General features: G+C 56.9%; 102 protein-coding genes, 1 tRNA gene, 1 other RNA gene, 3 pseudogenes and 1 riboswitch (1 of these 108 running past the window's edge). Of the genes and pseudogenes, 45 read left to right on the forward strand and 62 right to left on the reverse strand.

Translation table 11 applies throughout. From position 1 onward, the window contains the following. Window positions 1–85 precede the first annotated feature (85 nt). Entirely contained in the window at window positions 86–907 is an 822-nt protein-coding gene (locus DSD31_RS03115; protein WP_004867990.1) for a DeoR family transcriptional regulator, read from the forward strand. Window positions 908–972: 65 nt separating this feature from the next. On the opposite strand, the gene garD is transcribed toward DSD31_RS03115, so the two are convergent. After that, window positions 973–2,544 (reverse strand): galactarate dehydratase, encoded by a 1,572-nt coding sequence (garD, locus tag DSD31_RS03120; RefSeq protein WP_088883610.1) that lies wholly within the window; start codon window positions 2,542–2,544, stop codon window positions 973–975. 511 nt (window positions 2,545–3,055) lie between these two features. Between garD and garL the strand changes: the two genes are divergently transcribed. The 4 genes from garL to rnpB all read left to right on the forward strand — a co-directional run bounded on the left by garL (window position 3,056) and on the right by rnpB (window position 6,363). After that, on the forward strand, window positions 3,056–3,826 hold the full coding sequence (gene garL, locus DSD31_RS03125) for a 2-dehydro-3-deoxyglucarate aldolase (RefSeq protein WP_004867979.1): 771 nt from the start codon (window positions 3,056–3,058) through the stop codon (window positions 3,824–3,826). A gap of 28 nt (window positions 3,827–3,854) precedes the next feature. Beyond that, window positions 3,855–4,745, forward strand: coding sequence for a 2-hydroxy-3-oxopropionate reductase (garR, locus tag DSD31_RS03130; RefSeq protein WP_113990821.1), 891 nt, complete (start codon window positions 3,855–3,857; stop codon window positions 4,743–4,745). A gap of 63 nt (window positions 4,746–4,808) precedes the next feature. Then, a complete protein-coding gene (garK, locus tag DSD31_RS03135) occupies window positions 4,809–5,954 on the forward strand; it encodes a glycerate 2-kinase (RefSeq protein ID WP_004867976.1) in 1,146 nt (381 codons plus the stop codon). A 32-nt stretch (window positions 5,955–5,986) separates the two neighbouring features. Beyond that, window positions 5,987–6,363: RNase P RNA component class A (rnpB, locus tag DSD31_RS03140), an RNA gene on the forward strand. Window positions 6,364–6,805: 442 nt separating this feature from the next. Here rnpB and DSD31_RS26295 read toward each other — a convergent pair. Next, window positions 6,806–6,973, reverse strand: a complete 168-nt coding sequence (locus tag DSD31_RS26295; RefSeq protein WP_004867972.1) for a hypothetical protein — start codon at window positions 6,971–6,973, stop codon at window positions 6,806–6,808. Window positions 6,974–6,997: 24 nt separating this feature from the next. Beyond that, entirely contained in the window at window positions 6,998–7,699 is a 702-nt protein-coding gene (locus DSD31_RS03145) for a pirin family protein (protein WP_004867969.1), read from the reverse strand. 104 nt (window positions 7,700–7,803) lie between these two features. Here DSD31_RS03145 and DSD31_RS03150 point away from each other — a divergent pair, with 104 nt between their 5' ends. Further along, window positions 7,804–8,700 carry a LysR family transcriptional regulator gene (locus DSD31_RS03150; protein ID WP_004867964.1) on the forward strand — a complete coding sequence of 299 codons (897 nt, stop codon included), beginning with the start codon at window positions 7,804–7,806 and terminating at the stop codon, window positions 8,698–8,700. 38 nt (window positions 8,701–8,738) lie between these two features. On the opposite strand, the gene DSD31_RS03155 is transcribed toward DSD31_RS03150, so the two are convergent. The 11 genes from DSD31_RS03155 to DSD31_RS03205 form a co-directional block, all read right to left on the reverse strand. After that, the gene (locus DSD31_RS03155; RefSeq protein WP_004867959.1) at window positions 8,739–9,107 is read right to left on the reverse strand and encodes a DUF805 domain-containing protein; all 369 of its coding nucleotides are present in this window, start codon (window positions 9,105–9,107) and stop codon (window positions 8,739–8,741) included. 127 nt (window positions 9,108–9,234) lie between these two features. Next, a complete protein-coding gene (locus DSD31_RS03160) occupies window positions 9,235–10,221 on the reverse strand; it encodes a glutathione S-transferase family protein (RefSeq protein ID WP_113990822.1) in 987 nt (328 codons plus the stop codon). Between the two features lie 77 nt (window positions 10,222–10,298). Then, a complete protein-coding gene (locus DSD31_RS03165) occupies window positions 10,299–10,691 on the reverse strand; it encodes a DoxX family protein (protein ID WP_004867955.1) in 393 nt (130 codons plus the stop codon). A gap of 311 nt (window positions 10,692–11,002) precedes the next feature. Further along, window positions 11,003–11,299 (reverse strand): YqjK-like family protein, encoded by a 297-nt coding sequence (locus DSD31_RS03170; protein ID WP_004867953.1) that lies wholly within the window; start codon window positions 11,297–11,299, stop codon window positions 11,003–11,005. Next, window positions 11,296–11,694: a phage holin family protein gene (locus tag DSD31_RS03175; RefSeq protein ID WP_004867949.1), complete on the reverse strand. Its 399-nt coding sequence runs from the start codon at window positions 11,692–11,694 to the stop codon at window positions 11,296–11,298. Before DSD31_RS03175 ends, DSD31_RS03170 begins: the two co-directional genes overlap by 4 nt. A gap of 2 nt (window positions 11,695–11,696) precedes the next feature. Then, window positions 11,697–12,002, reverse strand: coding sequence for an ElaB/YgaM/YqjD family protein (locus DSD31_RS03180; RefSeq protein ID WP_004867946.1), 306 nt, complete (start codon window positions 12,000–12,002; stop codon window positions 11,697–11,699). A gap of 41 nt (window positions 12,003–12,043) precedes the next feature. After that, window positions 12,044–12,412 (reverse strand): DUF1090 domain-containing protein, encoded by a 369-nt coding sequence (locus DSD31_RS03185; protein WP_032690623.1) that lies wholly within the window; start codon window positions 12,410–12,412, stop codon window positions 12,044–12,046. A gap of 150 nt (window positions 12,413–12,562) precedes the next feature. Next, the gene (gene mzrA, locus DSD31_RS03190; protein ID WP_004867943.1) at window positions 12,563–12,946 is read right to left on the reverse strand and encodes an EnvZ/OmpR regulon moderator MzrA; all 384 of its coding nucleotides are present in this window, start codon (window positions 12,944–12,946) and stop codon (window positions 12,563–12,565) included. A gap of 2 nt (window positions 12,947–12,948) precedes the next feature. Continuing rightward, entirely contained in the window at window positions 12,949–13,611 is a 663-nt protein-coding gene (gene yqjA / locus DSD31_RS03195) for a DedA family general envelope maintenance protein YqjA (RefSeq protein WP_004867940.1), read from the reverse strand. A gap of 336 nt (window positions 13,612–13,947) precedes the next feature. Continuing rightward, the gene (exuR, locus tag DSD31_RS03200; RefSeq protein ID WP_004867938.1) at window positions 13,948–14,724 is read right to left on the reverse strand and encodes a transcriptional regulator ExuR; all 777 of its coding nucleotides are present in this window, start codon (window positions 14,722–14,724) and stop codon (window positions 13,948–13,950) included. Window positions 14,725–14,853: 129 nt separating this feature from the next. Beyond that, entirely contained in the window at window positions 14,854–16,155 is a 1,302-nt protein-coding gene (locus DSD31_RS03205) for an MFS transporter (RefSeq protein WP_004867935.1), read from the reverse strand. Between the two features lie 481 nt (window positions 16,156–16,636). Between DSD31_RS03205 and uxaC the strand changes: the two genes are divergently transcribed. Both uxaC and DSD31_RS03215 read left to right on the forward strand, forming a co-directional pair. Next, window positions 16,637–18,049: a glucuronate isomerase gene (gene uxaC / locus DSD31_RS03210; RefSeq protein ID WP_004867932.1), complete on the forward strand. Its 1,413-nt coding sequence runs from the start codon at window positions 16,637–16,639 to the stop codon at window positions 18,047–18,049. An 18-nt stretch (window positions 18,050–18,067) separates the two neighbouring features. After that, window positions 18,068–19,555, forward strand: a complete 1,488-nt coding sequence (locus DSD31_RS03215) for a UxaA family hydrolase (protein WP_113990823.1) — start codon at window positions 18,068–18,070, stop codon at window positions 19,553–19,555. A gap of 84 nt (window positions 19,556–19,639) precedes the next feature. On the opposite strand, the gene sstT is transcribed toward DSD31_RS03215, so the two are convergent. The 4 genes from sstT to DSD31_RS03235 all read right to left on the reverse strand — a co-directional run bounded on the left by sstT (window position 19,640) and on the right by DSD31_RS03235 (window position 23,953). Further along, complete coding sequence (gene sstT / locus DSD31_RS03220; protein ID WP_004867918.1) at window positions 19,640–20,887, reverse strand: serine/threonine transporter SstT; 1,248 nt, start codon at window positions 20,885–20,887, stop codon at window positions 19,640–19,642. Window positions 20,888–21,140: 253 nt separating this feature from the next. Next, a complete protein-coding gene (locus DSD31_RS03225; RefSeq protein WP_015585682.1) occupies window positions 21,141–22,109 on the reverse strand; it encodes a TerC family protein in 969 nt (322 codons plus the stop codon). Between the two features lie 280 nt (window positions 22,110–22,389). Beyond that, window positions 22,390–23,379, reverse strand: coding sequence for a Gfo/Idh/MocA family protein (locus tag DSD31_RS03230; RefSeq protein WP_015585683.1), 990 nt, complete (start codon window positions 23,377–23,379; stop codon window positions 22,390–22,392). A 73-nt stretch (window positions 23,380–23,452) separates the two neighbouring features. Then, window positions 23,453–23,953 carry a M48 metallopeptidase family protein gene (locus tag DSD31_RS03235; RefSeq protein WP_032718272.1) on the reverse strand — a complete coding sequence of 167 codons (501 nt, stop codon included), beginning with the start codon at window positions 23,951–23,953 and terminating at the stop codon, window positions 23,453–23,455. A 136-nt stretch (window positions 23,954–24,089) separates the two neighbouring features. Here DSD31_RS03235 and rlmG point away from each other — a divergent pair, with 136 nt between their 5' ends. After that, window positions 24,090–25,226, forward strand: coding sequence for a 23S rRNA (guanine(1835)-N(2))-methyltransferase RlmG (rlmG, locus tag DSD31_RS03240; protein ID WP_113990824.1), 1,137 nt, complete (start codon window positions 24,090–24,092; stop codon window positions 25,224–25,226). Between the two features lie 96 nt (window positions 25,227–25,322). On the opposite strand, the gene DSD31_RS03245 is transcribed toward rlmG, so the two are convergent. From DSD31_RS03245 to lsrR, 3 genes are all read right to left on the reverse strand, one after another. Beyond that, window positions 25,323–27,344, reverse strand: coding sequence for an NADPH-dependent 2,4-dienoyl-CoA reductase (locus DSD31_RS03245; protein ID WP_113990825.1), 2,022 nt, complete (start codon window positions 27,342–27,344; stop codon window positions 25,323–25,325). Between the two features lie 191 nt (window positions 27,345–27,535). After that, window positions 27,536–29,128 (reverse strand): autoinducer-2 kinase, encoded by a 1,593-nt coding sequence (gene lsrK / locus DSD31_RS03250; protein WP_004867902.1) that lies wholly within the window; start codon window positions 29,126–29,128, stop codon window positions 27,536–27,538. Window positions 29,129–29,165: 37 nt separating this feature from the next. Next, window positions 29,166–30,137, reverse strand: a complete 972-nt coding sequence (lsrR, locus tag DSD31_RS03255) for a transcriptional regulator LsrR (RefSeq protein ID WP_004867898.1) — start codon at window positions 30,135–30,137, stop codon at window positions 29,166–29,168. A gap of 217 nt (window positions 30,138–30,354) precedes the next feature. Between lsrR and lsrA the strand changes: the two genes are divergently transcribed. The 6 genes from lsrA to lsrG are packed head-to-tail and all read left to right on the forward strand — an operon-like array spanning window position 30,355 to window position 36,076. After that, window positions 30,355–31,842 carry an autoinducer 2 ABC transporter ATP-binding protein LsrA gene (gene lsrA / locus DSD31_RS03260; protein WP_004867895.1) on the forward strand — a complete coding sequence of 496 codons (1,488 nt, stop codon included), beginning with the start codon at window positions 30,355–30,357 and terminating at the stop codon, window positions 31,840–31,842. Next, complete coding sequence (gene lsrC, locus DSD31_RS03265) at window positions 31,839–32,873, forward strand: autoinducer 2 ABC transporter permease LsrC (RefSeq protein WP_113990826.1); 1,035 nt, start codon at window positions 31,839–31,841, stop codon at window positions 32,871–32,873. Before lsrA ends, lsrC begins: the two co-directional genes overlap by 4 nt. Continuing rightward, complete coding sequence (lsrD, locus tag DSD31_RS03270; RefSeq protein WP_004867891.1) at window positions 32,874–33,866, forward strand: autoinducer 2 ABC transporter permease LsrD; 993 nt, start codon at window positions 32,874–32,876, stop codon at window positions 33,864–33,866. 4 nt (window positions 33,867–33,870) lie between these two features. Next, window positions 33,871–34,884 (forward strand): autoinducer 2 ABC transporter substrate-binding protein LsrB, encoded by a 1,014-nt coding sequence (gene lsrB / locus DSD31_RS03275; RefSeq protein ID WP_004867888.1) that lies wholly within the window; start codon window positions 33,871–33,873, stop codon window positions 34,882–34,884. Window positions 34,885–34,895: 11 nt separating this feature from the next. Next, complete coding sequence (lsrF, locus tag DSD31_RS03280) at window positions 34,896–35,783, forward strand: 3-hydroxy-5-phosphonooxypentane-2,4-dione thiolase (RefSeq protein WP_004867885.1); 888 nt, start codon at window positions 34,896–34,898, stop codon at window positions 35,781–35,783. Beyond that, entirely contained in the window at window positions 35,780–36,076 is a 297-nt protein-coding gene (gene lsrG, locus DSD31_RS03285) for a (4S)-4-hydroxy-5-phosphonooxypentane-2,3-dione isomerase (protein WP_064359236.1), read from the forward strand. Before lsrF ends, lsrG begins: the two co-directional genes overlap by 4 nt. Before the next feature lie 67 nt (window positions 36,077–36,143). Here the strand turns inward: lsrG and ygjK are convergent, their stop codons facing one another. From ygjK to ebgR, 7 genes are all read right to left on the reverse strand, one after another. Beyond that, entirely contained in the window at window positions 36,144–38,495 is a 2,352-nt protein-coding gene (gene ygjK / locus DSD31_RS03290; RefSeq protein ID WP_064359235.1) for an alpha-glucosidase, read from the reverse strand. Between the two features lie 17 nt (window positions 38,496–38,512). Beyond that, entirely contained in the window at window positions 38,513–39,571 is a 1,059-nt protein-coding gene (gene ygjJ / locus DSD31_RS03295) for a protein YgjJ (protein ID WP_065907104.1), read from the reverse strand. A 52-nt stretch (window positions 39,572–39,623) separates the two neighbouring features. After that, window positions 39,624–41,057 (reverse strand): amino acid permease, encoded by a 1,434-nt coding sequence (locus DSD31_RS03300; protein ID WP_064359233.1) that lies wholly within the window; start codon window positions 41,055–41,057, stop codon window positions 39,624–39,626. 224 nt (window positions 41,058–41,281) lie between these two features. Further along, window positions 41,282–42,715: an amino acid permease gene (locus DSD31_RS03305; protein ID WP_064359232.1), complete on the reverse strand. Its 1,434-nt coding sequence runs from the start codon at window positions 42,713–42,715 to the stop codon at window positions 41,282–41,284. A gap of 94 nt (window positions 42,716–42,809) precedes the next feature. Continuing rightward, window positions 42,810–43,259 (reverse strand): beta-galactosidase subunit beta, encoded by a 450-nt coding sequence (locus DSD31_RS03310; RefSeq protein WP_064359231.1) that lies wholly within the window; start codon window positions 43,257–43,259, stop codon window positions 42,810–42,812. Further along, window positions 43,256–46,348 carry a beta-galactosidase subunit alpha gene (gene ebgA, locus DSD31_RS03315; protein ID WP_088883615.1) on the reverse strand — a complete coding sequence of 1,031 codons (3,093 nt, stop codon included), beginning with the start codon at window positions 46,346–46,348 and terminating at the stop codon, window positions 43,256–43,258. Before ebgA ends, DSD31_RS03310 begins: the two co-directional genes overlap by 4 nt. A 241-nt stretch (window positions 46,349–46,589) precedes the next feature. Beyond that, window positions 46,590–47,573 carry a transcriptional regulator EbgR gene (ebgR, locus tag DSD31_RS03320; RefSeq protein ID WP_113990827.1) on the reverse strand — a complete coding sequence of 328 codons (984 nt, stop codon included), beginning with the start codon at window positions 47,571–47,573 and terminating at the stop codon, window positions 46,590–46,592. A 218-nt stretch (window positions 47,574–47,791) separates the two neighbouring features. Here ebgR and DSD31_RS03325 point away from each other — a divergent pair, with 218 nt between their 5' ends. Continuing rightward, window positions 47,792–48,124, forward strand: coding sequence for a tRNA-binding protein (locus DSD31_RS03325; RefSeq protein ID WP_065907099.1), 333 nt, complete (start codon window positions 47,792–47,794; stop codon window positions 48,122–48,124). Window positions 48,125–48,212: 88 nt separating this feature from the next. Here the strand turns inward: DSD31_RS03325 and ygjG are convergent, their stop codons facing one another. Together ygjG and DSD31_RS03340 are read right to left on the reverse strand one after the other, a co-directional pair. Further along, window positions 48,213–49,592 carry a putrescine aminotransferase gene (ygjG, locus tag DSD31_RS03330; RefSeq protein ID WP_064359227.1) on the reverse strand — a complete coding sequence of 460 codons (1,380 nt, stop codon included), beginning with the start codon at window positions 49,590–49,592 and terminating at the stop codon, window positions 48,213–48,215. A 266-nt stretch (window positions 49,593–49,858) separates the two neighbouring features. After that, window positions 49,859–50,452, reverse strand: a complete 594-nt coding sequence (locus tag DSD31_RS03340) for a PadR family transcriptional regulator (RefSeq protein WP_004867865.1) — start codon at window positions 50,450–50,452, stop codon at window positions 49,859–49,861. Window positions 50,453–50,689: 237 nt separating this feature from the next. Here DSD31_RS03340 and DSD31_RS03345 point away from each other — a divergent pair, with 237 nt between their 5' ends. After that, window positions 50,690–51,463: a siderophore-interacting protein gene (locus DSD31_RS03345; RefSeq protein WP_004867861.1), complete on the forward strand. Its 774-nt coding sequence runs from the start codon at window positions 50,690–50,692 to the stop codon at window positions 51,461–51,463. Window positions 51,464–51,574: 111 nt separating this feature from the next. Here DSD31_RS03345 and DSD31_RS03350 read toward each other — a convergent pair whose 3' ends face one another. The 4 genes from DSD31_RS03350 to dhaK form a co-directional block, all read right to left on the reverse strand. After that, the gene (locus DSD31_RS03350; RefSeq protein WP_015585692.1) at window positions 51,575–53,227 is read right to left on the reverse strand and encodes a glycerone kinase; all 1,653 of its coding nucleotides are present in this window, start codon (window positions 53,225–53,227) and stop codon (window positions 51,575–51,577) included. 89 nt (window positions 53,228–53,316) lie between these two features. Further along, complete coding sequence (dhaM, locus tag DSD31_RS03355; protein ID WP_113990828.1) at window positions 53,317–54,738, reverse strand: dihydroxyacetone kinase phosphoryl donor subunit DhaM; 1,422 nt, start codon at window positions 54,736–54,738, stop codon at window positions 53,317–53,319. A gap of 10 nt (window positions 54,739–54,748) precedes the next feature. Then, window positions 54,749–55,381 (reverse strand): dihydroxyacetone kinase subunit DhaL, encoded by a 633-nt coding sequence (dhaL, locus tag DSD31_RS03360; RefSeq protein ID WP_004867854.1) that lies wholly within the window; start codon window positions 55,379–55,381, stop codon window positions 54,749–54,751. A 10-nt stretch (window positions 55,382–55,391) separates the two neighbouring features. Then, window positions 55,392–56,462, reverse strand: a complete 1,071-nt coding sequence (gene dhaK / locus DSD31_RS03365) for a dihydroxyacetone kinase subunit DhaK (protein WP_004867852.1) — start codon at window positions 56,460–56,462, stop codon at window positions 55,392–55,394. A 596-nt stretch (window positions 56,463–57,058) separates the two neighbouring features. Between dhaK and DSD31_RS03370 the strand changes: the two genes are divergently transcribed. From DSD31_RS03370 to DSD31_RS03380, 3 genes are all read left to right on the forward strand, one after another. After that, window positions 57,059–58,156: a glycerol dehydrogenase gene (locus tag DSD31_RS03370; RefSeq protein WP_004867850.1), complete on the forward strand. Its 1,098-nt coding sequence runs from the start codon at window positions 57,059–57,061 to the stop codon at window positions 58,154–58,156. A gap of 95 nt (window positions 58,157–58,251) precedes the next feature. Further along, window positions 58,252–60,177, forward strand: coding sequence for a dihydroxyacetone kinase operon transcriptional regulator DhaR (gene dhaR / locus DSD31_RS03375; protein WP_113990829.1), 1,926 nt, complete (start codon window positions 58,252–58,254; stop codon window positions 60,175–60,177). 225 nt (window positions 60,178–60,402) lie between these two features. Continuing rightward, complete coding sequence (locus DSD31_RS03380) at window positions 60,403–60,726, forward strand: DUF1889 family protein (RefSeq protein ID WP_071824665.1); 324 nt, start codon at window positions 60,403–60,405, stop codon at window positions 60,724–60,726. 435 nt (window positions 60,727–61,161) lie between these two features. On the opposite strand, the gene DSD31_RS26300 is transcribed toward DSD31_RS03380, so the two are convergent. Both DSD31_RS26300 and DSD31_RS03385 read right to left on the reverse strand, forming a co-directional pair. Beyond that, a complete protein-coding gene (locus DSD31_RS26300) occupies window positions 61,162–61,326 on the reverse strand; it encodes a hypothetical protein (protein WP_088883620.1) in 165 nt (54 codons plus the stop codon). Between the two features lie 369 nt (window positions 61,327–61,695). Continuing rightward, window positions 61,696–61,771, reverse strand: a tRNA-Ile gene (locus DSD31_RS03385). A gap of 124 nt (window positions 61,772–61,895) precedes the next feature. Between DSD31_RS03385 and mug the strand changes: the two genes are divergently transcribed. Further along, on the forward strand, window positions 61,896–62,402 hold the full coding sequence (mug, locus tag DSD31_RS03390; RefSeq protein ID WP_004867844.1) for a G/U mismatch-specific DNA glycosylase: 507 nt from the start codon (window positions 61,896–61,898) through the stop codon (window positions 62,400–62,402). A gap of 100 nt (window positions 62,403–62,502) precedes the next feature. On the opposite strand, the gene rpoD is transcribed toward mug, so the two are convergent. From rpoD to rpsU, 3 genes are all read right to left on the reverse strand, one after another. Beyond that, the gene (rpoD, locus tag DSD31_RS03395; RefSeq protein WP_004867842.1) at window positions 62,503–64,347 is read right to left on the reverse strand and encodes an RNA polymerase sigma factor RpoD; all 1,845 of its coding nucleotides are present in this window, start codon (window positions 64,345–64,347) and stop codon (window positions 62,503–62,505) included. Window positions 64,348–64,497: 150 nt separating this feature from the next. Further along, on the reverse strand, window positions 64,498–66,243 hold the full coding sequence (gene dnaG / locus DSD31_RS03400; RefSeq protein WP_004867839.1) for a DNA primase: 1,746 nt from the start codon (window positions 66,241–66,243) through the stop codon (window positions 64,498–64,500). 176 nt (window positions 66,244–66,419) lie between these two features. Then, complete coding sequence (rpsU, locus tag DSD31_RS03405; protein WP_001144069.1) at window positions 66,420–66,635, reverse strand: 30S ribosomal protein S21; 216 nt, start codon at window positions 66,633–66,635, stop codon at window positions 66,420–66,422. A gap of 349 nt (window positions 66,636–66,984) precedes the next feature. Between rpsU and tsaD the strand changes: the two genes are divergently transcribed. Beyond that, complete coding sequence (tsaD, locus tag DSD31_RS03410) at window positions 66,985–67,998, forward strand: tRNA (adenosine(37)-N6)-threonylcarbamoyltransferase complex transferase subunit TsaD (RefSeq protein WP_004867835.1); 1,014 nt, start codon at window positions 66,985–66,987, stop codon at window positions 67,996–67,998. Window positions 67,999–68,040: 42 nt separating this feature from the next. On the opposite strand, the gene DSD31_RS03415 is transcribed toward tsaD, so the two are convergent. From DSD31_RS03415 to DSD31_RS03450, 8 genes are all read right to left on the reverse strand, one after another. Continuing rightward, complete coding sequence (locus DSD31_RS03415; RefSeq protein ID WP_015585696.1) at window positions 68,041–69,648, reverse strand: purine-cytosine permease family protein; 1,608 nt, start codon at window positions 69,646–69,648, stop codon at window positions 68,041–68,043. 156 nt (window positions 69,649–69,804) lie between these two features. Next, entirely contained in the window at window positions 69,805–70,419 is a 615-nt protein-coding gene (gene ureG, locus DSD31_RS03420; protein WP_004867829.1) for an urease accessory protein UreG, read from the reverse strand. A gap of 8 nt (window positions 70,420–70,427) precedes the next feature. After that, window positions 70,428–71,102 carry an urease accessory protein UreF gene (locus DSD31_RS03425; RefSeq protein ID WP_004867827.1) on the reverse strand — a complete coding sequence of 225 codons (675 nt, stop codon included), beginning with the start codon at window positions 71,100–71,102 and terminating at the stop codon, window positions 70,428–70,430. After that, on the reverse strand, window positions 71,103–71,600 hold the full coding sequence (gene ureE / locus DSD31_RS03430; protein WP_004867824.1) for an urease accessory protein UreE: 498 nt from the start codon (window positions 71,598–71,600) through the stop codon (window positions 71,103–71,105). A 9-nt stretch (window positions 71,601–71,609) separates the two neighbouring features. Continuing rightward, a complete protein-coding gene (gene ureC / locus DSD31_RS03435) occupies window positions 71,610–73,313 on the reverse strand; it encodes an urease subunit alpha (protein ID WP_004867822.1) in 1,704 nt (567 codons plus the stop codon). Continuing rightward, window positions 73,306–73,626, reverse strand: coding sequence for an urease subunit beta (locus DSD31_RS03440; RefSeq protein ID WP_004867818.1), 321 nt, complete (start codon window positions 73,624–73,626; stop codon window positions 73,306–73,308). Before DSD31_RS03440 ends, ureC begins: the two co-directional genes overlap by 8 nt. Window positions 73,627–73,635: 9 nt before the next feature. Then, complete coding sequence (locus tag DSD31_RS03445; RefSeq protein WP_004867816.1) at window positions 73,636–73,938, reverse strand: urease subunit gamma; 303 nt, start codon at window positions 73,936–73,938, stop codon at window positions 73,636–73,638. 9 nt (window positions 73,939–73,947) lie between these two features. Then, a complete protein-coding gene (locus DSD31_RS03450; protein WP_004867813.1) occupies window positions 73,948–74,772 on the reverse strand; it encodes an urease accessory protein UreD in 825 nt (274 codons plus the stop codon). Between DSD31_RS03450 and DSD31_RS26370 the strand changes: the two are divergent. Continuing rightward, window positions 74,762–74,848 (forward strand): annotated as a pseudogene (locus tag DSD31_RS26370) (short-chain dehydrogenase); the annotation flags it as partial. The gene DSD31_RS03450 and the pseudogene DSD31_RS26370 overlap by 11 nt on opposite strands. Before the next feature lie 67 nt (window positions 74,849–74,915). Here DSD31_RS26370 and DSD31_RS03455 read toward each other — a convergent pair. Together DSD31_RS03455 and plsY are read right to left on the reverse strand one after the other, a co-directional pair. Beyond that, window positions 74,916–76,382 (reverse strand): MFS transporter, encoded by a 1,467-nt coding sequence (locus tag DSD31_RS03455; protein WP_015585698.1) that lies wholly within the window; start codon window positions 76,380–76,382, stop codon window positions 74,916–74,918. A gap of 213 nt (window positions 76,383–76,595) precedes the next feature. Further along, window positions 76,596–77,216, reverse strand: a complete 621-nt coding sequence (gene plsY, locus DSD31_RS03460; protein WP_004867810.1) for a glycerol-3-phosphate 1-O-acyltransferase PlsY — start codon at window positions 77,214–77,216, stop codon at window positions 76,596–76,598. Between the two features lie 230 nt (window positions 77,217–77,446). Between plsY and folB the strand changes: the two are divergent. Next, a pseudogene (gene folB / locus DSD31_RS03465) lies at window positions 77,447–77,840 on the forward strand (bifunctional dihydroneopterin aldolase/7,8-dihydroneopterin epimerase). A 208-nt stretch (window positions 77,841–78,048) separates the two neighbouring features. After that, window positions 78,049–78,870 (forward strand): undecaprenyl-diphosphate phosphatase, encoded by an 822-nt coding sequence (gene bacA / locus DSD31_RS03470; protein WP_004867807.1) that lies wholly within the window; start codon window positions 78,049–78,051, stop codon window positions 78,868–78,870. Window positions 78,871–78,897: 27 nt separating this feature from the next. Here bacA and DSD31_RS03475 read toward each other — a convergent pair whose 3' ends face one another. Together DSD31_RS03475 and DSD31_RS03480 are read right to left on the reverse strand one after the other, a co-directional pair. Further along, complete coding sequence (locus tag DSD31_RS03475) at window positions 78,898–80,139, reverse strand: multifunctional CCA addition/repair protein (RefSeq protein ID WP_064367909.1); 1,242 nt, start codon at window positions 80,137–80,139, stop codon at window positions 78,898–78,900. Between the two features lie 61 nt (window positions 80,140–80,200). Next, on the reverse strand, window positions 80,201–80,821 hold the full coding sequence (locus DSD31_RS03480; RefSeq protein ID WP_004867804.1) for a TIGR04211 family SH3 domain-containing protein: 621 nt from the start codon (window positions 80,819–80,821) through the stop codon (window positions 80,201–80,203). Window positions 80,822–81,035: 214 nt separating this feature from the next. On the opposite strand from DSD31_RS03480, the gene DSD31_RS03485 reads away from it, so the two are divergent. The 4 genes from DSD31_RS03485 to glgS all read left to right on the forward strand — a co-directional run bounded on the left by DSD31_RS03485 (window position 81,036) and on the right by glgS (window position 87,157). Then, window positions 81,036–82,334 (forward strand): CYTH domain-containing protein, encoded by a 1,299-nt coding sequence (locus tag DSD31_RS03485; RefSeq protein WP_064359218.1) that lies wholly within the window; start codon window positions 81,036–81,038, stop codon window positions 82,332–82,334. A 21-nt stretch (window positions 82,335–82,355) separates the two neighbouring features. Continuing rightward, complete coding sequence (gene glnE, locus DSD31_RS03490; protein ID WP_162786330.1) at window positions 82,356–85,193, forward strand: bifunctional [glutamate--ammonia ligase]-adenylyl-L-tyrosine phosphorylase/[glutamate--ammonia-ligase] adenylyltransferase; 2,838 nt, start codon at window positions 82,356–82,358, stop codon at window positions 85,191–85,193. A gap of 58 nt (window positions 85,194–85,251) precedes the next feature. Next, window positions 85,252–86,685: a bifunctional D-glycero-beta-D-manno-heptose-7-phosphate kinase/D-glycero-beta-D-manno-heptose 1-phosphate adenylyltransferase HldE gene (hldE, locus tag DSD31_RS03495; RefSeq protein WP_015585701.1), complete on the forward strand. Its 1,434-nt coding sequence runs from the start codon at window positions 85,252–85,254 to the stop codon at window positions 86,683–86,685. A gap of 262 nt (window positions 86,686–86,947) precedes the next feature. After that, window positions 86,948–87,157, forward strand: a complete 210-nt coding sequence (gene glgS / locus DSD31_RS03500) for a cell surface composition regulator GlgS (RefSeq protein WP_004867793.1) — start codon at window positions 86,948–86,950, stop codon at window positions 87,155–87,157. A gap of 31 nt (window positions 87,158–87,188) precedes the next feature. On the opposite strand, the gene ubiK is transcribed toward glgS, so the two are convergent. Then, window positions 87,189–87,458 (reverse strand): ubiquinone biosynthesis accessory factor UbiK, encoded by a 270-nt coding sequence (gene ubiK, locus DSD31_RS03505; protein WP_004867791.1) that lies wholly within the window; start codon window positions 87,456–87,458, stop codon window positions 87,189–87,191. Between the two features lie 120 nt (window positions 87,459–87,578). After that, window positions 87,579–87,730: riboswitch (FMN riboswitch) on the forward strand. Between the two features lie 105 nt (window positions 87,731–87,835). Between ubiK and ribB the strand changes: the two genes are divergently transcribed. Then, window positions 87,836–88,489, forward strand: coding sequence for a 3,4-dihydroxy-2-butanone-4-phosphate synthase (gene ribB, locus DSD31_RS03510; RefSeq protein ID WP_004867787.1), 654 nt, complete (start codon window positions 87,836–87,838; stop codon window positions 88,487–88,489). A 57-nt stretch (window positions 88,490–88,546) separates the two neighbouring features. Here ribB and zupT read toward each other — a convergent pair whose 3' ends face one another. Then, window positions 88,547–89,317 (reverse strand): zinc transporter ZupT, encoded by a 771-nt coding sequence (gene zupT, locus DSD31_RS03515; RefSeq protein WP_004867785.1) that lies wholly within the window; start codon window positions 89,315–89,317, stop codon window positions 88,547–88,549. Window positions 89,318–89,511: 194 nt separating this feature from the next. On the opposite strand from zupT, the gene ygiD reads away from it, so the two are divergent. Continuing rightward, window positions 89,512–90,303 carry a 4,5-DOPA-extradiol-dioxygenase gene (ygiD, locus tag DSD31_RS03520; protein WP_004867783.1) on the forward strand — a complete coding sequence of 264 codons (792 nt, stop codon included), beginning with the start codon at window positions 89,512–89,514 and terminating at the stop codon, window positions 90,301–90,303. A gap of 48 nt (window positions 90,304–90,351) precedes the next feature. Here the strand turns inward: ygiD and DSD31_RS03525 are convergent, their stop codons facing one another. From DSD31_RS03525 to tolC, 3 genes are all read right to left on the reverse strand, one after another. Continuing rightward, window positions 90,352–91,512 (reverse strand): glutathionylspermidine synthase family protein, encoded by a 1,161-nt coding sequence (locus tag DSD31_RS03525; protein WP_004867780.1) that lies wholly within the window; start codon window positions 91,510–91,512, stop codon window positions 90,352–90,354. A gap of 5 nt (window positions 91,513–91,517) precedes the next feature. Beyond that, the gene (locus DSD31_RS03530; protein WP_004867777.1) at window positions 91,518–92,189 is read right to left on the reverse strand and encodes a DUF1190 family protein; all 672 of its coding nucleotides are present in this window, start codon (window positions 92,187–92,189) and stop codon (window positions 91,518–91,520) included. A 171-nt stretch (window positions 92,190–92,360) separates the two neighbouring features. Further along, on the reverse strand, window positions 92,361–93,833 hold the full coding sequence (gene tolC / locus DSD31_RS03535; protein WP_032718260.1) for an outer membrane channel protein TolC: 1,473 nt from the start codon (window positions 93,831–93,833) through the stop codon (window positions 92,361–92,363). 195 nt (window positions 93,834–94,028) lie between these two features. Here tolC and nudF point away from each other — a divergent pair, with 195 nt between their 5' ends. Genes nudF through parE form a run of 5 tightly spaced genes read left to right on the forward strand, consistent with a single transcriptional unit; the run spans window position 94,029 to window position 98,433 of the window. Continuing rightward, window positions 94,029–94,661 carry an ADP-ribose diphosphatase gene (nudF, locus tag DSD31_RS03540; protein WP_004867773.1) on the forward strand — a complete coding sequence of 211 codons (633 nt, stop codon included), beginning with the start codon at window positions 94,029–94,031 and terminating at the stop codon, window positions 94,659–94,661. Beyond that, window positions 94,658–95,080, forward strand: coding sequence for a DUF1249 family protein (locus tag DSD31_RS03545; RefSeq protein WP_004867771.1), 423 nt, complete (start codon window positions 94,658–94,660; stop codon window positions 95,078–95,080). Before nudF ends, DSD31_RS03545 begins: the two co-directional genes overlap by 4 nt. A 24-nt stretch (window positions 95,081–95,104) precedes the next feature. After that, window positions 95,105–95,932 carry a 3',5'-cyclic-AMP phosphodiesterase gene (cpdA, locus tag DSD31_RS03550; protein ID WP_113990830.1) on the forward strand — a complete coding sequence of 276 codons (828 nt, stop codon included), beginning with the start codon at window positions 95,105–95,107 and terminating at the stop codon, window positions 95,930–95,932. After that, complete coding sequence (gene yqiA, locus DSD31_RS03555; protein WP_004867764.1) at window positions 95,932–96,507, forward strand: esterase YqiA; 576 nt, start codon at window positions 95,932–95,934, stop codon at window positions 96,505–96,507. Before cpdA ends, yqiA begins: the two co-directional genes overlap by 1 nt. Window positions 96,508–96,537: 30 nt before the next feature. Next, window positions 96,538–98,433, forward strand: coding sequence for a DNA topoisomerase IV subunit B (parE, locus tag DSD31_RS03560; RefSeq protein ID WP_004867763.1), 1,896 nt, complete (start codon window positions 96,538–96,540; stop codon window positions 98,431–98,433). A 79-nt stretch (window positions 98,434–98,512) separates the two neighbouring features. On the opposite strand, the gene DSD31_RS03565 is transcribed toward parE, so the two are convergent. The 4 genes from DSD31_RS03565 to qseB all read right to left on the reverse strand — a co-directional run bounded on the left by DSD31_RS03565 (window position 98,513) and on the right by qseB (window position 101,545). Then, a complete protein-coding gene (locus DSD31_RS03565; RefSeq protein WP_004867760.1) occupies window positions 98,513–98,827 on the reverse strand; it encodes a putative quinol monooxygenase in 315 nt (104 codons plus the stop codon). Window positions 98,828–98,862: 35 nt separating this feature from the next. Then, window positions 98,863–99,444 carry an NAD(P)H-dependent oxidoreductase gene (locus DSD31_RS03570; RefSeq protein ID WP_113990831.1) on the reverse strand — a complete coding sequence of 194 codons (582 nt, stop codon included), beginning with the start codon at window positions 99,442–99,444 and terminating at the stop codon, window positions 98,863–98,865. A 104-nt stretch (window positions 99,445–99,548) separates the two neighbouring features. Then, a complete protein-coding gene (qseC, locus tag DSD31_RS03575) occupies window positions 99,549–100,889 on the reverse strand; it encodes a quorum sensing histidine kinase QseC (protein ID WP_004867753.1) in 1,341 nt (446 codons plus the stop codon). After that, the gene (qseB, locus tag DSD31_RS03580; RefSeq protein ID WP_044347910.1) at window positions 100,886–101,545 is read right to left on the reverse strand and encodes a quorum sensing response regulator transcription factor QseB; all 660 of its coding nucleotides are present in this window, start codon (window positions 101,543–101,545) and stop codon (window positions 100,886–100,888) included. The genes qseC and qseB overlap by 4 nt, the downstream gene beginning before the upstream one ends. A 150-nt stretch (window positions 101,546–101,695) precedes the next feature. On the opposite strand from qseB, the gene DSD31_RS03585 reads away from it, so the two are divergent. The 6 genes and pseudogenes from DSD31_RS03585 to DSD31_RS03610 form a co-directional block, all read left to right on the forward strand. Further along, a complete protein-coding gene (locus DSD31_RS03585; RefSeq protein WP_004867749.1) occupies window positions 101,696–102,103 on the forward strand; it encodes a YgiW/YdeI family stress tolerance OB fold protein in 408 nt (135 codons plus the stop codon). Window positions 102,104–102,175: 72 nt separating this feature from the next. Continuing rightward, a complete protein-coding gene (locus DSD31_RS03590) occupies window positions 102,176–103,045 on the forward strand; it encodes an AraC family transcriptional regulator (RefSeq protein WP_004867747.1) in 870 nt (289 codons plus the stop codon). A 121-nt stretch (window positions 103,046–103,166) separates the two neighbouring features. Continuing rightward, complete coding sequence (gene parC / locus DSD31_RS03595; protein ID WP_004867745.1) at window positions 103,167–105,428, forward strand: DNA topoisomerase IV subunit A; 2,262 nt, start codon at window positions 103,167–103,169, stop codon at window positions 105,426–105,428. A 321-nt stretch (window positions 105,429–105,749) separates the two neighbouring features. Beyond that, the gene (plsC, locus tag DSD31_RS03600) at window positions 105,750–106,487 is read left to right on the forward strand and encodes a 1-acylglycerol-3-phosphate O-acyltransferase (RefSeq protein ID WP_004867743.1); all 738 of its coding nucleotides are present in this window, start codon (window positions 105,750–105,752) and stop codon (window positions 106,485–106,487) included. 85 nt (window positions 106,488–106,572) lie between these two features. Next, complete coding sequence (ftsP, locus tag DSD31_RS03605; protein WP_015585703.1) at window positions 106,573–107,985, forward strand: cell division protein FtsP; 1,413 nt, start codon at window positions 106,573–106,575, stop codon at window positions 107,983–107,985. A 33-nt stretch (window positions 107,986–108,018) separates the two neighbouring features. Further along, window positions 108,019–110,258: pseudogene (locus DSD31_RS03610) on the forward strand (YgiQ family radical SAM protein); the annotation flags it as partial. Between the two features lie 129 nt (window positions 110,259–110,387). Here the strand turns inward: DSD31_RS03610 and dkgA are convergent. Together dkgA and yqhD are read right to left on the reverse strand one after the other, a co-directional pair. Further along, entirely contained in the window at window positions 110,388–111,215 is an 828-nt protein-coding gene (dkgA, locus tag DSD31_RS03615) for a 2,5-didehydrogluconate reductase DkgA (RefSeq protein ID WP_113990832.1), read from the reverse strand. A 145-nt stretch (window positions 111,216–111,360) separates the two neighbouring features. Beyond that, entirely contained in the window at window positions 111,361–112,524 is a 1,164-nt protein-coding gene (yqhD, locus tag DSD31_RS03620) for an alcohol dehydrogenase (protein ID WP_004867729.1), read from the reverse strand. A gap of 196 nt (window positions 112,525–112,720) precedes the next feature. Here yqhD and DSD31_RS03625 point away from each other — a divergent pair, with 196 nt between their 5' ends. The 3 genes from DSD31_RS03625 to DSD31_RS03635 form a co-directional block, all read left to right on the forward strand. Beyond that, entirely contained in the window at window positions 112,721–113,620 is a 900-nt protein-coding gene (locus DSD31_RS03625) for an AraC family transcriptional regulator (protein WP_004867724.1), read from the forward strand. A gap of 307 nt (window positions 113,621–113,927) precedes the next feature. After that, window positions 113,928–114,674 carry a molybdate ABC transporter substrate-binding protein gene (gene modA / locus DSD31_RS03630; protein WP_015585704.1) on the forward strand — a complete coding sequence of 249 codons (747 nt, stop codon included), beginning with the start codon at window positions 113,928–113,930 and terminating at the stop codon, window positions 114,672–114,674. 6 nt (window positions 114,675–114,680) lie between these two features. Then, window positions 114,681–115,343 carry the 5' portion of an ABC transporter permease gene (locus DSD31_RS03635; protein WP_113990833.1) on the forward strand. It continues 150 nt past the right edge of the window, so only the first 663 of its 813 coding nucleotides appear in the window; the start codon lies at window positions 114,681–114,683; the stop codon falls past the right edge of the window.

Below are 115,343 nucleotides of genomic sequence, written 5' to 3' on the forward strand. Positions count from 1 at the left end.
CCTTTATGGGGCTTGCATTCCGTTAAAAGAAAGGTGTTAATAGACCAAACGAAATGAAACGAAAGATTTGATGAAAGGAATACTTATGAGCGGTACCGACTCTTCTGCAGATAAGCGCATCAGCGGCACCAGTGAAAGGCGTGAGCAGATTATCCAGCGCTTACGGCAGCAGGGAAGCGTGCAGGTGAACGATCTTTCTCTTTTATACGGTGTCTCGACGGTGACGATTCGCAACGATCTGGCCTTCCTTGAAAAACAAGGTATTGCGGTTCGCGCTTACGGCGGCGCGCTGATCTGCGACGGGACAATGCCGGCTCCCGAACCGTCGGTGGAAGATAAAAGTTCGCTCAATACCGCGGTGAAGCGCAGCATCGCGCGGGCGGCGGTAGAACTGATTCAACCGGGGCATCGTATTATTCTCGATTCCGGGACCACCACCTATGAAATCGCCCGTCTGTTGCATCAACATACGGACATTATTGCGATGACCAATGGGATGAATGTGGCGAATGCGCTGCTGGATGCTGAAGGGGTGGAACTGTTAATGACCGGGGGACATCTGCGCCGTCAGTCGCAGTCGTTTTATGGCGATCAGGCCGAGCAGTCTTTACTGAATTACCACTTCGATATGCTTTTTCTCGGCGTCGACGCCATCGACCTCGATCGCGGTGTGAGTACCCACAATGAAGATGAAGCCCGCCTGAACCGGCGGATGTGTGAAGTGGCGGAACGCATTATCGTCGTCACCGATTCCACCAAATTTAATCGTTCGAGTCTGCATAAGATCATCGATACGCAACGCATTGATATGATTATTGTCGATGAAGGCATTCCGACGGAAAGTCTGGAAGGGCTGCGCAAGAGCGGGATTGATGTGCGACTGGTGAAGCGCCAGGACGCGGCATAGACCCCCTTCCCGAGGGGGAGAGGGTCTGCGGTCAGGCGGCTGGCACCGTGCCGCCCGAGGGGCAATCAGGTCACCGGCGCCGGGTTAAAGACCGCCAGCTGATTATACAGGCCCCACCGATCGGAGAAGGTTTTCTTACGGCCGCTGGCGACATCAAGAATAAACCCGAACAGCTTCTGGCCAACCTCTTCAATCGTCTCTTCGCCGGTGGCGATAGTCCCGGCGTTGATATCCATTAAGTCATACCAGCGGTTTGCCAGCTCGGTGCGGGTTGCCATCTTGATGACCGGCACGGCGACCAGACCATACGGCGTGCCGCGCCCGGTTGTAAACACCTGAACCGTAATCCCCGAAGCAACCTGCTGAGTGCCGCAGACAAAGTCGCTGGCCGGGGTAGCCGCAAAGATCAGGCCGCGTTTGGTTGGGCGCTGGCCTGGTGAGAGGACCTCGGCAATCGCGCTCTTGCCGGATTTGGCGATCGAACCCAGCGCCTTTTCCACTACGTTCGCCAGGCCGCCCTTTTTATTACCGGGGGAGGGATTGGCGCTGCGATCGGTTTGACCTGAATCGAGGTAGTTATCGTACCAGGCCATCTCTTCGAGCAGACGCTTACCCACTTCTTCGTTGATCGCCCGCGGCGTCAGCAGATGGATAGCATCGCGAACCTCAGTGACCTCAGAGAACATGACGGTGGCGCCGCAGCGGACCAGCAGATCGGAAGCGTAGCCCACCGCCGGATTGGCGGTCACGCCGGAAAAGGCATCGCTGCCGCCGCACTGCATGCCCACCACCAGCTCAGAGGCCGGACAGGTTTCACGCTGGCGGGCATTCAGTTTTGTCAGATGCCGTTCCGCTACCTGCAAAATATCGTCAACCATTGACTGGAACCCGACATGCTGTTCATCCTGCAGGCGGATGATACTGGCGCTGTCGACGGCGATGGGCTGAACATCTTCGGTGCCCTGGAGCAGGCGTTCCGGCTGGAGCTTTTCACAGCCGAGCCCAACCACCATGACTTCACCGCCGAAATTGGGGTTTAGCGCCAGATTATGGATCGTGCGAATAGGGATCACGGCGGCCGGGGCGTTGATCGCCACGCCGCAGCCATACAGGTGGTTGAGACCGACCACACCGTCGACATTCGGGTATTTCGGCAGCAGGTCTCGTTCAATAATTTTCACCACATAGTCGACGACGCCCGCGACGCAGTGCACGCTGGTAGTGATACCGAGCAGGTTTCTGGTGCCGACGCTGCCATCGGCGTTGCGATACCCTTCAAAGGTGTAACCGGTCAGCGCAGGCAGAGGCTCCGGAACTTTGTTTGCCAGCGGTAGCGTGTTCAGCGGCGGCGCTTTCGGCAGTTCAACCAGCGATTCGTCAATCCAGCTACCCTGCGGGATGTCGCGCACCGCGTAGCCAATGACCTCGCCATAGCGGATGATTTCACCGCCTACAGGAATATCAACCAATGCTACTTTGTGACCTTGCGGGATATGTTCGATGAGCGTCAGCCCGTCAGGGAAACGCGTTCCGGCTTTTAAACCTCGATCGTTAACAATAATCGCTACATTATCCGTTTGGTGTACTTTTATATAAAACGCCGTCGGCGATTCCTGTCTGATTTCAATGTCGGCCATTGTCCAGTATTCTCCAGCAAGGTGCGAATAATAAAATAAAACGGCTATTCAGTTTCTGATGAACGAATTTCTTCGGCAAAGAATGTCAGGTGTTTTGATTTGGATGTGTGATCCCAGTCACTCATTGTTGTGGGAGCAAAACCGCTGCCAAGGGAAAACACTGGAACTGTGCATCAGCGCCCACTGATTATGGCGTATGCACAATTATAATGATTATTTATTCTATTTTATGGGTTTTTTGCACGGTGTTCTATGACCGCCAGCTGATTATACTGAGTCATGCTTGCTATGCGCCAGATGAGTAAATCGAGTGCTTCTGATATCGGTTTATAAACAATTAAGAGGCACACCAAAAATAAATAAATGAAGTGCAATGCGCTTATTCAACGCAGCGCTAATCTTCATTGAATGTTCGGCCTGATAGCAATGATTGGCTATCCGTTTATTGTCGACCACATTCAATATGTGTAACTGCAGAAATAATTAACGGTTGAGTGACAAGGTATAAGTGATGAATAACGATATCTTCCCGAACAAATTTAAGGCGGCCCTGGCGGCGCATCAGATTCAAATTGGTTGCTGGTCCGCCCTGGCCAGCCCCATCACGACAGAAGTATTAGGCCTGGCCGGTTTCGACTGGCTGGTGCTGGACGGCGAACATGCGCCGAACGATATCTCCACCTTTATCCCCCAGTTGATGGCGCTGAAAGGCAGCGTCAGCGCGCCGGTTGTGCGCGTACCGACTAACGAGCCGGTGATCATTAAGCGCCTGCTGGATATTGGTTTCTATAACTTTTTGATCCCGTTTGTGGAAAGCGAAAAGGAAGCGCTCGACGCTGTCGCCGCCACGCGCTATCCGCCAGAAGGAATTCGCGGCGTTTCCGTGTCGCACCGCGCCAACATGTTTGGCACGGTGCCGGATTACTTCGCGCAGTCGAACCAAAACATCACCCTCCTGGTACAAATTGAAAGCCAGCAGGGGGTGGATAACGTCGATGCGATTGCCGCGACTGCGGGCGTTGACGGTATTTTTGTCGGCCCAAGCGACCTGGCCGCCGCGCTGGGACATCTGGGCAACGCCTCTCACCCGCAGGTCCAGCAGGCTATCCAGCACATCTTTGCGAGCGCGAAAAAGCACGGCAAGCCGAGCGGTATTCTGGCGCCGGTAGAAGCGGATGCGCGTCGTTATCTGGAATGGGGCGCGACCTTTGTCGCCGTCGGCAGCGATCTGGGCGTATTCCGCTCCGCCACGCAGAAACTGGCTGATTCCTTTAAGAAATAACCGCCACCGGAACAAGAGAGATAAAGACATGACAATGAAAGTTGGTTTTATTGGCCTTGGCATCATGGGTAAACCCATGAGTAAAAACCTCCTCAAAGCGGGTTACTCGCTGGTGGTTGCCGATCGTAATCCGGAAGCCATCGCAGAAGTGATTGCCGCAGGCGCTGAAACCGCCGCTTCGGCGAAAGCGATAGCTGAACAGTGTGAGGTGATCATCACCATGCTGCCGAACTCTCCGCATGTGAAAGAGGTGGCGCTGGGCGAAGGCGGTATTATTGAAGGGGCGAAGCCGGGCACCGTGCTGATTGATATGAGCTCCATTGCTCCGCTGGCGAGCCGCGAAATCAGCGATGCGCTAAAGGCGAAAGGCGTAAATATGCTGGATGCGCCGGTCAGCGGCGGCGAGCCGAAGGCCATTGACGGTACTTTGTCGGTCATGGTTGGCGGTGATAAAGCGATTTTTGACCAATATTATGACCTGCTGAAAGCGATGGCGAGTTCTGTCGTGCATACCGGCGATATCGGTGCGGGCAACGTGACCAAGCTGGCCAACCAGGTGATCGTGGCGCTGAATATTGCGGCCATGTCTGAAGCATTGACCCTGGCGACCAAAGCAGGTGTGAACCCGGATCTGGTGTATCAGGCAATCCGCGGCGGTCTGGCCGGCAGCACCGTACTGGATGCCAAAGCGCCGATGGTGATGGATCGCAACTTTAAACCGGGCTTCCGTATCGATTTGCATATCAAAGATCTGGCGAATGCGCTGGATACGTCCCACGGCGTGGGGGCGCAGCTGCCGCTGACCGCGGCGGTGATGGAGATGATGCAGGCGCTGCGCGCTGACGGTCTGGGTACCGCCGACCACAGCGCGCTTGCGTGCTACTACGAAAAACTGGCGAAAGTGGAAGTCACTCGCTAACAAGAAGGGCGCGGATAGCGCCCTGTAATTCTTGCCTTGCGCGGCACTGTCAGGCTAATAACTATGAAAATCGTAATCGCCCCAGACTCATATAAAGAAAGCCTCTCGGCCACTGAGGTTGCACAGGCTATAGAAAAAGGTTTTCGGGAGATTTTCCCCGATGCGCTCTATGTGAAGGTCCCTCTCGCCGATGGCGGTGAAGGGACCGTTGAGGCGATGATCGCCGCGACACAGGGAACCAAAATGAGCGCTTGTGTGACGGGGCCGCTGGGGGTGCCGGTTGATGCCTGCTGGGGGCTTTCCGGGGATGGTCAAACCGCGTTTATTGAAATGGCGGCGGCCAGCGGGCTGGGGCTGGTGCCTCCCGCGCAGCGCAATCCGCTGTTGACGACCTCGCGTGGCACCGGTGAGCTGATTTTGCAGGCGCTGGAGCATGGGGCGAGAAAGATCATTATTGGTATTGGCGGCAGTGCAACCAACGACGGTGGCGCAGGGATGGTGCAGGCGCTGGGCGCGCGGCTTCGCGACGCGAACGGCGTTGATATTGGTGACGGCGGTGGCAGCCTTGCCTGCCTGAATTCGATTGACCTGTCCGCACTGGATGTTCGGTTGCAGGAGTGTTCAATTCACGTGGCCTGCGATGTCTCTAACCCACTGACTGGCGAGACGGGCGCTTCGTGGATTTTCGGCCCGCAAAAAGGGGCGACGGAAGCGATGATCCTCGAGCTGGATCGTAATCTTGAGCACTATGCGGATGTGATTAAGCGAACTCTGCGTGTCGATGTCAAAGAGGTCGCCGGAGCCGGTGCCGCAGGTGGCATGGGGGCGGCGCTGATGGCATTTCTGAATGCTGAATTACGTAGCGGTATCGAGATTGTGACCCAGGCGCTGAATCTGGAAGAGCATATTCTTGACTGTTCGCTGGTAGTGACCGGTGAAGGAAGGCTCGACAGTCAAAGCATTAGCGGTAAGGTCCCGGTCGGCGTCGCGAGCGTGGCGAAAAAATACCGTAAGCCGGTGATTGGTATTGCCGGCAGCCTGGCCCGCGATGTCGGCGTGGTACATCAGTATGGTATCGACGCGGTGTTCAGCGTGCTGACCACTATCACGAGCCTGGAGGAGGCCTTCCGCGGCGCTTCGGACAATATTTATCGCGCTTCACGGAATGTTGCCGCGACTTTGCAGGTCGGGATTGTGATGGAAGGATGACAACCGACGGTAAACCTTTTATACTTCGCGCCGAAGCTGACCAGACAGTCGCCGCTTCGTCGTCGTCCTCTTCGGGGGAGACGGGCGGAGGGGAGGAAAGTCCGGGCTCCATAGGGCAGGGTGCCAGGTAACGCCTGGGGGGGAAACCCACGACCAGTGCAACAGAGAGCAAACCGCCGATGGCCCGCGCAAGCGGGATCAGGTAAGGGTGAAAGGGTGCGGTAAGAGCGCACCGCGCGACTGGTAACAGTTCGTGGCACGGTAAACTCCACCCGGAGCAAGGCCAAATAGGGGTTCACAAGGTACGGCCCGTACTGAACCCGGGTAGGCTGCTTGAGCCAGTGAGCGATTGCTGGCCTAGATGAATGACTGTCCACGACAGAACCCGGCTTATCGGTCAGCTTCAACTCATTCAAAAACGCCCATACAGCGCAATCTGTATGGGCGTTTTGCGATATGGGGCAGAAGACGATGAATGACTGTCCACTCCGCTCTCAATGACAAGAAAGCGGCTTATCGGTCAGCGTCAACTCATTCAAAAACGCCCATACAGCGCAATCTGTATGGGCGTTTTGCGATATGCGGCAGAAGACGATGAATGACAGTCCACTCCGCTCTCAATGACAAGAAAGCGGCTTATCGGTCAGCGTCAACTCATTCAAGAACGCCCATACAGCGCAATCTGTATGGGCGTTTTGCGATATGCGGCAGAAGCGGCAGAAGACGATGAATGACAGTCCACTCCGCTCTCAATGACAAGAAAGCGGCTTATCGGTCAGCGTCAATCATGCAAAAACGCCCTGCGCAGGATAAGCTAAGCAGGGCGTTTTGCTATTTCCGAAGGTGGCCGTTCAGGCGGTGTTTTCTTCGTCCTGAATCCGAATTTCGGCTTCTGAAACAATTGCTTCCAGTTCGCTTAGCATCTCTTCATAGCCAAAACTTACGGCCTTCGTTGGCTCCGTTAACAGCGGCTCGGGCGACGATACGGCTTTCTTTGCTTTCTTCTTATGCTTACTCACTGACAGACTCCATGACTCCCGTTATTACACCGGTAAATCTATCAGTAAAGCGCGCAATGGCGTGTCGGCAACAAGGGTAATGTTAGCTTCGTCACGAATAAATGCCCCGTCACCGCAGGTCAGGGCCTGTTTTGCTTCTTCATGGGCGACGGCATGCACCGTTCCATGAATCGATTGCAGGTAGGCGCGCGGCCCGTGTAGCTGGACATCAACCCGCTCGCCTTTGGCGAGATCGAGATGGTGGATCCAGACCTGCTGACGCAGCTGTAAACTGTTGTGCGCGCCGTCAGGTGAAGCGAGCAGCTGTTGCCCGCTACCAGCGATAGCCATTTTCTGCAGCAGCGGATTTTCCCGCTGCGGACAGGCATCCAGCCACAGCTGCATCCGCGTCAGCGAACCGTCTTTACTCAAATTGTGCTCGCTGTAACTCACCCCTGGTTGAGTGGATATCAGCAGCGCTTCGCCGGCCTTTGCCTGCACATGGTTGCCATCACTGTCACGATATTCCGCTTCCCCTTCCAGAATCAGGTTCAGGATATCGACTTTCGGGTAGGTACGCGGTTGAAACGACGCGCCGGGTGCCAGAACTTCCTGGTTGAGCACGCGCAAAGAGGCGTAGCCTAACAGTTTAGGGTCAAAGTAGTGTCCAAAGGAAAAGGTGTAGCGGGCCTGCAGCCAGCCGAAATCTGCTTGTCCGCATTGTTTGGCTGTTCGGGTAGTAATCATTTTCTTGACCTCTCTTTACACTAAATCAATGGTAAAGGTATGGACGCTGTATTGTTAGCCAGATATTCTGCCCGGTATATTCAAATTTCCTGAATGAGAGTGCTATGGCTAAAGAGAGAGCATTGACGCTGGAAGCGTTACGCGTAATGGACGCTATCGACAGGCGTGGGAGCTTTGCTGCTGCGGCCGACGAACTCGGACGGGTGCCCTCAGCCCTCAGCTACACCATGCAAAAGCTGGAAGAGGAACTGGATGTAGTGTTGTTTGACCGCTCAGGTCATCGGACAAAATTCACCAACGTTGGGCGGATGCTGCTGGAGCGCGGGCGCGTGCTGCTGGAAGCGGCCGATAAGCTCACCACTGATGCCGAAGCGCTTTCGCGCGGCTGGGAAACGCATCTGACCATCGTGACCGAAGCCCTGGTACCAACCCAGGACTTCTTTCCGCTGATTGAGAAGCTGGCGACCAAATCGAATACCCAGCTGTCGGTGCTTACCGAAGTGCTGGCCGGCGCGTGGGAGCGGCTGGAGCAGGGACGTGCGGATATCGTTGTCGCCCCTGATATGCATTTTCGTTCCTCATCGGAGATTAACTCCCGCAAACTCTATTCGGTGCTGAACGTCTATGTTGCTGCGCCGGATCACCCCATTCACCAGGAGCCGGAGCCGCTTTCCGAAGTGACGCGGGTAAAATATCGCGGCGTGGCGGTGGCAGATACCGCCCGCGAGCGTCCGGTTCTGACGGTACAGCTGCTCGACAAACAGCCGCGCTTAACGGTCAGTACTATTGAAGATAAACGTCAGGCTCTGCTGGCGGGACTGGGGGTGGCGACGATGCCCTATCCGCTGGTCGAGAAAGACATCGCCGAAGGGCGCTTACGGGTTGTCAGCCCGGAATATACTAATGAAATTGATATCATTATGGCGTGGCGCCGCGACAGTATGGGCGAAGCGAAATCATGGTGTCTGCGGGAGATCCCTAAGCTGTTTGCCGGGAAGTAAATCCGCTATGCGCTCCTTCCGCGGGAGGAGCGCATCATTCACGATGACAGGGATTTGGGATCCGGCCCGAAACGGTTGTTCCCAGGCGTGCCGTTCTGGCAATTGAAGAGCAGAATGATCAGCCAGCCAATAACCGGAATCAGCATCAGCAACAGCCACCACGCCGAGCGATCCGTATCGTGTAAACGGCGAAACTGCACCGCCCACCACGGCAAAAAGACCAACACGCCATAAATCGTTGTCAGGATGCCTTCACCTCCTGCGCGCTGCCATCCCAGCATTTTATCGATGATGCTCAGTACGCCGGTCAGGATGATGTTGACCAGAATAAACATCCAGTACTCTTTGCGGCGTGCGCGGCCGCCAAATCCAATGTAGTTTCTCAGTACTTTTAAATACCAGTCCATTTTTACGCCTCGATTAACGGTCAATCACTTGTTTTTAAAGCGATCGCAATAAGAATAGACGCGAATAGCAGACGGGTAAATATGCCGGATCTGAAAATATCGGGCGCCGGGAAGGGCGCCCGGCAGGTTAGCGGAACAGAAGGTCCCGGCCGTGCGGCTCGGTGAGATCCTGCTGAGGACCGACGGAGATAATCCCGGTTGGGTTAATCGTTTTATGGCTGCGATAGTAGTGGTGGCGGATGTGGGCAAAATTCACCGTCTCCGCAATACCCGGCATCTGGTAGATATCGCGCAGGAAACCATACAGATTGGGGTAGTCGCTGATACGGCGTTTGTCGCACTTAAAGTGGGTCACGTAGACCGGGTCGAAACGCACGAGGGTTGTCCACAGACGAATATCGGCCTCGGTCAGCTGGCTACCCGTCAGATAGCGATGCCGGCCCAGAATTTGTTCCAGGCGCTCCAGCGAGGTGAACACCGCATCGACAGCCTCATCATAGGCCTGCTGGCTGGTGGCGAACCCGGCTTTATAGACGCCGTTATTGACGTTGTCGTAGATCCAACCGTTCAGCGCATCGATATTTTCGCGCAGCGCGGGCGGGTAGTAATCGCCGGCGGTGGCGCCCAGTCCGTCAAAGGCGGTATTGAACATGCGGATGATTTCAGCCGACTCATTACTGACGATCGTATGCTGCTTTTTATCCCACAGAACCGGCACCGTGACGCGTCCGGTGTAGTGCGGATCGGCGTGCAGGTAGAGCTGATAGAGAAATTCATGTTGATACAGCGTATCGCCGGTCGCCTCGGGAAAATCGTCGTCGAAAGTCCAGCCGTTTTCCAGCATCAGGGGGTGAACCACCGAGACGGAAAGAAAAGGATCCAGACCTTTGAGCTTGCGCAGAATTAACGTGCGGTGAGCCCACGGGCAGGCGAGGGATACGTACAGATGATAGCGATCTTTTTCTGCAGCAAAGCCGCCGTCGCCGGAGGGGCCCGGTGCGCCATCGGCGGTCAGCCAGTTGCGGAAGGCTGAAACGGAACGCTTGAAACGCCCTCCGGTGGATTTGGTGTCATACCAGGTATCGTGCCAGACGCCGTCGATTAATTGTCCCATTTTTTCCTCCTTCAGACTTCAGATAGCAAAAGCGAGGAGATATCTCCTCGCTTTGTTCTTCACTCAGTATAGTGTGCTTACCACTTTTTATTCAGCACGCGGTCGATGCTGAATGCGCCCGGACCGGTGATGGCCAGCAGCAGGAAACCGCCTGCGATGGTCAGGTTTTTCATGAACATCAGCGAGTTCACGCCTTCAGCAAAGTTGCTGTGGAACAGGAACGCGGTCAGCAGGGTGAAGCCTGCGGTGAACAGCGCGGTGGTACGTGTCAGGAAACCGAACAGAATCGCCAGACCGCCGCCGAACTCCAGCAGAATGGTTAACGGCAGTAATGCGCCCGGTACGCCCATGGCTTCCATATATTGTTGAGTACCCGCATAACCGGTGATTTTTCCCCAACCTGCAGTGATAAACAGGATTGGCATCAGAATGCGTGCTACCAGTACACCAACATCTTCTAATTTTTTCATTTCTTACTCCAGAAAACCCAAAGGGCGGCGATTTTGTTTTTTGGTGCAATCCTGCGTAGTTACGCGGGGTTGCTGTCGATGGAGAGAATATTAGCGAGGCTCGAAAGGAATTGTTAGCAAGGAAAACTGTAGATCTTCATCAAAGATTCTGAGTGATCGCGATCGGTAAACGCGACCTGACCAGGGCCACGAGCAGAGATCAACGCCGCCGTCAGCGGCTGGAGTGGTGACGAAGAGCGGCGCCGGTTACGAGGCGTTTACGCCCCGGAACAAGGAAAACAGGGATGGCGGAGGTGTGACGGGCAGGGTGTTTAGAGGGAGGATGTCTGGCGCAGCAGGCGTTTTGCCATGCGCCAGGCGCTCCAGAGACCGAAGCCGCGTTTAGTCCAGCGCAGTAAAAAGCGCGGGTGACGAACGGACCATACTGCCATGATACCGCTGCCGACCACCGCCCAGGAACGAAGGTGCTGGAGGGTCAGCCAGCCGCGGTCGAACGGGGCGGTCGCTTCGAGCCAGTCGCGACGGCTGGCGATTAAATCCAGCCGCTGCTGTTGGATCTGGCGCAGCAGCAGCGCTTTCCGCTGCTCGCGTTGCTGTTTGCTGTTCATAGGCGTTCGTCCTCCAGCAGAGCGCGGTCTTCAGCCAGCTCTTTGCGCGTCAAGCGCAGGAAAGTCGAACGGCGGGCTTTGCGCAGCGTCCAGATACCGCCGATTAACGAGCTGAGCAGCAGCACAGCGGTGGTCGCAATCATTACGTACAGCCGATACTGGGGATCGATGGCCCAGATAATCAGAACCAGCAGGCTCATCAGGCCAAAGGCGGCAAACAGCAGCGTCAGCCCCAGCATCAAAAACAGCTGGAAGAGGTTCGCCTTCTCTTCTTCCAGCTCCACGACCACCAGGCGCAGGCGCGTTTCGACCATTTCAACCAGCAGCGTAATGATCCGCTGGCCGATACCGAAAACGCTCTTTCCCGGCCCCTGCGTGTGTTGAGAATCCGCCATAATTAACGACGCGTCAGCAGGACACCCAGCACCAGCCCGACGGCTGCGCCAATACCTACACCGGTCCACGGATTTTCACGGACGTACTCGTCGGCGCGGGCGGCGGTTTCACGCGTTTGTCTGACGATGGCATCGCTGGTTTCACCGAGCCGGACGCGGCTCTCTTTCAGTGCGCTCTCTGCTTTGCTACGCAGTTTGCCAATCTCTTCTTTTGACTTATCCGTGGAGGAGTTAAGCACTTCTTCCAGGGTATCAGCCAGCGTCTTCAGTTCTGCACGCAGATCGTCTGCAACGTTGTCTTTAGGCATCTTTCTCTCCTGTAGAGTGGGTCCATGTAAAGTGTGGCTTATTAGTAATCACGCGACTCAAGCGTTTTCAGCTCGTGCTGCGCTTCATCAAGCTTGCGTTGGCGCTTGCTGATTTTATCGGCATCGCCTTTCTGCTCAGCTTCCTTCAAATCGCGCTGACGCTCGGTAATTTCCTCGCGTTGTTTCGCGATTTTTTGCTGATGTTCGGCTTTGAGCTTACCGTCGCTGCAGTTCGCTCTGACTTCACGAAGCGCTTTGTTCAAACCATCAATCCGGTTCTGGTTGTGATGTTTTTCGGCGTAGCTAATCTCCCGCTGGATATCCTGCTCTTTTTCCTGACAGGGGGAGATGGCAAAGGCGCTGGAGCTCAGCGAAGTCAAAACCAGAATCAAAGCGATGCGGTATTTCATGGATGCTACCTTCCATTGTGTGAGGGCATACCCGGGAGATATGCCCGATCCAGTCGATGAACGTCAGCCCGGTGGCTCCCGCAGTCTTAAGCATAGTCAGGAAAACGGGAAACCACCAAACTGCGTGAAAATATTCAGAATTTTGGCTAGTTATCCCAATCTGTGTGGCGCATCGCGCAGACGGGAGAGCCATGCTGTCGGCGTATTTTCTTCCTCCAGCAAAGCAATAATATAACCATGTGGCAGGGCGCGGCCCAGCACTTCTTTCGCGGCGATACCCTGGGCGCTGGAATCAAATTTGATTAACAGGCCGTCTTTTTGCGGGGTGATACTTTTAAAACGAATGCCGTTTGCGTCGAGATGATGCCAGACGGAAAAACCGTCAGGCATGCCAACGCCCTGAGAGACAGGATGGATAGTCAGGGTTGATTCCTGTTGCTGCACCGCCAGCCATAGCCAGAACAGCGCGCACAAAAAAACAGAACCGCCCAGCAGCCAGCTAATCCGGCGTCGGGAGAGGCTTTTTATGGCCATTATCAGCTCCGGCTTCTGTATTTTTTCTTCCACAGGACAACTAACGAGCCGATTAAGCCAAACACCAGCAGCACAACCGGCAGCAGCATCAGGCAGGACATCAGCTGATCCTCATATTTGAGGAATACCGGGGTTTTACCCAGCAGGTAACCCAGGGAAGTCAGAATCAAAACCCACAGCAGGCCGCTCATCCAGTTAAAGAACTGGAAGCGGGCATTGTTCAGACCCGAAAGTCCGGCAATGGTCGGCAGCAGCGTACGAACGAAGGCAATAAAGCGGCCCATCAACAAGGCGGAGAGCCCGTGCTTATGAAACAGGTGATGTGCGCGCTGGTGGTAGTGGGAGGGCAAATGTGAAAGCCAGTTTTGCACAATTCGCGTATTGCCGAGCCAGCGGCCCTGAATGTAGCTGAGCCAGCAACCCAGGCTGGCTGCCGTCGTCAGCAGAAGCAGGGTTTCGGGAAAACCCATCGCCCCTTTGGCTATCAGAACGCCGACCAGCACCAGCAGGCTGTCGCCGGGTAAAAAGGCGGCGGGAAGCAGGCCGTTTTCAAGGAACAAAATCATAAATAAGACAAAGTAAAGCATGCCAATCATGGAGGGATTCGCGAGGGTCTCGTAATCCTGGCTCCATAAAGCATTCAACAATTGGGTTAATAGTTCCATTCACGATTCCTGGTACATCGGTTAACGGTATGTCTGAACGCAGCGTGTATTGCGACATAGATTCTTATGAGATTATGGTCGCTGTTGGTGCGTTCTGAACGGTTCCCTGTTAAAAGTGAAATCAACGCAAGCCTACTTCAGAACGTCAAAATGCATCTAATTGTAACAAAATCGCTGAGTTTACGTCAGAAAAATTGCAGTCGGTTGCTCGTTGATTTTGCTGATTGCGGTGGCGGGAGGCGAGTCTCTTTACACAGGCTGACACTATAGATGTTTGCTTACCCTGGCGGGTTTGCGGGCAGGCGCTGACAGCCTGCCTGAAATGAAGATAACCGCTTATTTTGCGCCGTTGGCCGCGGTATCGAGGTGAACGACCGGATTTTCTGCAAACAGATAGCGGTCGGCATTGAATTCAAAATCGTCGCTGGTCTCGTTGAACAACATCAGCTTAGTGTTCTCCAGATGCTGCCACATGGCCAGTTTCGCCGCGTGCGGATCTTTGCGAATCAGCGCTTTCAGAATTTGGTCATGATCGTCACACCAGTTATCCACGGTGCGCAGGTCGATATGGTCATGGAGCTTTTTCCAGTACGGGTTATGCACGCGCTGGGTCCACATTTTTTCAACAATAGCGGCTAACGCCGTATTTTGCGTCGCCAGAGCTACCTGGACATGAAACTGAAGATCCCATTCCGAATCGCGGAAGCATTTCTCTTTACGCGCCTTCTCCTGGATCTCCATCAGCTTCATGATGTCCTGCTTGGTCACCTGGGTGGCGGCGAACTCGGCAATATTGCTTTCAATAAGCTGACGCGCCTGCAGCAGTTCAAAGGGGCCGTAGCTGGCGAACTCCAGCGTTTCATCAACCACCTGCTGATACTTCGGATGGTTGGAGATGACGTGGATGCCAGAGCCTTTACGCACTTCCACATAGCCTTCCACTTCCAGCATGATAATGGCTTCGCGAACCACGGTGCGGCTGACGCTCTTTTCATCGGCGATAAACCGCTCTGCAGGCAGCTTATCGCCCACAAGGTAAACACCTTGCTCAATACGCGCCTTCAGCTCGGCAGCAAGCTGCTGATACAAACGACGCGGTTCTGTGATTTCCATATTCGCTCCCGGAAGATGGCGACAATATTGGATTTGTTATACCACTTTTACGCGCATCTCACCACCGTCAGACATGAAAAAGCCGCCTTCAATGAGGCGGCTTTGTAAACAGATCTCACCGTATCAGGACTAGCTTTGCGTCACCGGCTTAGTCGTTTTGAGCGGCGGGGCGTCGTCATCGGCTGACTTGTTCTTCAGTACGGTCCAGATGACAAGAGCGCCCAGCAGATCGAAGACCGCCAGTACGGCGAACAGCGGGCTGAAACCAATGGTATCCGCCAGAGCGCCGACCACCAGGGCGAACATGGTACTCGCCATCCAGGCCGCCATACCGGTCAGGCCGTTTGCCGTAGCCACTTCGTTACGGCCAAATACGTCGGAAGAGAGCGTAATCAGCGCACCGGACAGTGCCTGGTGGGCAAAGCCGCCGACGCACAGCAGGGCGATAGCGACAAACGGGCTGGTAAACAGGCCGATCATCCCCGGGCCAATCATCAGCAGTGCGCCCATGGTCACGACCATTTTACGCGACACAATCAGGTTAACCCCGAACCAGCGCTGGAACAGCGGCGGCAGATAGCCCCCGATGATGCAGCCCAGGTCAGCAAACAGCATTGGCATCCATGCAAACATCGCGATTTCTTTCAGGTTAAAGCCATAGACTTTAAACATGAACAGCGGGATCCAGGCATTGAAGGTCCCCCATGCTGGCTCGGCAAGGAAGCGCGGCAGCGCGATGCCCCAGAACTGACGGTTGCGCAGGATCTGCCACGGAGACATTTTCTTGCTGTTGTTGGTCTGGTGATGCGATTCCTGACCGCCGATGATGTAGTCGCGTTCTTCAGTGGTTAATTTTTTCTGGTCGCGAGGGTGTTTATAGAAGACCAGCCACGCCATGGCCCAGATAAAACTCAGGACACCGGAGATAATGAACGCCATCTGCCAGCTGTGCATCACAATCGCCCAGACGACCAGCGGCGGGGCGATCATCGCGCCGATTGAGGAGCCCACGTTGAAGTAACCGACGGCAATAGAGCGTTCTTTTGCCGGGAACCATTCGGAGCTGGCCTTCAGGCCTGCCGGGATCATCGCCGCTTCCGCCGCGCCGACCGCGCCACGAGCCAGCGCTAATCCGCCCCAGCTGCCCGCCAGCGCCGTTGAACCACAGAAAACGGCCCAGGCGATCGCGAAGAAGGCATAACCGATCTTCGTCCCCAGCACGTCAAGGACGTAGCCTGCCACCGGCTGCATGACGGTATAAGCAGCTGAATAGGCTGCGATGATATAGGAATACTGTTGGGTGGAGATGTGTAACTCTTCCATCAGAGTCGGCGCAGCCGCAGCCACAGTGTTACGTGTCAGGTAACCCAGCACGGTGCCCATTGTCACCAGTGCGATCATATACCAACGTAACCCTTTAATTTTACGCATGTAAAACCTCATCGTTTGTTATATCTCCGCAGCGAGTGCGGCCATCTTCAACCCCTGTACAGGGGTTGAGAAGGAGAAACGGAGGGCTCAGGAGGGAAAACCCATATGGCCCGAACCTTGCCATCAATTGTTTTGCTTAATTCGGTATCCGTACCGGTCAATGCGATGTATTGAATCATCGCGAATACATTCCAACGGTTTATATGTTGCGACGGCAGAAAGATAACTTGTCATACAACTTTAAAAGTTGAGTACTGTCACAAAAGTGGGAAAGTTTATGGGGGTATTATTTCTTGCGAGCAAAGCCAGTGCTGGCGCGGCTTGCACGAGGGTTTACTCCAGAAAGGGTACTTTTTTTGTCAGCGTTTATTGATCTATCTCACGAAAAAGATTTCGGCCTGTAGAAATTGGTGTGATAACTTTGTCAGCATGATAGTCAATCATCTGAAGGGCTCCTCAATGGGGCGAAGAGGAAATGAAAATGACACCGTTTATGACCGAAGATTTTCTGCTTGATACCGAGTTTGCCCGCCGTTTGTATCACGACTACGCCAAAGACCAGCCGATTTTCGACTATCACTGCCACCTTCCGCCGCAGCAGATTGCCGAAAATTATCGTTTTAAAAACCTGTATGACATCTGGCTGAAAGGTGACCACTACAAATGGCGCGCAATGCGCACCAATGGCGTGGCTGAACGCCTGTGTACCGGCGATGCTTCGGACCGCGAGAAGTTTGACGCATGGGCAGCTACCGTACCGCATACGATCGGCAATCCGCTCTATCACTGGACCCATCTGGAGCTGCGCCGCCCGTTTGGGATTACGGGTAAGCTGCTGTCTCCGTCCACCGCGGATGAGATCTGGAATCAGTGCAACGATCTGCTGGCCCAGGAGCGCTTCTCCGCCCGCGGTATCATGACGCAGATGAACGTGAAAATGGTCGGCACCACCGACGATCCGATCGATTCGCTGGAACATCATGCGGCGGTGGCGAAAGACGCGACCTTCACGACCAAAGTGCTGCCAAGCTGGCGTCCGGATAAAGCGTTCAACATTGAGCAGGCGACGTTTAACGACTACATGGCGAAGCTGGGTGAAGTTTCAGATACCGACATCCGCCGCTTTGCCGATCTGCAGGCTGCGCTGGTCAAACGTCTGGATCACTTCGCCGCGCACGGCTGTAAAGTCTCCGACCATGCGCTGGATGTGGTGCTGTTTGCTGAAGCCAGCGAAGCGGAACTCGATAGCATCCTTGCCCGCCGTCTGGCCGGTTCCATCCTGTGCGAACATGAAGTGGCGCAGTTTAAAACGGCTGTGCTGGTCTTCCTGGGAGCAGAATACGCTCGCCGTGGCTGGGTCCAGCAGTATCACATTGGCGCGCTGCGTAACAATAATCAGCGTCAGTTCAAGCTGTTGGGGCCGGATGTTGGCTTTGATTCCATCAACGATCGCCCGATGGCGGAAGAGCTGTCCCGACTGCTGAGCAAGCAGAATGAAGAAAACCTGCTGCCGAAAACCATTCTTTACTGCCTGAACCCGCGCGATAACGAAGTGCTGGGCACGATGATCGGTAACTTCCAGGGCGAAGGGATGCCGGGCAAGATGCAGTTCGGTTCCGGCTGGTGGTTCAACGATCAGAAAGACGGCATGGAACGTCAGATGACCCAGCTGGCGCAGCTTGGTCTGCTCAGTCGTTTCGTCGGCATGCTGACCGACAGCCGCAGCTTCTTGTCCTACACCCGCCATGAGTATTTCCGTCGCATCCTGTGCCAGATGATCGGCCGCTGGGTTGCCGCGGGTGAAGCGCCGGCGGATATTCAGCTGCTGGGCGAGATGGTGAAAAATATCTGCTTTAACAATGCGCGTGATTACTTCGCGATTGAACTGAATTAAGACCAGAGGTCGGTTGCTATGCAATACATTAAAATCCATTCGCAGGATAACGTTGCTGTCGCGTTAGCAGATATGGCGACGGGTACCCAGGTCACCATTGATGATGCTGCGGTCACCTTAAGCCAGGACGTTGTCCGTGGTCATAAGTTCGCATTACGCGCGATTGCGAAGGGAGAAAACGTCATCAAGTATGGTCTGCCCATTGGTCATGCGCTGGCGGATATTGCGCCAGGGGAACATATTCATGCCCATAATACGCGTACCAACCTGAGCGACCTTGACGAGTATCGCTATCAACCGGATCTTGCCGAGCCGTCGGCGCAGCCGGCCGACCGCGACGTGCAGCTCTATCGTCGTGCGAACGGGGAGGTCGGGGTGCGCAATGAACTGTGGATCCTGCCGACCGTCGGCTGTGTCAACGGTATCGCCCGTCAGATTCAGAACCGGTTTCTGAAAGAGACCAACGAAGCGGAAGGCACCGATGGCGTCTTTCTCTTCAGTCACACTTACGGCTGTTCGCAGCTGGGTGATGATCACATCAATACCCGCACCATGTTGCAAAACATGGTGCGTCACCCGAACGCCGGGGCGGTGCTGGTGATTGGCCTGGGCTGTGAGAACAACCAGGTCGACGCGTTCCGTGAAACCCTCGGTGAGTTCGATCCTCAGCGCGTACACTTTATGATCTGCCAGAAGCAGGACGATGAGGTGGAAGCGGGACTGGAGCATCTGCACCAGCTTTATGAGGTGATGCGCCACGACAAACGTGAGCCAGGCAAACTGAGCGAGCTGAAGTTTGGCCTTGAGTGCGGCGGATCGGACGGCCTTTCGGGGATTACCGCGAACCCGATGCTGGGACGCTTCTCGGATTACCTGATCGCCAACGGCGGCACCACCGTGTTGACGGAGGTGCCGGAAATGTTCGGCGCTGAGCAGCTGCTGATGAGCCACTGCCGCGATGAACAAACCTTCGACAAGCTGGTGACGATGGTGAATGACTTTAAACAGTACTTCATTGCGCATAACCAGCCCATTTACGAGAACCCGTCGCCGGGTAACAAAGCTGGCGGGATCACGACGCTGGAAGATAAATCGCTGGGCTGCACGCAGAAAGCGGGCTCCAGCGAAGTGGTGGACGTCCTGCGCTATGGCGAACGTTTAAAAGTGCATGGCCTCAATCTGCTGAGCGCGCCGGGCAACGATGCGGTGGCAACCAGCGCGCTGGCCGGTGCGGGGTGTCATATGGTGCTGTTTAGCACCGGTCGCGGCACGCCGTACGGCGGTTTTGTGCCGACGGTCAAAATCGCCACTAACAGCGAACTGGCGGCGAAAAAGAAACACTGGATCGATTTTGACGCCGGTCAGCTGATTCACGGTAAAGCGATGCCTCAGCTGCTGGAAGAGTTTATCGATACCCTCGTTGATATCGTCAATGGCAAACCGACCTGCAATGAGCGCAATGATTTCCGTGAACTGGCGATCTTCAAAAGCGGCGTCACGTTATAATGAAGCGCATCCGTTCCGTTTAAAATGGAAACGCGAGAGAGGGAAGAAGGCCCCTCCGCAGATGAGCGGAGGGGAAGGTCGGGATTAATCGCGCAGCGCGTTTTTCGCCAGCTGCTCGTCTTCCGCCATACAGGCGGCAGCGGTAAACAGCACGTCGGTGGAGGAGTTCAACGCGGTCTCACAGGAGTCCTGCAGCACGCCGATGATAAAGCCGACGGCAACCACTTGCATGGCGATATCATTGGGGATCCCGAACATGTTGCAGGCCAGCGGGATCAGCAGCAGGGAGCCGCCCGCCACGCCGGAAGCACCGCAGGCGCACAGCGACGCCACGACGCTCAACAGCAGCGCGGTAGGCAGATCCACCGGAATACCCAGGGTATGTACAGCAGCCAGCGTCAGCACCGTAATGGTGATGGCGGCCCCGGCCATGTTGATGGTGGCGCCCAGCGGGATCGACACCGAATAGGTATCGCGATCGAGATTCAGCTTTTCACTCAGCGCCATATTGACCGGAATATTGGCGGCGGAGCTGCGGGTAAAGAAAGCATACACGCCGCTTTCGCGCAGGCAGGTCAGCACCAGCGGATAGGGGTTGCGGCGGATTTTCCAGAACACCAGCAGCGGGTTAATCACCAGCGCCACCAGCAGCATACAGCCCACCAGCACCATCAGCAGCTGCGCGTAGCCCCACAGGGTTTCAAACCCGGTGGTCGCCAGGGTTGAGGAGACCAGGCCGAAAATACCCAGCGGCGCAAACCGAATAACCAGTTTCACGATAAAGGTCACCGCGTGGGAGACATCGTTGATCAGGTTTTTTGTCGTCTCATTGCCGTGACGCAGCGCAAAGCCCAGACCCACGGCCCACACCAGAATCCCGATATAGTTGGCATTGAGCAGGGCGTCGACCGGGTTTGAAACCATGCTCATCAGCAGCCCGCGCAGTACTTCAACAATCCCCGACGGCGGCGTAATATCGCCGGCCGCGGAGGTCAGGTGCAGCGTGGAAGGGAAGACAAAGCTGAACAGCACGGCGGTGAGTGCGGCGCTGAACGTTCCCAGCAGATACAGGAACAGAATCGGACGGATGCTGGTTTTTTGCCCCTGCTGGTGGTTAGCGATGGAGGCCATCACCAGCATCAGCACCAGCACCGGCGCTACGGCTTTCAGCGCGCCGACAAACAGCGTACCGAGCAGGCCAACGGCGATCGCCGCAGGTTTTGAAACCAGCGCCAGCAGCACGCCAAGCACCAGACCGATTAAAATTTGTTTGACCAGGCTGCCCTGAGCCAGGCGCTGTAGCAGGCCCGATGGGGGAGTTTGTGTCGTCATGATTATCCCTTGTTGTGATGTTGCTACCGGTCCCATGTACGTATTATTTGTTACGTTTATGTCCGGATGTAAATAAATGTTTGCCTGGTCGAGTATACGGAAAGTGCGCCATCCTGGAAGCGTAAAATGCTGCTTATTTAGCTGAGATCTTATTTTTTAACTATGTATTAACGTTTTTGTGACATGGCGAGAAATAATACGCGGCGGGCGTTGCTGACCGGGTGAAAGTGGTTTTCACCCGGCCATTTAAGGCTTAGTGCTGTAATTTCTTCTTGTCGTGTTGCTTATTGACCCAGGCGTTAATCAGCAGCGTCAGCGCCAGAATACCGCCAACGACGCCGAGTGAGGCGCCAATCGGGATATGGTAGAAGTCGACGATCAGCATCTTGATACCGATAAAGACCAGAATGATCGACAGACCATATTTCAGCATGGAGAAGCGCTCCGCGACGCCGGCCAGCAGGAAGTACATGGCGCGCAGGCCGAGAATCGCGAACAGGTTCGACGTCAGCACGATAAACGGATCGGTGGTTACGGCGAAGATTGCCGGGATACTATCGACCGCAAAAATCACGTCGCTCAGCTCGACCAGGATCAGCACCAGCAGCAGCGGCGTGGCGAACAGGACGCCGTTTTGCCGCGTAAAGAAACGCTCGCCTTCAATCTTATCGGTCATCCGCAGATGGCTGCGGATCCAGCGTACCAGCGGTTTGTCGCCGATGCCGGAAGCATCCTCTTTCGCCAGCGCCATCTTCACACCGGTAAACAGCAGGAAAGCACCGAAGAGATAGAGCAGCCACTCGAACTGGGAGATCAGCCAGCTTCCGGTAAAGATCATCACCGTACGCAGCACGATCGCCCCCAGCACGCCGTAAACCAGCACCCGGCGCTGCAGCGCAGGCGGGACGGAGAAGTAGCTGAACAGCATCAGCCAGACAAAGACATTGTCCACGGCAAGCGATTTTTCAATCAGATAGCCGGTAAGGAAAGCCAGCGCCTGCGGATCGGCAACGGCACGGCCCTGGGTTTGTGTCAGGTACCACCAGAAGACGGCGTTAAAGAGAAGGGAGAGCGTTACCCAGAGAATAGACCAACCCGCGGCCTGTTTCATGGTCATGCCATGCGCACCACGCCGTCCCTGAAGAAGCAGATCGATGGCTAGCATGATCACCACGACCACGGCGAATCCGCCCCATAACAACGGTGTGCCGACAGTATTCATTACTTAATTCCTTACATAAAAACAAAACGGCTGACGTCGGAAGACGGCAGCCGCTGCGTGTTTATGCATAGACCTCGCCTTCCGGCAAGGTCTCACTTACAACAATAAAAGAACCGCGCGATGACGGCAGGACCTTTTATTATTGCCCGGCGACCGGATGCGGTTTTGCACGCATCGTAATGACGATCCACCGGCAAGGAAGTTACTCCCCTTTGCGCGTAACAAAATATGACAAGTCATAAAGGGCGTCAATGGTTGCTGACGGCCTCTTTACACTCTTTTACGCCCCCTGCGGACCATCGGCCGGGAATACGACGCCGGTCTGACGACGAATTTCGCTCAGCAGTCTGGCCGTAATACGGCTGACTTCCAGCCCCGGGTGAACAACCTGGTTGTTCTCCACCAGATGCGCAAACGCCTCCGCCTCGTACAGCATAGTATTGATATGCTGTGGCTGCGTCAGATCCTGAGCCTTCCCACCGCGTGGGATGAAAGAGAGCTTCTGGCACTCGGAGATTTTTTCGATCACCAGCGCGCCGGCTTCACCCTGAATTTCGCTTGGTAGCGTGGAGTCGCTCACTTTAGAGTGGTGCAGGGTGACGTCAAAACCGGCGTAGCTGAGGATCACGGTACCCTGGGCATCAACGCCGCTGTCCAGCAGGCTGGCGCTGGCGTGAACCGCGCGCGGTTCGCCCCACAGCGCCACCGCCGAGGCCAGACAATAGAAGCCGATATCCATAATCGAGCCGTTGGAGAAGGCCGGGTTAAAGGTGTTCGGGTTCTCACCGTCGAGATAGCGCTGATAGCGGGAGGAGTACTGGCAGTAGTTGAAAAACGCTTTGTGCAGTTTGCCTGCCTTACCGAGCGACTGCTGCAGCAGCAGAAAATTTGGCAGGCTGGCGGTTTTGAAGGCTTCGAACAGCACCACCTGGTTTTCGTGAGCGATCCGAATGGCGTCTTCGACTTCCCGCAGGTTTGAGGCCAGCGGTTTTTCACAAATCACGTGCTTTTTATGGTTGAGGAACAGCTGCGTTTGCGGGAAGTGCAGGGAGTTCGGGCTGGCAATGTAAACCGCGTCGACAGCATCGCTTTGCGCCAGATCGTCCAGCGACGTAAACAGCTGGTCGACGGGATAATCGCTCGCAAAGGCCTGCGCCTGTTCAAGGCTGCGAGAGTAAATCGCGGTGAGTTTATACTTGCCCGTTTCATGGGCGGCATCGACAAACTGTTTTGTTATCCAGTTTGTGCCAACAACTGCGAAACGTATCATAAACGTTGACGAACTCCGTTAAAGGGAACCTTTGGTCACTCTAACATGCCACCATGACAAAACCAGTGCGCGACTACGCAGAACGATTTAACGAAAGATGCGTTAGCCACAGACGGGTATCGAACTCCAGCTGGTGGTACTGCGGCTCCATATAGCAACAGAGTTGATAGAAGGCTTTGTTATGCTCCTTCTCCTTAAGGTGCGCCAGCTCATGCACCACAATCATACGTAAAAACGCCTCCGGCGCTTCGCGGAACACCGTGGCCACTCTGATTTCGGCTTTTGCTTTCAGCTTACCGCCCTGGACCCGCGAAATCGCGGTATGCAGGCCGAGCGCATTATTCAAGACGTGGATCTTGCTGTCGTACATCACCTTGTTGATCGGCGCCGCGCCGCGTAAATAGCGGGTTTTCAGATCCTGCGTGTACTGATACAGCGCCTTATCGTTATTGACGTCGTGACCTTCCGGATAGCGCTTCTGCAGAACCGCCCCCAGGCGCTGCTCGGCAATCAATGTGCGGACCTGAGAAAGTAAATTCTCCGGATAGCCCTGCAGGTAAGTGAGTTGACTCATGACAGCTCCAGATAAAAGATCTTCACATCCTCCTTCAGGCTGCATCGGCGCATCTTGAATGATTTTGTGTATAAAAAGGGTATACTCACGCACCCTTTCAGGGATAACGCCGAAATTTTACCACTCAGGAGGGCCGATGAGCCACTTAGACAACGGTTTCCGTTCACTGACACTAAAACGTTTTCCGGAAACGGATGACGTTAACCCGCTACTGGCGTGGGAAGCGGCGGATGAATATCTGCTGCAGCAGTTGGATGACACGGAGATTAACGGCCCGGTCCTGATTTTCAACGATACCTTTGGCGCACTGAGCTGCGCGCTGGCGGAGCATACGCCGTTTAGCATCGGTGACTCTTACCTCACCGAGCTCGCGACGCGTGAGAATTTACGCCATAACGATATCGCGGAATCCAGCGTCAAGTTTCTCGACAGCACCGCGGAGTATCCATCGGCGCCAGGCGTTGTTCTGATTAAAGTTCCGAAAACGCTGGCCTTGCTCGAGCAGCAGCTGCGCGCGCTGCGCCAGGTCGTGACGCCGCAAACCCGTATCATCGCCGGCGCAAAGGCGCGTGATATCCATACTTCTACGCTGGAGCTGTTTGAGAAAGTGCTGGGGCCGACCACCACCACCCTGGCCTGGAAGAAAGCCCGCCTGATCAACTGTACGTTCAGCGAACCGGCGCTTGCCGATGCGCCGCAGACGCTGAGCTGGAAGCTGGAAGGGACCGACTGGACTATTCACAACCACGCGAACGTGTTCTCCCGCACCGGGCTGGATATTGGCGCGCGTTTCTTTATCGAACACCTGCCGTCGGATCTTGAAGGCGAGATTGTCGATCTGGGCTGTGGTAACGGAGTGATTGGCCTGACGCTGCTGGAGAAGAACCCGCAGGCTAACGTGGCGTTCGTCGATGAGTCGCCGATGGCCGTCGCCTCCAGTCGTCTGAACGTGGAAACCAACATGCCCGAGGCGCTGGATCGCTGCGAGTTTATGATTAACAACGCGCTGTCCGGCGTTGAGCCTTTCCGCTTCAACGCCGTGTTGTGCAACCCGCCTTTCCACCAGAAGCACGCGTTAACCGATAATATCGCCTGGGAGATGTTCCACCACGCGCGCCGCTGCCTGAAGATCAACGGTGAGCTGTATATCGTGGCCAACCGTCATCTGGATTACTTCCACAAGCTGAAGAAAATTTTCGGTAACTGCGCCACCGTCGCCACCAACAATAAATTTGTGGTGTTGAAGGCGGTGAAGGTACGCAAGATCCGCTGATCGCATTTGTCGGGCGACAGGCTGCGCGATAGCAATCGTCGTCGCCTGTCGCCTGTCGCCTGTCGCCCGGGCCAGCGGGTCATTCAGGCCGCGCCGTTAAATGGTCAGCCCGAGCCGCGTTCCCTGGGCGATGGCGCGGCGAGCATCCAGCTCCATCGCGACATCGCACCCGCCAATCTGATGCACGACTTTTCCGGCCGCGCGTAGCGGATCCGCCAGTTCGCGCTTCGGCTCCTGACCGGCGCAGATAATCACCTGATCAACCGGCAATATCCGGATCTCGCCGCCGATCGTGACATGTAATCCCTCATCGTCGATCTTCTGATAGCTGACTCCCGGGATCATGTTGACGCCGCGGGCCAGCAGCGTAGCCCGGTGGATCCAGCCGGTGGTCTTGCCTAACCCATCTCCGGGTTTGCCGGCCTTGCGCTGGAGCATCACAATGCGCCGCGGGCTTTTCTCCCGCAGCGGCCCTTCCGGACGCAGTCCGCCTGCGCTCTGCAAAGTCGTATCAATACCCCATTCCTCGCAGAACGCGTCGATGTTCTGGCTGGTGGCAACGCCAGGCTGGCTGAGGTACATCGCGGTATCAAAGCCGATCCCACCGCAGCCGATAATCGCGACGCTCTGACCCACCGGCGCCTTGTCGCGCAGCACGTCGAGGTAGCTCATCACCTTCGGATGGGTTATTCCGGCGATCTCCGGCATTCGCGGGGCGATCCCGGTGGCGAGGATCGTTTCGTCAAAGTCCAGTAAACGATCCGCCGTGACCTGCTGGCCCAGCTGCAGGTTAACGCCGTGCAGATCCAGCATGCGCCGGTAGTAGCGCAGCGTTTCGTAAAACTCCTCTTTGCCGGGGATCTGTTTGGCGATATTAAACTGCCCACCAATCTCCTGCTGGGCATCAAACAGGGTGACCGAGTGGCCGCGCGCGGCGGCATTTACGGCAAAGGCCAGGCCGGCAGGGCCTGCGCCCACAACGGCCAGGCGCTTTGGCCCAACAGCAGGCGTAACCGGCATCAGAGTTTCGTGGCAGGCCCGCGGATTGACCAGACAAGAGGTCACTTTACCGGCAAAGATCTGATCCAGGCAGGCCTGGTTACAGCCGATACAGGTATTGATCTCATCGGCGCGCCCGCTTTGAGCTTTGGAAAGGAACTCGCCGTCGGCCAGAAACGGCCGGGCCATTGACACCATATCGGCGTCGCCGCGGGCGAGGATCGCATCCGCGACGTCAGGATCGTTGATACGGTTAGTGGTGACCAGGGGGATCGACACCGCACCTTTCAGTTTCCGGGTGACCCAGCTGAAGGCGCCGCGCGGTACCGGTGTCGCAATGGTCGGAATACGCGCTTCGTGCCAGCCGATACCGGTGTTGATGAGGGTCGCGCCTGCCGCCTCGATGGCCTGCGCCAGCTCAATCACTTCCGGCAGCGTACTGCCGTCGTTGACCAGGTCGAGCATCGACAGGCGGTAGATAATAATGAAATCGTGGCCAGCCCGTTCGCGTACCGCACGCACGACTTCTACGGCAAAGCGCATGCGCCGGGCGTAATCGCCGCCCCATTGGTCGTCACGCTGGTTGGTGCGCGCAGCGAGGAATTCGTTGATTAAATAGCCCTCTGACCCCATCACTTCGACGCCATCATAGCCGGCCTCCCGGGCCAGCTGCGCGCAGTGGGCAAAATCGGCGATCAGCTGCAGGATCTCATCATGGCTTAGCGCATGCGGGGTAAAGCGGTTAATCGGCGCCTGCAATGCCGACGGAGCTACCGGCCGCGGCTGATAGCTGTAGCGGCCGGTATGCAAAATTTGCAGGGCGATTTTGCCCCCTTCGCGATGAACCGCATCGGTAATATGCCGATGGTGCGCCAGATGGCGGGCATCATCGAGCACCGCGCCGCCGGCCATCGTGACGCCGGAATCCACTGGCGCAATCCCGCCGGTGACAATCAGCGCCACGCCGTGACGCGCGCGTTCGGCGTAAAAGGCCGCCAGCCGTTGCGCGCCGTCGGCATGTTCTTCCAACCCGGTGTGCATGGAACCCATCAGCACGCGGTTTTTCAACTGGGTGAACCCCAGGTCGAGCGGGGCGAATAACGACGGGTAGTGGCTCATAATGGCTTCCAGTCTCTTATATGTAACATTATTGTTATGTGGTCGGATGAGTTACTAATTTAGCCGTCGTCAGCGAAAAGTGAAAAAGGGCGTGCGGTGATTGTGATGGGATTCAAATAACGGTGACGGGAAGTTCCCCTCCTCGAAGGGAAGAGGGGATTTTGCACCTGGGACAGACGTTCCGTGGAGGGTCAGGGGGCCGGAACGACAGGTGGGCGCCGCTCAAGGCCTGGCGCCTGCCACATCGAGGTGGTCAGCCCGCTGTCGACCAGCCCGAGCTGGTCGGCATAGACCGATTGCCATTTCTCCATCATCCCCTGGTACAGTTCGCGGTGCGCCGGATTGGGGGTAAACACCCGATGCCAGCTCACCAGCTTCTCACCCGTGCTGGCCATATCGCTGTACAGGCCGGCGCCGGTTCCGGCGGCGATCGCGCAGCCCAGCGCCGTGGCTTCGCGCACAGCCGGGACCCGTACCGGCAAGCCGGTGACATCGCTGAGAATCTGGCTCCATAATGCTCCTTTCGAGCCGCCTCCGGCGAACACCAGGCTGTCGAACGTCACGCCGGAGAAGCGGGAGATTTGCGCCAGGTTACAGGCAGAGACAATCGCTGCGTTCTCCTCCAGGGCGCGGAACAGAGTGGCCTTGTTGCATTTTTCCGCATCGATGGAGAGGTTAATAAACGACGGCGCGGCGTGATACCACTGCTTAAAGTGCATGGCATCGGAGAAAATCGGCATCACGCCGTGGGAACCTGCCGGTACGCGGCTGGCCATCTCTTCGAGGAGAGCATACGCATCCACCCCCAGGCGTTCGGCAACCAGCTTCTCTTCGGCGCAAAAAGCATCGCGGAACCAGCGCATGGTCAGGCCGGTAAAGAAGCTGATCGACTCGGCCTGCGCCATGCCGGGTATGACGTGCGGGTTGATGCGGATATTCATCTGTGGATCGGTGCGGACCTCCGGCAGGTTCACCACCTGTTGCCAGAAGGTTCCCCCCAGCACCGCGCTTTGGCCGGCGCGTACCACCCCCAGACCCAGGCAGCCAAGCTGTACATCGCCGCCGCCCATGATCACCGGCGTGCCGGCACGGAGTCCGCACTGCTGCGCTGCCGTATCGGTCACCGCGCCGAGCGGAGTGCCGGTCTCTTTGACCGGCGAGAGCAGATCCGCACGCAGCCCGGCCATATCGAGCAGCGCCGGGCGCCAGTCGCGGCTGAACAGGTCGAGCATTCCGGTGGTACCGGCATTGGATGGGTCAACGGCCAGCTCGCCGGAGAGTTTTGCCGCCAGCCAGTCGCTAATCATCGTAATGGTGGCAGCCTGACGGTAAATATCCGGGCGATGGTGAGCCAGCCACAGCAGGCGCGGCATGGCGCTTAGTGCCAGCGTCTGGCCCGAGACATCATAGACTTCCGATTCAAACTGATAATCATGGATCTCTTTAAGCTCCGAGACTTCGCGGCTGGCGCGGGCATCGACGTTGGCGCAGGCCCAGATAGCCTCGCCGTTGCGGTCGTACAGGACGATGCCTTCACGCATGGAACAGCAGGCGATGGACTGAATATCGGCCGCCTGAAGGTGCGCGGCGGCCAGCGCCTGGCGGATACACTGGCAGGCCAGCAGCCAGTTGGTGGTGAGGTCAAACTCCATTGAGCCGGGAACATTTTCCACGCTCAGGTGCTTCCATTCCGCCTGACCGACCGCGACCTGGTGGCCGCTGAGATCGAAAATCACCGCCCGAATACTGCCGGTCCCGGCATCTAACGCTAACAGGTAACTCATGACATGCGCCTCGCGGTTGTTGCGCGGCGCAGGGCCATCAGGAGGCCAGCGTGAGCACCGCGCGTGCTGTTGTCTCTTCCGTTACCAGGCCATTGATGCGTTTGCCCGTCAGGGCGGCATAAATCGCCTGCGCTTTTTCCGTGCCACCGGCAACGCCGACGATGGTCGGCAGCTGCGCCAGCTCGTCGAGGGTGACGCCGAGTAATTCCCGGTGAATCTCCAGATCCTCAACCCGCCTGCCGTCGGCCTGCAGGAAATAACCTAAAATGTCGCCCACCGCGCCTTTACGCGCATACATCAACTGTTCGCCTTCGCTGATGTAGCCGGAGCGCAGGATGGTTGCGTCGCGGCGCTGGTCGATGGCGCCGATCCCCACGACCGCAGCATCCGCCGCGGTGGCCGCCAGAATCACATCCCGGACGCTCGACTCCCGACGCAGAATGTCAGCCACGTCGGCCGAAGAGACCCGCAGCGGCGCCGGAATGATGCTGACGCGACAGGCGGCGTCCAGCTGACCGATACCGGTCATATAGGGGCCCACGCCGCCGGAAAGCGTCACCAGCCGCACCTGCTGCGAACTGATAAATCCGCTCAGGTGCTGCAGACAGCTCATGGTAGCTTCACCAAACCCCACCGCCAGCAGCTGCCCAGGTTCCAGTACCCCCATCAGCGATTGCGCCGCGCCGATCCCCAGCCGCGTATTCATCGGTGGCGTATTGAGCGCCGGCAGCACGCGGGCAATCTTCAGGTCAAAACGCTGTTGCAGCTCGGTTTCCAGCGCCAGACACCCTTCATAGCGGGAGTTGATCTGCACGCGGATCACCCCGGACTGGCGGCCTTTCTCCAGCAGGCGGGAGATCTTTAACCGCGGCAGCCCCAGGCGCTCGCCGATATCGTTCTGCGTCAATCCGTCGTGGTAGTAACACCAGGCTACCCGCGCCACCAGCTCCTCTTCGGCTAACGCCAGGCCCGCGTAGCGGCTCTCTTCCGTAATGCGTTTTTCGCTCATAAAGTGAACTCTTATAAAAATTTAGATCATATGTTCGTTATTGCGCGGTCGGAAAATGTGAGCCGCCCGGCAAAACCGATCTTTCATTGTTTGCAGGTTTTTTCCAACGATCTAAAGCATGAAACTGTGATCTTTGCACGGTTGTAAATATAGTTCACCGTCTACGCTTTTGAACATTATTAAATTAAAAAATCATTTGTTCATACGAGGCGCGATGATGAAGCCACTGCTTGAAGCCCGTCAGATTCGCAAACAGTTCTCCGGCATCGCCGTATTAAAGGGCATTGATTTCACGCTCTTTTCCGGCCAGGTGCATGCGCTGATGGGCGGTAATGGCGCGGGAAAATCGACGCTGATGAAGATTATCGCCGGGGTGGAAACGCCCGACGAGGGTGAACTCATTCTTGGCGGCCGCGCTTTTGCGCGTCTCAACCCGGCGCTGGCTCATCAACTGGGCGTTTACCTTGTTCCCCAGGAACCGATGCTGTTTCCTAATCTGACGGTTCGGGAAAACATTCTTTTCCGCCTGCCCGGACGGCCCGATAACAACGGGCGGCTGCAGGAGACGCTGCGGCAGTTGAACTGCCAGCTCAATCTGGAGGCGGTGGCCGGGACGCTGGAAGTGGCGGATCAGCAAATGGTGGAGATCCTGCGCGGTCTGATGCGCGATGCGCAGATCCTGATCCTCGATGAACCCACCGCCTCGTTAACGCCCGGGGAGACGGATCGGTTGTTTCGTCAGATCCGCGCTCTGCAGGATCTCGGCGTCGGTATCGTGTTTATCTCGCACAAGCTGCCGGAGATCCGTCAGATCGCCAGCCATATCTCGGTCATGCGCGACGGCGCGGTGGTGCTGAACGGCGACACGGCGAGCTACAGCGACGCGCAGCTGATCGATGCAATGACCCCCGCCGCTCGCGGACACGATCTTAGCGATACCCAGAAGCTATGGCTGGCGCTGCCGGGGAATCGCCGCACCCAGCCGCAGGATTTCCCGGTGCTGCGGGTGGACGATCTGACCGGTGAAGGCTTTATCGATCTCAGTCTGGAGATCCATGCCGGGGAGATCGTTGGCCTCGCCGGGCTGGTGGGATCCGGGCGCACCGAATTTGCCGAGACACTCTACGGCCTGCGCCCGTCGCGGGCCGGCCGGATATGGCTGGAAAACCGCGATATCAGTCGCGACAGCACGCGCGCGCGGCTCGCCAGCGGGCTGGTTTATCTGCCGGAAGATCGGCAGGTCTCCGGGCTGTTTCTCGATGCCCCGGTGCGCTGGAACACGGTGATGTTTAACCAGCCATCGTGGTGGCAGCAGCGCCAGCGCGAAGCGGCGGTGGTGGAGCGTTACCACCGGGCGCTGGGCATCAAACTCAATCACAGCGATCAGACCGTGCGCACGCTCTCCGGCGGCAATCAGCAAAAGGTGCTGCTGGCCCGCTGTCTGGAGGCCAATCCGCTGCTGCTGATTGTCGATGAACCGACGCGCGGCGTGGATGTTTCCGCCCGGGCCGATATCTATCAACTGCTGAAAAGCGTCGCCGCGCAAAACGTGGCGGTGCTGATGATATCAAGCGATCTGGATGAGTTTGTCGGGCTGGCCGACCGGGTGGTGGTTATGCACCAGGGCCGGCAGAGCGGGGAACTGCTGCGACAGGCGGTCACCGTCGATCGCATGATGACCCTGGCCTTTGGAGGGCAGTCATGAAAACGTTACTCCGAAACCGCGAGCTGAGCGCGTTGCTGGCGATTCTGGCGCTCTTCGCGCTGCTGATTGCGCTCAACCCGGCCTGGTTCAACCTGCAAATTCTGGCGATGATTTTTGCCAGTTCGCAAATCCTCTGTCTGCTGGCGCTGGGGGCGACGCTGGTCATGCTGACCCGCAATATTGACGTCTCCGTCGGCTCGACGGTCGGCCTGAGCGCGATTGCGGTCGGTGCCGCGCTCAACGGTGGCTATGGCCTGACGGCGGCGATTGTCTTTGCGCTGGCGATTGGCGCACTGGCGGGGGCCTTCAACGGCCTGCTGGTGGTTGGCCTGCGCATTCCGGCGATTGTCGCGACGCTCGGCACCCTGGGGTTGTATCGCGGAATGATGCTGCTGTGGACCGGAGGCAAGTGGATCGAGGGGCTGCCCGATAGTCTGAAGTCGCTCTCTGAACCGTTCTTTATCGGCGTATCGCCGCTGGGTTGGCTGGTGCTGGCGCTGCTGCTGAGCGGGACCTGGCTGCTGGCACGCACCGCCTTTGGTCGCGATTTTTACGCCGTGGGCGATAACCTGGCCGCCGCGCGTCAGCTGGGCGTCGCGGTCAACCGCACGCGGATGCTGGCCTTTACGCTTAACGGCATGCTGGCGGCCTGCGCCGGGATCGTCTTTGCCGCGCAGATTGGCTTTGTCCCCAACCAGACCGGTAGCGGACTGGAGATGAAAGCGATCGCCGCCTGCGTGCTGGGCGGGATCTCGCTGCTCGGCGGGACCGGAACCCTCGTCGGCGCTTTTCTCGGCGCCTTTTTCCTCACTCAAATCGATACCGTACTGGTGCTGCTGCGGCTGCCGGCATGGTGGAACGACTTTATCGCCGGCCTCGTTCTGCTGGGCGTACTGGTGCTCGACGGACGGCTGCGCCAGGCGCTGACGCGGCATCAGCGGGCGCTGAAGTACAGCCGTTTTCAGCCCGGCAACAAAGGGGGAAAGCACGTCACCCCGTTCGAAAAACGTAAAAACAAAGAGGTGGCGTAGATGAAACTTAACTGGGAAAGCGCGCTGCTGGCATTACTGGTGCTGGAGATTCTGCTGTTTGGGGCGATCAATCCGCGCATGCTGGATATCAACATGCTGCTGTTTAGTACCAGCGACTTTATCTGTATTGGTATTGTCGCACTGCCGCTGACCCTGGTGATCATCAGCGGCGGTATTGATATTTCCCTCGGCTCCACCATTGGCCTGTGCGCCATCGCGCTGGGGGTAATGATGCAGGCGGGCTGGCCGCTGGGGCTGGCGATTCCGCTCACCCTTGCCATTGGGCTGCTGTGCGGCCTGGTGAATGCTGCGCTGATTCACTACACCGGCATCAGTCCGCTGGTGATTACTCTCGGCACGCTGTATCTCTACGGCGGCGGGGCGCTGCTGCTTTCGGGAATGGCCGGGGCGACGGGCTATGAAGGGATTGGCGGCTTTCCCGATAGCTTTACTGCTTTTGCCAACCTGACGCTATTTGGCCTACCGCTGCCGCTGGTGATGTTTGCCATCATCACCTTTTTTTTCTGGCTGTTGACCCATCGCGGGCGGTTTGGCCGCCACCTCTTTTTACTTGGACAAAATCCCAGAGCAGCACGCTATGCCGCGCTGTCGGTCAACGGTATGCCCTACGTGCTGTATGGCCTGGTGGGCGTGGCGTCGGCAATCGCCGCGTTGATTCTGGTCTCCTATTTCGGTTCGGCGCGTTCGGATTTAGGCCGCGATCTGCTGATGCCGGCGCTGACCGCTGCCGTGCTCGGCGGAGCGAATATTTATGGCGGGTCGGGTTCGATACTCGGTACGGCGCTGGCGGCACTGCTGGTGGGGTACCTGCAACAGGGTTTACAGATGGTCGGCATCCCCAACCAGGTGTCGAGCGCGCTGTCAGGGGCGCTGCTGGTTGTGGTGGTGATGGGGCGTTCGCTGAGCCTGCACCGCGAATGGGTGCGGATGGCCTGGCGGCGTCTTCTCTCGCGTAAAACAATCGGAGCATAACAAGATGAAAGCAAAACATATCCTGCAAATCAGTGCCCTGGCGCTGGCCATGAGTGTCGCGGTGGCTCAGGCGGCTGACCGCATCGCTTTTATTCCTAAGCTGGTCGGCGTGGGCTTCTTTACCAGCGGCGGCAACGGCGCGAAAGAGGCCGGCAAAGCGTTGGCGGTGGACGTGACCTACGACGGTCCGACCGAACCCAGCGTGTCCGGCCAGGTGCAGCTAATCAACAACTTCGTCAATCAGGGCTACAACGCGATTATCGTCTCGGCGGTGTCGCCGGATGGCCTGTGTCCGGCGCTGAAGCGGGCGATGCAGCGCGGCGTGAAGGTTCTGACCTGGGACTCCGATACCAAACCCGAGTGCCGCAGCATCTACATCAACCAGGGGACTCCGCAGCAGCTCGGCGGCCTGCTGGTTGAGATGGCGGAAAAACAGGTGACGAAGCCCGCCGCTAAAGTGGCATTTTTCTACTCCAGCCCGACGGTGACCGACCAGAACCAGTGGGTGAAAGAGGCGAAAGCCAAAATCGAAAAAGAGCATCCGCAGTGGGAGGTGGTGACCACCCAGTTCGGCTATAACGACGCCACTAAATCGCTGCAAACCGCCGAGGGGATCTTAAAAGCGTATCCGGATCTCGACGCCATTATCGCCCCTGACGCCAACGCGCTGCCGGCCGCCGCGCAGGCGGCAGAGAACCTCAAGCGCCAGGGCGTGGCGATTGTCGGCTTCAGCACGCCGAATGTGATGCGCCCCTACGTCGAGCGCGGCACGGTAAAAGCCTTCGGCCTGTGGGATGTGGTACAGCAGGGAAAAATTGCGGTGAACGTCGCCGATCGGCTGCTGAAAAAAGGCGATCTTAACGTTGGTGATAGCGTGGACATCAAAGATATCGGCACGCTGAAGGTCGAGCCAAACAGCGTGCAGGGCTACCAGTATGAAGCGAAAGGCAACGGTATCGTACTGCTGCCGGAGCGCGTGGTGTTCACCAAAGAGAACATCAATAACTACGACTTCTGATGGAGGACGAGATGGCAGATTTAGACGATATCAAAGAGGGGAAAGACTTCGGCTTTGACCGGCCGCAGAAGAATACGCTCTATACGTTGAAAGGCTGTGGTTCACTGGAGTGGGGGATGCAGTCCCGGCTGGCGCGTATCTTTAATCCGCAGAGCAACCGCACGGTCATGCTTGCTTTCGATCATGGCTACTTCCAGGGGCCGACCACCGGGCTTGAACGTATCGATCTCTCTATTGCTCCGCTGTTTGAGGAGACCGACGTGCTGATGTGTACCCGCGGCGTGCTACGCAGCCAGGTGCCGGCGGCGACCAACAAACCGGTGGTGCTGCGCGCCTCCGGCGGTAATTCTATTCTTAGCGAGCTCTCCAACGAGTGCGTTGCCGTGGCGATGGAGGATGCTCTGCGCCTCAACGTCTGCGCGGTGGCGGCGCAGGTCTATATCGGCAGCGAGTACGAACACCAGTCGATCAATAACATCATTAAGCTGGTGGATGCGGGCAACCGCTACGGTATGCCGGTGCTGGCGGTGACCGGCGTGGGGAAAGAGATGACCCGCGACGCCCGCTACTTCTCGCTTGCCAGCCGCATTGCTGCTGAGATGGGGGCGCAGTTTGTCAAAACCTATTTTGTCGACGAGGGGTTTGAAAAAGTCACCGCCAGCTGCCCGGTGCCGATTGTGATCGCCGGAGGCAAAAAACTGCCGGAACATGAAGCGCTGGAGATGTGCTGGCGGGCGCTTGACCAGGGGGCATCCGGCGTCGATATGGGGCGCAATATCTTCCAGTCCAGCGCGCCGCGGGCGATGTTAAAGGCGGTGAAAAAAGTGGTCCATGAGAATATGAGCGCCCGCGAGGCGTATCAGTTCTGGCAGGAAGAGAAACAGGGAGAGCAAAAATGAACGTGACGCTGGTGGAGATTAATATCAGGCCAGAGCGGGTGGCGGAGTTTCTTGACGTCTTTCGGGCTAACCATGAAGGGGCGCTGAAAGAGCCGGGCAACCTGCGATTTGACGTGCTGCAGGACCCGGAGGTGAAGACCCGTTTTTTTATCTATGAAGCCTATAAAGATGATGAGGCGGTGCTGGCGCATAAGAAAACCCCGCACTACCTGACCTGCGTGGAAAAGCTCGACGAGATGATGTCGGAACCGCGTAAGAAACGCAGTTTCGTGGGGTTGCTGCCGGAGGTGTAGACATTACCGTGCCTACGAGTCAAATCCCGTAGGCCCGGTAAGCGTAGCGCCACCGGGCATTAATGGACTACGGTTTCCTGAAAAAATCGTTATACAACATATACAAATGCGCGGCGCTCCAGGAGAAGTTGGGCGCGCCTTGCTGGGCGCCGGTCAGCGGGTTGTAGTTCTCCTGAATCGGGCCGTCGGAGGTGAGTCCTTTGGCGTGCTTAAAGAAGGTATCCGCCAGCTTGAGTGCTTCTTCACGATGACCGTAGCGTGCCATGCCTTTGAGGCCAAACCAGAACTGATCCACCCACACGCGGCCGCGCCAGTAAATATCCGGGCCAAATGCCGGGTTGGTTAATGCGGCGGTACCCAGCGGTACGAAGGTATTGAACTCTTTGGCATCGAGCATCACGCTGATCACCCCATCGGCGTGCTGCTGGGTTGCCGCGCCGTTAAACAGCGGCGACCAGCCTTCCGGGCCTTTGCCGCGTTCGACAATCGGCTTCCCGGCGCAGCCGTTGGCCAGCGGCTTTTCTTCGATCCGAATGTCGTAATAGAACGAGGTCTGCGGGTCGAACATACAGGTGTTGATATAGTCCGCCAGCTTCTGTGCCAGCGCCCGGTAGCGTTTCGCCTCATCGGGTTTACCTAGAAGGGTCGCCATCTCCGCCAGATAGTGGTTGTCGCTGTACATATAGCTGGCCTGATCAACCGACTCCTGTAACAGTGAATAGCCCAGCAGATGTCCTTGTTTATCGCGGTTTTCGGCAAAGTTGACCGTCCAGTCACTGCGCTTGCCGCCGTTGGCCACATACTTATCCAGCTGATCTTTATCGATAAAGCCGAACACCGCCGCATCATCGCGCCCTGACTCCCAGGACGCGGCGACCTGCGCCGGGATCTCCAGGCTGTCATAATCCCCCTTGCGGGTGACGGCTTCATAGGTTTTCAGGCCAGAAAGTGTCTCCTCGTTGTCGCCTTTTTTGAGCGTAAACAGCATCGCGCCGTTGGCGGTATTATGGGCTTTATCGCGAGTGGCACCGTACTCTGGCACGCCGTTGCCGTTATGATCGCGATTGCGTAGCCACCAGTCGTGATAGGCCACCAGCTTCGGATACATCTCCTGTAGCCACGCTTTATCTTTGGTGACGCGATAGACCTCCATCACCGACCAGGCGGCCAGGCTTGGCTTGGTATTGCGCTCATTCCAGTTAGTACCATCGCCGCCGCGCTCTGGGCTCAGGTTCCAGGCGATGAGGTCCGGGACGAAGCCGACGTCCTGCGGGCGTACCTTGTCGTTGGCCTGAATCTGCCAGGAGAAGACCGCGCGAATATTCTCTTTGGCGATCTCGGGGTTAAAGTGCGCCATGGCGTAAGCCTGTTTCCAGGTATCCCAGGGCCAGGTCTGATTGCCGGAGAACCAGCGCCCGGTGACCGACGGAGTGACAGTATTGTGCTGCACTGCGCCGCCCGGCGCGCGCCAGTTACCGTTAAGCGTTTCGATAGCCTTAACCGCCACCCGGGTCTGTTCGGCGGTCGCATCCGGGTTAGTCAGCCCTTTTTGCAGATAGCCGTCCCAGCGCTGCTGCGACGCGTTCAGGTAGAACGCCGGGCGAGCGAGGATATCGCGGATCTGTGCTTTCTCCGTTCGCACCTGCTCCGCGGTCAGCAGATGTGAATAGGTTGTGTAAATCGTCGTGGAGCCGCTGATTTTGGCCGTGCTGGTAAAGCGGTGGCCGTCGATTTTGGTCTCGGCCGGCAGGGACTTATGGATCTGATACTGCGACTCACCGGAGGTCATCAGGTCAGAAGCGGCGCGTACCTTGCCGAAGCTCACCGTCAGTCCGTCGTGGGTTGCCGTCAGGCGGCGCTGATAATCCGGGAATGCGCCGTCGATGGTCTTATCCGAGAGTGGTTTTCCCTCTTTGGCTTCCAGTTTTTCCAGCAGCGCGCCGTCCCATACCAGGGTGAGCGGCGTATTGCTGGTGATTTTGGTCTCCAGCAGCGAGGTGTGCGGGCTGGCAAAGCGCAGGGTCATGACTACGCGTACGCCGGGGGCGGTTAGCGTCTGTACCAGCGCGCCGGGCAGACTCCAGGCCTGAAGGGTGAAGGCCACTTTTTGACCGTTCTGATAGACCGTCAGTCGGTCGAAGCTGGTGGCCATAAAGTTGATGTACTCTTCCGTCAGCAGCGCCGGGCCGGGGAAGCCGCCCATGGTTGCCGGGCCATCCGGAAGCAGATGTCCGTGCCACGCACCGAGATCGAAAAACGGGTTAAAACGCTGGTGGTCATCGTGGTCAAAATCATGCATGTACTGTGGCGAACCGGTCCGGTTGATGACGTTTTTAAACGCATCGGCGGTGACCGCGTGGGCGGAAAAACTCAGTAGCAGCGCACAGGCCAGCGGCGTGAAACGGGTGGTGATATTCATGGTATTTATATCCCTTCTTACCAGTAGAAATATTGCATCAGGAAGACCTGATCGGCCGGATCGCCAGAAGCATTTTTCATATAAAAACGGCTGTCGGCGGCGGTAGCAAAACGGCCGCCGCCATATTCGTACCAGATACCGAATTGCATAAACGAGGTGGTCTCTTCGGCGGCACGATCCGGGCGGTGTCTGGCGTAGCTGTATGCGGTTGAAAGGTAAAAGCCTTTTAATGCTTCATACATTGCGCTGGCCATAAACCCGGTTTCGCTTCCGGGGACGTTCAGGCCTTTAGCGCGGCCGGTATGGTGCCAGGCGCGGGCGGCGAGGTTGGGTGAGAGAATACCGGTTAAAAATAGCTGCCCGGTGCCGTCGGTCACTTCCAGGCCGTTCATCCAGGTGACCTCTTTGGTCAGGTCGTACTGGATATAGCCGTTGACCATTGCCGGATAGGTATATTTATCGTCGTAGCGGTCATATTTGCCAAAGTGCAGCCAGGCTTTGCTCTCGTCATGATGTCCGGCCGGCGTAGCGGTGATGCTGTAGCGCAATTCTCCGGCCAGGTTTTGCACCTTGAGGGCGTACATGATGTCGCGGGTATTGGGGATAACGTACCCCAGGTCCGGCGTAAAATCGGCCCACCACTGCAGGTCATCCAGCGACGAGTCCTGGCGCAGGCTGAGCATGATCTCGGTGCTATCATCAGTTTTATAGCCGCCATAAAACCGGTTTATCCCGCCTTCAAACCCGCCCCAGCTGTGGCCGGGCTCCCAGGCGTTGCCCTGGCTGTCCGCCTGTACCGTCCAGCCTTCGCCGTAAATTAAACCGAACCAGTGGCCGTGCTTTATTTCCAGACCCCCTTCAATATAGGTCCCGTCGCTATACTTATGTTTATTTTCACCTTCTAAATCCATATATCCGCCGAGGCCCATCTCGCCATAAAAACGGAATGACGGAGAGGTCATTTCTGGCGTTTTTGTATCATCATGCTCCGCCGGATGGGCGATTTCAGCGGCAATAGCCGGGCAGCAAAAAGCGAGGGCAGCGAGTGCCCCGTACAGCGAATTATTATTTTTCATAACGTTTTCAGATGTATTGTTGTTTATATTTTTAGAATGATTTTTAGGTGTCTTAAGAAATATTTGAGGCTGGCGCAGCTTCCGTTTCCCGCTCTTTCTGGGTTAATCCTTTGACGTATTTGCTGTATTTCCACCATGCAAATCCAAGGAAAATGACGATTCCGCCGACGTTATAGAAAATAATCGTCATGATATTGCCGCCGGTCGGGAAGGTAGAGGCGATAAAGCCGATAGTGAAAATAACAATCAGCATTGAGACGACAACGATACCGGTCGTTCGTGAGCCCATTTTGAAATCGCGCGGCAGGTGATCCAGTTTACGGCGCAGGTTAAGGTACGCCAGCATAATAAACAGCGGTGGCAGCATGGAGGCGGCAGCGGTCATATTAATGATGGTATTCATTAATTCCTGAACGGTGTTGGAACCCAGCATCGGAATAATCATTAACGGGATGACGATCAGGAACTGAATCCATGCTGCGCGAGCCGGTACGCCATTTTTGTTCAGCTCAACGGTCTTCTTACCGAAAATGCCTTCGGGGATTTCGGAGAAGAAGATCTTCACCGGCGTCGCGGTCCACATCAGCAGCGAGCCGAACATGGCGGTAAAGGAGACGAGGCCGACGAAGCGGTTCATCATGATTTCAGGCAGGCCAAAGTACGCTGCCAGGCCGTGGAACACCTGCACTGAACCGCCGGTAAATTTCAGCTCTTTGCTGCTGACGAAAACGTTAATCAGTACTGAAGAGACAGAATACAGTACGCCAATCACAATCCCGGCAAGGATTATCACTTTGACAAAGGATTTCGAACCGCCTTTGACGTCATTTACGTAGACCGCAACGGACTCTGCCCCGCCGGCCGCCATAAAGATCCAGGTGGTTATCCCAAGGAACGCCCAGTTAAAATTCGGGATCATCGCTTCGACGGTAATCGGGTCCGCCGGCTGTACGCCGCCGACCAGCGCGGTTCCCGCCAGTAAAATATAGGAGAGCGTCAGCAGCAGCATCAATGATGAGGTTACGGAAGTTATCGGCCCCAGCATTTTCGCGCCGTTGGTAGAAACCCATGTGGAGAAGGCGAACAGCGCCATGCTTAGCACCGTTGTTGCCACAGGGGTCAGAATGTACTCGTAGCCTAAAAAGGCGTACGAGGCGTAGGCAATAACGCGTGGCAGCAGGGAAGTAAAAAAGAACAGGTTCACGAACCAGTAGGTATAGGCGGTAATAAACGCCCAACGGCCGCCCAGCGAGCTTTTGACCCAAGCATAGACCCCCGCTTCAGAGGTTTTATTCAGTGACACGAATTCCGCAATGATCAGGCAAAACGGGATGAAGTAGAACAAGGTGGCGAGGAAAAACATCGGCGCCGATGCCAGTCCTAATTCGATATTGTTATTGATAACGTTATTAAAACTGTAAACGGCGGCGAAGGTCAGCGACAGCAGGCCGAACTTACCGATGGTATTACGTTTGGTATCAGACATAACACATCTCCACACATTGTCCTTCAGAGGATGCCGAAGGGGGTTGTGTTGTTTGTAAGACAGAGGTAGTTAAGTAGTGAAGTTAATTTTAGTAAAAGTTTTAGTAAATAACAGAAATAAAACCCGGTTGCTTTAACTCGATCACGAAAAAGCTGAGCGTTACGTAATGACAGGTAGAAAAAATCCCGCCAGCGGGACAAGCGCTGGCGGGAGAACGCGACACGTTATCTGGAGATACCCGGTGCCGTCGCAGCCGACGCTTTCTGGCGCTGCTGCTGTTTTTTCTCAAAGCGGGTGATCCACCACCAGGCAAGGCCTGAGAAGACGGCGGTCATAAAGACGTTGATAAAGAAGGCGTTAACCAGGTCGACACCCGCCGGGAAGGCGGAAGCCGTCATGCTGACCACAAAGATAACAATCAGCATAGAGACGATGCCCATGCCGACCTTGCGCGAGCCCATGCGGAAGTCGCGCGGGGTATCATCGTGTTTCCAGCGTAGAACAAAGTAGGCCACCATAATAAACAGCGGCGGCAGCATTGCAGTGCCGGCGGTCAGATTAATGGCCGTATTCATCATCTGCTGCACGCTGGCGGAGCCGAAGCCGTTAACGATAAGCATCAGGAAGACGAACAGGAACTGCCACCATGCGGCGCGTACCGGTACGCCATGCGCATTCAGTTCGGTGGTTTTCTCGCCGTAGATGCCGGCCGGAATTTCAGAGAAGTGGATTTTTACCGGTGCCGCGGTCCACATCATCATGCTACCGAAGATGGCGATAAACAAAATAACCCCGACAAAGCGGCCCATCAGCAGCTCAGGAATATGGAAGTAAGCTCCCAGTCCGGTAAAGATTTCCACCATCCCACCGGCGTAGGTCAAATCTTCACGTGCGACGAACACGTTGACCAGCAGCGAGCCCAGCGCATACATGCCGCCAATCAATACGCCAGCGGAGATAATGACTTTGATAAACGATTTCTGGCCGCCCTTGGTATCGTTCAGATAGGCTGCCACGGTTTCTGCGCCGCCTGCGGCCTGGAAAATCCAGCACATGATGCCCAGCGTGGCCCAGTTGATGGTCGGCTCCATGGCGGAGAGCGTAATCGGCTGTGCCGGGACGTGGCCAGAACTTAATGCGGTAAAGGCGCCGACGACGTAGATAGCAAACAGCGCGAAGACGCCGTAGGCCACGCACTCGGAAATTCTCCCCAGCCACGTCGCCCCTTTAGTCGAGATGTGGGTTGCCATGGCGAACAGCACGATGGAGATCATTGAGGTGACCATCGGGGAGAAGGGAATGGCGTACCCCATCACGGCGTATGAGGCATAGGCCACGACGTTGGGCAGTAGCGAAATGAAAAAGAACAGGTTCACGAACCAGTACAGGAACGAGCCGAGATAGGCCGCCCGTGACCCTAACGGCTGTTTCAGCCAGGCATACATGCCCGATTCGGAATGCTTATTGGCCGAGACAAATTCGGCGATGATAAAGACAAAGGGGATGAAATAGACCACCGTGGCAAACAGGAAGATCGGGGCGGAACTCAACCCTAGCTCAATGTTGTTATTGATGATGTTCCGCACGTTAAACACGGCGGTGAAGGCCATCGACAGCAGGGCGAATTTGCCTATTTTGGCGCGAACTGATTCGGACATAAGTCCTCCGGGAAATCATGTAGCCCGTATTCTGGGCTGGAAACGGTCAGGTCAGCGGGTATCCCGCTGACCTTGGGTATTGCTGAGGACTGCACTACTTATTCAGGAAATAGCCGTCTTCAATCGTTACTTTGAGCACCACTTTTTTGACCGGCGTTTCGCTGATAAAACGGTAGGCCTCATCGTTATCACAAATCACCATCTGTCCTTCATGCACCTGGACGGTCTCACCGAGGCCTTTCAGGTATTCGCGATCCGTCTCATCCCGGTAGCAGGCTACGGTTTGCAGCTGTGCTTTCGCGGCAAACTCGATCTTTTGCTGTCCCTGCAGGTAGTAATGCACCTCGAAGTAGCGGCGATGGCCGGCAAACAGCGCATCGGTGGTGCTGTCATTTTCCACGCGATAGGAGAGTGAGTCCCCGATCGAATGGGCCACGCCAGGGCGAATGTTTTCGATGTTATTAATGGCTTCCACGCAGCGCTGCCATTTACGTCCGCTGTGATAGATCTGCTTAAATTGTTCTAAATTATCAAGAATTCTCATTTTTCAGCCTCGCTGTGTGAAACGGGGGAAAAGAAACCGGCACCGAAGTCATGGTTCGCCAGCACCTGCGAGGAGCCGCATCCGCCTTCCAGCGGCAGCAGCGTAAAGCCATAGTTGAAGGGGGTGAGCCAGACGCGCCAGCTATCCAGAACTTCGCTGCCCCAGGAGTTGGAGCCAAGGCCGAGCAACCGGGCGTCAATGTTCAGCGTGATGTCGTCGCTGCGCTGGAGTTCGTTGCAGTGCTGGGCTGCGTGCAGATTTTCTGCCGTGTAGTGCCAGGCGCTGACGTTCAACGGCGCACGCGGAACCACCAGCAAACCGCTGCCGTGGCGGTTGGTAAATGACGCCCAGCGTACGTGCTGACGGTTGCCGTTATTCTGTGGGAACGGGTAGTTCTCAAACATGTCGTCAACGCTGGTACGCCAGACATCGATAATATTGCTCTGCTGGCTATCGGCGTAGTTCTCTCCTGGCCCGCGACCGTAATAATTGACCTGCTCAAACTGACCGTTAATCCCCATCATAAAGCCGATGCACGGAACGATATGCGGGTAGTCGCCGTAGCGCTCGCCTTGCAGTTCAACGTTGATATGGCCCTGTGGCGTGATCTGCCAGCGATAGGTACAGCGCATCCCGAAATCAAAAACCGGCGGCGCGATAATCGTCCGCGTAGTGACGATAACGGTCTCGCCCTGCTGTTCAACGCTGAACTCCCGCAGATGCTCCTGCATGATGTGCAGATGGTTCGGCTGCCACAGCCCCTCATATTCCTGTTTATGGTTATCAATCATCGGTTTGAAGAAGTTAATCTTCGGCTCACGGGTCACCTGCTCGCAGCCATTAATCAGCCAGCGGGTCAGTTTGCCGCTGAGTTTAGAGAATTCGACGCGGAAATTATGCCCGGTCAGGGTGTAGCTCAGACGTTCGTCAGCAATCTGCAGCGGCGTTGCGCTGGCATTGGCGAGCGTCGTTTTTGCCGCTGTCTGCGCCTTTAGCGGGAACTGATACACGGCAATATCGTGGTTGGCTTCGCTATACAAGGTCCGGGAATCTTTGGTGACGATGACGTTGACGAATGTTTCACGCGCATCCAGTTCGGGCAGCGCAATCGTGATATCACGACCGCTGTTCGGCGGCAGATCGCGAACTTTTATCGTCTGAGTCGACAGCGTTTCCCCTTCGGCGCGCACTTCAATGCGCAGGGTGTAATCGTCGAGGGTGGAGAACCACAGTTTGTTCTCGATGCGCAGTTCGCCGCGATGGATATCCGTCGCCTGCACCTTGACCGGCGCAATAACCTGCTTGTACTCCCTTAAACCCGGTCCAGGGGTTTGATCGGAGAAGATCAGGCCGTCGAGGCAGAAGTTATAGTTGTTCGGGTAGTCGCCATAGTCGCCGCCGAATTTGTACCATACTGCACCGTTCTCATCGGTGGCCTGAATACCGTGATCGCACCACTCCCACACGTAGTGGCCCTGAATGCTGTCGTGCTGGTAAAAAACGTTCTGGTATTCGGTCAGCCCGCCCGGGCCGTTACCCATGGCGTGGGCATATTCGCAGATAATGCGCGGCTTCTCGTGCGGGTGCTCGCCGAACTCATTCATCAGCGGTACGCGGGTATACATGGTCGAGATGATATCGACGACTTCGGCGTCGCGGTCCTCTTCGTAGTGCACCAGGCGGGTATCATCCAGCGCTTTGGTGGCGTGATACATCGCGCGAATGTTACAGCCGTAGCCGGATTCATTCCCCAGAGACCAGATGATGATTGACGGGTGGTTTTTCTGCGCGTGTACGTGCCGCACGATGCGCTCAACGTATACGTGCTCCCAGCCTGGGTCATCGGTAATGCGGCTCAGGTTGCCGACGTTGGCGAAACCATGGGACTCCACGTCGGTTTCCGCCATCACAAACAGGCCGTAAATATCGCACAGCTCATAAAAGCGCGGATCGTTTGGATAGTGGGCGGTGCGCACCGAGTTGATATTGTGCTGCTTCATTAACAGCAGATCTTTTTCGACGCGATCCATCCCGACGGCGCGGCCTTTCAGATGGTCGTTGTCGTGACGGTTGACGCCATGGAGCATCACGTAATGGTTGTTGATGTAGAACAGGCCATTGCGCACCTTAATGTCGCGAAAACCGACGCGCTGCGGGATGATTTCGAGCACTTCACCGGCGGCGTTTTTCACCGTCATCACCAGATGATAGAGCCAGGGATTCTCCGCCGACCACTGCTGCGGGGCGGTGACATCAATGGTGAAACCGCTCTCCAGCGATTGCCCGACCGTCAGGCGACCGGTGGTACCCTGATACAGCGCGCTGTCGCCATCAAACAGAGTATATTCCACGCTGACATCGGCAGGCTGGCCGCTCAGATTTTCCAGCACCAGCTGGCAGGAGAGGGTGGCGTCGCGGTAATCGTCATTAAAATCAGTACGTACGGTAAAGTCCTGCACGTGAAGTGGATTTTTACCCACCAGGTAGACATCGCGGAAGATCCCCGCCATCCACCACATATCCTGGTCTTCAATATAGGTGGAGTCTGCCCACTGCATTACCCGCACGCACAGCAGGTTATCACCGGTTTTCACCGCCGCGCTGATATCAAACTCGGCGGTCAGACGACTGCCTTTGCTGAAGCCAATATACTGGCCGTTGACGTAGACTTCGAAGTAGGTCTCGACGCCGTCGAACTTAATCAGGGTCTGCTTACCCTTCCAGCCGTCGCCGAGGGTGAAGATGCGCTGATAGGCGCCGGTTGGGTTGTCAGTTGGTACGTACGGCACGTCAATCGGGAAGGGAAAACCTTCATCGGTATACTGAAGCTGCCCGTGGCCTTCCATCTGCCACATTCCCGGCACGGTGATCGGACCCCAGCCCGCGATATATTCGCGGGTGAACGTCTCCGGAACCAGCAGCGGGTGCGTGAAGAAGCGGAAGTTCCATTGCCCGCTAAGCGATAAAAAGCGGCTGCTGGTTTCGCGGACAAAGGTGCGCGCCTGCGCCAGCGTATCGTAAGAGAAGAAATACGCTCGCGGCGGCAGCCTGTTTTCATGAGTCAGTTGAAGATTTTCCCAGCGATTCATATCGCCTCCCTGTACGGATCTGATGTAATACGTCTATTTTAGTAAAACTTTTACTAAATAAAATGGGCGGGGATGATTTACTTTAACTCGATCACAAAATGAGCGTTGTCAGAGGGGGGCGAACGTGCAAATCAGAAAATACCGGGGAGCGGAATTTTACCGCATTTACGCCGGGATGGACGTAGAGGAAGTCTCCCCGGCCGGCCTGGTGCCGCCGGGGAAGTTTCGCGCGAAGAGGGTGTTATCGGGTGGTGCCGCGCAGCTTCAGGACGCTGGGGACAAAGACGTTCAGCGGTAACGCCCGGCCATCGCGGGCTTTTTCGTACAGCAGGTTCACCCCCTGGCTTCCCATCATTTCTGAGTGGATGCGCACGGTCGACAGTGGCGGGAAGGTGAAACGCGCGGTCGGAATATCATTCACGCTGATTAACGAGATATCTTCAGGTATCGACAGGCCGCGTTCGTGAATGGCGCGCAGGACGCCGATGGCAATCGAGTCCGAGGCGACAAATAGCGCCATCGGGTAGTCTTCCTGAGCCAGCATTGTTTTCGCCAGCTCATAGCCCGACGAGCTGTAGAAACCGCCGCGCCAGATATCACCCTGTGAGACCACGCCTTTTAGCTGTCCGTACTCAACGAATGCCATTTCGCGGATATCGGCTTTGCCGGGTTCATCCTGGCCACCGATAAAGCCAATGCGTGAAGCCCCCTGGGCGATAAAGAAGTCGATCACCTCTTTGGCGATGCGCACCAGATCGATATCCACCGCATCGTAACTGCTGTCTGGCTCATGAAAATCGATAAAGCAGATATTGTCGGTCAGCGCGGTGGCGGCTTCGCGAATGGCGCGGGAAGGCTTGCCGACGATCAGTACGCCGGTGGCTTTTTTCAGTTCGGGTAGCGCGCTGTTGAGGTAGCAGTTGGTCAGCTCGATCCCCAGTTTTTCGCACTGGGTTTCAATCCCGTGGCGGATTGCCAGATAGTAAGGATCGTTAATCTCCAGATCCTGCTGGTAGCTGTAGAGCGCCAGAATATGGTGATGGCCCACGGCATGAACCTGCGCCTTACGCGAACTGCTGCTTTTATATTCCAGCTTCTCCGCAATCTCCAGGATACGGTGCTTGGTCTCTTCTTTCACGTTCAGGGTCGGATCGTCGTTTAATACCCGTGAAACCGTCGCCAGTGAGACACCCGCTTCGGTTGCGATATCTTTGAGTGTTGCCATCTTATTCCTTATCTGACGTTGCCCCATCTGCGCCCGCCCATTGTAAAGCAAGCTTGGGTTCCTGCATCTGTTTTCAGTAAATATTGCTGGTTTTATTCGCAGCGAACGGGGTCTTTTTTCCGCCATAAAGAGTGACGGAAGTAACATTCCTGTCAGCGGGATGCTGAACAAATAATTAAACTTGCTATATTTTACTAAAATTTTACTGGAGGTAAACGATGGATACTGTTGCTTACGATGATTTTGCCAGACTGGAAATGCGTACCGGGAAGATTGTTGAGGTTAAACGGCATGAGAATGCCGATAAGCTGTATATCGCGAAGATTGATATTGGTGAGCGTATCTTGCAAACGGTGACAAGCCTGGTGCCTTACTACAGCGAACAGGAGCTGTTGGGAAAAACGGTGGTGGTGCTGTGCAATCTGGCGAAGGCCAAAATGCGGGGTGAAACGTCGGAGTGCATGCTGCTGTGCGCAGAGACTGAGGATGGCAGCGAAAGCGTGCTGCTGACGCCGGAGCGTCTGATGCCACCTGGCGTACGGGTGGTTTAAGCTTCGTTTCTCTGCGTTAGGATATCGGCGATACCGCAGGAAAAGCGCCTCTCCCCGATGGGGAGAGGACAGCGAAGAGTAGAGAGCATCAGGCCTCTTCTACGGCAACCCGCAGTGCAGCCAGCGCCTGACGCGCCGCGCTGAGCACCAGTTCGCACTGCTCAATCGTCAGCGTCAGCGGCGGTTCGATGCGAATGGTTTTGGCATTATTTAACGTTCCGGCCACCAGAACCCGCTGGCGGAACATCTCGCTGGCGAAGTTATAGCCGATCTCGTTATCCACGAACTCAATCGCCATCAGCATCCCTTTACCGCGAACTTCATTTACCAGATCCGGATACTCACGGGACAGTTGATGGAAGCCGTTTAACAGCAGCTCACCTTTCTGTTCCGCCTGGGCCGGCAGATTCTGCGTCAGCAGGACGTTGATCGTGGCCAGCGCTGCGGCACAGGCCAGCGGATTACCGCCGAAGGTGGTGGTGTGCAGGAACGGGTTGTCGAACAGCACCGAGAACACCTCTTCGGTGGCAATCGTCGCCCCAATTGGCATAACGCCGCCGCCGAGCGCTTTGGCAAGACACAGAATGTCCGGCTGAACGTTTTCGTGCTCGCAGGCAAACATTTTGCCGGTACGCCCCATGCCGGTTTGCACTTCGTCGAGGATCAGCAGCGCGCCAAATTCATCGCACAGCTTACGCACCGCGGGCAGGTAGCCCTGCGGCGGCAGAATCACGCCCCCTTCGCCCTGTATTGGCTCAAGGATCACCGCCGCGACATCATCACCGGTTTTTTTACACTCGCTCAGCAGCGTACGCATCGCGTTGATATCGCCAAACGGCACGTGACGGAACCCTGGAAGTAGCGGCATAAAAGGCTTACGGAATGTCGATTTCGCGGTGGCCGATAGCGCGCCCAGCGACTTACCATGAAAAGCGCCGCTGGTGGCCACAAACGTAAATTTACCGCGCGGCGACTGGTAGGCTTTAGCGAGTTTCAGCGCCGCTTCGACCGACTCTGTGCCGCTGTTACAGAAGAAGCTGTATTTCAGCTTGCCGGGGGTTAACGCCGCCAGCGTTTTTGCCAGCATGGCCCGCAGCGGGTCAAGCAGTTCCTGGCTATGAAGAGGTTGTTTCGCGAGCTGATGCTCGACGGCGGAAATGACAACTGGATTACGGTGCCCTACATTAAAAATTCCAAAGCCACCCAGGCAATCGACAAACTCTTGTCCCTGAGTGTCGACAAGCGTATTTAACCCTCCCGCTTGCCACTCTACGGCTCCGTAATCCCCGCCAGCAGTAACCGATTTTCGGTACTCTAAAAAACCGGGATTCACATGCTCTTTAAAATATTCCCTGACCTCCTGGTTAAGTGCTTTCATCTCCTCATGATCAAGCGTTCGCTTCTCAATGAGATTCAGTGCGTGTGCGCTGCAGGCCAGAGCCGATGCGCTGGAAGGTAACCTGTTCAAAGTGAGCTCCTGGGACGGGCGTATCACATGATACTGAATTAAGTATTGCAGGGATTACGCCACTTCGGCACGGGAGCTGAAAATCGGGATAAACGCAGCGCGAAAGCGCATTTGCGCGAAATTTAATCTCACGGCGATATTTTTGGCATGTTTTACTCCTGAACGGGGGACGTTACCCGCCGGGAGGGAGCCCCGTGCGTGCTGCCTGGTGGTGCAGATTGCCCAATATGGGGGCAGGAGGGGGGACTGGCATCCCCCCGGAGGGGTTAATCGAGCTGGGAAATCTCCATTGCCGCGCGGTCAATGACGGCGACAATCTGTTTCAGCTGAGTCTCGCTGATGGCCTGTTGATTTACCTTTAAATCCAGTACGGCTTTAAAGTTCTCCAGCGCCCGCTTCATTTGCGGGTTTTTGCGCAGTTCACAGCCGACCATACGGGCCTGCAAACGTTCCTGGATATGGCCGAGCTGTTCCTGATTCTCGGCATGCAGGAGGCTGCCCTCTGCGGTTATGGCGATTTTTTTGCGGCCATTTTCCTCTTCGACGCTGATAAGCCCCTGATCCTGAAGGAGATCAAGAGTTGGATAGATCACACCCGGACTCGGGCTGTAGTTGCCCTGGGTCAGGTTTTCTATCTCTTTAATCAATTCGTAGCCGTGGCTGGCGTTGCGGGTGAGGATGTCGAGGATCACCAGACGCAGTTCGCCATGGCCGAAGAAACGCTGACGGCGTCCGCCGCCGCCACCACCCCGGCGACCGTGTTCGCCATGTTCGCCGCCCCGGCGGCCATGCTCCCCGCGTTCGCTGTGTTCACCGTGGTGGCCACGTGGCCCTCGACCTTCTTCATGATGATGTCGCATAGTTTGCTCCTGTATGTTTTGATATATCTAATCTATATCTAAAAATTAATACTTAGCAAGCATGAATCTGAATATTTTAATAATTATTTGATTTTAAATGTTTTTATTTTGTTTGTTGTACTTTGTTGCTTTTTGTCACGGCTATATCAAAAAAAACTTGCATTCTTTTTTAATGGCAATCATTATCATTTGGGTAAAGTTTAGATATATCTATAAATCTCACGAAGGCGAATGACGATGATAAAAACGAAAGAACCTCAGTACCCGAAACGCGTTCGCAATGAGCTGCGTTTTCGCGAGTTAACCGTGCTGCGCGTTGAGCGCGTCGGCGCCGCCTTCCAGCGCATTGTGCTGGGCGGAGAGGCGCTGGAAGGTTTTGTCTCCCAGGGTTTTGACGACCATACCAAACTCTTTTTCCCGCAAGCCGGTACTGCGTTTACACCGCCGCAGGTGACGGAAGAGGGCATTAACTGGGGGGAAGGCGTCCGTCCGGCAACTCGCGACTACACGCCGCTGTATGATGCCGAACGTCATGAACTGGCCTATGACTTCTTCATCCATGACGGCGGTATTGCCAGCAGCTGGGCGCTGGCGGCAAACGTCGGCGATAAGCTGGTGATTGGTGGGCCACGTGGTTCGCTGGTGGTGCCAGAGGATTATGCCTGGCAGCTGTATGTCTGCGATGAATCCGGTATGCCTGCGCTGCGCCGCCGTCTGCTGGGCCTTAGCCGCCTGCCCGTGCGCCCGCAGGTTACGGCGCTGGTGACGATCGGCGAGGCATCGTATCAAGATTATCTGGCGGATCTGCAGGGCTTTAATATTGAGTGGATCGTCGGCCATCATTCGTCCGTGGTGGCTGAACGTCTGGCGCAGGTGAGCGTGCCTGCGGAAGATTATTTTATCTGGGTGACCGGTGAAGGCGCGGTGGTGAAATCACTGCTCGGTCGGTTTGAAAATGATGAAATTGACCCGCAGCTGGTGCGTTCCCAGGCCTACTGGCACAGTAAATAGCCTGATGCCCGGGCTACGGCGTCAGCGCGTTACCCGGGATAGCGGCTATTCTGTTCTGTCGCCCGGCTCAGCGTCGCGTCGCCGGGATATTCCGCTGCGGAGGACGCCGCCTTAGCGTTGTTCCGCCAGCGTTTTGAAGACCTGCGCGACCGCGTGGGCGCCCGGATCCATATTGCCCAGCAGGCTGTCGCTGTTAAGGTACGACGCGCGCCCGGCGTTGGCTTTACTGGCGTGGCAGGTGCGCTCGGCGCCCGCTTCCGCAGCGGCAAACGCCGCCTGTAAATCCGTCGGTGCGACAAGCAGCGACGCCAGCGCCGGCTGCAGCGCATCGATCATCGTGCGATCGCCCTCATCCGCACCGCCGTAAAACTTCATTTGCGCCAGACCGGCGTTTAACGCTTCCGCGACGCCGGCGCCTTGCTCCAGCTTCTGCCCGGCGGCGGTAAAGAAGATCGACATCAGCACGCCGCTGGAACCGCCCATCACCACGGTCAGACGTTCGCCGATCAGGGCCAACAGGGTCGCGAGATCGCCCAACGGCAACTGCTGGCGTTGCAGCAGGTCGGCAATATCGCGCGCGCCAGCGGCAAAGGTGGAGCCGGTATCGCCATCGCCGACTTTGGCATCCAGCGCATTCAGGTGCGCCTCCAGGTCAGACAAGGTACCGGTTATCCGCTTGACATAGCCCGCCACGACGTGATTGTCCGAAGGCTGGAACGCCACGCGGGTGCTGCGCAGCGAAGAGGGCATCACCTCAATGGTTCGTGGCTGCACCGGCGCCTGCCAGCTGGCCGTTTCCACAGCGGAAAGCAGCGCTTTTTCAATGCTCTCCTCCAGTACGATGGCGGTTATCGAGAAACCTTTCATATCCAGCGCCGTCACCAGCGACGCCGGGCCAATCAGCCAGTCGATCCGCTGATGGAGCGACGTGTCGGCCAGCTCACGCGTCAGAATCGCCATTTCCGCAACCGACACGCCGCCGAGGTTGTTCAGCATCACCGCCAGACGGCCGGTTTGTGGCAGGGCGGCGGTCAGTTTCTCCACCATCAGGCGGACAATCTGCGCGCTGTTCTGGGTGGCGATGACCGAGGCGCCGGGTTCGCCATGGATGCCCATGCCCAGCTCTGCCCGATCGGGATGGTGGCGCGGTGCCGTTTCAGCCTCCTGCGGCAGATGGCAACTGGAGAGCGCGAGGCCCAGCGTACGGGTCTTGTCTGCCGCATATCGGGCCTCGCGCAGCACGGTAGCAAGATTGTAGCCACGTTCGGCAAAATAACCGGCCACTTTATGCACCAGGATGGTGCCGGCAATCCCGCGCGGATGCTTGTTATCCGGTAGCGAAATATCGTCGCCGACAATCAGCATTTCGACGTTGTAACCCAGGCGACGGGCTTTCTCGGCGGCGAGGCCAAAGTTAAGGCGATCGCCGGTATAGTTTTTGACGATCAGCAGACAGCCCGCTTCGCCGGTCACCGCCTGAATGGCGGTCAGCACCGCATCAACGCTCGGGGAGGCAAAAATATCGCCGCACACCGCGGCGGTGAGCATCCCTTTACCGATAAACCCAACGTGGGCCGGCTCATGGCCGGAGCCGCCGCCGGAGATGATGGCGACGTTGCTTTTGTTGAGATCGCGACGAACGACCACGCGAATCGCCGGATCGCTCTCCAGACGCGCCAGGTTGTTCCACGGGCTGGCAACGATCGTTCCTTCAATAACATCGTCGACGAGGCGGGTGCGCTGATTAAAAAAGAATTGAGACATAACGGTTCCTGGTGGTTGAGCGAAACACAATCCCCGGAGGCGGAGCCTCCGGCGTGAAGAATGGAGTACAGAGAGTGACGAATGGACAGCTATGTGCGGAGAACGCGTTTTCCGGCGACATCCAGCGTAAGGGATTCACCATCGCCTATCTGCTTCAGGGCCTCTCCCTGCCGACACAGGCAGACGATGCCGGCCTGACGGGCGATGATCGCGCCGTGGGATGCCTCGCTCCCTTCCCGCAGACAAATCCCCTTGACCAGATGAGGATCCAGCTGCAAGACGGTGGAAGGAAAGAGATCGTCGGCGATGATAATCGTCGGCTCATGCACCGCCAGCTGCATTTCGCTGCGGCCTTGCAGATGACGCAAAGTCCGGTGGAGCAGATCGTCGATATCAATATAGCGCGCCTGCAGATAGGCATCGTTCAGCTGGCGGTACTGCTGGCTGAGGTCGGCCAGCACCTGATACCACGCCCACTCCGCATTGCATTGTTCCTGGCGCAGGATATCGCAGGCGGCTTCATAGAGATCCGGGTCGTCGAGCAGCGTGTGATGGCCGGAGAAAATGGCCGCGATATCGGCAGAATAGCGCTCTTCCGCCAGGGAGGTCAGCGCATTGAGATCGTCCAGCGTCTGGCCGATCGCCTGCTGCAGGCGCCGCTGTTCGTTGGCGATGTCGGCGCCGGTTTGCCGGACTGGCCGGAGGGCAGGCAGCGGATAGCGGAGCGCTTTGCCCTGAACACGCGCGGCGACGGGGGCAAAAACCGCTGGCGCGGCGTCCGGCTGCTCGCCAAAGTTCTCCGCTGCCAGCGCCTGAAATGCCGCCAGCGCCGCTTCGGCATCTGGCCCGCGGGCCAGCAGCCTTAATGTATCGTTGCAGCGTACCTGCAACAGGGCAATCTGGTTAATGCTGTCCGGTGAGACGCATTTGCCGCCTTTCTCCAGCACCAGATCGGCATTGAATCCGGATAACGCGGCCACCAGCCGCGATGCCGGACGAACGTGTAAGCCGTTATGGTTTTTAATGACCACCGAGACGGACTCGCCGCTGAGATCGTCGGCCATTGGCGTGGCCTCGGGGCCGTTCTGTGCGAGCGATGGTAACCCCAGCTGTACGCGCTTAGCTTCCAGGGCGTTCATGGCGTCGGCGATCACTTTATCGATATTCGATCCGGTGGCGGCGCTGACCGTTGCCGCCAGCGTGCCTTCGACCAGCGGCGCGGCGCACAGGCGAACCTTCGCCGCGATCGCCGGATCGAGGAGATCCAGCGCGGTTTCCGCGCTGAGCAGGGCGCTGCCGATATCCATCATCACCAGCACGTGGTCGGTATCGGCAACGGATTCAATGGCCTCCATCACCTTAATCGGATCGGTGCCGATCGGGTTTTCAGGATCGTCAATGCCGGCGGCGATCGCCAGCTTGCAGCCGTCGCCAGTTAACATCTGCCGGGCCAGTTCTCCGACACCTTCGCCCAGTCGGGCGCTATGAGAAACAATCACCAGGTTTACCATCGCGTTATCCTTACTCTTTGGCTGAAGCAGCCAGCGCCTGAATCATGAACATCACCGAGGTTGCGCCCGGATCCTGATGCCCGATGCTGCGTTCGCCGAGGTAGCTGGCGCGGCCTTTGCGGGCCTGCATGGTGATGGTAGAACGGGCGGCTTCCTCTGCCTGTATCGCGGCGGCATCCAGCGCATGTTGAACCGACAGGTGCTGTTCGCTGGACTGGCGCAGTGACTCGACGACCGGCAGCCAGACGTCGCACATGGTTTTATCACCGGGTTCCGCTTTCCCCCGGTTGACCACGCCGTCGGCCCCTTCGCGCATCATCTGATACAGCTCGTCGAGGGTCAGACTCTGGTGGGCCTGCGTCACCTGGGCGGCGCGAATAAAGAAGGTGCCGAACAGCGGGCCGCTGGCGCCGCCGACGTTGGAGAGCAGCGTCATTCCGGTGTTCTTAAGAATAAAACCGATGTCTTTATCGGCAATGGACGGCAGTTTTTCCACCACCTTGCTGAAGCCGCGATACATGTTCAGACCGTGGTCGGCATCGCCAATCTCTTTATCCAGGCCGGTCAGAAAATCTTTCTCTTTGGTAAAAATGTCGCCGCAGCGATAGAGCCAGTTAACGATTTGCGTTCTGTTCAGTGACATGTCGTGCTCCTTAATGGCCCCAGTTCAGTGCCGGGGTATGAACGGGGGCGTCCCATAATGCCAGCGTGTCGTCATCGACTTTCAGCAGAGTGAGGGAGAAGCCCACCATATCCAGCGAGGTACAGTAGCTGCCGATGAGGTTGCGTTCGATCGTGATGCCGTTCTCCTCGCAGCGGGTGGCCAGTCGGTTGTATACGCCGTACAGCTCCGACAGCGGGGTGGCGCCAAGGTTATTGACCAGCGCGATGACGCGGTCGCCTTGCTGCAGCGCCTGTTTGCTTTGCGTGACGTCCTGCCAGCGCCCTTTGACGGTGTCCCACTGACGCAGCGTGCGGCTGTAGGTGCCGTTCTCCAGCAAGGTGTCGAACATCTCATCAACGGTGCGGTCGAGAGAGCTGAAGGGGCGACGGTCGATACCCGGCTCGCCGTGGATACCGACGCCGAACTCCATCTCATTATCCTGTAATTCGAATGACGGCTGTCCGGCGGCCGGCACGGTGCAGGCGCCCAGCGCCACACCGATGGAGTGGCCGAGGTTGTTAAGCTTGCGGCCCAGTTCAGCGCAGGCTTCCAGCGAATCGCCGCGTTCGGCCGCCGCGCCGACCAGCTTCTCAACCAGCACGGTGTTGGCGACGCCGCGGCGTCCGGCGGTGTAGAGGCTGTCTTTGACCGCCACGTCGTCATCGATCACCACGGTGGTCACCTTGACGCCGCTTTCGTGCAGCAGCTCGGTGGCGGTTTCGAAATTAAGGATATCCCCGGTGTAGTTTTTGATGATCAGCAGCACGCCTTCGCCGCCGTCGATATTCATCGCGCACTCGAACATTTTATCCGGGGTCGGGGAGGTGAAAATCTCGCCCGGACAGGCGCCGGCAAGCATACCTTTGCCAATATAGCCGCAGTGCATCGGCTCGTGTCCGCTGCCGCCGCCGGAGAGCAGCGCCACTTTCCCGGCCACCGGCGCATCGGCGCGGGTGACATACACCGGGTCCTGATGCAGCGTTAATTCAGGATGGGCTCTGGCGAGGCCAAGCAGTTGTTCACTCAGTACATCTTCGACACGGTTAATCAATTTTTTCATTATTTATGCTCCGTCGGAGTGATGCGATGCGGCCTCTCTACCCACGGAGGCGGTCATCGTGTAGGGGTATCGTCTGGCGTGAAGAACTACCCGGCGACGTTATGATTCTGGCTGAGTTAACGGAAAAAAAAATGTCGCGAAAACGAGTTTCATAACGGAACGTGGTTATTTATTTTTGTTCCGTTATGAAACGTTATCGCCGATGAAAAGAGAAAAATGCGAGCTAAGGCGGTTTTTTCGCCCTGCGTTCCCCCGCTGTCTACGGGGGAGGCGGATCCTTTTTTTATCTGTTTTCTGCTGTCGAGGGGATCAACGTTGGCAGATTAGCCGTTTTTTTTTGTCGCAGGACGGCGAATGGCCGGATCGGGATCGCAATCCCGGCGTTTTCCGGCAATTGATGTTCCAATATGGAACGGTAAAAAATATTCTCTGTTTCATATCAGAACAAAAACGGGAAAAATTTTTTTGTTCACCGCTCGCCCTACAGTGTTTGCATCGCTCCGGTCACGATCCCGTTTCCGCCATGAACCGCAGGCTGAACAGGATGACGCCAGGGCTCATCATGTAAAACATGCACTTATTTGAGGGTGAAAGGAATGCTAAAAGTTATTCAATCTCCGGCCAAATATCTTCAGGGTCCTGACGCATCCACGCTTTTTGGTCAGTATGCCAAAAATCTGGCGGACAGCTTTTTTGTGATTGCCGATGACTTCGTGATGAAGCTGGCGGGGGACAAAGTACTCAATGGCCTGCATAACCACGGTTTAAGCTGCCACGCGGCCCGTTTTAACGGTGAATGCAGCCACGCGGAGATCAACCGCCTGATTGCCATTCTGCAGCAGCACGGCTGCCGCGGCGTGGTAGGGATTGGCGGCGGGAAGACGCTCGATACCGCTAAAGCCATTGGCTTCTACCAGAAGCTGCCGGTGGTGGTGATCCCGACGATTGCCTCTACCGATGCGCCAACCAGCGCGCTGTCGGTTATCTACACCGAAGCCGGTGAGTTTGAAGAGTATCTGATCTATCCGAAAAACCCGGATATGGTGGTCATGGATACGGCAATTATTGCCAAAGCGCCGGTGCGCCTGCTGGTGGCCGGGATGGGCGATGCGCTCTCGACCTGGTTTGAAGCGAAGGCCTGTTTTGATGCCAGAGCGACCAGTATGGCCGGCGGACAGTCCACGGCGGCGGCGTTGAGCCTGGCTCGCCTGTGCTATGATACGCTGCTGGCCGAAGGCGAAAAAGCGCGCCTGGCAGCGCAGGCTGGCGTGGTGACGGATGCGCTGGAGCGCATTGTCGAAGCCAATACCTACCTCAGCGGAATTGGGTTTGAAAGCAGCGGGCTGGCCGCGGCGCACGCCATTCATAACGGCTTCACTATTCTGGAAGAGTGCCATCATCTGTACCACGGCGAAAAAGTGGCGTTTGGCACTCTGGCGCAGCTGGTGCTGCAAAACAGCCCGATGGAAGAGATTGAAACGGTGCTGGGCTTCTGCCAGAAAGTCGGTCTGCCGGTGACCCTGGCGCAAATGGGCGTCAAAGAGGGCATTGAAGGTAAAATTCAGGCGGTCGCGAAAGCGACCTGCGCGGAAGGCGAAACGATCCATAACATGCCATTCCCGGTGACGGCAGACAGCGTTTACGCCGCGATCCTGACGGCCGATTTGCTCGGTCAGCAGTGGCTGGCGCGTTAACGTCTCGCTGACCTGCTTTTTGCAGGGTGAAGCGTATTCTCCCCTCCGACAGTCTCTGCCGGAGGGGTTATCTATTTTAAACAGCGGAAAAGGAAATGGCGGCGCAGACTCAGGACTCCGGAAAAACAGTATCTTCCGTTATCAGTCAGTCGTGGCAGCGTTGCAGCCGGTTTATGCCGAGGGAGACCTGGCAGGCGCCGCATCAGGCGCAGGGGCTGACCTTCGAATCGATCTGCCGGCGTAAAACCGCGCTGCTGACCATCGGCCAGGCGGCGCTGGAAGATGCCTGGGAGTTTATGGATAGCCGACCCTGCGCGTTGTTTATCCTCGATGAGTCCGCCTGTATCCTCAGCCGCTGCGGCGAACCGCAGACGCTGGCGCAGCTCGCGGAACTCGGTTTTCTTGACGGCAGCTACTGCGCGGAAAGCATTATCGGCAGCTGCGCGCTCTCGCTGGCCTCGATGCTGGGGCAACCGGTGAAAACCACCGGCGAGCAACACTTTAAACAGGCGCTGCACGGGTGGTCATTTAGCTCCACGCCGGTGTTTGATAACCACGGTCGCCTGTTTGGCTCCATCTCGCTGTGCTGTTTGATCGAACAGCAGGCCTCCTCTGATTTGTCTCTGACGCTGGCTATCGCCCGGGAAGTGGGCAACTCGCTGTTGACCGACAGCCTGCTGGCCGAATCTAACCGTCATCTCAACCAGATGTATGGCCTGCTGGAGAGCATGGATGATGGCGTGATGGCGTGGAATGAGCAGGGGGTATTGCAGTTTCTTAATGTCCAGGCCGCGACGCTCCTGCATCTTGATGCCCAGACCAGCCAGGGGAAAAATATTAACGAACTGGTGACGCTGCCGGCGCTGCTGCGCCGGGCCATTAAGCACGCGCGCGCGCTGAACCATGCGGAAGTGACGTTTGAGAGCCAGCATCAGTTTATCGATGCCGTCATTACCCTCAAGCCCATCGTCGAAGAGCAGGGCAATAGCTTTATTTTACTGCTGCACCCGGTGGAGCAGATGCGCCAGCTGATGACCAGCCAGTTAGGCAAAGTGAGCCACACTTTTGCGCAGATGTCCTCGGACGATCCGGAAACGCGACGGCTGATTCATTTTGGCCGTCAGGCGGCGCGGGGCGGTTTTCCGGTCCTGCTCTGTGGGGAAGAAGGGGTGGGTAAGGAGCTGGTCGCCCAGGCCATTCATAATGAAAGCGAACGGGCGGGCGGGCCTTATATTTCCGTCAACTGTCAGCTGTATGCCGACAGCGCGCTGGGCCAGGATTTTATGGGTAGCGCGCCTACCGATGACGAAAACGGGCGCCTGAGCCGCCTGGAACTGGCCAGCGGCGGCACCCTGTTTCTGGAAAAAATAGAGTACCTGGCGCCGGAGCTGCAGTCCGCGCTGCTGCAGGTGATTAAACAGGGGGTATTAACCCGCCTCGATGCCCGGCGCCTGATTCCGGTGGACGTTAAGGTGATTGCCACCACCACCGTTGATCTGGCTAATCTGGTGGAGCAGAACCGCTTTAGTCGCCAGCTCTATTACGCGCTGCATTCGTTTGAGATCGTCATTCCGCCGCTGAGGTCACGGCGCAACAGCATTCCCTCGCTGGTACACAACCGCCTGCGTAGCCTGGAGAAACGCTTTTCATCGCGCCTGAAAGTGGACGACGATGCCCTGGCGCAGCTGGTGAACTACTCCTGGCCGGGTAATGATTTTGAGTTAAACAGCATTATTGAAAATATCGCCATCAGCAGCGATAACGGCCATATCCGCCTGAGCAACCTGCCGGAATATCTCTTCTCCGAGCGGCCGGGCAGCGATACCGCCTCGCCCCTGCTACCTGCCAGCCTGACCTTCAGCGCTATTGAAAAAGAGGCCATTATCCATGCCGCCCGCGTCACCAGTGGCCGGGTGCAGGAGATGTCCCATCTGCTCAACATCGGGCGCACGACGCTGTGGCGCAAAATGAAGCAGTACGATATCGACGCCAGCCAGTTTAAGCGCAAAAATCACGACTAGTTGTCTGCACTCTCCGCGATTTGGGGGCGCAATTGCTGTTTTTCGCGATCTAAGCGGCGATTTGCTGTCGGTCGCGGATGACGGGGCGGTTTATACGGGCTGCACCGGACTTATCGGGCAGAAAAACGCCATGCAAACGTTTGACTGAGGTCTGAATCAAAGAAAGGCAACGATCTCTTTGATATCCCCGCAGACTTGGGTCCATATTATAAACATGTTCATCACGTGGTTAATTTTAAGGATAAGAGCATGCCAACAGCGATAGATAAAGCGTTAGATTTTATTGGTGGAATGAACACATCGGCGTCGGCTCCGCATTCAATGGATGAAAGTACGGCTAAGGGCATTTTAAAATATCTCCATGAGTTAGGCGTTCCGGCCAGCGCCGAAGACGTGATCGTGCGAGGCGAGCGGGAGGGATGGAATTCCGGGTTCACCCATAAAGTGGCCGGATGGGCGGAGAAAATCGCCGCTGGCAACCGTATCGTGATTAAAAATCCAGAGTACTTCTCCTCCTATATGCGGGAGCAGCTCCGGGAGCTGGTGTAAGCGGCTCGTTTTTAAAAAATGATTCTGAAGATGGTATCCTGCAGGATGGTATAAAAAAGGAGCAACGTTGCTAACGTCGCTCCTTATATTTTCCGCTAATGAATATTCAGGATAATTTGAAATTTCCGCGCTAAGCAATGTATTTTCCGCTGGCTGAATAAGAGACTGGCGCTCTGGCGTATTTAGCATGGCAGGAAATTCTGAACCTGTCTGGCGCTCAATAACACTATCTTGTTTATCGTCCCTTATCGGTTCTTTTCCTTTCCTTCCCGACTGAACATGCTGCTGCCTTTTTCACTTTGTACTGAGTGCCCCGTGAGCGCCTCAGCATTCTGACTGTTTTAGCAACTCAGCGATGAGACTTCTTTAACGCTTCGATTCAACGCTGATTTTCATCAGCTTCAGGTTTATCGGTGGCGATTCAGTTCTTCCTGATTAGCGAGCGAGCCCGACGGCTTTCGCCTGTGCCTGGAAGCGTTTGAGTTGCTGCTCGATTTCTTCCACAGAAATACCCGTTTCAATCGCGGTAGAACTGGCAACGGTGCGGAACAGCTGCGTTTTCGTGATCTTAGGGGAGGATGTTTTTTGCGTCGTGATCATTATCTCGTTAGTTATGCCGTGATTCTAGTTCTATTGAGCGATGCCAGCAAGGCTGCGGCAATTTTCTCTGGGCTTTCAGTTTGTGGGCAAATGCTATAAATAGACAAGTATCTGACTCAAAAATGCGTCCGTCGTGTATTTCACATCCGATGAAAGTGGACATTGTGATAAAAGCCAGTCACGGCAGTTTTGGGTTAGCATACCAGGTGAATTGCTGGAGCAACTGATGGCTATCTGAAACGAAAGTGTTCTGGTGAACCTTCAGGGTAAAAACCGAGATTGAAGTCTGAAGCTAAAACGGGACCTGGTCCAAATGCAATGCAAACAAAAAGGACTTAGATAATTTCTTATCTAAGTCCTTGTTTTATTTGGTGGCCCCTGCTGGACTTGAACCAGCGACCAAGCGATTATGAGTCGCCTGCTCTAACCACTGAGCTAAGGGGCCGTGGCGAGGGATTATAAAGTAACTGGCAGACGCAATCCAGCGCAAAACGCACGGCTGCTGTTTTTATAAACAATGCATTTTCAATCCTTTATAATCGCCTTTTAGGTATTGAGCGGGTGGAAAGATGATTAACGATATTCTGGCGCCGGACCTGCGGGTGGTCTTCTGCGGCATCAATCCGGGGAAGTCCTCTGCCCATACTGGTTTTCATTTCGCGCATCCGGGTAATCGCTTCTGGAAGGTGATTTACCAGGCCGGTTTTACCGACCGTCTGCTGAAGCCTGAAGAGGAGCTGCAGCTGCTCGATACGCGCTGCGGGATCACTATGCTGGTGGAACGCCCGACGGTTCAGGCCAGCGAAGTCGCCCTGCAGGAGCTACGCAGCGGCGGCCGGGAGCTGGTGCTGAAAATTGAACAGTATCAGCCGCGGGCGCTGGCGATTCTCGGTAAACAGGCCTTTGAGAAAGCGTTTCAGGTACGCGGTGCGCGTTGGGGCAAGCAGCAGGTGACCATCGGCGATACGGAAGTGTGGGTGCTGCCCAACCCCAGCGGACTGAACCGGGCGACGCTGGATAAGCTAGTGGAGGCGTATCGTGAACTGGATGATGCGCTGGCATCGCGAGGTCGATAGCCTGCGGCGGGGACCGGCGCTGGCTCTCTCTGACGGCAACAGAGTGAATGGAAGACAAAAAAAAGCTCCCCGCAGGGAGCTTTTTTATTTCCGACAACGATTAATCGTCGAGGAAGCTACGCAGCACTTCAGAACGGCTCGGGTGACGCAGCTTGCGCAGCGCCTTCGCTTCGATCTGACGGATACGTTCGCGGGTAACGTCGAACTGTTTACCGACTTCTTCCAGCGTGTGGTCAGTATTCATATCGATACCGAAACGCATACGCAGGACCTTCGCTTCACGAGCGGTCAGGCCTGCCAGCACGTCGTGAGTGGCGGCACGCAGGCTTTCTGTGGTCGCGGAGTCCAGCGGCAGCTCGAGGGTGGTATCCTCGATGAAATCACCCAGATGCGAATCTTCATCGTCGCCGATCGGCGTTTCCATGGAGATTGGCTCTTTGGCAATTTTCAGCACTTTACGAATTTTATCTTCCGGCATCAGCATACGTTCAGCCAGCTCTTCCGGCGTCGGCTCGCGACCCATTTCCTGCAGCATCTGGCGGGAGATACGGTTGAGCTTGTTGATGGTCTCAATCATATGCACCGGAATACGGATGGTGCGCGCCTGATCCGCGATAGAGCGGGTGATGGCCTGACGGATCCACCAGGTTGCATAGGTGGAGAACTTGTAGCCGCGACGATATTCGAACTTATCAACCGCTTTCATCAGACCAATGTTACCTTCCTGAATCAGATCCAGGAACTGCAGGCCACGGTTGGTGTATTTCTTGGCGATAGAGATAACCAGACGTAAGTTCGCTTCAACCATCTCTTTCTTCGCACGGCGGGCTTTCGCTTCACCGATGGACATACGACGGTTGATATCTTTAACCTGCTCGATGGTCAGGCCGGTCTCTTCTTCAATCTGCTGCAGCTTCTGCAGGCCGCGCTGAACGTCTTCTTTGACGTCGTGCAGTTTTTCAGACCACGGCTTGTTCATGGCGATCGCAGCGTTGAACCAGGTCTCGCTGGTTTCATTGCCGGTGAACAGGGTGATGAAGTTCTTCTTCGGCATTTTGCACTGTTCGACGCACAGTTTCATGATGATACGTTCCTGAGTACGGACGCGATCCATCATGCTACGCATGCTGCCGACCAGGTAATCGAACTGTTTCGGTACCAGGCGGAACTGTTTGAACACCTCAGACAGCTTGAGAATTTCTTCCTGGGCTGCGGCGTGGCTACGACCTTTCGCTTTGATGGTATCGCGGGTCAGCTCGTACTGCGTGCGCAGTTCAGCGAATTTCTCGCGCGCCAGCTCAGGATCGATGCTGTTGTCGTCATCGCTGCTGTCGTCGTCGTCGTCTTCATCTTCGTCTTCGTCGTCATCCATCTCTTCCTGAGAGAGTTCAGAACCGACGTGTGTCGCGGTTGGCGCCAGGTCTTCTTCGGCGTTAGGATCGACGAAACCGGTGATCAGGTCAGACAGGCGCGCTTCTTCAGCTTCGACGCGGTCGTACTGCTCCAGCAGATAGGTAATGGCTTCCGGATATTCAGCAACGGAGCACTGAACCTGGTTGATCCCATCTTCAATACGTTTGGCGATGTCGATTTCGCCTTCACGCGTCAGCAGTTCTACGGTACCCATTTCGCGCATGTACATGCGCACCGGATCGGTTGTACGTCCGATTTCAGATTCAACACTGGACAACACCTGTGCAGCAGCTTCTTCTGCATCTTCGTCGGTGTTGTTGCTGTTTTCAGCCAGCAGCAGATCATCGGCATCCGGTGCTTCTTCCATCACCTGAATGCCCATGTCATTGATCATTTGGATGATGTCTTCGATCTGATCGGAGTCGACGATATCTTCCGGCAGATGGTCATTGACCTCGGCATAGGTCAGATAGCCTTGCTCCTTACCACGTTGGACAAGAAGCTTCAGCTGTGACTGCGGGTTTTGCTCCATAAGACGGTATCCACACTTAATTCGTTTGATTGGTGTCGACAGACAAACTGCCAACATTTAAAGCGAGGGCGTACTTATATTATTGCCGCTGCGCCTCAGCGCGGCTGTCGGGGGCTTCCCGAACGATATTCGGCACTTAAGCCGTGCAATTCATTTTTTTGCCAGCTCCTGACTGATGGTCCAGAGTTCCCGGCGTTCTTCACTGCTTAAACCGTGCGTGCGGTCGCGAGCTATCAACTCTTCTTGCCGCAGTTCCAGCAGTGAATCAAACATATGGTTGAGCGCGTCGGTGAAGGTTTTTTCCGCGATATCTTTATCTGCTATATCGTCCCACATCGACAGTTTTTCAAGGGTTGCGGCCTCATTTGTACCGCGATACTGCTCTAAAAGTTGCCCGGTGGTCAGACCTGGCTGAGACAAACAGGTTTTGACCAGTTCGCTGAACAGGCCAAGCCCGGGCATTTTGCGCTGATCCAGGCCCTCTAAAGGCGGAACCAGCGGCGCCAAATCCGGGTTTTGCACCAGCAGTCCTATCAGTATACGCATGGTCGTGCGTTTTAGCTGCGGCGCGGGGCGTGGCGCTCCACTTTCTGTCTGTTTTGGCATTAAACGTTCAAGCTGAGCGTCATCTAAAATCCCCAGCTTGTTGCCCAGCTCCTGACGCAAATAAATGCGCAGCGTTTCACCCGGTACCTGGGTGATGAGCGGCAGCGCTAAGGTACTGAGCTGCGCGCGCCCGTCCGGGGTGCTCAAGTCGACCTGCGGCAGCAGGCTGTTGAACAAAAACGTGGAGAGCGGCTGAGCCTGCTCCATCCGCGCTTCAAACGCCGCTTTACCCTCTTTACGCACCAGCGTATCCGGGTCTTCGCCGTCGGGCAGAAACATAAAGCGTAGCTGACGACCATCGGTCATGTACGGCAGCGCCGTTTCCAGCGCGCGCCAGGCGGCATCGCGGCCAGCCCGGTCGCCGTCGTAACAGCAGATGACCTGGTTGGTCGCCCGGAACAAAAGCTGAATATGGTCGGCGGTGGTCGAGGTCCCCAGCGACGCGACGGCGTAGTTTATGTCGTACTGCGCCAGTGCCACGACGTCCATATAGCCTTCGACAACCAGCAAACGCGGTGGTTCGGCGTTATCCTGCTGCGCTTCATACAGGCCGTACAGCTGACGACCTTTATGGAAAATATCGGTTTCCGGAGAGTTAAGGTATTTCGGCAGGGCATCGCCCAGCACGCGACCACCAAAACCAATCACCCGGCCTCGCTTATCGCGGATAGGGAACATCACCCGTTCGCGGAAGCGGTCGTAACTGCGCCCCTTATCGTTCGTCACCAGCATGCCGGCATCGATAAGCGACTGGCGGTTTTCTTGATTGCCGCCAAAACGTTTTAAGACGTTATCCCAACCGGGTGGGGCGTAGCCAATCGCGAAGCGCGCAATGACCTCGCTGCTTAAGCCACGTTTTGCCAGATACTGGCGCGCAGGGTCGGCGGCGGGTTGCATCAGAGACTGTTGATAAAACGCATTCAGACCGTCCATCAATTGATAGAGACTTTGCCGCTGATGGCGCTCTATTTGACTCGGTCCGTTGCCTGCTTCATATGGCACTTCGAGGTTGTGCATGGCGGCCAGCTCTTCGACCGTCTCCACGAACTCGAGTTTGTCGTAGTTCATCAGGAAGTCGACAGCGTTGCCGTGCGCACCGCAACCAAAGCAGTGATAAAACTGTTTTTCACCGTTGACGGTAAAAGAGGGGGTTTTTTCGTTATGGAATGGACAGCACGCGTGGTAGTTCTTGCCCTGCTTTTTGAGCTTTACCCGCGCGTCGATCAGATCGACGATGTCGGTGCGCGCCAGCAGATCATTGATAAATACGCGTGGGATTCGTCCAGCCATAGGCCCCGTAAACTATACACACGATCACCAGACGGCCTCAGCGTGGGCTGAACACGTTCTTTCATGATGCGGTGTATCTGCTAATGCATAAACGAAAATAAGCCGCGCATTCCTTCCGGAAGCACGGCCTTACAACAACAACTCAGTCTGAATTGAGGGCTTTGGCCCTCAACAGATTAGTACAGACGAGTGCGGCGTGCGTTTTCGCGAGCCAGTTTCTTCGCGTGACGTTTCACTGCAGAAGCTTTAGCGCGCTTACGTTCGGTAGTCGGTTTTTCATAGAACTCACGACGACGAACTTCCGCCAGAACACCTGCTTTCTCACAGGAACGCTTGAAGCGACGCAGAGCTACGTCGAACGGCTCGTTTTCACGTACTTTAATTACCGGCATGTGCCTCTCACCTTTGATTAATTCGGTTTGCTGCTGGCATCAACGCCAGCTTATTTCAAAATGGTGCGGAATTTTACTGCAATTGCTGCTGCTTTGTAAAGCACCGCTGCCTTTTTTGAAAGGACTTTTATAAGGGTGAGGAGTATACACGAGGGTTGTTCCTGGGGCGAACAAAGTTTTATCTTCGCCGCCTGCAGGCCTTTCTGACGCTGCATGGCGGGCAACGTGCCGCCGGGCGGGTTTTCGCGCCGCGCCGGTTGCCTCGCTGCGCCAACCAGGCACGCTGAGGGTATACATCAACCCGCATTGGTCCTAAACTGCGCGGTATTAGAGCGAGGTAAAACAAGACATGCGTGTACTGGGTATTGAAACATCCTGCGATGAAACCGGCATCGCCATTTATGACGACGAAAAAGGCCTGCTAGCCAATCAATTGTATAGTCAGGTGAAATTACATGCTGACTACGGCGGCGTGGTGCCCGAGCTGGCTTCGCGCGACCACGTGCGTAAAACCGTACCGCTGATTCAGGCGGCGTTGAAAGAGGCCGGGCTGACGGCAAAAGAGATCGATGCTGTAGCCTATACCGCAGGTCCCGGCCTGGTTGGCGCGCTGCTGGTCGGCGCAACGGTAGGGCGTTCGCTGGCCTTTGCCTGGAACGTGCCGGCGGTTCCGGTGCATCATATGGAAGGGCATCTGCTGGCGCCGATGCTGGAAGATAATCCCCCCGCATTCCCGTTTGTGGCGCTGCTGGTCTCTGGCGGCCATACCCAGCTGATTAGCGTAACCGGTATTGGTCAGTACGAGCTGCTCGGCGAGTCTATCGATGATGCGGCCGGGGAGGCGTTCGATAAAACCGCTAAGCTGCTGGGGCTCGATTATCCCGGCGGCCCGATGCTGTCTAAGATGGCGGCTCAGGGCAAAGAAGGGCGGTTTGTTTTCCCCCGTCCGATGACTGACCGTCCCGGTCTGGATTTCAGCTTCTCCGGCCTGAAAACCTTTGCGGCTAACACTATTCGCAATAACGATGACGACGAGCAGACCCGTGCAGATATCGCCCGTGCGTTTGAAGATGCGGTGGTGGATACGCTGATGATTAAGTGTCGTCGCGCGCTGGAGCAGACCGGCTTTAAACGCCTGGTGATGGCCGGCGGCGTGAGCGCCAACCGCACGCTGCGCGCGAAGCTGGCGGAGATGATGGCAAAGCGCGGCGGCGAAGTGTTCTATGCGCGCCCGGAGTTCTGCACCGATAACGGCGCGATGATCGCCTATGCCGGGATGGTTCGCCTGCGTACCGGCGCTAAACCGGATCTCGGCGTGACCGTCCGTCCGCGCTGGCCGCTTGCTGAACTGCCGGCGGCGTAATCTGCATCACAGGCCGACATTCCGTCGGCCTGCCTTTCTGCTTTACTCCATACTTTTACACAGCGAGCAAATCGCGCCCTGATGTTTGTGCGAGTGCATGACGTCCGGACGTTCGTACTCTTCTTCGCAGCTGACGCACTGGTAAACGGTGATGGACGCATTGCCCTGCGCGTCGTAGCGCGGCTCGCTAATCCCGTCATCATACTGCTTGATGTAGTAGCGCCCGCCGGTGAGGATACCCATCAGCGGCGTCATCACCAGCGCCACGACCAGCGCAATCAGCGGCGAGAATGGCGCCAGCGTGGCACCGAGCAGGCCGAAGAAGGCGCAGATCGACAGGCCGGCCGCCAGAGCAAACGAAACCACCCCCACCGGGTTAACGTTGTAGATCATCCCGCGACGATATTCTGGCTGCGCCGGGGCGAGCCTGAGCAGACCTTTGTTGACGGTGATATCGGTGGCAACCACCACGACCCAGGCAATGGCAAAGTTAGAATAGAAACCAAGAATCCACGACAGCGCGCTGAACATATCGCCCTCCATCAGCGCCAGCGCGATGGCGAGGTTGACGATGACGAAGATAATCCGCCCCGGATAGCGTTTGGTGGTGCGCGTCCAGGCGCTGGTCCACGCCAGCGAGCCAGAATAGGCGTTGGTGACGTTGATTTTAATCTGTGAAATGACCACCAGCACCACGGCCAGGGTTAACGCCAGCCAGCCGGGTACCAGGTTATCAAAGACGCTGACGAACTGCTGTACCGGCTCGGTGTTGTGCACTGCCGGGAAGCGGGTCAGCAGATAAAAGCCGAGGAAGGCGCCGATGATCTGTTTTATCGCGCCTAATACCACCCAGCCAGGGCCTGCGGAAAAGACCGCCAGCCACCAGCTTTTGCTATTTTCCGCCGTTTTGGGCGGCATAAAGCGCAGGTAATCGATCTGCTCGCCGATCTGCATAATCAGCGACAGACAGACGCCGGCGCCGAGCATAATGGCAGTTAAATCGACCTGCGCCGCGTTATTCTTGCCGGCGAAGTTCATAAAGCCGTCCACCAACGCCGGGTCTTTGGCAATCAGCCAGGCCACCGGCACCACCATCAGCACCAGCCACAGCGGCGTGGTCCACACCTGCAGGCGGGTCAGGGCTTTCATACCGTAAACGACCAGCGGCAGCACCATCAGGGTGGCGATGAGATAGCCCATCCACAGCGGGATCCCTAATCCAACCAGCAGCCCCTGGGCCATAATCGAGCCTTCAAGGGCGAAGAAGATAAAGGTGAAGCCTGCGAAGATAATGCTGGTGATGACCGAGCCAAAATAGCCGAATCCGGCGCTGCGGGTGATTAAGTCGAGATCGATGTTATAGCGGGCGGCGGTAATCGCCAGCGGGATCCCGGTGAGGAAGATCACCAGCGCCGCCAGCAGGATGGCGTAAATCGCGTTGGTGGTGCCCCATGCCATGCCGATGCTGGCGCCGATGGAGAAGTCCGCCAGATAGGCGATGCCGCCCAGCGCGGTCACGGCGACGACGCCAGGCCCCCAGCGGCGGAAGCTCAGCGGAGCATAGCGGAGTGTATAGTCTTCCAGGGTTTCTCTGGAGCCTGATGGCCCGGTCTGGGCAGGTAACTCAGTTTTGATATCCAGTGATGACATAGTCATTCCTTAATGGTCAGGTATGACTGTAATTAGCAAACCTTATGCCACTTCGTAGAGCAGGCGCCGCAGGGGGCTGTGGGGGAGGGGGGGATAAAAAGAGGGCGTCGAATGCACCATCCGGGCGCGGGCGCGTCCGGATGGTGCAGGAACGTTTTAGCGCAGCATACCTTTGTCGACAAGGAAGGCGATGATGTTGTTCAGGCCATCGCCGCTTTTCAGGTTGGTAAAGGTCCACGGGCGCTCGCCGCGCATACGCATCGTATCGCGCTCCATCACCTCCAGCGACGCGCCCACATACGGTGCAAGGTCGGTTTTGTTGATCACCAGGAAGTCCGACTTCGTGATCCCCGGCCCCCCTTTGCGCGGGATCTTTTCCCCTTCCGCAACGTCAATGACGTAGATGGTCAGATCCGCCAGCTCCGGACTGAAGGTGGCGCTCAGGTTATCGCCGCCGCTTTCCACAAAGATCAGATCGAGGTTGCCGAATTTTTCGCTCAGCGCTTCTACCGCCGCCAGGTTCATCGACGCGTCTTCGCGGATCGCGGTATGCGGACATCCGCCGGTTTCGACGCCGACGATGCGCTCCGGCGCCAGCGCGCCCGCTTCGGTGAGAATACGCTGATCTTCTTTGGTGTAGATGTCGTTGGTGACGACGGCTAACTGCCAGCTGTCACGCATGGCTTTACACAGCGCTTCCAGCAGGGCCGTTTTCCCGGAACCGACCGGGCCGCCGACGCCGACGCGCAGCGGGTGTTTGTAGTTATGCATACTCTCTCCTAGGAACGGAATAATCGGGAATACTGAGTTTCATGCCGGGCGGAAGCAATGGCGGCCAGCGGCGTGGAGGAACCTATCGCGCTATCCGGCGCCGCAAGGGCGCAGGCCATATCCGCCGCGTAGCGATCGCACAGGCGTAAAATCAGCTGCTGGGCCGCCTGCTGGCCGAAGGGAACCAGCTTAACGCCCGCCATGACCGCGCTTTCGATCCAGCTGTAGCCAAGGCTCAGCGCCAGGTCGGGAAGTGCGATTTGCCAACGCACGCCGAGCCACGCCATGCCGGCGAGCTGGCTTTGCCGGCACAAACCGCGCCACGCCGGCGGGCAGTCCGGCTGCCAGTCGGCCAGCAGGCGGGCAAATGCCGTGCCGCGATTACGCTCTTCTTCACGCAGTTCGCGGGTCTCACGGCAGGCGAGCAGCCAGGCGGTCCAGCGCTGTGCTGACGGCAGATCGTCGTTTTCGCATGCCCGATACAGCCGGGCGAACAGAGGAAGATCGACGGTAAAAAAGCTCTGTTCCATCTGCTGCTGCTGCCAGCGTTCAAAAGCGGCGGCATCGGGTACCCAGCCTGCTTCGACTGCCCATTCCAGACCTTGCGACCAGCTATAGCCGCCGACCGGCAGGTTGCTGCTGGCCAGCTGCATCAACCGCAGGCGTTTTTCCGGCGTTGGCATTTAGTGACTGTGCTCGTGATGATGATGATCGTGGCCATGATCGTGACTATGACCGTGGCTGTGGCCGTGGCTTTCGCTGGCGTAGGCGCCGGCTTCCGGTTCAAACGGCAGATGCGCGAAAGTGACCTCCAGGCCGAACTGGCGCAGCATATCGTCCAGCACATGATCGTGGTGATAGCGCAGCTCTCCGGGCATGATTTGCAGCGGAACGTGGCGGTTGCCGAGGTGATAGCAGGCTTTCGCCAGGGTGAACGGATCGTCGCAATGCACCACGGACACGCCTTCATCTGCGGCGATAATTTGCACAAACTCGCTGCCGTCTTCATTGCTGAGCACATCCCCGCCGCGTAGCAGCAGGCCGCGCGGCAACAACAAACCGGCTTCGCGACCGTCGTTGAGGGTGACTTTGATACGACTTTTCACCCGCACATCGATCGGCAGCGTAAGGCTGGCGGTCAGTTTGCCAGGTGAATCCACTCGTTGGGTCAGATAGAGCATCCGGACTCCTTAAAACAGAAAATAACGTTGCGCCATCGGCAGGACATCTGCCGGTTCGCTGGTGATCAGTTCGCCATCGATGCGCACTTCATAGGTTTGCGCGTCGACGGTGATATTGGGCTGCAGGCCGTTATGGATCATGTCGGTCTTTTGTACCGTCCGGCAGCCTTTCACCACCGCCGTGGCGCTCTGCAGATTCAGACGCTGCGCCACGCCACTGTCGACCGCCGCCTGCGGCAGGAAGGTGAGGCGACAGTGATGGCGAGCGCTGCCCAGCGCGCCGAACATCGGGCGGTAGTGCACCGGCTGTGGCGTCGGAATCGAGGCGTTGATGTCGCCCATCGGGGCAATGGCGATCATACCGCCCTTGATCACCGTGGCCGGCTTAACGCCGAAAAACGCCGGGGACCACAGCACGAGATCCGCCAGTTTGCCCACTTCAATCGAGCCGACTTCATGGGCGATACCGTGGGTCAGCGCCGGGTTAATGGTGTACTTGGCGATATAGCGCTTCACGCGGAAGTTGTCGTTATCGCCGCGTTCTTCCGCCAGCGGCCCGCGCTGCACCTTCATCCGATGCGCCACCTGCCAGGTACGCAGAACGACTTCGCCCACGCGCCCCATCGCCTGCGAATCGGAAGAGGTCAGAGAGAAGGCGCCGAGATCGTGCAGAACATCTTCTGCCGCAATGGTTTCCCGGCGGATGCGGGATTCGGCAAACGCCACGTCTTCCGCAATATCCGGATCGAGATGGTGGCAGACCATCAGCATATCGAGATGTTCGTCAATGGTATTGACGGTGTAGGGCAGCGTCGGGTTGGTGGAGGAGGGCAAAATATTGGGGTGTGCGCAGGCGGTAATAATATCCGGCGCATGGCCGCCGCCGGCACCTTCGGTATGGAAAGTGTGGATCGTCCGTCCGGCAATCGCCGCCAGCGTATCTTCAACAAAACCCGATTCATTCAGGGTGTCGCTGTGCAGCGCCACCTGAATATCCATTTCGTCGGCGACCGTCAGCGCGCAGTTGATGGCGGCCGGCGTGGCGCCCCAGTCTTCATGAATTTTCAGGCCGATAACGCCTGCCGCAACCTGTTCGCGTAGCGCGTCCGGGTTTGAGCCGTTGCCTTTGCCCAGCAGACCAATATTCACCGGCAGACTGTCCGCGGCCTGTAGCATCCGCGAGATGTACCACGGCCCCGGTGTACAGGTGGTGGCGTGTGTCCCCGCGGCGGGGCCCGTTCCGCCGCCGACCATGGTGGTGACGCCGGAGACCAGCGCCTCTTCCGCCTGCTGCGGGCAGATCCAGTGGATGTGGGTATCGACGCCGCCGGCGGTGACTATCTTACCTTCGGCGGCAATAACCTCCGTCGCCGCGCCAATGGGGATAGTGACGTCAGGCTGGATATCGGGATTACCCGCTTTGCCGATTGCGACAATACGCCCCTCTTTGACACCAATGTCGGCTTTGACGATCCCCCAGTGATCGACGATCAGCGCATTGGTCAGCACCAGATCGACACAGTCGTCAGCGAGCATTTGTCCCTGGCCCATACCGTCACGGATGACCTTCCCGCCGCCGAACTTGACCTCTTCGCCGTAGGTGGTCAGATCGTCTTCGACCTCGATCCACAGTTCGGTGTCCGCCAGGCGCACTTTATCGCCGGTGGTGGGGCCAAACATGTCGGCATAGGCCTGACGTGAAATATCACTCATTGTTTGCCTCCAGATTTCCCATCACGTCGCCGCGAAAGCCGTATACCGCGCGACGACCGGCGAGCGCCACCAACTCTACTTCACGTTTTTGCCCTGGCTCAAAGCGGACTGCGGTGCCGGCGGCGATGTTCAGGCGATAGCCGGTGGCCTGCGCCCGATCAAATTTCAGCGCCGGGTTGACCTCGGCAAAATGGTAATGCGATCCAACCTGAATCGGCCGGTCGCCATGATTCTCAACGATAATGCTGCGGGTGGCGCGGCCAACGTTCAGAGCTATCTGTCCGGGCTGCACCTTATATTCACCTGGGATCATCGCGAAACCTCAGATAATCGGGTTGTGGACGGTGACCAGCTTCGAGCCATCCGGGAAGGTGGCCTCGACCTGGATGTCGGGGATCATTTCGGGTACGCCCTCCATGACCTGTTCGCGGCTTAACACGTGGCGGCCTTCTTCCATCAGCGCCGCGACGCTTTTACCGTCGCGGGCGCCTTCCATAATAAAGGCGCTGATTAAGGCCACGGCTTCCGGGTAGTTCAGCTTCAGGCCGCGGGCCAGGCGACGTTCCGCCACCAGTGCGGCGGTAAACAACAGCAGCTTGTCTTTCTCTCTGGGGGTCAGTTCCATAGCGTTCTCTCAGGTCAACCAGATTCGGGGAAGGACCGGGGACTTTCCGGTCAGATGCGGTCGCATAAACTGCCAGATATCACGCATCGCCCGCTGGCAAAGTAAGTTATCGTCACTTAAAAAGCGCACCGTCAGCAGGCCGTCAGTCAGCGTGGCGCCAGCATAATTGCCCAGCGTCGTGAGTCGTTCCCGCACGCCGTCAAGCAGGGCTTCACTGGCGGGATAGAACAGCAGAGTACCGACCCACGGGTACTGCGCCACGCTGGCCAGACGTCCGTCGGCCAGATGCAGGCGTTCAATGAGCAGCGGGGCATCATCCATCCATACTTCAAGACGATTGCTGAGGGCGCCATGGCTAAAGCTTTCACCGATGACCGGGCGGCCCAGGCACAGCAGATCCCAGGCCAGTAGCGTGCTGGAAGGGCAAAGATGAAAGGCGGTATGCAGACGGGCGCGGGCGCCGGGAAAGAAAATCGCGTCCTGCGGCAGCCACTCCAGCGTCGAGCGTTCCGCCAGCGTCAGGCGCTGATGTAAATGAGCCTGCGCGCCGCTGCTGCGGTAAAACTTACTGGCACCGGGCATGGTGATTAACGTGTGGCAGCCGCTATCGAGAGCGGCGCGAATCGTTAGCTCGTCACCACCGACAATCCCGCCCGGCGGGTGGAGTAAGTAGAGATGACAGGTATCGTCTTCAGGATAAAAGGGACGCTGGACGGTGAGCGGACCGACATGACGGGCGGAGGTGAGTACCGTTTTGCCGCCGCGATGTTGAAAATGAAGGTCCAGCGTAGCCTGCCAGCCTTTTTTATTCTCTGGTAACACGGTGCTGTGCAATGTTGTTACGCCCCTGCAAAATCAAGATAAAACAGCAGCGATGAGTATTGATCGGCGCGAAAGTATCTCGATCATATGAAAAGCTTATGAATTAAAAACAAGAAAACAGCCGCCTGTGCGGCGGCCGTTTAGCGAAAAGATTATTACGCCTGATAATCTTCGGCGTCAATGTCATAACCCGACGGTTCCCAGCGAATCGCGAGCAGCGACAGCAGGCCAATCAGCGGCGCGGCGGCGATAATCCAAAAGACCTGGGTATCCAGGGCCGCAACCAGCAGCGGGAAGAGGAACAGCGACAGGGTTGAGCTGCTGCGCATCAGAGTCTGGTTCAGGCCGACACCGACACCGCGCAGCGAAGTTGGATAGCTCAGCGAAGCAAAGGTCATGGTGTGGGCGCCGGGGCCAAACCCCTGGCCGAACAGGAACAGCGCCAGCATCGCCACGGCCGCGATGCCTTCGCCCGCGCCGTGCGGGCGGCCGATCAGCGCCAGTCCCAGCAGCGCCGCCAGCTGGCAACTGTAGCCCGCCAGCGACATCTTCCATGCCCCTAAGCGCGGCACCAGCCGCACTGCCAGCAGGCCGCCGACGAAAGCAAAGAGCAGGTTCAGCGCCAGGGAGATCACAATCGTGGTCAGCATCGACTGAACAAAGAAGCTGGAGATAATCACCGGCAGGCCGAAGGCGACGGCGTTATAGGCAAAGGAAGAGACGACCGACAGCAGCGTAGCGAGGGTGGTCCGCCGCAGATAGACGCCCTGGAACAGACGGAAATAGTTGCTCCACTGCGCTTTTTTCACCACCGGCGTCGGGTTATCCAGCGCGTCCTGCGCCACGTGGGCGTTGATGTTATAGGCCTTGCGCAGAATGGCGGCCGCTTCACGCAGGTTGCCCTGATTGGCGGCCCACACCGGCGACTCGCTCATATAGCGGCTGCGAATGGCGATAATCACCAGCGCAGGAACCGCGCCGAAGCCCAGAATCAGCCGCCACAGCCAGTCGCTGTGGCTTTCCGGCAGTACGGCATAGAACAAGAGCACCAGCAGATATGAAATACTGATAGCGGCGTACCACGTCGGGCACCACATGGCGACGCTGGCCGCTTTGTTGCCCGGCCCCTTAAGCTTTGAGAACTCACTCAGGAAGGCCATCGCCACCGGCAGATCGATACCGACGCCGAGGCCCATGACAAAACGGGCGCCGGTCAGCACGTATTCGTTGGGGGCCAGCGCGCAGGCGATCGCTGCCACCACAAAAAACAGCATATCGGCCATGAAGACGCGGTAGCGGCCGATTTTATCCGTCAGGTAGCCGCCCAGCAGCGCGCCGACGATGGCGCCGAAGGTGATGGCTGAGGCCACCATGCCGGTGCCGGCGGGCGTCAGGTTGAATTCACGGGTAATGTCTTTCAGGCCAAAGGCCAGGGAGCCAAGATCGTAGGCATCGAGAAAGATACCGCCGAGGGCGATACCCATAACAATCCGCGCATTGGTACGCCCGCTGCTGCCCTCATTGATTAAACGCGATACGTCAGCGGCGCCGCGTATCCACTGTACTTCCCCGCCAGGCGACCCCGCCGCTGCGACCGGAGCCGCGTTGATTACGTCTGTCATGATGTTGTTCTGTGCTGTCTTATAAAGGATTCAGAGTAAACATCGCGGCAGGCAGGGATAAATTATTTTTGGTTATAAGACATAGCTAAGTGATTGTTGTGAAATGATTATCTTTTTCTGGCCGGTGAGTTCAGGAGGATTGGCTGCCAAAAAGGGTAATTCAGAGAGAATGTCGGGATAAAGGGGGCCCGGCGCGCGCCACCGGGCGCCAGATTATTTCTGCTCAGGCGTTTTTTTGTTCTTTTTCAGCCGGGCCCAGATTTTGGTTTCCTGGCGCCGCCACAGACGCTGAATATTGTCGTGATGGCGCAGCAGAATCAGGCAGGAGAGCATAGAAACCGGGAAGGTATACTGCGGTTTGAACCACCAGACGTAGAAAGGGGCAATCAGCGCGCTGACAATAGCCCCGAGCGAGGAATAGCCGCTGAGCAGGATGGTCAGCAGCCAGGTACCCGCCATGACGCCGGTCAAATCCCAGCCGATGGGCGCGATTGCGCCGAAAGCGGTCGCCACGCCCTTACCACCGCGGAAGTTAAAGAATACCGGCCAGATATGGCCTACGCAGGCCGCAATGGCGACCAGACCCAGCCAGAAAGGCGTCAGGCCGAGCGCCCAGGCACCCCAGACGGGCAGCATGCCTTTGAGCACATCAAAAATAAGAACCGTTACGGCTGCTCCCTTGCCGCCAATTCGTAGTACGTTTGTCGCCCCAGGATTGCCGGAACCGCTATCGCGAGGATCGGGCAGGCCAGCGAGACGACACACCAGAATGGCGCTGGAAATTGAGCCGCAGAGGTAGGCAAGGATAACCAGTCCAGGCGCGATTGCACTCATCAGCTGTTCCATTTTGAAAATGTCGTTTTGTCCCCGCTATCCTTCGCGTCGCTGATGCGCTGGCGCACTTCTTTCGTGCCGTCATCGGAGCGTGCATGGAGCCAGAACGCTTGCTGCGCCGCTGCTTTCCTGCAATGCGAATTATTTAGGGGATGTCTTTGCATCTGTGGATAATACGCATAATTCGCCGGAAGTGGTATCCGGTTTAGCCAAAAAGCAGGCAGGTCGTGATGGATATTGTATTTATAGAGCAACTTTCGGTAATCACCACTATCGGTGTTTACGACTGGGAACAAACCATTGAACAGAAGCTGGTGTTCGATATCGAAATGGCGTGGGACAACCGCAAAGCGGCGAGCAGCGATGATGTCAATGATTGCCTCAGCTATGCTGATATCAGCGAGCTGGTGATTGGTCACGTTGAAGGCGGACGTTTTGCGCTGGTGGAACGTGTCGCGGAAGAGATTGCCGATCTGCTGCTGGAAAAATTCCCCTCGCCGTGGGTGCGGATTAAAGTCAGCAAACCGGGCGCCGTTGCCCGGGCGGCAAACGTGGGCGTGATTATCGAGCGCAGTCGGACGTAGCCTTAATCTGAAACAAAACTTTTCAGGTCATACTCGTTAAACAAATTGCGTTTATACCGGTCACAGGATCCGGCTATCGGGATATTTAATTGCCGCTCAGGGTCAGGACAGCACTCGAAATTTACGCGTACTCCGTGTACGCTCCGATTTCCTGCGCCGTCCGTCTCCAGACTGGCCGCATCAATATCACCTGATGGAATGGTTCAGCGTATCTGGTTTTTTCATTTTACTTTTAAAGGGTTTATTGGATGAGCGATATACACTCGCTGCTGGTGGCGGCAATATTGGGTGTGGTTGAAGGGTTAACGGAATTTTTACCTGTTTCCAGTACTGGCCATATGATTATTGTCGGCCATCTGCTGGGCTTTGAAGGCGAGACGGCAAATACTTTTGAGGTGGTCATTCAGTTAGGTTCTATTCTTGCCGTTGTCGTCATGTTCTGGCGTCGTCTGTTTGGTCTGATCGGTATTCATTTCGGTAAACCACCGGAACATGAAGGTCAGGGAAGCGGCCGTTTATCGCTGATTCATATTTTATTAGGGATGGTTCCGGCGGTGGTGCTGGGTCTGTTGTTCCACGATACCATCAAATCGTTGTTCAACCCGGTCAACGTCATGTATGCGCTGATCGTGGGTGGCCTGCTGCTGATCGCGGCGGAAGTGCTGAAGCCAAAACAGCCGCGTGCCGTCGGTATTGATGATATGACCTATCGCCAGGCATTTATCATCGGCTGCTTCCAGTGCCTGGCGCTGTGGCCCGGTTTCTCTCGCTCCGGTGCGACCATTTCCGGTGGGATGCTGATGGGCGTAAGCCGCTATGCGGCGTCAGAGTTCTCCTTCCTGCTGGCGGTGCCGATGATGATGGGGGCGACCGTGCTGGATGTGTATAAGAGCATCGGTTTCCTCAACGCCAGCGATATTCCGATGTTTGCCGTCGGCTTTATTATGGCGTTCATCGTGGCGCTGATCGCGATTAAAACCTTCCTGCAGCTGATTAAACGTATTTCGTTTATCCCGTTTGCCATCTACCGTTTTGTCGTCGCGGCAGTGGTTTACGTTATCTTCTTCTGAGTTTTCAGCGCCGGTAAAACCGGGCCCTCAGTCGCAAGGCTGAGGGCAGCGCTCTTCCTTCCACTTCGCGACCGCCAGTATGCGGCGCCGCGTCAGCTCCTCACGAATCTCCGGCCCTTTAAAGCCCTGAGCAACCACCTCTTTCGTAGAGACCGATTGGGCGACCTCCCAGGCTTCAAGCAGCAGGCGTCCCTGCGGATAATCGCGGGCTTCGAATCCGGTACGTCCGCGCACATCGGCTTCGCTGGTTAAGGCGATTTGCATGACCCGGTGCGGCTTACGCCAGGCGTCGATATTATCAAACAGTTTGACCAGCGTTTTGGGCTGCAGTATTGGCAGGGTATGAATCAGGTCGTGGAATTCGGCGACCAGCTTCGCCAGATCGCGAATGTCGTTCGGTACGCGCAGACGGGCGCAGAGCTGCTCGACCAGCCTGACGCCTGCCGGACCGTGGCCGTGATGGCGCGGCCAGAGCGCTTTTGGCGTCAGCCCTTTGCCGAGATCGTGACATAGCGTTGCAAAGCGAACGTCAATCTCCGGCGACAGCATTGCCGCCATCGTCAGAGTCATCAGCGTATGTACACCGGTGTCGATTTCCGGGTGCCATTTAGCCGGTGCCGGAACGCCGTACAGCGCGTCAATTTCCGGGAACAGCACGCCGAGCGCGTGGCAGTCGCGTAAGGTCTGGAAAAAGACCTGGGGATTACGGGTGCCAAGGGCGTTTTCCGTCTCCTTCCAGACCCGTTCTGGCGTCAGATGCGCCAGTTCGCCGGCGTCGGCCATGGCGCGCATCAGCGCCATTGTTTCGTCGGCAATACGGAAGCCCAGGTGGGCATAGCGGGCGGCGAAGCGCGCCACGCGCAGAACGCGCAGCGGGTCTTCGCTGAAGGCGGGTGAGACGTGGCGCAGCAGGCGCAGACGCAAATCGGCCTGGCCGCCGTAGGGATCGATAATCAGGCCATCGGCATCCTGAGCCAGCGCATTAACCGTCAGATCGCGGCGCAGCAGATCCTGTTCCAGCGTGACGTCCGGGGCGGCATAGCAGGTAAAACCGGTGTAGCCGGAGCCTGATTTACGCTCGGTACGTGCCAGAGCATACTCTTCCCGGCTTTTCGGGTGCAGAAATACGGGGAAATCGCGGCCTACCTGCTGGTAGCCCGCCTCAAGCAACTGCTCAGGCGTGGCGCCAACCACGACCCAATCTCTGTCTTTGACCGGTAGCCCTAATAACGCATCCCGAACTGCACCACCGACCAGATAAATCTTCACGCCTGACTCTCCCGTATCCACTTTGCTCAAGATGATACGTAAGTCTGGCAGAGAAGACGAATTAGTTCATCCACCGGTCTTTACGTTTACGGCTCGGGACCAGATGCGGCAGCACCAGACCGAGCAGCAGTCCGACGCCAAGCACGCCGCCGCCGTACATAAACCACTGCATGATAATAGTGCGCTGCTTATCATCCAGCTGCAGATTCGCGGCATTCACCTTCTTCTGGGCGACAACCAGCTCATTTTTCAGCTTTTGGTTTTCATCTTTCAGCGCGTTGATGACGGTATCGCTGCCGGCGACCTTTTTCTGCATGTCGGCGGTGCGCTGATTCCAGGTGGTGTCGATGTTATTGAGTTTGTCGGTCAGGGTTTTCACCTGATTTTCCAGATCCGGCACGCGGGTGCGCAGGCTGGGCTCGGTGCTCAGCTCTTTCAGCGGAATCCACGCGGTACGGCCGTTGCCGTCGCGGATCTGGGCATAACCGGTGCTGTCATTGGTCTGCAGCAGAGAAACTTCTTCCCCGGCGTTAATGGTGCCCTGAAGACGATAATTATCGCCCGGCCCCGTGCGAACCCAGGTGTTCAGTTCATCAGAAACATAGCGTTTTTCTTCTGCATGAACCGCCGTGGCGGCGCTGAGCGCCAGCAAAGTAAAAGTGATAAGGCGTAATTTTGGCATCAGGTCATCGTTTGATCATAAAAAGTTGAACGATAGTAGTGGCATCGCCATAGCGACGCAAAGTTTTCTGCCACAATCGGAAACATCCGGGAGGTGGCCCGGCAAAATGCGCATTGCATGGAGAATCGCCGCAAAATACTATCTACTGACAAAAAATATCGGCGATAGTTCGCCGTATTTTCCCGGCAGCGCAAAGAAGCGGAAGAATTCAGTCATGGCTCAAGAAATCGAATTAAAATTTATCGTCTCCGACAGCGGCGTGGAAACACTGCGCCAGCACCTTAACGCGCTTAATGCCCAGCACACGCCTGCGGGTCAATTGCTCAATATTTACTATGAAACGGCGGATAACTGGCTGCGCCGTCACGATATGGGACTGCGCATCCGTGGCGATCGCGGTCAGTATGAAATGACCCTGAAAATCGCCGGGCGCGTGGTGGGCGGATTGCATCAGCGTCCGGAATTCAACATCCCGCTGGCAAGCCCGGAACTGGCGCTGGAACGCCTGCCTGCCGAAGTCTGGCCGCAGGGCGAACTGCCCGCGGATCTGGCGCAAAACGTACAGCCGCTGTTCAGTACCGATTTTGAACGTGAAAAATGGGTGGTCAGCGAAGGGGAGAGCCAGATTGAAATTGCGCTCGATCGCGGGGAGGTGAAAACCCCCGAGCATCAGGAGGCGATTCGCGAGCTGGAGCTGGAACTGCTCTCTGGTAAGACGGAGGATGTGCTGGCGCTCGCCCGTCGTCTGCTGGAAACCGGCGTGCTGCGCCAGGGAAGTCTCAGCAAAGCGGCGCGCGGCTACCATCTTGCCCAGGGGAACGATGCGCGCCCGGTGCAGCCATTCGGCGTTCTGCAGGTGGCGCCAAAAGCCAGCGTAGAGCAGGGTCTGGAGGCGTCGCTGGAAAACGCGCTGGCGCACTGGCTCTATCATGACGAGGTCTGGAGCCGCGGTAATCCGATGGCAAAAGGGGAAATCCTTCGCGCCATCGCCCGGATACGTCATGCGCTGGTGCTGTTTGGCGGTATCGTGCCGCGTAAGGCCACCGCGCAGCTGCGCGAACAGCTTGGGGAAGCGGAAGCTGCCCTGACGGAGGCTGGAAAGGATCCGGCGGCGCTGTTCAGCATTGCCGCAGTCAGCGCGAAGCTCGCGTTGACCGAATGGCTGGTGAGCCGTAGCTGGCGCGCCTTTTTAAATGAGAACGCGCAGAAGAAGATCGCCGGCTCTTTTAAACGTTTCGCCGATATCCAGCTTTCGCGGGCGGCGGCGGAGTTAAAAAATGCGTTCCAGCAGACGCTGGGGGACGATTACGACGGCCAGCTGCCGCGTCTGGCCCGCGACATAGACTGCATTCAGCTGCTCGCCGGCGCCTATGCCGATGCTGCGGCCTCCTGGCTGGAGAACTGGCTGGAAGTCCGTCGCGCTATTGAGCACAAAGATCGCAGCGTCATTGAATATTTCCGCCGCCAGGCGCTGGCCGCGGAGCCATTCTGGCTGCATAGTGGAAAACGATAATTTCAGGCCAGGGAGACCCCTATAATGCCGCTTTCTTCACAGTTACAGCAGCACTGGCAGACGGTTATAGACCGACTGCCGGCGGATTTTCCATTATCCACGTTAAGTCCGCAGGCGCAGTCGGTGATGGCGTTCAGCGATTTCGTCCAGCAGAGTCTGGTGGCGCAGCCGCAGTGGCTGACCGAGCTTGAAAACTCGCCCCCCGAGGCGCAGGAGTGGCGTCACTATGCCGACTGGCTACAGGCCGCCCTGGCCGGTGTCAACGACGAAGCGACGCTGATGCGTGAGCTGCGCCTGTTTCGCCGCCGGATCATGGTGCGCATCGCCTGGGCACAAGCGCTGTCGCTGGTCAGTGAAGAGAGCAGTTTGCAGCAGCTAAGCGCGCTGGCGGAGACGCTGATTGTCGCCGCCCGCGACTGGCTTTACACCGCCTGCTGTAACGAATGGGGAACCCCTACCAGTGCCGAAGGTAAAGCGCAGCCGCTGCTGATCCTCGGGATGGGGAAACTGGGCGGAGGCGAACTCAATTTCTCGTCGGACATCGATCTGATTTTTGCCTGGCCTGAACATGGCGCAACCCGCGGCGGACGCCGCGAGCTGGATAACGGGCAGTTCTTTACCCGCCTCGGGCAGCGGCTGATTAAAGTCCTCGACCAGCCGACGCAGGATGGCTTTGTTTATCGCGTTGATATGCGCCTGCGCCCCTTCGGCGACAGCGGGCCGCTGGTGCTGAGCTTTGCCGCGCTGGAAGATTACTATCAGGAACAAGGGCGCGACTGGGAGCGCTACGCGATGGTCAAAGCGCGGATCATGGGCGATAACGAAGGCACCTATGCCAACGAACTGCGCGCCATGCTGCGGCCCTTCGTCTTCCGTCGCTACATCGACTTCAGCGTGATCCAGTCGCTGCGTAATATGAAGGGGATGATTGCCCGTGAAGTTCGTCGTCGCGGGCTGAAGGACAATATCAAGCTCGGTGCGGGCGGTATCCGCGAAATCGAATTTATCGTACAGGTCTTCCAGCTGATCCGCGGAGGACGCGAACCGGCGCTCCAGCTACGGGCGCTGCTTCCGACGCTGGCGGCGATCGATGAGCTGCACCTGCTGCCGGAAGGCGATGCTGCCCGGTTGCGTGATGCCTACCTGTTCTTACGTCGCCTGGAAAACCTGCTGCAAAGCATCAATGACGAGCAGACGCAAACTTTGCCGCAGGATGCGCTTAATCGCGCTCGCCTGGCGTGGGGGATGCATGTTGATGACTGGGAAACGCTGACCGCGCAGCTGGAAGAGAAAATGGCCAGCGTACGGCGAGTGTTCAACGACCTGATTGGCGATGATGAAGCGCAATCACCGGATGAGCAGCTGGAGGAGTACTGGCGTGAGTTGTGGCAGGATGCGCTGGAAGAGGATGACGCCAGCCCGGCGCTGGCCCATCTTGCGGATGACGACCGTCGCAGTGTGCTGGCGCTGATTGCCGATTTTCGTAAAGAGCTGGATAAACGCACTATCGGCCCGCGCGGGCGCCAGGTGCTGGATCAGCTGATGCCGCATCTGCTCAGCGAAGTGTGTTCGCGGGCCGATGCGCCGGTGCCGTTGGCGCGGATTACACCGCTGTTGACCGGTATCGTCACCCGAACCACCTACCTGGAATTGCTCAGCGAGTTTCCCGGTGCGTTGAAACATCTGATTAGCCTCTGCGCCGCTTCGCCGATGGTTGCCAGTCAGCTGGCGCGCCATCCGCTGCTGCTGGATGAACTGCTGGATCCCAATACGCTGTATCAACCGACGGCGACCGATGCCTATCGCGATGAGCTACGTCAGTATCTGCTGCGGGTGCCGGAAGAGGACGAAGAGCAGCAGCTGGAGGCGCTGCGCCAGTTTAAGCAGGCGCAGCTGCTGCATATTGCCGCCGCCGATATTGCCGGTACGCTGCCGGTAATGAAAGTGAGCGATCACTTAACCTGGCTGGCCGAAGCGATGATTGATGCGGTGGTCCAGCAGGCGTGGATGCAGATGGTGGCGCGTTATGGCCAGCCGACGCACCTGCATGACCGTCAGGGGCGTGGTTTTGCGGTCGTCGGTTACGGGAAACTGGGGGGCTGGGAGCTGGGCTACAGTTCTGACCTTGACCTGGTGTTCCTGCATGATTGTCCGATGGAGGTGATGACCGACGGGGAGCGCGAAATCGACGGTCGCCAGTTCTATCTGCGCCTGGCCCAGCGCATTATGCACCTCTTCAGCACCCGCACCTCTTCAGGGATTCTCTACGAAGTGGATGCTCGCTTACGTCCGTCTGGTGCGGCGGGTATGCTGGTCACCACTGCCGATGCGTTTGCCGACTACCAGAAGAATGAGGCCTGGACCTGGGAACATCAGGCCCTGGTGCGTGCCCGCGTAGTCTATGGCGATCCGGCGCTGCAGGAGCGTTTTGATACCATCCGACGCGATATCCTCAGCACGCCGCGTGAAGGGGCGACGCTGCAGACCGAAGTGCGGGAAATGCGGGAGAAAATGCGCGCCCATCTCGGCAATAAGCATCGGGATCGCTTTGATATTAAAGCCGATGCCGGGGGCATTACCGACATTGAATTTATTACCCAGTATCTGGTCCTACGCTATGCGCACGATAAACCGAAGCTGACGCGCTGGTCTGATAACGTGCGCATTCTGGAACTGCTGGCGCAAAACGACATTATGGATGATGAAGAAGCGCAGGCGTTGACCCATGCGTACACCACGCTGCGCGATGCGCTGCATCATCTGGCGTTGCAGGAACAGCCGGGGAACGTCGCCCCGGACGCCTTTACCCATGAACGTCAGCAGGTGAGCGCCAGCTGGCAGAAGTGGTTGATGGCTTAACTAAAAAACCGGGTGTGCTATTATCGCGCGCAAAGTTTGTATCTCGCAGGAGAGAGTCATGAAAGTAACGCTGCCGGAGTTTGAACGTGCAGGAGTGTTGGTGGTTGGCGATGTCATGCTGGACCGCTACTGGTATGGTCCCACCAGCCGTATTTCCCCCGAAGCCCCGGTACCGGTGGTCAAGGTGGAAAATATCGAAGAGCGTCCCGGCGGTGCGGCAAACGTGGCGATGAACATCGCCTCTCTCGGTGCGACCTCTCGCCTGGTTGGCCTGACCGGGATTGATGACGCAGCGCGTGCGCTCAGTAAGGCGCTGGCGGATGTCAACGTGAAGTGCGATTTTGTCTCCGTGCCGACTCACCCGACTATCACCAAGCTGCGCGTGCTGTCGCGCAACCAGCAGCTGATCCGCCTGGATTTCGAAGAGGGATTCTCCGGCGTCGATCCGCAGCCCATGCACGACCGCATTCAGCAGGCGCTGGGTACCATCGGGGCGCTGGTATTGTCCGATTATGCAAAAGGCGCGCTGGCCAGCGTGCAGACCATGATTAAGCTGGCGCGCGATGCCGGCGTACCGGTGCTGATCGATCCGAAAGGCACCGATTTTGAACGCTATCGCGGCGCCACGCTGCTGACGCCGAACCTCTCCGAATTTGAAGCCGTAGCGGGCAAGTGCAAAGACGAAGCGGATATTGTCGAACGCGGCCTGAAAATTATTGCGGATTTCGAACTCTCTGCGCTGCTGGTGACTCGTTCCGAGCAGGGGATGACGCTGTTGCAGCCGGGCCGTCCGCCGCTGCATATGCCGACTCAGGCGCAAGAAGTGTATGACGTCACCGGTGCCGGCGATACGGTCATTGGCGTGCTGGCGGCGACGCTGGCCTCCGGCAACACTCTGGAAGAGGCGTGCTACTTTGCCAACGCGGCGGCCGGCGTCGTGGTCGGCAAGCTGGGGACATCCACCGTTTCACCTATCGAACTGGAAAACGCCGTGCGCGGGCGCGCGGAGACCGGGTTCGGCGTGATGAACGAAGATGAACTGAAACAGGCCGTTGCGGCGGCGCGTAAGCGCGGCGAGAAAGTGGTGATGACCAACGGCGTGTTTGACATTCTGCACGCGGGCCACGTCTCTTATCTGGCTAATGCGCGCAAGCTCGGCGATCGCCTGATCGTTGCGGTCAACAGCGATGCGTCGACCAAACGTCTGAAAGGCGAGTCTCGTCCGGTTAACCCGCTGGAGCAGCGTATGATCGTGCTCGGCGCGCTGGAAGCCGTCGACTGGGTCGTCTCATTTGAAGAGGATACGCCGCAGCGCCTGATTGCCGGCATTCTGCCGGACCTGCTGGTCAAAGGCGGCGACTATAAGCCGGAAGATATCGCGGGTAGCGAGGAAGTCTGGGCGAACGGCGGCGACGTTCTGGTGCTGAACTTTGAAGATGGTTGCTCTACGACCAACATCATTAAGAAGATCCAGAAAGACAGCGGTAAGTAATTTGTCGCGCCGGGCGGGCGTCCTGGGGGAGCGGGTTGCGTATCGCGAGGCCGAAGAAACCCGGATAACGTCCGACAAAAATAGCCGACGATCGTCAGATCGCCGGCTTTTTTTTATTTATTGATGACAGAGATGATTCAGCGCAATAAACAGGCGATTTGAGCGCATTTTTCGTACAGAAAGCGTTAGCGTAAGTATAAATACTGAAGTCAGTAGAAAGCATATGACCAATCAGAACACACACGGCTGAAGGAGTATGCGGATGAATCATCACGAACTGTATTCAATGAAGAACTTTGATTTTCTGGCCCTGAGTTTCGCCAGAATGCATGCACAAGGACACTCCGTTGATCTCCAGGCTATAGTCGGCAATATGGATGAAGATCATCGTGAATGGTTTTGCCAACGGTATGAGCTCTACTGCCGTCAGGTGAGTGAAGAGGCAGCGTCGGAACCAGAGCTAGAACACTGAAACAACAACGGGCCTGAGGGCCCGTTATTTTTTACTGCTTCTCTTCGACGGTCGGGGCGGCCGCGCGGCTTTCCAGATCGCTGATTCGCTGCTCCAGCAGCGCCAGTTTTTCGCGGGTGCGCAGCAGCACCTGCGTCTGCACATCAAACTCTTCGCGACTGACCAAATCCAGGCGGGTCAGCTGTGACTGGAGTACCTGACGGATCTTTTTCTCGACATCTTCCCCAAGATCGCGAAGGCCTTTCGGCATCGATTCATGGACCTGGCGGGCGATTTGTTCAATTTTTTTCGGGTCAATCATGGTGGTTTCCTGCTCTGGTCGATTTATCGCTCATTGTAGTGCGATCGACGCTGCCTATAAACCAGAAATGTTTGAAGCTTATGCATTGCCGATGATAATCAATAGCGTTATAGTGATCTCGCTTATTCTCAGGGCGGGGCGAAATTCCCCACCGGCGGTAAATCAACCATGGCGTTGAAAGCCCGCGAGCGCTTTCTGCAACAGCAGAAAGGTCAGCAGATCCGGTGTAATTCCGGGGCCGACGGTTAAAGTCCGGATGGGAGAGAGTAACGGCTCAGTCGGGTTTCGATCCGCTTGCGTTGACTTTTGCCGCTAAACCGGCGCTCCTAAGACTGCCCTGATTCTGGTAACCATAATTTTAATGAGGTTTATTTACCATGAATCAGACGCTCCTTTCCTCTTTTGGTACCGCTTTTGAACGTGTGGAACACGCTTTAAATGCACTGCGCGAAGGCCGCGGTGTGATGGTGCTTGATGATGAAGACCGTGAAAACGAAGGCGACATGATTTTCGCCGCTGAAACCATGACCGTTGAGCAGATGGCGCTGACCATTCGCCACGGCAGCGGCATTGTCTGCCTGTGCCTGACCGATGAACGCCGTAAGCAGCTTGACCTGCCGATGATGGTGGAAAACAACACCAGCGCATACGGCACCGGTTTTACCGTGACCATCGAAGCTGCAGCAGGCGTCACCACCGGCGTTTCCGCCGCTGACCGCGTGACCACCGTGCGCGCGGCCATTGCCGACGGCGCTAAACCTTCCGATCTCAACCGTCCAGGCCATGTCTTCCCGCTGCGTGCGCAGCCGGGCGGCGTGTTGACCCGCGGTGGTCATACTGAAGCGACCATCGATCTGGTGACGCTGGCGGGCTTTAAGCCGGCTGGCGTGCTGTGTGAACTGACGAACGACGATGGCACTATGGCGCGGGCGCCAGAGTGCATTGCGTTCGCACAGAAGCAGAATATGGCCGTGGTCACCATTGAAGATCTGGTGGCCTATCGCCGCGCACATGAGCGCAAAGCCAGCTGATTCTGGCCCCGCCTCAAGACAAAGCCCACCTCAGCGTGGGCTTTGTTGTTTTTGCCATCAGCCAATGCCCATTGCCTGCAGCGCAACCAGACTTAATCCCATCACCGACATGCCGCACAGTACGCCATAGCTTGGGTTGCTCTGCGGATCGATCTCTTTTGCCAGCGGCATCAGCTCATCGACCGACAGCGCCACCATGATCCCGGCAACGGCGGCCATAATGGCGCCCATCATGACCGGTGACACCAGGTTTCCGAGGATCAGCCAGGCCAGCAGGCCGCCGAGAATTTCCGCCATACCGGAAAGCCCTGCCCAGAGTACCGCCTTATACCGTGAACCGGTGGCGGCATAAACCGGCCCGGCCACCGCCAGCCCCTCGGGAATATTGTGTAAAGCGACCGCCAGCGCGACGCCCATGCCCAGCTCGAGGTTATTACTGGCCGTTACAAAGGTGGCGATCCCTTCCGGAAAGTTGTGCAGGCTGATGCCCAGAGTCAACAACATGGCGGTTCGGCGGAGGTTACGCGGACGCGGCATACCCGGCGACATTAGATCCTGCGGATGCGCGTGGGGCAGCATACGGTCAAGCGCAAAGTATCCCAGCAGGCCGATGACAAACATGCCGTAACCGAGCAGCGGCGACATGCCCTCCGCGTTCAGCGCGGCGGGCAGCATCTCCATCAGCGAGATAAGCAGCATGATACCCGCGGCAAAGCCCAGGGAAAATCCCAGCAGCCGGTTGGATGGCTTCTGACCCAGGACGCCAAAAATAGCCCCGATGAATGTGGCGCTACCCGCCAGCAGCGTCAATATTAAGGGTGACGACATTATTCATTTCCTTTGATAATGATTATCATTAATGATATCCAGATTATCAGCTCACGACGAGAGGGCGATGCGACCCTTTACAGCGAATTACATTCAAATTTTCTGACGATCATCATCATGCTTATCTGAGTTTATCCTGATGCAAAAAAGCGTAATGTTGAGGCATCACAATTCCTCTGTTTAAGGATATCACCATGTCCCGTACCCGAATGCCAGCGTTGTTTTTAGGCCACGGCAGCCCGATGAACGTGCTGGAAGATAACGTCTATACCCGCGCCTGGCGGCAGCTGGGCGAAACATTGCCGCGGCCAAAAGCTATCGTTGTAGTCTCTGCGCACTGGTTTACTCGCGGTACCGGAGTCACGGCTATGGAAACGCCGAAGACGATCCACGATTTTGGCGGCTTCCCGCAGGCGCTGTACGATACGCATTACCCGGCTCCCGGTTCTCCTGAACTGGCGCAGCGTCTGGTTGAGCTGCTGGCGCCGGTGCCCGTGACCCTGGATAAAGAAGCCTGGGGCTTCGATCATGGCTCATGGGGCGTGCTGATAAAAATGTACCCCGATGCGGATATCCCGATGGTGCAGCTGAGCATCGACAGCACCAAACCGGCAGCCTGGCATATGGAAATGGGACGTAAGCTGGCGGCGCTACGCGATGAAGGTATCATGCTGGTGGCGAGCGGTAACGTGGTGCATAACCTGAGAACGGCACGCTGGCATGGCGAGAGCACGCCTTACCCGTGGGCGGAATCATTTAATGACTACGTCAAGACCAACCTGAGCTGGAAGGGACCGGTTGCAGAGCATCCGCTGGTGAACTATCTGGCGCATGAGGGCGGATCGCTTTCTAATCCGACGGCGGATCACTTCCTGCCGCTGCTCTACGTTCTGGGTACCTGGGACGGCGAAGAGCCGATAACTATTCCGGTGGAAGGGATGGAGATGGGATCGCTGAGCATGCTGTCGGTGCTGATTGGGGCGTAGAAGGTAGCGGAAAAACCCCGGCAGGCGTTAGCGCGGCCGGGGCAGATCTTATTCGACGAAAATGTGCGGGTAGAAACGCGACAGATCCTGGGTGATCAGCGCCCGATCCTCGCGTACGCCAATCCCGGCGGGCATATCGTTGATGAGCCAGCTGCCGATCAGCGTGTAGCTGTCACCAAACTTCGGCAGCGGATAGAACTCCTGCACGATAGTGCCTTCTTCTCCGTATGGACCCTCTACCGCTTCCAGTACTTTGCCGTTTTCCACGATCGACACGTTGGCCCCTTCACGGGAGAAGATCGGCTTAATGACGTACTTCTCCATCTCCGGATGCGCATCTTCGCTGAAGTAAGCCGCCAGCAGATTAGGGTGGTTCGGAAACATCTCCCACAGCAGCGGAAGCAGAGCTTTGTTCGAGATGATGCTCTTCCACGCCGGTTCGAGCCAGCGTACGCCCGCGTCTTCCAGTTTGGTAGAGAACATCTCGCGCAGCATATACTCCCACGGGTAGAGCTTGAACAGGTTGCCAATCACCTGATCCTGCAGGTCGGTAAACTGACCTTTTTCACCCAGGCCGATATCTTCGATATACAGAAACTCGGTCGCCACACCCGCTTCTGCGGCACAGTCCTGCAGATACTGCACGGTACCGCGATCTTCTTCGGTATCGCGGCAGCAGGCCATATGCAGCAGCTGGAAGCCAAACTGTTCACGCAGCTCGGAAAAACGCTCGATCAGCTTTTCCTGCAGGCTGTTGAACTGGTCGCTGCCTGCTGGCAGCTGGCCGGCGTTGATCTGATCTTCCAGCCAAATCCACTGGAAGAAGGCGGCTTCATACAGCGAGGTTGGGGTATCGGCGTTGTTCTCCAGCAGCTTCGGTTCGCCCACGCCGTCCCATGCCAGATCGAGACGCGAGTAGAGCGACGGCTGGTTGGTTTTCCACGACTGGCGCACGAAGCCCCAGGTATGTTTCGGAATGCGGAACTTCGCCATCAGCTCATCGCTGGCGACGACTTTTTCCACTGCCTGCAGGCACATCTGGTGCAGCCCGGCGGTGACCTCTTCAAGCTTTTCAACCTGGGCCAGCGTCAGTTTGTAATAGGCTTCTTCGCTCCAGTACGGCTCGCCATACATGGTATGAAAGTTGAAGCCGTATTCGGTCGCCTTCTCACGCCAGTCCGGGCGTTCCGTGATGCTGATTCTTTCCATGTGATTTAGCCGCCCATTGAGCGTTTAGTCGAACTGGTGCCTGCAGCGCTGCGCTGCATAGCAGATTGCTTCGCGACCGACTCTCCAAACCCGCCGCGAGTGACGGTGCTGGTGGTGGCGGGTTTTGGTGCCATCGCCGTTTTCGGTACATTCATCGTCCGGCCCGGCTGAGCGGCGCCGTAGCTCTTACCGCCGGCATCGGTGTACTGACCATAGGCTGGGCTGGCCGGGTTTTTCGAGCTGAACAGCGGCTGCTGTGCGCCCATGCCGCCACCCATCATACGGCCCATCATGTAGCCTGCCATCAACGGCATCCAGAAGCTGCCGCTGCTTTGTGCCTGCGCCTGGTTTTCTGGCGCGACGCCTGCCTGAGCCGGCGTTTGCTGGCACTGGCCTTCGCCGAATTCAGCGACGCAATCTTCGCGCGTGGCGTATTTCGGCGCGGTACGTACCGCTTCCTTCTGCGCGTTGTTGAAAGCGGTGGTGCATTCTGCGCTTTTGCCCGGGTTGGCTGCAGAGCAGTCATCGGCGTTTTGGTACAGAGAAACCGTCTCGTCGGTTTTTTCACAACCGGCAAGCATAAATACGGCCGTAACGGCAAGGGCGACCGGCGTCAGATGGCGCGCGCTCCAGCTTTTACGGAACGAGGCATGATTGATATTTTTTGTCCGTTTCATATTTGTCTTCCAGGACCCAGTGGTATTGCGGTTTGTTAACGCTCAGGATAGAGGATGAGTGGTGGAAAATGAAGCGAAGAGGGAGGGAAAGGAGGGGATCTTTACGTTGCCTTACGTTTAGCGCTTCGCTTAGCGGAATTCGTTAAGCGAAGCGCCATGACGCAACGACGATTACTGGCGGAAAGGATTCGCGCCGCTGGTTTTCGTGGTGCGGGTCGAAGCCGGTGTTGCCGCCGGGGCTGCATTGCTGCTGTAGCCATCAGCGTTAGCATCCTGCTGCGGGGTTTCCGGTGCGACGCTATCTGGTGATGTCGAGACCGGTTTGCCCAGCGTGTTGTTCAGCGCCAGCAGATCCTGCTCGTTCAGAGTACCGAGCGCAGATTTAATGTTCAGCTGGTTAATCAGGTAGTTATAACGTGCGCTGGAGAGCTGCTGCTTCGCGTTGTACAGAGTGGTGGTGGCATCCAGGACGTCGACGATGGTACGCGTCCCCACGGAATAGCCGGCTTCCATCGCATCAAGGGAGCTCTGCGCAGAGACCACCGCCTGTTTGTAGGCGTTGATGCTGCTGATAGAGGCGTTGATGTTATTAAAGGAAGAACGAACGGTCTGAACTACGCTGCGATGTGAGCTTTCCAGCTGTTCGCTGGCGCCAACGAAGTTGTACTGCGCCTGTTTCACCTGCGAGTTCACCATCCCGCCCTGATACAGCGGCAGCGAGAAGCTCAGGCCAATTTTGTTCTGCCCGGCATCAGTGTCGCCATAGCGCGTTGGATCGTTGGTTTTTGAACCGTTGTAGGTGGTGTTTGAGATCCCGGTCGAGGCGGTTAAATCCAGGGTCGGCAGATGGCCGTCCTGCGCCTGGCGAATCTGTTCGCGGGCGAGGTCCTGGTTCAGACGCGCCTGCAGCAGCGACAGGTTGCGGTTTTCCGCTTCCTTCAGCAGCGCATTTACCGTCTGCGGTTTGTTGGTTTTAAAGCCGTCAACGTTCAGCGATGCCAGCTCCGGATAGTAGTTGCCGGTTACCTGGCGCAGCGCTTCTACCGCGTTGTCGAGGTTGTTGCGTGCGGTCACTTCGTTTGCCAGTACTGAATCGTACTGTGAACGGGCGTTCTGCACGTCGGTGATCGCCACAAGGCCTACGTTAAAGCGCTGTGTGGTCTGATCCAACTGGCGGTAAATTGCCTGCTTCTGCGCTTCGGTATAGGAAAGCGTATCAATCGCGCTGAGGACGTTAAAGTAAGCCGTCGCGGTGTTCAGAATCAGCGTTTGCTGGTCAGTCTGATAGGTGACATCCTGAATACCGGCCGCTTTTTCCTGCAGCGTCAGGGCGCGCCACTTCGACATATCAAACAGGGTCTGCGTTAACTGCAGCGCGCCGCTGGTGACGTTCGAGTTCACGCCGTTGCTGTCGCGATAGCCATTGGTGTAAGTATAATCTGCGCCCAGACCAAGCTGAGGCAGTAACGGGCTACGTGCTTCATTGATCTTCTCGAATGCAGCATCACGATCGGCTGCTGATTTACGCAGGTCAGGGTTGCTGACGCGCGCCTGCTGATAAACCTGCATCAGGTTTTCTGCCTGGCTCATGGCGCTGAAGCCAGTCAGGCCCAGACCGATGAGGATGGGGAAAAGTTTCTTCATTTGCATTCCTTGTTGTGAAGCATAAAGCGCTGCCCAAATTCTAAATATATTTGCTGATTGTATCGAGTCTGCCGCGGTAAAAAGTTGGCGTTACGTGCCATCCGGCGGTAATTTGCACCAATCTAACATACAGGCTGTAAAACGATAGCCAAACGGCTTATAAATCCTTACTTTCGGATGCGCAGGACAGAGACAATGAGCAAGCCCAATCAGCAAGGAATCACCTTCTCTAAAAACGATGTAGAAATTATTGCACGCGAAACGCTTTATCGTGGTTTTTTTTCGCTGGATTTATACCGTTTTCGCCATCGCCTGTTTAACGGTGGAATGAGCGGCGAGGTGACGCGCGAAATTTTTGAACGCGGGCATGCCGCAGTCTTGCTACCCTTTGACCCGGTACGTGATGAAGTGGTGCTGGTCGAGCAAATCCGCATCGCCGCGTATGATACCAGCGAGAGCCCGTGGCTGCTTGAAATGGTCGCCGGTATGATTGAAGACGGTGAGACCCCCGAGGACGTTGCCCGCCGCGAAGCGGTAGAAGAAGCCGGGCTGGTCGTCGGGCGGACAAAACCGGTCTTGAGCTACCTGGCCAGCCCAGGCGGCACCAGCGAAAGACTGTCGATTCTGGTCGGTGAAGTCGATGCCACAACGGCAAAAGGGATTCACGGTCTGGCGGATGAAAATGAAGACATCCGGGTGCATGTGGTAAGCCGGGAGCAGGCTTATCAGTGGGTTGAAGAGGGGAAAATCGACAATGCGGCCTCTGTCATCGCCTTGCAATGGCTGCAATTGCATTATCACAATTTACGTAATGAGTGGACAAAATGAAGCGTTATACACCTGACTTCCCGGAAATGATGCGCCTGTGTGAAACCAATTTTGCTCAGTTGCGCCGCTTGTTGCCTCGAACCGATGCAGCCGGCGATGTCGCGGGCTATCAGGTGGGCAATGCGCAATATCGATTAACTATCGTCGAGTCGACCCGCTACACTACATTAGTGTCAATTGAGCAGACGGTTCCGGCGGTAAGTTACTGGAGTTTACCGTCAATGACGGTACGTCTGTATCATGACGCGATGGTCGCTGAAGTGTGTTCGACTCAGCAGATCTTTCGCTTCAAAGCAAAGTATGATTATCCTAATAAAAAGTTGCATCAACGCGACGAAAAGCATCAAATTAATCAGTTCCTGGCGGACTGGCTGAGATACTGTTTAGCACATGGAGCGATGGCGATTCCGGTTTGTTAGCGTCGTGAAACCTAAGGACACCATTTGGAAAGCCTGTTGAATCTGCCTCTGGCTGGTGAGACCAGAGTCAGGATATTACAAATTACTGATACTCACCTGTTTGCTGAAAAACATGAAACGCTGTTAGGTATCAATACCTGGGAAAGCTACCAGGCCGTGCTGGATGCCATCCATGCCTCACAGCGTCCATGCGATCTTATAGTAGCAACAGGCGATCTGGCGCAGGACCATTCAGCCGCGGCCTATCAGCACTTTGCTGAAGGTATCGCGAGTTTTGCCGCGCCCTGCGTCTGGTTGCCGGGCAATCATGACTTCCAGCCGGCGATGTACAGCACGCTGCAGGAATCAGGTATTTCCCCGGCCAAAAGGGTCTTGCTGGGCGATCGTTGGCAAATATTGCTGTTGGACAGCCAGGTGTTTGGCGTTCCCCACGGCGAGCTGAGCGAGTTTCAGCTTGAGTGGCTGGAGCAGAAGCTGGCGGAAGAGCCTGAGCGTTATACGCTGCTGCTGTTGCATCATCATCCGCTCCCTTCGGGTTGTAGCTGGTTGGATCAACACAGCCTGCGGAACGCCGGGGCTCTGGATCGTGCGCTGGCCGCTTTCCCGCGCGTAAAACATTTACTCTGCGGCCATATTCACCAGGAACTGGACCTCAACTGGAACGGGCGGCGGATGATGGCCACTCCCTCGACCTGCGTACAGTTTAAGCCGCATTGCGCCAATTTTACCCTGGACACCATTTCTCCCGGCTGGCGCTGGCTGGAACTGCACGCCGACGGTACCTTGACCACGGAAGTTTGCCGCCTTAACGGCGTGAAGTTTCACCCGGATATTGCTTCAGAAGGATACTGATGGCTACGCTCCTTTATCTGCATGGTTTTAACAGTTCACCGCGGTCGGCAAAAGCGACGGCGTTGAAGGACTGGCTGACGCAGACCTTTCCCGAGATTACGATGGTGGTGCCTGAGCTACCCGCCTACCCGGCAGAAGCGGCGGAGATGCTGGAAGCCATTGTGCTGGAACGCGGCGGGGAACCGCTGGGGGTGGTGGGGTCTTCGCTGGGAGGCTACTATGCCACCTGGCTATCGCAGTGTTTTATGCTGCCGACGGTGGTGGTTAACCCGGCGGTACGCCCGTTTGAACTGCTGAACAATTTCCTTGGCCCCAATGAGAATCCGTACACGGGGCAGCAATATGTGCTAGAGTCACGCCATATTTACGATCTCAAAGTCATGCAAATCGACCCGCTGGAAGCGCCTGATTTAATCTGGCTGCTGCAGCAAACGGGCGATGAAGTGCTTGATTACCGCCAGGCCGTTGCTTACTACGCCTCATGCCGGCAGACGGTAGAGGAGGGCGGCAATCACGCATTTGTCGGCTTTGAAGATCATTTCACTCAGATTATCGATTTTCTGGGTCTGCGTTAAGCGGCCCTGGATGACCTACGAATACACACCATGACGCAATCTTCATATAACGCTGATGCCATTGAGGTACTCACCGGGCTAGAGCCGGTTCGCCGCCGTCCGGGGATGTACACTGACACAACACGTCCTAACCATCTCGGCCAGGAAGTTATTGATAACAGTGTGGATGAAGCACTGGCTGGCCATGCGAAACGCGTGGAGGTCATTCTTCATGCCGATCAATCGCTGGAAGTGATCGACGATGGACGCGGGATGCCGGTTGATATCCACCCGGAAGAAGGGGTTCCGGCGGTTGAGCTGATCCTGTGCCGGCTGCATGCGGGCGGCAAATTCTCCAGCAAGAACTACCAGTTCTCGGGTGGCCTGCACGGGGTGGGTATTTCGGTGGTCAACGCCCTGTCGAAGCGTGTGGAAGTGAACGTCCGCCGCGATGGCCAGATCTACAGCATCGCCTTCGAGAACGGCGATAAAGTTGAAGATCTTCATGTCACCGGTACCTGCGGTAAACGCAATACCGGAACCAGCGTGCATTTCTGGCCGGATGAGAGCTTCTTTGACAGTCCGCGTTTTTCCGTCTCGCGTCTGACGCATGTACTCAAAGCTAAAGCCGTGCTTTGCCCCGGGGTCGAGATTGTCTTCCGTGACCAGGTAAACAACAGCGAACAGCGCTGGTGTTACCAGGACGGCCTGACTGATTACCTGTGCGAAGCGGTGAACGGCCTGCCGCTGCTGCCGGAAAAACCGTTCGTCGGCAACTTCTCCGGCGAAACCGAAGCGGTCGACTGGGCGCTGCTGTGGCTACCGGAAGGCGGGGAGCTGCTGACCGAAAGCTACGTTAACCTGATCCCGACCATGCAGGGCGGTACCCATGTTAACGGCCTGCGCCAGGGGCTGCTCGAAGCGATGCGCGAGTTCTGTGAATATCGCAATATCCTGCCGCGCGGCGTGAAGCTGTCTGCGGAAGATATCTGGGATCGCTGTGCCTACGTGCTGTCGGTGAAAATGCAGGATCCGCAGTTTGCCGGTCAGACCAAAGAGCGTCTCTCTTCGCGTCAGTGCGCGGCGTTTGTCTCCGGGGTGGTGAAAGATGCCTTCAGCCTGTGGCTGAACCAGAACGTTCAGGCCGCGGAGCTGCTTGCCGAGATGGCCATCTCCAGCGCTCAGCGCCGGATGCGCGCTGCCAAAAAGGTGGTTCGTAAAAAGCTGACCAGCGGCCCCGCGCTGCCGGGCAAGCTGGCGGACTGTACCGCCCAGGATCTGAACCGTACCGAGCTGTTTCTGGTGGAAGGGGACTCGGCAGGCGGTTCTGCCAAGCAGGCGCGCGACCGGGAATATCAGGCGATTATGCCGCTGAAGGGTAAAATCCTTAATACCTGGGAAGTCTCTTCGGATGAAGTGCTGGCCTCGCAAGAGGTGCACGACATTTCGGTGGCTATCGGTATCGATCCGGACAGCGACGACTTAAGTCAGCTTCGCTACGGCAAGATTTGTATCCTCGCGGATGCGGACTCCGATGGCCTGCACATTGCCACGCTGCTGTGTGCGCTGTTTGTGAAGCACTTCCGCACGCTGGTGAAGCACGGGCACGTCCACGTTGCGCTGCCGCCTTTGTACCGTATCGATCTCGGCAAAGAGGTTTACTACGCGCTGACGGAAGAAGAGAAAGCCGGCGTGCTGGAGCAGCTCAAACGTAAGAAGGGCAAACCGAACGTACAGCGCTTTAAAGGGCTGGGTGAGATGAACCCGATGCAGCTGCGTGAAACCACGCTTGACCCGAATACCCGCCGCCTGGTTCAGCTGATTATCAGTGATGAGGATGAGCAGCAGACTACCGCGATGATGGATATGCTGTTAGCCAAGAAACGTTCGGAAGACCGTCGTAACTGGCTGCAGGAGAAAGGGGATATGGCGGATCTGGAAGCCTGACCTGCTGTTTAAGCAGAACTGGCGCTCCGCCAGTTCTGACTCACTTCTGGTTTTTTCTTTGTGCGCAGGGTGCGCAGGCTTAAATGCCGGACTGCAGGATACGGATACTGGTCTCCAGCACGTCGCCTTTCACCGCTTCAGCGTATGCTTTCATATGCGGAGTTTGCAGATGCGCTTCAAGATGGGCAACGCTTTCCCACTGTTCAACCATGACGATCGAATCCGGAGAGGTGCTCTGGAAACTCACGCCGGCAGCGTGGTCCACCAGCGGCGCATAGCCGTGGCAGCCCTCTTCCTGTAAAACCACCGGAACAAGTTTTGCAAACTGATCAAGTACCGCCTGGCGATGATGTTGGCCCGGGCGTGTACGAATTTCTGCGATCACTGTCAACATGATTAACTCAACTCCTTCTGTATGTAGACCTTTAGTTAACCAAAAATCTGCGCCAGATGCTTGCGATATTCTGCTATGTCACGCGGAACATCCGGCATTTTAATGACGTCGTTGGCGATAAAGGTCGGCAGAGGGGTCATGCCGAGGAACTGGTTGGCTTTATGGAACGGCAGATAAACACCGTCAATGCCCACGCCGTGGAAGAACTGATCCTTATCGGTGAAGGCATCCATCGGTGCGTTCCAGGTCAGGGAGAGCATGTATTGCTTGCCCTGAATCAAGCCGCCGGAACCATATTTCTTGCTGGCGTCGGAGCGGGTGCGTCCGTCGCTGGCATACAGCGAGCCATGCCCTTCGGTGAAGACGTCATCAATATATTTCTTCACGGTCCACGGCGCGCCCATCCACCAGCCCGGCATTTGCCAGATAACCACGTCGGCCCAGAGGAAATTCTGTACTTCTTGCCGGACGTCGTAATCGCTTTCAGCACGAACGATTTTAACATCATGCCCGGCGTCGCGCAGATAACCATCCGCGACCTCGGTCAGGGTGTCATTCAACTGGCCGTTTGAATGGGCGAATTTCTTCGCGCCGTTGATAATCAGGATGTTGCTCATTTTTTACCCTTCAGGTTTCGAGTTTGTCACTGATTTTACCCCGCGAGGCGGGGCGGTAAAATGAGCAAAATGTGCAAAGTCTTTTGCGTTAATTGCAATAATTGCTACCAGCGCACGCGCGCCGCGAAACCGCCTTCGGGCGCGTTGCTGAAGTCTACCGTCATCCGGTGCAGCGCGGCAATGCGGCGGACGATAGATAATCCCAGCCCGCTACCGGGCTCATCCTGGCCGGGAGGGCGATAGAAGCGCTCGCCGATACGCGCCAGCGCCTCGGGGCTGACGCCCGGGCCATTATCGCGAACGGAAAACTCACGGGCATCAAGAGTGATATCGACCTGGCTGCCGCGCGGGCTGTAACGTACGGCGTTATCCAGCAGATTGCGCACCAGCAGACTCAGCAGCAGCGGCTGGCCCGGCTGCATGACCTGAGTTGCGTTCAGGTGCAGGCGAAGCTCAATGCCCGCCTGCTGCGCAGAGTGGTACATCTCCATGACCGACGATTGCAGCAGCTCATCGATGGCTATCGTATGCACATCATCAAGCTGCGCCAGAGAATCGAGGCGCGACAACGTTAAAAGCTGGTCTACCAGCCGGGTTGCGCGGTCAATTCCTTCATGCAGCTGCGCCAGCGCTTTCTCCCGCCCCTGCGGGTCGTCCATTGATAGCTGAGCGACTTCAGTCTGCACTTTCAGGGCTGCAAGCGGGCTGCGCAGCTCGTGTGCGGCATCGGAGGTAAACCGGCGCTCGCGTATCATGGTGTCATGCGTACGAGCAAACAGCTGATTCAGGGCATCGACCAGCGGCCGGACTTCACTGGGCACCTTGTCGACGTTAAGCGATTCCGCCGAGTCCGGCGCGCGCAGACGCAGCGTTCTGGCCAGCTGTTTTAACGGCGCCAGCTCCCGGCTCAATAGCACAATCAGCAGCAGGAACATCAGCGGCAGCGCCACCAGCCAGGGAGTCAGCTGGGAGGTGACGATATCCAGCGCCATTTCCCGCCGGTAGTCCCACTCCTGACCCACGACAATACGGTAGCGGCCATCGCCGGTGGTTAGCTGCAGGAAGCGCCATTCATCATCATCGTTATTCAGATAGCCATCGCTGAAGCCTTCCCGACGATTCTGCCACGGGATGTCCTGACCATTCTCGCCGTCGTGAAGCAGGCGCTTGCCGTCGGCCGTGAAAATCGCGAACGCCAGCGCGTCGTCATCGAGGTGGCCGTGCTTGATCTTCTTTTTTGTCCGCACCGGCGCCGTGAGCGTATGCAGCTCGTCGAAATTCATGGCGCTCAGTCGGCGGGCAAACAGCAGCTGTTGGGTATCAAAGAGCTTATCCAGTTTTTCCGTGGTTTGTTGCCAGGCAAAAAAGCAGGCGATGCCCCAGGCCGCGCTGGTCAGCAGGAAAAACAGGAGCGTCAGGCGGACGCGCAGGCTAAGTCGTTTCATGCATCACCGAGGGTATAGCCGATACCGTGAACGGTACGAATAAATTCACTGCCGAGCTTGCGGCGCAGGTGATGAACGTGCACCTCGACCGCATTGCTGGAGACATCGTCATCCCAGGTATAGAGTTTCTCTTCAATGAGCTTGCGCGGCAGCACACGTCCGGCATTGCGCATCAGTAGCTCCAGCAAGGCGAACTCTTTTGGCTTCAGCGCCAGGTTGTCGCCGTTCACCGTTACGGTCAGACCAATGGGATCGAGCGCAACGTGGCCATGGCGCAGCTCGCTGCTGCTCTGGCCGTGGGTGCGACGAATCAGGGCCTCCAGACGGGCGGCAACTTCAATCAGCGCGAAAGGTTTACACAGATAGTCATCGGCGCCGAGGCGCAGCCCTTCAACCCGCTGGCTGAGCGCATCGCGGGCCGTGAGGATCAGTACCGGCTCGTGGCGGCCCTGATTACGCCATTCGCGCAGGATATCCAGCCCGTCGATGCCGGGCAGCGTCAGGTCGAGGATCGCCGCGTCATAGGGCGCCGTATAGAGCGCGGTTTTGCCCTCTTCGCCGCGGGTAAACCAGTCGATGCTGAAGCCCATTTTTGTCAGCCCGACTTTAATGCCATCGCCGATGAGCTTGTCGTCTTCCACCAGTAAAATGCGCATTGGCCGCTCCTGTGGCTGTCATGAGTACGCGCAGTAAACCGCGTTGCGGCAGGCGCTGTACAGTAATAAAATTTCTTTTTTCTGCTTAAGAAGTCGTTAAGTTTTGCCTGATGTAATCATGGTCATATAACCAGACAAGGAGAACATCTTATGAAGAAAATGGCTGCAATGACCGCGATCGTCGCTTTAATTTCGATGCCGGTGCTGGCTGCTGAACAAGGTGGTTTTAACGGACCGGGTGCGACGCAAACCAGCCAGACGTCTACGCAAAAAGGCGGTTTTATTGGCCCGAGCGGGAGCGTAACGACGGTGGAAAACGCCAAATCCTTGCGGGATGACACCTGGGTGACCCTGCGCGGTAAAATCGTGCAGCGGATTTCCGACGATCTGTATAAATTCCAGGATGCTTCCGGGACGGTGAATGTGGATATTGACCATAAACGCTGGAACGGCCTGACCGTCACACCGCAGGACACCGTTGAGATCCAGGGGGAGGTCGACAAAGACTGGAACTCGGTCGAAATCGATGTGAAGCAGATTACTAAAGTCACCCCGTAAGCGCGACATCGCGCAAGATCGGTCAGGAATCGCTATCCTCGCGCTGCCAGAGTATGTCCGGAGGAGGAGACGATGAACGAGACCAGAACCAGCCCGGCGTACGCCGGGCGTTTTCAGCGCGTGTGTTTATACATTGAGCGTCATCTGGATGAACCCCTGTCGCTGGAGACGCTGAGCGCGATCGCGCACAGCTCGCCGTACCACTTTCACCGGCAATTCACTGCCTGTAGCGGCGTACCGCTATATCGCTATATCCAGTGGCTGCGTCTGCGCCGCGCCTGCTGGCGTCTGGCGTTCAGGCCGCAGGATAAAATCATCGATATTGCCCTTGATGCCGGGTTTCAGAATCCGGAATCGTTCAGTCGTGCCTTCCGTGCCGCGTTCGCTCAAAGCCCCAGCCAGTTCCGTCAACAGCCGGACTGGCAGGAGTGGCATCGACGCGTTCCGAAACATACGTTACAGGAGCAACATCCGATGGTGGTTAAAATAGTCCAGTTCCCTGAGACGCAGGTGGCGATGTTGCGCCACCGCGGCAGTCCTGATTTGGTCAATGCTACGGCGGCGCAGTTTATCGCCTGGCGCAAGGCGAGCGGGTTATCGCCGGTCGCCACCAGCGCGACCTGGGGCGTGTCGTGGGACGATCCCGCGGCCACCCCCGCTGACGATTTCCGTTTTGATATCTGCGGGTCGGTCAGCGAACCGATCGCGGAAAACGCCTTTGGCGTGGTGAATGGCACCATTCCGGGCGGGCGATGCGCAGTGGCGCGCCATCACGGCTCGCTGGATACGCTCGCGCAAAGTATCTGGTCTCTCTACCGCGACTGGCTACCGACGTCGGGCGAAACGCCACGCGATTTTCCGCTGTTTTTTCGTTACCTCAACTTCGTGCATGAAGTCGGCGAACACGAGCTACAGACCGATATTTATCTGCCGTTACGCTGATTAGCGCCAGCGGAATCCTCAGCCGATCTCACGGCCTGTGACTCAGGGCGTGAGATCGGGTATTATCGCGGGTAGTTTTGCCGCCCGCACGGTCGGTACGCAGATTGAGGATTCACGATTAATGAGCGATATGGCAGAGCGCCTTGCGCTGCATGAATTTACGGAAAATGCTTACCTGAACTATTCCATGTACGTCATCATGGACAGGGCGTTGCCGTTTATTGGCGATGGTCTGAAGCCGGTCCAGCGTCGCATCGTTTACGCGATGTCTGAGCTGGGGCTGAACGCCAGCGCGAAGTTCAAAAAGTCCGCCCGCACCGTGGGTGATGTGCTGGGTAAATATCACCCGCACGGCGATAGCGCATGCTATGAAGCTATGGTGCTGATGGCGCAGCCATTCTCCTACCGCTACCCGCTGGTGGATGGGCAGGGGAACTGGGGGGCGCCGGACGATCCTAAATCCTTCGCCGCGATGCGTTATACCGAATCCCGTTTGTCGAAGTATGCGGAACTGCTGCTGGGCGAACTGGGGCAGGGAACCGTCGACTGGGTGCCGAACTTCGACGGGACGATGCAGGAGCCGAAAATGCTGCCTGCGCGTCTGCCGAATATCCTGCTGAACGGCACTACCGGCATCGCCGTTGGTATGGCAACCGATATTCCTCCGCACAACCTGCGTGAAGTGGCGCAGGCTGCCATTACGTTGATCGAAAAACCGCAGACCTCGCTCGACGAACTGCTGGATATCGTTCACGGGCCAGACTACCCGACCGAAGCCGAAATCATTACTCCACGCGCGGAGATCCGCAAAATCTACCAGAACGGTCGCGGTTCGGTGCGGATGCGTGCGGTATGGAAAAAAGAGGACGGCGCGGTAGTGATTACGGCGTTGCCGCATCAGGTTTCCGGCGCCCGCGTGCTGGAACAGATTGCCGCTCAGATGCGCAACAAAAAGCTGCCGATGGTTGACGATCTGCGCGATGAGTCGGACCACGAAAACCCGACGCGCCTGGTGATCGTCCCGCGTTCGAATCGCGTGGATATGGAACAGGTGATGAATCATCTGTTTGCGACCACCGATCTTGAAAAAAGCTATCGCATCAACCTGAACATGATCGGCCTCGACAATCGTCCGGCGGTAAAAAACCTGCTGGAGATCCTCGCGGAATGGCTGACCTTCCGCCGCGATACCGTGCGTCGTCGTCTGAACTACCGGCTGGAGAAAGTGCTCAAGCGTCTGCACATCCTCGAAGGTTTGCTGGTCGCGTTCCTCAACATTGATGAAGTGATTGAAATTATCCGCCACGAGGATGAACCGAAGCCGGCCCTGATGTCGCGTTTTGGCATCAGCGAAACCCAGGCGGAAGCGATCCTTGAGCTGAAACTGCGTCACCTCGCCCGACTGGAAGAGATGAAGATCCGCGGCGAGCAGAGCGATCTGGAAAAAGAGCGCGATCAGCTGCAGGCGATTCTGGCCTCTGAACGGAAGATGAACAACCTGCTGAAGAAAGAGCTGCAGGCCGACGCCGAAACCTTCGGCGACGATCGTCGTTCACCGCTGCGCGAGCGCGAAGAAGCAAAAGCGATGAGCGAGCACGACATGCTGCCGTCTGAACCGGTGACCATCGTGCTGTCGCAAATGGGCTGGGTGCGGAGCGCCAAAGGCCACGATATTGACGCGCAGGGCCTGAGTTATAAAGCCGGCGATAGCTGGAAGGCGTCGTCGAAAGGCAAGAGCAACCAGCCGGTGGTGTTTATTGATACCACCGGGCGTAGCTACGCCATCGATCCCATTACGCTGCCGTCGGCACGCGGTCAGGGTGAGCCGATTACCGGCAAACTGACGCTACCGCCGGGCGCCAGCATTGAACATATGCTGATGGAAAGCGACGATCGCAAGCTGCTGATGGCCTCCGACGCCGGCTACGGTTTCGTCTGTACCTTCAACGATCTGGTGGCGCGCAACCGCGCAGGCAAGGCGCTGATTACGTTGCCGGATAACGCGCGCGTCATGGCGCCGCTGGTGATTGAGGATGATTCAGACATGCTGCTGGCGATCACCGCTGCCGGACGCATGCTGATGTTCCCGGTCAGCGACTTACCGCAGCTGTCGAAAGGTAAGGGGAATAAGATTATCAATATTCCGTCGGCGGAAGCGGCTTCCGGTCAGGATGGCCTGGCGCACTTGTTCGTGCTGCCGCCGCAGAGCACGCTGACTATCCACGTCGGGAAACGCAAAATTAAACTGCGTCCCGAAGAGCTGCAAAAAGTCACCGGTGAACGCGGTCGTCGCGGCTCGCTGATGCGCGGACTGCAGAAAATCGATCGTGTGGAAATCGATTCGCCGCGTCGGGCATCGTCGGCGGGCGATAGCGAAGAGTAAGATGAGCCTCCCCTGCTATCCGGTAGGGGAGGCTAAAATTTGCCGCAAAATCGTTGTTTATTCAGGTGTTGCGATTAACAATAGGCGCAAAATCATTCAAGATACGTCGGGGCGGCCAGCAAATGACACCCGACGCCTGCAATCTGCTAAACAGCGAGTCAGTACCCTTTACACGTGAGTTGCGCTGAAATGCAACGACGAGCGTGTCAGGCGTGTCGTGCACGTGCGGTCACGATGTACCGGGCGATATCGCCGTTCGCGCGCATACGAGCTGAAGTTTAACGGGTATCATTCTAAGCGGTTTGGGTTTTAGAGGTAGCTATGCTATTTATTTTTCGACTAATTGTTGTTGTTATTTATTGTCTCTTTGTGTGCATATTTGGCTGTATTTACTGCTTGTTCAGCCCGCGTAATCCTAAACACGTGGCCACCTTCGGGCATCTGTTTGGCCGGCTCTCTCCGCTGTTCGGCCTGAAGGTCGAAACGCGTAAGCCTGCTGATGCAGAGAGCTATGGCAATGCGATCTACATCGCTAACCATCAGAACAACTATGATATGGTGACGGCATCAAATATCGTACAGCCGCCGACCGTGACCGTGGGTAAAAAGAGCCTGGTGTGGATCCCGTTTTTTGGTCTGCTCTACTGGTTGACGGGGAACCTGCTGATTGACCGTAATAACCGGGCGAAAGCGCATGGCACTATCTCGCAGGTCGTCAATACGTTTAAAAAACGCAAAATCTCTTTCTGGATGTTCCCGGAAGGTACGCGCAGCCGCGGTCGCGGTTTGCTCCCCTTTAAAACCGGCGCTTTCCACGCGGCGATTGCCGCTGGCGTACCGATTATTCCGGTGTGCGTTTCCAATACTTCGAATAAAATTAACCTCAATCGCCTGAACAATGGTCTGGTGATTGTCGAAATGCTGCCGCCGGTCGATACCAGCCAGTTTGGTAAAGAGGGCGTACGTGCGCTGGCAACGCACTGCCGCGAGCTGATGGCGGCGAAGATTGAAGAGCTGGATCGCGAGGTTGCTGAACGCGAAGCGGCGGCAAAGAAATAAACCAGGAACTGCCGCGATAATGCGAGCACAGGGCTAGCGGGAAACGAATTCCCTTTTTGATGAGTTAGTATTCCATGGAGTTAATATGTCACTCAGTCGGCGTCAGTTTATTAAGGCTTCAGGCGTAGCGCTGTGCGCGGGAGCCGTGCCGCTGAACGCACATGCCGCCGGCCAGCAGCCAGCCTTGCCGGTTCCACCGCTGCTGGAATCCCGCCGCGGCCAGCCGCTGTTTTTAACTCTGCAGCGGGCGCACTGGTCATTTACCCCGGGAACGCGCGCCTCGGTATGGGGCGTGAACGGTCGCTATCTCGGGCCGACGATCCGCGTGTGGAATGGCGATGATGTTAAGCTCATTTACAGCAACCGCCTGACGGAAAACGTCGCCATGACCATTCGGGGCCTGCAGGTTCCCGGTCCGCTGATTGGCGGCGCGGCGCGAATGATGTCGCCGAACGCCGACTGGGCGCCGGTGCTGCCGATTCGCCAGAGTGCCGCCACGCTGTGGTATCAGGCGAATACCCCGAACCATATGGCCAGACAGGTCTATAACGGTCTGGCGGGCATGTGGCTGGTGGAAGATGAAATCAGCAAAAATCTCCCGGTACCTAATCACTATGGCGTGGATGACTTCCCGGTGATTATTCAGGACAAGCGGCTGGATAATTTCGGTACCCCGGAATACAGCGAACCCGGCAGCGGCGGTTTTGTCGGCGATACGCTGCTGGTGAACGGCGTACAGAGTCCGTATGTCGAAGTGTCGCGCGGCTGGGTGCGCCTGCGTCTGCTGAACGCCTCTAACTCCCGCCGCTATCAGCTGCAGATGAGCGATGGCCGGCTGATACACGTTATCTCCGGCGATCAGGGCTTTTTACCTGCGCCGGTGTCACTGAAACAGCTGTCGCTGGCCCCCGGCGAACGGCGAGAAATTCTGGTGGATATGACCAACGGCGATGAGGTGTCGATTACCTGCGGCGAAGCGGCGAGCATCGTTGATCGTATCCGTGGCTTCTTCGAACCGTCGAGCATCCTGATTTCTACGCTGCTATTAACGTTGCGTCCGACGGGCCTGCTGCCGCTGGTTACCGATAGTCTGCCGGTGCGTTTGCTGCCGACGGAGTTCCTGTCCGGTACGCCGCTTCGCTCACGGGATATCTCTCTGGGCGACGATCCGGGCATTAACGGTAATCTGTGGGATCCGCAGCGCATTGATATCACCGCCCAGCAGGGCACCTGGGAGCGCTGGACGGTGCGCGCCGATCGGCCGCAGTCGTTCCATATAGAAGGGGTGATGTTCCAGGTGCGTAACGTGAACGGGTCCGCGCCGTTCCCGGAGGATCGCGGCTGGAAAGATACCGTCTGGGTCGACGGGCAGGTGGAGCTGCTGGTGTACTACGCGCAGCCTTCCTGGCCGCATTTCCCGTTCCAGTTCCTGAGCCAGACGCTGGAGCTTGCCGACCGTGGTTCCATTGGCCAGATGCTGGTCAATCCCGCACCGTAATGCCTCATACCCTGACCGGATCGCGGTCAGGGTATAAGAAAATCTCCCTTCATTTCCATCATCGATCCGGCTTATAATCGCCGCCCTTTGATTATTTTTTTATCATTTTTTCCGGAAGCAATATGAGCGCAATATCCCTGATCCAACCGGATCGTGACCTTTTTTCCTGGCCGCAGTATTGGGCCGCCTGCTTTGGCCCGGCGCCATTTTTACCAATGTCACGCGAAGAGATGGATCAACTTGGCTGGGATAGCTGCGACATTATCCTGGTCACCGGCGATGCGTATGTCGACCATCCGAGCTTCGGAATGGCGATCTGCGGACGCATGCTGGAAGCGCAGGGATTCCGCGTCGGGATTATTTCCCAGCCTGACTGGAACAATAAAAATGACTTTATGCGCCTCGGCAAACCGAACCTGTTCTTCGGGGTCACCGCCGGCAATATGGACTCGATGATCAACCGCTACACCGCTGACCGTAAGCTGCGCCACGATGATGCTTATACCGCGGGCAATGTTGCCGGTAAACGTCCTGACCGCGCCACGCTGGTCTATACCCAGCGCTGTAAAGAAGCGTGGAAGGATGTCCCGGTTATCCTCGGGGGAATCGAGGCCAGCCTGCGTCGTACCGCGCATTATGATTACTGGTCTGATACCGTGCGCCGTTCGGTGCTGGTGGACTCGAAAGCCGATATGCTGATGTTCGGCAACGGCGAGCGTCCGCTGGTGGAAGTGGCGCATCGTCTGGCTGCCGGTGAGCCGATTGGCCAAATTCGCGACGTGCGTAATACCGCCATTATGGTCAAAGAGGCGCTGCCGGGCTGGAGCGGTGTGGACTCTACCCGTCTGGATACGCCGGGTAAAATTGACCCGATCCCGCACCCGTATGGCGAAGACCTGCCGTGCGCGGATAACAAAACCGTCGCGCCGCCAAAACAAGAAGCCAAACGTGTTACCGTTCAACCGCCGCGTCCGAAGCCGTGGGAAAAAACCTACGTCCTGCTGCCTTCCTTTGAGAAGGTGAAAGGGGACAAGGTGCTGTACGCGCACGCGTCACGTATTCTGCATCATGAGACCAACCCGGGCTGCGCGCGCGCGTTAATGCAAAAGCACGGCGAGCGTTATATCTGGGTTAACCCACCGGCAATCCCGCTGTCGACGGAAGAGATGGACAGCGTGTTTGCGCTGCCGTATAAGCGCGTCCCGCACCCGGCATATGGCGACAGCCGTATTCCGGCTTACGAGATGATTCGTTTCTCGATAAACATTATGCGCGGCTGTTTCGGCGGCTGTTCTTTCTGCTCCATCACCGAGCATGAAGGGCGCATCATTCAGAGCCGTTCCGAAGATTCGATCATCAACGAGATCGAAGCGATTCGCGACACGGTTCCCGGCTTTACCGGTGTTATCTCCGATCTTGGCGGCCCGACAGCCAACATGTATATGCTGCGCTGCAAGTCGCCGCGTGCGGAACAAACCTGTCGCCGTTTATCCTGCGTCTATCCGGATATCTGTCCGCACATGGATACCAACCATGAGCCAACGATCAATCTGTATCGTCGCGCCCGCGATCTGAAAGGGATTAAAAAAATCCTCATCGCCTCTGGCGTGCGCTATGACATCGCCGTCGAGGATCCGCGCTACATCAAAGAGCTGGCGACTCACCACGTTGGCGGCTATCTGAAGATTGCCCCGGAACATACGGAAGAAGGCCCGCTGTCAAAAATGATGAAGCCGGGTATGGGAAGCTATGACCGCTTTAAAGAGCTGTTCGATACCTATTCGAAGCAGGCGGGCAAAGAGCAGTACCTGATCCCATACTTTATCTCTGCGCACCCGGGGACTCGTGATGAAGATATGGTGAACCTGGCCCTGTGGCTGAAAAAACACCGTTTCCGTCTCGACCAGGTCCAGAACTTCTATCCGTCGCCGCTGGCCAACTCGACCACCATGTATTACACCGGCAAGAACCCGCTGGGTAAGATTGGCTATAAGAGTGAAGACGTTGTGGTGCCGAGAGGCGACAAACAGCGCCGTCTGCATAAAGCGCTGTTGCGTTACCACGATCCGGCGAACTGGCCGCTGATTCGTCAGGCGCTGGAGAGCATGGGCAAGAAGCATCTGATTGGATCGCGCCGCGACTGTCTGGTTCCTGCACCAACGCTGGATGAGATGCGTGAGGCGCGTCGTCAGAACCGCAATACCCGCCCGGCGTTAACCAAACATACGCCCATTGTGCATCAGCGTTCGAACGGTGGGGAGACGGCGAAGAAGCCCGTAAAACGCGGCAAGGTCGCCAGCCGTTAAGTCTGTTGTATGGCCCGGTGGCGCTGCGCTTTCCGGGCCGGTAAACGGTGAATCACAGGCCGGATCGGCGTCAGCGCCATCCGGCCTGTTTGCGCTCTATCCGCCGAACTGATCCGGATCCGGTCCCAGACGTTTGTTCTGGTCCAGTTTTGCCATCTCACCCAGCTCGTCTTTATCGAGACGGAAATCCCAGACGTTGAAGTTCTCCGCAATACGCGCCGGCGTTACGGATTTCGGAATCACCACCAGCCCATTGTCCAGGTGCCAGCGGATAACAATCTGCGCGGGCGTTTTACCGTATTTATCCGCGAGATGGTGAACAATTTTCTGATCGAAAACGCCTTCTCCCCCCTGCGCCAGCGGGCTCCAGGATTCCGTCTGAATTTTATGCGTGGCGTTCCAGGCATGAAGCTGACGTTGCTGTAGCAAAGGGTGAAGCTCTACCTGGTTTATCACCGGCACGATGCCGGTTTCATCGAGCAGCCGCTGGAGATGGTGTACCTGGAAGTTACAAACGCCGATGCTTTTGACCAGCCCCTCTTTTTGCAGCTCAACCATGCCTTTCCAGGCGTCAACATAGTGGTCAATCGCCGGAACCGGCCAGTGCATAAGATAGAGATCGACATAATCGAGCTGCAGCTTGCTCAGGCTCTCTTGCAGCGCTTCACGAGGCCGTTTTTGGTCGTCGTTCCACAGTTTCGTGGTGATAAACAGCTCATCGCGGGGGACGCCTGCGCAGCGCAACGCATTGCCGACACCGGTCTCATTTTGGTATGCGGCGGCGGTGTCAAAAGAGCGATAACCGACTTCCAGCGCCTTATGAATGGCGGAGACGACTTCCTCGTTGCCTGCTTTCCACACGCCGAGACCCAGTTGTGGCATCAGGTTGCCGTCGTGCAGTTTTATAACGGTTGGATGTGTCATGCCTTCCTCCTGTTAATGAAACTCAGCGGTATACATTCCGCTAAGGGGTAGCATTAAGTCTGGACGAAATAGCTAAAAACGGTAGTAAAACTCTTCTCCTTCCCACAAGTTCACGGGAAGGAGAGGAGAGGGAGAAAGGGAAAACTTAGCGTGCAGCCTCGTAAATCCGGCGGCTGACCTCAAGGGTGATATCCTGATTTTCACCCAGCGCCGTCATGCCGTGTTCTTCCAGTTTAGCCAGTAATGCCGGGATGGAGCTACCGTCCAGACCGTAGTCGGAAAGACGGGTCGGTACGCCAAGCTGTTCGAAGAAGTTACGCGTCGCGGCGATAGCGGCATCGATACGTTCGTCTTCAGAGCCCTCGGTAATATTCCAGACGCGAGCGGCATACTGCAGCAGTTTCGCGCGTTTAGTCTCGCGTTTTTCATTCCACAATACTGGCAGCACAATGGCCAGCGTCTGGGCATGATCGAGGCCATGCATCGCGGTCAGCTCATGACCCAGCATGTGCGTTGCCCAGTCCTGGGGAACGCCGGCGCCGATCAGGCCGTTTAGTGCCTGGGTCGCGGCCCACATAATATTGGCGCGAACGTCGTAATTTTCCGGCTCCTTCAGCGCTTTCGGACCCTCTTCAATCAGGGTCAGCAGAATGCCTTCGGCGAAGCGATCCTGAATTTTGCCATCAACCGGGTAGGTAACGTACTGCTCAACGGTATGGACAAATGCGTCAACCACGCCGTTGGCCACCTGACGCGGTGGCAGGGTATAGGTATAAACCGGATCGAGGATCGCAAACACCGGCTGCACATGAGAAGACATGAAGGCGCGTTTGTCGCCGGTCGTTTTACGTGAAACCACGGCACCTTTATTGGATTCGGAACCGGTTGCCGGCAGCGTCAGCACGGAGCCCATCGGGATCGCACTTTTCACGTGGCTGCCGTAGGTTTCGAGAATTTCCCACGGATCGACGTTTTCGTCATAGTGCGCCGCCGCGGCGATGAATTTGGTGCCATCCAGTACCGAACCACCGCCGACGGCGAGCAGGAAGGTGACGTTTTGTTCACGGGCGATTTTCACCGCGTTCATCAGCGTTTCGTAAGAGGGGTTTGGTTCAATCCCGCCAAACTCCAGAACGTCGAAGCCGTTCAGGGCGTTGAGGACCTGATCGAGCACGCCGGTTTTTTTCACGCTGCCGCCGCCGTAGGTCACCAGAATCCGGGCATCCGCCGGGATTTGGTCGCGCAGGTTAGCGATGGCGCCTTTACCAAACAGGATGCGGGTTGGGGTATGTAGATCGAAATTGTTCATTATTCGTGCCCTCAAAAAAAGAAAACTGCCGACTGAGAGGATGCCTCGGCCAGATGACGGTCATTGTGGTCCTGTCGCCGGTTCCTCTCAATGCACATTCCTGCCGTTGTCTTGCCCATTTCTCCACCGGGCTGGAGAAAAGGCAGAAATATGCGCACAATGCAGAGGTGAGAAAACGTCTGGAGAAGCACCGAAAATGAACCGCGCCGAGATATGCCAGCTGTTGACGGAAAAGGTTAATGCACTGAAAGATAACGAAGAAAACCTCAGCTTGCTGCTGCCAGATATTCGTCTGTTGTACGGCACGCAGCCGGGGACTCGCACGCCGGTGATGTACCAGCCAGGCATTGTTTTTCTCTTTTCAGGTCATAAAATTGGCTACATCAATGAGCGGACTTTTCGCTATGACACCAATGAATACCTGCTGTTGACGGTCCCCCTGCCGTTTGAGTGCGAGACCTTCGCAACGCCAGAGGTGCCGCTTGCGGGATTGCGCCTGAATGTGGATATTCTTCAGCTGCAGGAGCTGCTGATGGACATTGGCGAGGACGCGCTGTTTCAGCCCTCGATGGCCTCCAGCGGCATCAACTCGGCGGCGTTATCGGACGAGATCCTGTGTGCCGCGGAGAGGCTGCTGGATGTGATGGAGCGGCCGCTGGATGCGCGTATCCTTGGCAAACAGATCATCCGCGAGATCCTCTATCACGTGCTTACCGGGCCATGCGGCGGGGCGCTGCTGGCGCTGGTCAGCCGACAAACCCACTTCAGCCTGATTAGCCGTGTTCTGAAGCGCATTGAAAGCCAGTACACCGAAAACCTCAGCGTCGATCAGCTGGCGGCGGAAGCCAATATGAGCGTCTCGGCGTTTCATCATAATTTCAAATCGGTGACCAGCACCTCGCCGCTGCAGTATCTCAAAAGCTATCGCTTACATAAGGCGCGGATGCTGATGATTCATGACGGGATGAAAGCCAGCGCCGCGGCGATGCGCGTCGGTTACGAGAGCGCGTCGCAGTTCAGTCGTGAGTTTAAACGCTACTTTGGCATGACGCCGGGAGAAGATGCGGCGCGAGTGCGCAGCATGCAGGGGGCCTGATTTGGTTGCCGCGGGCGCGAAGCCGGTTCCGGCCGCGGCTGGTTTTATTTGTTTCCTGCCGCCAGCGAGGCAAATTTCGTCCTTTTTTTAACGCCTGCGCTCTTTTTTTAACCTCTCTTTTGATTTTGGCCAACTCCCTTATCGATATATACCTGATTATATAGCGAATGATTTTTGCCCAGCCGACCGTCCCAGCCGGGGAATATCATCGGCAGGCGCTTCGTCGCCGTATTGCGCCAGCGTTTGGCGGATAACGCCATGCAATCGTTACTCAATTAACGCTATCAATACGCAGGGAAAATGGGATATGAAAATAATAAAGTGGATCGTTATCGCCCTGGCGGCGCTCGGTAGCCCGCTCGCTTTTGCCGCTGAGCTGCATCTGTACGCGGGTGCCGGACTGCGTGTCCCGGTCGATCAAATTGTCGCCAGGTATGAAAAAGAGAGCGGCAACACGGTGATCGTCGAGTATGGCGGCTCCGGCCAGATCCTGACGCGTTATCAGCTTACGCAGCAGGGCGATCTTTTCCTCCCCGGTTCGGCCGATTACGTCGAAAAACTCCGGCAGCAGGGGAAAGTGGCGGCCGCCTTCCCCCTCGTGCACCACACCCCGGTAATGGCCGTGCGTAAAGATAAGGCGGCGGGTATCGACTCCTATGCCGCGCTGGCCGATAGCTCGCTGAAAATTGGCATGGGCGATCCCCAAAGCATCGCGTTAGGCAAAAGCGGTGAGAAGCTGCTGGAGGCCACGGGATATGGCGAAGCGCTGCGTCAAAAGGTGGTGGTTCGCACCGCGACGATCAAACAGCTGGTGCTCTATTTGCTGAACGGCGACGTTGACGCCGCGGTGATCGGCCGAACGGATGCGGTAAAAAACCGGCAGCAGCTGGTTCTGCTGCCGGTGCCGGCGAATACGCCGGATGAGGTGGCAACGCTTGCGGTGCTGCGGACCAGTCAGCACCCCGAGGAAGCCCGTCAGCTGGCGAACGCTTTTACCTCCGCGCAGGGGATAAAAACGTTTACCGACCTCGGCTATCTGCCGCTGGAAAAGTAAACCCAGATGGCTAATCGTCAGGTAAATTCTCTGGCCGGGCTGATGTTTGCGCCGCTCTGTCTGCTGCTGATGCTGGTTGTCGGCTCGCTGCTGTCGCTGGTATTCGAACTGGACTTGGCCACCCTCATGCAGGTCTTGCAGGAGCCGGAGCTGCACTTTGCCATCGCGATGTCGGTGGGCACCGCCTTGCTGTCGCTTCTGCTGGCGCTGCTGATCGGGATACCCGCCGCGTGGGTGATGGCGAGAACCGCCTTCCGCGGGAAAGGTATTATCGACGCGCTGCTGGATATTCCGCTGGTGACGCCGCCGCTGATCGTCGGCATTGGGCTACTGCTGTTGCTGGGTCAGCGCGGGCCGCTGAACGGTATCTTTCCGCAGCTCTCCGCGCTGCTCTTCTCTCCGCTGGGCGTGATTATCGCCCAGACCTACGTTGCCAGCGCGATAGTGGTACGGGCGGCGAGCGCCGCATTCTCATCGCTCGACCCGGCATTTATCGCCACGGCGCATAACCTTGGGCTGACGCCAGTCCGCACGCTGCTGCTGGTTGAAATCCCGCTGTGCTGGCCCTCCCTGCTGAGCGGCGGCGTGCTGGCGCTGGCCAGGGCACTGGGGGAGTTTGGTGCGACCCTCATGCTGGCAGGGGCGATCCGCTTTAAAACGGAAACCCTG

Origin of the sequence: Klebsiella sp. X13 (assembly GCF_003323835.1) — a bacterium.
Classification (GTDB): domain Bacteria; phylum Pseudomonadota; class Gammaproteobacteria; order Enterobacterales; family Enterobacteriaceae; genus Klebsiella; species Klebsiella ornithinolytica.

Coding starts and splice junctions, on each gene's coding strand:
- garL (WP_004867979.1), top strand. CDS start 3,056: ATGAATAACGATATCTTCCCGAACAAATTTAAGGCGGCCCTGGCGGCG.
- DSD31_RS03305 (WP_064359232.1), bottom strand. CDS start 42,715: ATGTCCGAATCAGTTCGCGCCAAAATAGGCAAATTCGCCCTGCTGTCG.
- DSD31_RS03415 (WP_015585696.1), bottom strand. CDS start 69,648: ATGTCATCACTGGATATCAAAACTGAGTTACCTGCCCAGACCGGGCCA.
- DSD31_RS03340 (WP_004867865.1), bottom strand. CDS start 50,452: ATGCGACATCATCATGAAGAAGGTCGAGGGCCACGTGGCCACCACGGT.
- dhaL (WP_004867854.1), bottom strand. CDS start 55,381: ATGTCACTGAACAGAACGCAAATCGTTAACTGGCTCTATCGCTGCGGC.
- DSD31_RS03585 (WP_004867749.1), top strand. CDS start 101,696: ATGAAGAAAATGGCTGCAATGACCGCGATCGTCGCTTTAATTTCGATG.
- DSD31_RS03590 (WP_004867747.1), top strand. CDS start 102,176: ATGAACGAGACCAGAACCAGCCCGGCGTACGCCGGGCGTTTTCAGCGC.
- dhaK (WP_004867852.1), bottom strand. CDS start 56,462: ATGAAAAAATTGATTAACCGTGTCGAAGATGTACTGAGTGAACAACTG.
- DSD31_RS03170 (WP_004867953.1), bottom strand. CDS start 11,299: ATGAACAGCAAACAGCAACGCGAGCAGCGGAAAGCGCTGCTGCTGCGC.
- DSD31_RS03185 (WP_032690623.1), bottom strand. CDS start 12,412: ATGAAATACCGCATCGCTTTGATTCTGGTTTTGACTTCGCTGAGCTCC.
- yqhD (WP_004867729.1), bottom strand. CDS start 112,524: ATGAACAATTTCGATCTACATACCCCAACCCGCATCCTGTTTGGTAAA.
- qseB (WP_044347910.1), bottom strand. CDS start 101,545: ATGCGCATTTTACTGGTGGAAGACGACAAGCTCATCGGCGATGGCATT.
- DSD31_RS03155 (WP_004867959.1), bottom strand. CDS start 9,107: ATGGACTGGTATTTAAAAGTACTGAGAAACTACATTGGATTTGGCGGC.
- lsrF (WP_004867885.1), top strand. CDS start 34,896: ATGGCAGATTTAGACGATATCAAAGAGGGGAAAGACTTCGGCTTTGAC.
- bacA (WP_004867807.1), top strand. CDS start 78,049: ATGAGCGATATACACTCGCTGCTGGTGGCGGCAATATTGGGTGTGGTT.
- modA (WP_015585704.1), top strand. CDS start 113,928: ATGAAAATAATAAAGTGGATCGTTATCGCCCTGGCGGCGCTCGGTAGC.
- hldE (WP_015585701.1), top strand. CDS start 85,252: ATGAAAGTAACGCTGCCGGAGTTTGAACGTGCAGGAGTGTTGGTGGTT.
- plsC (WP_004867743.1), top strand. CDS start 105,750: ATGCTATTTATTTTTCGACTAATTGTTGTTGTTATTTATTGTCTCTTT.
- DSD31_RS03545 (WP_004867771.1), top strand. CDS start 94,658: ATGAAGCGTTATACACCTGACTTCCCGGAAATGATGCGCCTGTGTGAA.
- DSD31_RS03235 (WP_032718272.1), bottom strand. CDS start 23,953: ATGAGTCAACTCACTTACCTGCAGGGCTATCCGGAGAATTTACTTTCT.
- lsrB (WP_004867888.1), top strand. CDS start 33,871: ATGAAAGCAAAACATATCCTGCAAATCAGTGCCCTGGCGCTGGCCATG.
- tsaD (WP_004867835.1), top strand. CDS start 66,985: ATGCGTGTACTGGGTATTGAAACATCCTGCGATGAAACCGGCATCGCC.
- DSD31_RS03440 (WP_004867818.1), bottom strand. CDS start 73,626: ATGATCCCAGGTGAATATAAGGTGCAGCCCGGACAGATAGCTCTGAAC.
- rpoD (WP_004867842.1), bottom strand. CDS start 64,347: ATGGAGCAAAACCCGCAGTCACAGCTGAAGCTTCTTGTCCAACGTGGT.
- parC (WP_004867745.1), top strand. CDS start 103,167: ATGAGCGATATGGCAGAGCGCCTTGCGCTGCATGAATTTACGGAAAAT.
- dkgA (WP_113990832.1), bottom strand. CDS start 111,215: ATGACACATCCAACCGTTATAAAACTGCACGACGGCAACCTGATGCCA.
- lsrG (WP_064359236.1), top strand. CDS start 35,780: ATGAACGTGACGCTGGTGGAGATTAATATCAGGCCAGAGCGGGTGGCG.
- dhaR (WP_113990829.1), top strand. CDS start 58,252: ATGGCGGCGCAGACTCAGGACTCCGGAAAAACAGTATCTTCCGTTATC.
- DSD31_RS03225 (WP_015585682.1), bottom strand. CDS start 22,109: ATGAATACTGTCGGCACACCGTTGTTATGGGGCGGATTCGCCGTGGTC.
- plsY (WP_004867810.1), bottom strand. CDS start 77,216: ATGAGTGCAATCGCGCCTGGACTGGTTATCCTTGCCTACCTCTGCGGC.
- DSD31_RS03445 (WP_004867816.1), bottom strand. CDS start 73,938: ATGGAACTGACCCCCAGAGAGAAAGACAAGCTGCTGTTGTTTACCGCC.
- DSD31_RS03180 (WP_004867946.1), bottom strand. CDS start 12,002: ATGCCTAAAGACAACGTTGCAGACGATCTGCGTGCAGAACTGAAGACG.
- garD (WP_088883610.1), bottom strand. CDS start 2,544: ATGGCCGACATTGAAATCAGACAGGAATCGCCGACGGCGTTTTATATA.
- DSD31_RS03145 (WP_004867969.1), bottom strand. CDS start 7,699: ATGATTACTACCCGAACAGCCAAACAATGCGGACAAGCAGATTTCGGC.
- DSD31_RS03115 (WP_004867990.1), top strand. CDS start 86: ATGAGCGGTACCGACTCTTCTGCAGATAAGCGCATCAGCGGCACCAGT.
- sstT (WP_004867918.1), bottom strand. CDS start 20,887: ATGACGACACAAACTCCCCCATCGGGCCTGCTACAGCGCCTGGCTCAG.
- DSD31_RS03525 (WP_004867780.1), bottom strand. CDS start 91,512: ATGGAAAGAATCAGCATCACGGAACGCCCGGACTGGCGTGAGAAGGCG.
- dhaM (WP_113990828.1), bottom strand. CDS start 54,738: ATGGTAAACCTGGTGATTGTTTCTCATAGCGCCCGACTGGGCGAAGGT.
- rlmG (WP_113990824.1), top strand. CDS start 24,090: ATGAGCCACTTAGACAACGGTTTCCGTTCACTGACACTAAAACGTTTT.
- DSD31_RS03310 (WP_064359231.1), bottom strand. CDS start 43,259: ATGAGAATTCTTGATAATTTAGAACAATTTAAGCAGATCTATCACAGC.
- mzrA (WP_004867943.1), bottom strand. CDS start 12,946: ATGGCCATAAAAAGCCTCTCCCGACGCCGGATTAGCTGGCTGCTGGGC.
- ygjK (WP_064359235.1), bottom strand. CDS start 38,495: ATGAATATCACCACCCGTTTCACGCCGCTGGCCTGTGCGCTGCTACTG.
- ubiK (WP_004867791.1), bottom strand. CDS start 87,458: ATGATTGACCCGAAAAAAATTGAACAAATCGCCCGCCAGGTCCATGAA.
- ureE (WP_004867824.1), bottom strand. CDS start 71,600: ATGCTCTATCTGACCCAACGAGTGGATTCACCTGGCAAACTGACCGCC.
- ygjJ (WP_065907104.1), bottom strand. CDS start 39,571: ATGAAAAATAATAATTCGCTGTACGGGGCACTCGCTGCCCTCGCTTTT.
- tolC (WP_032718260.1), bottom strand. CDS start 93,833: ATGAAGAAACTTTTCCCCATCCTCATCGGTCTGGGCCTGACTGGCTTC.
- DSD31_RS03165 (WP_004867955.1), bottom strand. CDS start 10,691: ATGAAAAAATTAGAAGATGTTGGTGTACTGGTAGCACGCATTCTGATG.
- parE (WP_004867763.1), top strand. CDS start 96,538: ATGACGCAATCTTCATATAACGCTGATGCCATTGAGGTACTCACCGGG.
- DSD31_RS03245 (WP_113990825.1), bottom strand. CDS start 27,344: ATGAGCCACTACCCGTCGTTATTCGCCCCGCTCGACCTGGGGTTCACC.
- DSD31_RS03565 (WP_004867760.1), bottom strand. CDS start 98,827: ATGTTGACAGTGATCGCAGAAATTCGTACACGCCCGGGCCAACATCAT.
- ebgR (WP_113990827.1), bottom strand. CDS start 47,573: ATGGCAACACTCAAAGATATCGCAACCGAAGCGGGTGTCTCACTGGCG.
- lsrC (WP_113990826.1), top strand. CDS start 31,839: ATGAAAACGTTACTCCGAAACCGCGAGCTGAGCGCGTTGCTGGCGATT.
- DSD31_RS03325 (WP_065907099.1), top strand. CDS start 47,792: ATGGATACTGTTGCTTACGATGATTTTGCCAGACTGGAAATGCGTACC.
- yqjA (WP_004867940.1), bottom strand. CDS start 13,611: ATGGAACTATTAACCCAATTGTTGAATGCTTTATGGAGCCAGGATTAC.
- nudF (WP_004867773.1), top strand. CDS start 94,029: ATGAGCAAGCCCAATCAGCAAGGAATCACCTTCTCTAAAAACGATGTA.
- garK (WP_004867976.1), top strand. CDS start 4,809: ATGAAAATCGTAATCGCCCCAGACTCATATAAAGAAAGCCTCTCGGCC.
- DSD31_RS03350 (WP_015585692.1), bottom strand. CDS start 53,227: ATGTCTCAATTCTTTTTTAATCAGCGCACCCGCCTCGTCGACGATGTT.
- DSD31_RS03345 (WP_004867861.1), top strand. CDS start 50,690: ATGATAAAAACGAAAGAACCTCAGTACCCGAAACGCGTTCGCAATGAG.
- lsrK (WP_004867902.1), bottom strand. CDS start 29,128: ATGAGTTACCTGTTAGCGTTAGATGCCGGGACCGGCAGTATTCGGGCG.
- ureG (WP_004867829.1), bottom strand. CDS start 70,419: ATGCATAACTACAAACACCCGCTGCGCGTCGGCGTCGGCGGCCCGGTC.
- DSD31_RS03570 (WP_113990831.1), bottom strand. CDS start 99,444: ATGAGCAACATCCTGATTATCAACGGCGCGAAGAAATTCGCCCATTCA.
- DSD31_RS03215 (WP_113990823.1), top strand. CDS start 18,068: ATGCAATACATTAAAATCCATTCGCAGGATAACGTTGCTGTCGCGTTA.
- uxaC (WP_004867932.1), top strand. CDS start 16,637: ATGACACCGTTTATGACCGAAGATTTTCTGCTTGATACCGAGTTTGCC.
- DSD31_RS26300 (WP_088883620.1), bottom strand. CDS start 61,326: ATGATCACGACGCAAAAAACATCCTCCCCTAAGATCACGAAAACGCAG.
- yqiA (WP_004867764.1), top strand. CDS start 95,932: ATGGCTACGCTCCTTTATCTGCATGGTTTTAACAGTTCACCGCGGTCG.
- dnaG (WP_004867839.1), bottom strand. CDS start 66,243: ATGGCTGGACGAATCCCACGCGTATTTATCAATGATCTGCTGGCGCGC.
- DSD31_RS03150 (WP_004867964.1), top strand. CDS start 7,804: ATGGCTAAAGAGAGAGCATTGACGCTGGAAGCGTTACGCGTAATGGAC.
- exuR (WP_004867938.1), bottom strand. CDS start 14,724: ATGGAAATCACAGAACCGCGTCGTTTGTATCAGCAGCTTGCTGCCGAG.
- garR (WP_113990821.1), top strand. CDS start 3,855: ATGACAATGAAAGTTGGTTTTATTGGCCTTGGCATCATGGGTAAACCC.
- DSD31_RS03230 (WP_015585683.1), bottom strand. CDS start 23,379: ATGATACGTTTCGCAGTTGTTGGCACAAACTGGATAACAAAACAGTTT.
- DSD31_RS03530 (WP_004867777.1), bottom strand. CDS start 92,189: ATGAAACGGACAAAAAATATCAATCATGCCTCGTTCCGTAAAAGCTGG.
- zupT (WP_004867785.1), bottom strand. CDS start 89,317: ATGTCGTCACCCTTAATATTGACGCTGCTGGCGGGTAGCGCCACATTC.
- ribB (WP_004867787.1), top strand. CDS start 87,836: ATGAATCAGACGCTCCTTTCCTCTTTTGGTACCGCTTTTGAACGTGTG.
- mug (WP_004867844.1), top strand. CDS start 61,896: ATGATTAACGATATTCTGGCGCCGGACCTGCGGGTGGTCTTCTGCGGC.
- rpsU (WP_001144069.1), bottom strand. CDS start 66,635: ATGCCGGTAATTAAAGTACGTGAAAACGAGCCGTTCGACGTAGCTCTG.
- DSD31_RS03455 (WP_015585698.1), bottom strand. CDS start 76,382: ATGACAGACGTAATCAACGCGGCTCCGGTCGCAGCGGCGGGGTCGCCT.
- DSD31_RS03205 (WP_004867935.1), bottom strand. CDS start 16,155: ATGCGTAAAATTAAAGGGTTACGTTGGTATATGATCGCACTGGTGACA.
- ygiD (WP_004867783.1), top strand. CDS start 89,512: ATGTCCCGTACCCGAATGCCAGCGTTGTTTTTAGGCCACGGCAGCCCG.
- DSD31_RS03370 (WP_004867850.1), top strand. CDS start 57,059: ATGCTAAAAGTTATTCAATCTCCGGCCAAATATCTTCAGGGTCCTGAC.
- lsrR (WP_004867898.1), bottom strand. CDS start 30,137: ATGAGCGAAAAACGCATTACGGAAGAGAGCCGCTACGCGGGCCTGGCG.
- qseC (WP_004867753.1), bottom strand. CDS start 100,889: ATGAAACGACTTAGCCTGCGCGTCCGCCTGACGCTCCTGTTTTTCCTG.
- lsrA (WP_004867895.1), top strand. CDS start 30,355: ATGAAGCCACTGCTTGAAGCCCGTCAGATTCGCAAACAGTTCTCCGGC.
- DSD31_RS03160 (WP_113990822.1), bottom strand. CDS start 10,221: ATGGGACAATTAATCGACGGCGTCTGGCACGATACCTGGTATGACACC.
- DSD31_RS03480 (WP_004867804.1), bottom strand. CDS start 80,821: ATGCCAAAATTACGCCTTATCACTTTTACTTTGCTGGCGCTCAGCGCC.
- glgS (WP_004867793.1), top strand. CDS start 86,948: ATGAATCATCACGAACTGTATTCAATGAAGAACTTTGATTTTCTGGCC.
- DSD31_RS03175 (WP_004867949.1), bottom strand. CDS start 11,694: ATGGCGGATTCTCAACACACGCAGGGGCCGGGAAAGAGCGTTTTCGGT.
- DSD31_RS03300 (WP_064359233.1), bottom strand. CDS start 41,057: ATGTCTGATACCAAACGTAATACCATCGGTAAGTTCGGCCTGCTGTCG.
- DSD31_RS03625 (WP_004867724.1), top strand. CDS start 112,721: ATGAACCGCGCCGAGATATGCCAGCTGTTGACGGAAAAGGTTAATGCA.
- ebgA (WP_088883615.1), bottom strand. CDS start 46,348: ATGAATCGCTGGGAAAATCTTCAACTGACTCATGAAAACAGGCTGCCG.
- ureC (WP_004867822.1), bottom strand. CDS start 73,313: ATGAGTGATATTTCACGTCAGGCCTATGCCGACATGTTTGGCCCCACC.
- DSD31_RS03425 (WP_004867827.1), bottom strand. CDS start 71,102: ATGCCAACGCCGGAAAAACGCCTGCGGTTGATGCAGCTGGCCAGCAGC.
- DSD31_RS03485 (WP_064359218.1), top strand. CDS start 81,036: ATGGCTCAAGAAATCGAATTAAAATTTATCGTCTCCGACAGCGGCGTG.
- lsrD (WP_004867891.1), top strand. CDS start 32,874: ATGAAACTTAACTGGGAAAGCGCGCTGCTGGCATTACTGGTGCTGGAG.
- ftsP (WP_015585703.1), top strand. CDS start 106,573: ATGTCACTCAGTCGGCGTCAGTTTATTAAGGCTTCAGGCGTAGCGCTG.